This window comes from Thiorhodospira sibirica ATCC 700588 (assembly GCF_000227725.2).
In the GTDB taxonomy this organism is placed as follows: Bacteria; Pseudomonadota; Gammaproteobacteria; order Ectothiorhodospirales; family Ectothiorhodospiraceae; genus Thiorhodospira; species Thiorhodospira sibirica.
In genome coordinates, this window is the sequence record NZ_MU255056.1 from 2,339,169 (window position 1) to 2,424,515 (window position 85,347).

68 protein-coding genes, 2 tRNA genes and 1 pseudogene are annotated in these 85,347 nt (G+C 58.0%); 40 read left to right on the forward strand and 31 right to left on the reverse strand.

Annotated elements, in window-relative coordinates; all coding sequences use genetic code 11:
• The 3 genes from THISIDRAFT_RS10930 to lipA form a co-directional block, all read left to right on the forward strand.
• Window positions 1-1,097 (forward strand): ISNCY family transposase (locus THISIDRAFT_RS10930; RefSeq protein ID WP_221913999.1); only part of this gene is annotated, 1,097 nt, incomplete at its 5' end.
• Window positions 1,098-1,369: 272 nt separating this feature from the next.
• Entirely contained in the window at window positions 1,370-2,815 is a 1,446-nt protein-coding gene (locus tag THISIDRAFT_RS10935) for a DUF2867 domain-containing protein (RefSeq protein WP_006786548.1), read from the forward strand.
• Complete coding sequence (lipA, locus tag THISIDRAFT_RS10940; protein ID WP_006786546.1) at window positions 2,812-3,768, forward strand: lipoyl synthase; 957 nt, start codon at window positions 2,812-2,814, stop codon at window positions 3,766-3,768. Before THISIDRAFT_RS10935 ends, lipA begins: the two co-directional genes overlap by 4 nt.
• Window positions 3,769-3,866: 98 nt before the next feature.
• Here the strand turns inward: lipA and prpC are convergent, their stop codons facing one another.
• The 11 genes from prpC to THISIDRAFT_RS10995 all read right to left on the reverse strand — a co-directional run bounded on the left by prpC (window position 3,867) and on the right by THISIDRAFT_RS10995 (window position 15,005).
• Complete coding sequence (gene prpC / locus THISIDRAFT_RS10945) at window positions 3,867-5,021, reverse strand: bifunctional 2-methylcitrate synthase/citrate synthase (RefSeq protein ID WP_006786545.1); 1,155 nt, start codon at window positions 5,019-5,021, stop codon at window positions 3,867-3,869.
• A 397-nt stretch (window positions 5,022-5,418) separates the two neighbouring features.
• Window positions 5,419-6,330 (reverse strand): methylisocitrate lyase, encoded by a 912-nt coding sequence (gene prpB / locus THISIDRAFT_RS10950; protein ID WP_006786544.1) that lies wholly within the window; start codon window positions 6,328-6,330, stop codon window positions 5,419-5,421.
• Window positions 6,331-6,395: 65 nt separating this feature from the next.
• Window positions 6,396-7,070, reverse strand: a complete 675-nt coding sequence (locus tag THISIDRAFT_RS10955) for a GntR family transcriptional regulator (RefSeq protein ID WP_006786543.1) — start codon at window positions 7,068-7,070, stop codon at window positions 6,396-6,398.
• 66 nt (window positions 7,071-7,136) lie between these two features.
• Window positions 7,137-7,994 carry a squalene synthase HpnC gene (gene hpnC / locus THISIDRAFT_RS10960; protein WP_006786542.1) on the reverse strand — a complete coding sequence of 286 codons (858 nt, stop codon included), beginning with the start codon at window positions 7,992-7,994 and terminating at the stop codon, window positions 7,137-7,139.
• A 61-nt stretch (window positions 7,995-8,055) separates the two neighbouring features.
• On the reverse strand, window positions 8,056-9,036 hold the full coding sequence (locus tag THISIDRAFT_RS10965; protein ID WP_006786541.1) for a Nudix family hydrolase: 981 nt from the start codon (window positions 9,034-9,036) through the stop codon (window positions 8,056-8,058).
• A complete protein-coding gene (locus THISIDRAFT_RS10970) occupies window positions 9,029-9,433 on the reverse strand; it encodes a Na+/H+ antiporter subunit G (RefSeq protein ID WP_006786540.1) in 405 nt (134 codons plus the stop codon). The genes THISIDRAFT_RS10965 and THISIDRAFT_RS10970 overlap by 8 nt, the downstream gene beginning before the upstream one ends.
• Window positions 9,434-9,460: 27 nt before the next feature.
• Window positions 9,461-9,730, reverse strand: coding sequence for a K+/H+ antiporter subunit F (locus tag THISIDRAFT_RS10975; protein ID WP_006786539.1), 270 nt, complete (start codon window positions 9,728-9,730; stop codon window positions 9,461-9,463).
• On the reverse strand, window positions 9,727-10,242 hold the full coding sequence (locus THISIDRAFT_RS10980; protein WP_006786538.1) for a Na+/H+ antiporter subunit E: 516 nt from the start codon (window positions 10,240-10,242) through the stop codon (window positions 9,727-9,729). Before THISIDRAFT_RS10980 ends, THISIDRAFT_RS10975 begins: the two co-directional genes overlap by 4 nt.
• A gap of 3 nt (window positions 10,243-10,245) precedes the next feature.
• Window positions 10,246-11,763 (reverse strand): monovalent cation/H+ antiporter subunit D, encoded by a 1,518-nt coding sequence (locus tag THISIDRAFT_RS10985; RefSeq protein WP_006786537.1) that lies wholly within the window; start codon window positions 11,761-11,763, stop codon window positions 10,246-10,248.
• Window positions 11,763-12,113: a Na+/H+ antiporter subunit C gene (locus THISIDRAFT_RS10990; RefSeq protein ID WP_006786536.1), complete on the reverse strand. Its 351-nt coding sequence runs from the start codon at window positions 12,111-12,113 to the stop codon at window positions 11,763-11,765. The genes THISIDRAFT_RS10985 and THISIDRAFT_RS10990 overlap by 1 nt, the downstream gene beginning before the upstream one ends.
• 51 nt (window positions 12,114-12,164) lie before the next feature.
• Entirely contained in the window at window positions 12,165-15,005 is a 2,841-nt protein-coding gene (locus tag THISIDRAFT_RS10995) for a monovalent cation/H+ antiporter subunit A (RefSeq protein WP_006786535.1), read from the reverse strand.
• A gap of 305 nt (window positions 15,006-15,310) precedes the next feature.
• Here THISIDRAFT_RS10995 and THISIDRAFT_RS11000 point away from each other — a divergent pair, with 305 nt between their 5' ends.
• Complete coding sequence (locus tag THISIDRAFT_RS11000; protein ID WP_006786534.1) at window positions 15,311-15,967, forward strand: riboflavin synthase; 657 nt, start codon at window positions 15,311-15,313, stop codon at window positions 15,965-15,967.
• Window positions 15,968-15,975: 8 nt separating this feature from the next.
• Window positions 15,976-17,097 carry a bifunctional 3,4-dihydroxy-2-butanone-4-phosphate synthase/GTP cyclohydrolase II gene (gene ribBA / locus THISIDRAFT_RS11005; RefSeq protein ID WP_006786533.1) on the forward strand — a complete coding sequence of 374 codons (1,122 nt, stop codon included), beginning with the start codon at window positions 15,976-15,978 and terminating at the stop codon, window positions 17,095-17,097.
• A gap of 311 nt (window positions 17,098-17,408) precedes the next feature.
• On the opposite strand, the gene THISIDRAFT_RS11010 is transcribed toward ribBA, so the two are convergent.
• A complete protein-coding gene (locus tag THISIDRAFT_RS11010) occupies window positions 17,409-17,615 on the reverse strand; it encodes a hypothetical protein (RefSeq protein WP_006786532.1) in 207 nt (68 codons plus the stop codon).
• A gap of 49 nt (window positions 17,616-17,664) precedes the next feature.
• On the opposite strand from THISIDRAFT_RS11010, the gene THISIDRAFT_RS11015 reads away from it, so the two are divergent.
• From THISIDRAFT_RS11015 to THISIDRAFT_RS11045, 7 genes are all read left to right on the forward strand, one after another.
• Window positions 17,665-18,885 (forward strand): RNA-guided endonuclease InsQ/TnpB family protein, encoded by a 1,221-nt coding sequence (locus THISIDRAFT_RS11015; RefSeq protein ID WP_006786531.1) that lies wholly within the window; start codon window positions 17,665-17,667, stop codon window positions 18,883-18,885.
• A gap of 75 nt (window positions 18,886-18,960) precedes the next feature.
• A complete protein-coding gene (locus tag THISIDRAFT_RS11020) occupies window positions 18,961-19,239 on the forward strand; it encodes an MtrB/PioB family outer membrane beta-barrel protein (protein ID WP_006786530.1) in 279 nt (92 codons plus the stop codon).
• A 297-nt stretch (window positions 19,240-19,536) separates the two neighbouring features.
• A complete protein-coding gene (pcnB, locus tag THISIDRAFT_RS11025) occupies window positions 19,537-20,934 on the forward strand; it encodes a polynucleotide adenylyltransferase PcnB (protein ID WP_006786529.1) in 1,398 nt (465 codons plus the stop codon).
• A complete protein-coding gene (nth, locus tag THISIDRAFT_RS11030; RefSeq protein WP_006786528.1) occupies window positions 20,924-21,574 on the forward strand; it encodes an endonuclease III in 651 nt (216 codons plus the stop codon). Before pcnB ends, nth begins: the two co-directional genes overlap by 11 nt.
• Before the next feature lie 254 nt (window positions 21,575-21,828).
• Complete coding sequence (locus tag THISIDRAFT_RS11035) at window positions 21,829-22,437, forward strand: hypothetical protein (RefSeq protein ID WP_006786527.1); 609 nt, start codon at window positions 21,829-21,831, stop codon at window positions 22,435-22,437.
• Window positions 22,427-24,577: a vWA domain-containing protein gene (locus THISIDRAFT_RS11040; protein WP_246585381.1), complete on the forward strand. Its 2,151-nt coding sequence runs from the start codon at window positions 22,427-22,429 to the stop codon at window positions 24,575-24,577. Before THISIDRAFT_RS11035 ends, THISIDRAFT_RS11040 begins: the two co-directional genes overlap by 11 nt.
• Before the next feature lie 33 nt (window positions 24,578-24,610).
• On the forward strand, window positions 24,611-25,393 hold the full coding sequence (locus THISIDRAFT_RS11045) for an ABC transporter ATP-binding protein (protein WP_006786525.1): 783 nt from the start codon (window positions 24,611-24,613) through the stop codon (window positions 25,391-25,393).
• On the opposite strand, the gene THISIDRAFT_RS11050 is transcribed toward THISIDRAFT_RS11045, so the two are convergent.
• Window positions 25,365-25,631: a hypothetical protein gene (locus THISIDRAFT_RS11050; protein ID WP_006786524.1), complete on the reverse strand. Its 267-nt coding sequence runs from the start codon at window positions 25,629-25,631 to the stop codon at window positions 25,365-25,367. The two genes, THISIDRAFT_RS11045 and THISIDRAFT_RS11050, sit on opposite strands and share 29 nt — an antisense overlap.
• A 17-nt stretch (window positions 25,632-25,648) precedes the next feature.
• Here THISIDRAFT_RS11050 and mutS point away from each other — a divergent pair, with 17 nt between their 5' ends.
• Together mutS and THISIDRAFT_RS11060 are read left to right on the forward strand one after the other, a co-directional pair.
• Entirely contained in the window at window positions 25,649-28,219 is a 2,571-nt protein-coding gene (gene mutS / locus THISIDRAFT_RS11055) for a DNA mismatch repair protein MutS (protein ID WP_006786523.1), read from the forward strand.
• Window positions 28,220-28,427: 208 nt separating this feature from the next.
• Window positions 28,428-30,329, forward strand: a complete 1,902-nt coding sequence (locus THISIDRAFT_RS11060) for a propionyl-CoA synthetase (RefSeq protein ID WP_006786522.1) — start codon at window positions 28,428-28,430, stop codon at window positions 30,327-30,329.
• Between the two features lie 229 nt (window positions 30,330-30,558).
• Here THISIDRAFT_RS11060 and THISIDRAFT_RS11065 read toward each other — a convergent pair.
• Window positions 30,559-30,634: transfer RNA gene (locus THISIDRAFT_RS11065), tRNA-Lys, on the reverse strand.
• Between the two features lie 327 nt (window positions 30,635-30,961).
• Between THISIDRAFT_RS11065 and THISIDRAFT_RS11070 the strand changes: the two genes are divergently transcribed.
• The 8 genes from THISIDRAFT_RS11070 (at window position 30,962) to THISIDRAFT_RS11105 (ending at window position 41,813) form a co-directional block, all read left to right on the forward strand.
• Window positions 30,962-32,239: a TolC family outer membrane protein gene (locus THISIDRAFT_RS11070; protein ID WP_159098500.1), complete on the forward strand. Its 1,278-nt coding sequence runs from the start codon at window positions 30,962-30,964 to the stop codon at window positions 32,237-32,239.
• A 3-nt stretch (window positions 32,240-32,242) separates the two neighbouring features.
• Window positions 32,243-33,961, forward strand: coding sequence for a type I secretion system permease/ATPase (locus THISIDRAFT_RS11075; RefSeq protein WP_006786520.1), 1,719 nt, complete (start codon window positions 32,243-32,245; stop codon window positions 33,959-33,961).
• Window positions 33,962-34,071: 110 nt separating this feature from the next.
• Complete coding sequence (locus THISIDRAFT_RS11080) at window positions 34,072-35,448, forward strand: HlyD family type I secretion periplasmic adaptor subunit (protein ID WP_006786519.1); 1,377 nt, start codon at window positions 34,072-34,074, stop codon at window positions 35,446-35,448.
• Window positions 35,449-35,712: 264 nt separating this feature from the next.
• Complete coding sequence (locus tag THISIDRAFT_RS11085; protein ID WP_006786518.1) at window positions 35,713-37,104, forward strand: isochorismate synthase; 1,392 nt, start codon at window positions 35,713-35,715, stop codon at window positions 37,102-37,104.
• The gene (gene menD, locus THISIDRAFT_RS11090; protein ID WP_006786517.1) at window positions 37,097-38,851 is read left to right on the forward strand and encodes a 2-succinyl-5-enolpyruvyl-6-hydroxy-3-cyclohexene-1-carboxylic-acid synthase; all 1,755 of its coding nucleotides are present in this window, start codon (window positions 37,097-37,099) and stop codon (window positions 38,849-38,851) included. Before THISIDRAFT_RS11085 ends, menD begins: the two co-directional genes overlap by 8 nt.
• A gap of 63 nt (window positions 38,852-38,914) precedes the next feature.
• Window positions 38,915-39,748 carry a 1,4-dihydroxy-2-naphthoyl-CoA synthase gene (gene menB, locus THISIDRAFT_RS11095; protein ID WP_006786516.1) on the forward strand — a complete coding sequence of 278 codons (834 nt, stop codon included), beginning with the start codon at window positions 38,915-38,917 and terminating at the stop codon, window positions 39,746-39,748.
• Between the two features lie 586 nt (window positions 39,749-40,334).
• A complete protein-coding gene (erpA, locus tag THISIDRAFT_RS11100; RefSeq protein WP_006786515.1) occupies window positions 40,335-40,682 on the forward strand; it encodes an iron-sulfur cluster insertion protein ErpA in 348 nt (115 codons plus the stop codon).
• 60 nt (window positions 40,683-40,742) lie between these two features.
• A complete protein-coding gene (locus tag THISIDRAFT_RS11105; RefSeq protein WP_006786514.1) occupies window positions 40,743-41,813 on the forward strand; it encodes a lipoate--protein ligase family protein in 1,071 nt (356 codons plus the stop codon).
• A 75-nt stretch (window positions 41,814-41,888) separates the two neighbouring features.
• On the opposite strand, the gene glyA is transcribed toward THISIDRAFT_RS11105, so the two are convergent.
• The 5 genes from glyA to thiD form a co-directional block, all read right to left on the reverse strand.
• Window positions 41,889-43,145, reverse strand: coding sequence for a serine hydroxymethyltransferase (gene glyA / locus THISIDRAFT_RS11110; protein WP_006786513.1), 1,257 nt, complete (start codon window positions 43,143-43,145; stop codon window positions 41,889-41,891).
• Between the two features lie 92 nt (window positions 43,146-43,237).
• A complete protein-coding gene (locus tag THISIDRAFT_RS11115; protein WP_006786512.1) occupies window positions 43,238-47,833 on the reverse strand; it encodes a PAS domain-containing protein in 4,596 nt (1,531 codons plus the stop codon).
• Between the two features lie 19 nt (window positions 47,834-47,852).
• Entirely contained in the window at window positions 47,853-49,028 is a 1,176-nt protein-coding gene (locus THISIDRAFT_RS11120) for an ABC transporter substrate-binding protein (protein WP_006786511.1), read from the reverse strand.
• A 24-nt stretch (window positions 49,029-49,052) separates the two neighbouring features.
• The gene (gene thiE, locus THISIDRAFT_RS11125; RefSeq protein WP_006786510.1) at window positions 49,053-49,691 is read right to left on the reverse strand and encodes a thiamine phosphate synthase; all 639 of its coding nucleotides are present in this window, start codon (window positions 49,689-49,691) and stop codon (window positions 49,053-49,055) included.
• Entirely contained in the window at window positions 49,681-50,490 is an 810-nt protein-coding gene (gene thiD / locus THISIDRAFT_RS11130; protein ID WP_006786509.1) for a bifunctional hydroxymethylpyrimidine kinase/phosphomethylpyrimidine kinase, read from the reverse strand. Before thiD ends, thiE begins: the two co-directional genes overlap by 11 nt.
• Before the next feature lie 338 nt (window positions 50,491-50,828).
• Between thiD and THISIDRAFT_RS11135 the strand changes: the two genes are divergently transcribed.
• The 4 genes from THISIDRAFT_RS11135 (at window position 50,829) to THISIDRAFT_RS11150 (ending at window position 54,454) form a co-directional block, all read left to right on the forward strand.
• Window positions 50,829-52,412, forward strand: a complete 1,584-nt coding sequence (locus THISIDRAFT_RS11135) for a response regulator (RefSeq protein ID WP_139063956.1) — start codon at window positions 50,829-50,831, stop codon at window positions 52,410-52,412.
• Between the two features lie 64 nt (window positions 52,413-52,476).
• The gene (locus THISIDRAFT_RS11140; RefSeq protein WP_006786507.1) at window positions 52,477-53,343 is read left to right on the forward strand and encodes an HDOD domain-containing protein; all 867 of its coding nucleotides are present in this window, start codon (window positions 52,477-52,479) and stop codon (window positions 53,341-53,343) included.
• Window positions 53,344-53,363: 20 nt separating this feature from the next.
• Complete coding sequence (locus THISIDRAFT_RS11145; RefSeq protein ID WP_040851558.1) at window positions 53,364-53,921, forward strand: Slp family lipoprotein; 558 nt, start codon at window positions 53,364-53,366, stop codon at window positions 53,919-53,921.
• Between the two features lie 23 nt (window positions 53,922-53,944).
• Window positions 53,945-54,454 (forward strand): Slp family lipoprotein, encoded by a 510-nt coding sequence (locus THISIDRAFT_RS11150; protein ID WP_139063955.1) that lies wholly within the window; start codon window positions 53,945-53,947, stop codon window positions 54,452-54,454.
• Between the two features lie 264 nt (window positions 54,455-54,718).
• On the opposite strand, the gene THISIDRAFT_RS11155 is transcribed toward THISIDRAFT_RS11150, so the two are convergent.
• Window positions 54,719-56,020 (reverse strand): ISNCY family transposase, encoded by a 1,302-nt coding sequence (locus tag THISIDRAFT_RS11155; protein WP_006786022.1) that lies wholly within the window; start codon window positions 56,018-56,020, stop codon window positions 54,719-54,721.
• 150 nt (window positions 56,021-56,170) lie between these two features.
• On the opposite strand from THISIDRAFT_RS11155, the gene dksA reads away from it, so the two are divergent.
• On the forward strand, window positions 56,171-56,650 hold the full coding sequence (gene dksA / locus THISIDRAFT_RS11160; RefSeq protein WP_006786504.1) for an RNA polymerase-binding protein DksA: 480 nt from the start codon (window positions 56,171-56,173) through the stop codon (window positions 56,648-56,650).
• A 597-nt stretch (window positions 56,651-57,247) separates the two neighbouring features.
• Here dksA and THISIDRAFT_RS11165 read toward each other — a convergent pair.
• Entirely contained in the window at window positions 57,248-58,822 is a 1,575-nt protein-coding gene (locus THISIDRAFT_RS11165; RefSeq protein ID WP_006786503.1) for an AAA family ATPase, read from the reverse strand.
• Window positions 58,823-59,069: 247 nt separating this feature from the next.
• Between THISIDRAFT_RS11165 and THISIDRAFT_RS11170 the strand changes: the two genes are divergently transcribed.
• Both THISIDRAFT_RS11170 and THISIDRAFT_RS11175 read left to right on the forward strand, forming a co-directional pair.
• Window positions 59,070-62,069: a chemotaxis protein CheB gene (locus tag THISIDRAFT_RS11170; protein WP_006786502.1), complete on the forward strand. Its 3,000-nt coding sequence runs from the start codon at window positions 59,070-59,072 to the stop codon at window positions 62,067-62,069.
• Window positions 62,069-65,101 (forward strand): sensor domain-containing protein, encoded by a 3,033-nt coding sequence (locus THISIDRAFT_RS11175; protein WP_006786501.1) that lies wholly within the window; start codon window positions 62,069-62,071, stop codon window positions 65,099-65,101. Before THISIDRAFT_RS11170 ends, THISIDRAFT_RS11175 begins: the two co-directional genes overlap by 1 nt.
• A 14-nt stretch (window positions 65,102-65,115) precedes the next feature.
• On the opposite strand, the gene ccoS is transcribed toward THISIDRAFT_RS11175, so the two are convergent.
• Window positions 65,116-65,325: a cbb3-type cytochrome oxidase assembly protein CcoS gene (ccoS, locus tag THISIDRAFT_RS11180; protein WP_006786500.1), complete on the reverse strand. Its 210-nt coding sequence runs from the start codon at window positions 65,323-65,325 to the stop codon at window positions 65,116-65,118.
• 55 nt (window positions 65,326-65,380) lie between these two features.
• Window positions 65,381-66,106, reverse strand: coding sequence for a prepilin-type N-terminal cleavage/methylation domain-containing protein (locus THISIDRAFT_RS11185; protein WP_083824563.1), 726 nt, complete (start codon window positions 66,104-66,106; stop codon window positions 65,381-65,383).
• Between the two features lie 9 nt (window positions 66,107-66,115).
• On the opposite strand from THISIDRAFT_RS11185, the gene THISIDRAFT_RS11190 reads away from it, so the two are divergent.
• Window positions 66,116-66,205 (forward strand) — tRNA-Ser (locus THISIDRAFT_RS11190).
• Between the two features lie 22 nt (window positions 66,206-66,227).
• Here the strand turns inward: THISIDRAFT_RS11190 and THISIDRAFT_RS11195 are convergent.
• Window positions 66,228-66,635, reverse strand: coding sequence for a hypothetical protein (locus THISIDRAFT_RS11195; RefSeq protein WP_006786498.1), 408 nt, complete (start codon window positions 66,633-66,635; stop codon window positions 66,228-66,230).
• Between the two features lie 388 nt (window positions 66,636-67,023).
• Between THISIDRAFT_RS11195 and rsxA the strand changes: the two genes are divergently transcribed.
• From rsxA to THISIDRAFT_RS11240, 9 genes and pseudogenes are all read left to right on the forward strand, one after another.
• Window positions 67,024-67,605 carry an electron transport complex subunit RsxA gene (rsxA, locus tag THISIDRAFT_RS11200; RefSeq protein WP_006786497.1) on the forward strand — a complete coding sequence of 194 codons (582 nt, stop codon included), beginning with the start codon at window positions 67,024-67,026 and terminating at the stop codon, window positions 67,603-67,605.
• A gap of 154 nt (window positions 67,606-67,759) precedes the next feature.
• On the forward strand, window positions 67,760-68,302 hold the full coding sequence (locus tag THISIDRAFT_RS11205) for an RnfABCDGE type electron transport complex subunit B (protein WP_006786496.1): 543 nt from the start codon (window positions 67,760-67,762) through the stop codon (window positions 68,300-68,302).
• 20 nt (window positions 68,303-68,322) lie between these two features.
• A complete protein-coding gene (gene rsxC, locus THISIDRAFT_RS11210; RefSeq protein WP_050984841.1) occupies window positions 68,323-69,831 on the forward strand; it encodes an electron transport complex subunit RsxC in 1,509 nt (502 codons plus the stop codon).
• Entirely contained in the window at window positions 69,832-70,971 is a 1,140-nt protein-coding gene (locus THISIDRAFT_RS11215; protein WP_006786494.1) for an RnfABCDGE type electron transport complex subunit D, read from the forward strand.
• A complete protein-coding gene (gene rsxG, locus THISIDRAFT_RS11220) occupies window positions 70,968-71,603 on the forward strand; it encodes an electron transport complex subunit RsxG (RefSeq protein ID WP_006786493.1) in 636 nt (211 codons plus the stop codon). Before THISIDRAFT_RS11215 ends, rsxG begins: the two co-directional genes overlap by 4 nt.
• 3 nt (window positions 71,604-71,606) lie before the next feature.
• Window positions 71,607-72,281: an electron transport complex subunit E gene (locus THISIDRAFT_RS11225; protein WP_006786492.1), complete on the forward strand. Its 675-nt coding sequence runs from the start codon at window positions 71,607-71,609 to the stop codon at window positions 72,279-72,281.
• 72 nt (window positions 72,282-72,353) lie between these two features.
• Window positions 72,354-72,659 carry an RnfH family protein gene (locus tag THISIDRAFT_RS11230; protein WP_006786491.1) on the forward strand — a complete coding sequence of 102 codons (306 nt, stop codon included), beginning with the start codon at window positions 72,354-72,356 and terminating at the stop codon, window positions 72,657-72,659.
• Window positions 72,660-72,796: 137 nt separating this feature from the next.
• Window positions 72,797-73,192 carry a hypothetical protein gene (locus THISIDRAFT_RS11235; protein ID WP_006786490.1) on the forward strand — a complete coding sequence of 132 codons (396 nt, stop codon included), beginning with the start codon at window positions 72,797-72,799 and terminating at the stop codon, window positions 73,190-73,192.
• Window positions 73,193-73,484: 292 nt separating this feature from the next.
• A pseudogene (locus THISIDRAFT_RS11240) lies at window positions 73,485-74,239 on the forward strand (IS1 family transposase).
• Between the two features lie 53 nt (window positions 74,240-74,292).
• On the opposite strand, the gene THISIDRAFT_RS11245 reads toward THISIDRAFT_RS11240, so the two are convergent.
• The 7 genes from THISIDRAFT_RS11245 to THISIDRAFT_RS11275 form a co-directional block, all read right to left on the reverse strand.
• Window positions 74,293-75,312, reverse strand: a complete 1,020-nt coding sequence (locus THISIDRAFT_RS11245) for a GNAT family protein (protein ID WP_006786488.1) — start codon at window positions 75,310-75,312, stop codon at window positions 74,293-74,295.
• A 116-nt stretch (window positions 75,313-75,428) separates the two neighbouring features.
• Complete coding sequence (locus THISIDRAFT_RS11250; RefSeq protein WP_006786487.1) at window positions 75,429-75,623, reverse strand: ferredoxin; 195 nt, start codon at window positions 75,621-75,623, stop codon at window positions 75,429-75,431.
• A gap of 97 nt (window positions 75,624-75,720) precedes the next feature.
• Window positions 75,721-76,806, reverse strand: coding sequence for a prephenate dehydratase (gene pheA, locus THISIDRAFT_RS11255; protein ID WP_006786486.1), 1,086 nt, complete (start codon window positions 76,804-76,806; stop codon window positions 75,721-75,723).
• Between the two features lie 24 nt (window positions 76,807-76,830).
• A complete protein-coding gene (locus THISIDRAFT_RS11260; RefSeq protein WP_006786485.1) occupies window positions 76,831-77,994 on the reverse strand; it encodes a phosphoglycerate dehydrogenase in 1,164 nt (387 codons plus the stop codon).
• A gap of 94 nt (window positions 77,995-78,088) precedes the next feature.
• Entirely contained in the window at window positions 78,089-79,177 is a 1,089-nt protein-coding gene (gene serC / locus THISIDRAFT_RS11265; protein WP_006786484.1) for a 3-phosphoserine/phosphohydroxythreonine transaminase, read from the reverse strand.
• A gap of 147 nt (window positions 79,178-79,324) precedes the next feature.
• Window positions 79,325-81,925 carry a DNA gyrase subunit A gene (gyrA, locus tag THISIDRAFT_RS11270; RefSeq protein ID WP_006786483.1) on the reverse strand — a complete coding sequence of 867 codons (2,601 nt, stop codon included), beginning with the start codon at window positions 81,923-81,925 and terminating at the stop codon, window positions 79,325-79,327.
• A 98-nt stretch (window positions 81,926-82,023) separates the two neighbouring features.
• Window positions 82,024-84,609 carry a diguanylate cyclase domain-containing protein gene (locus THISIDRAFT_RS11275; protein ID WP_006786482.1) on the reverse strand — a complete coding sequence of 862 codons (2,586 nt, stop codon included), beginning with the start codon at window positions 84,607-84,609 and terminating at the stop codon, window positions 82,024-82,026.
• A 167-nt stretch (window positions 84,610-84,776) separates the two neighbouring features.
• Between THISIDRAFT_RS11275 and THISIDRAFT_RS11280 the strand changes: the two genes are divergently transcribed.
• Window positions 84,777-85,211, forward strand: a complete 435-nt coding sequence (locus tag THISIDRAFT_RS11280) for an IS5/IS1182 family transposase (RefSeq protein ID WP_006788154.1) — start codon at window positions 84,777-84,779, stop codon at window positions 85,209-85,211.
• Window positions 85,212-85,347 lie beyond the last annotated feature (136 nt).

Genomic DNA, 85,347 nt, shown 5'->3' on the forward strand with positions numbered 1-85,347 from the left:
ACGCCATTGCCGAGACAGTACGCCAGGAGGTGCTCGCCTTGGTCAAGACGCACTACACCGACTTTGGCCCCACCCTGGCCTGCGACCCCCTGGCCGAGCGCCATGGTCATCATCTCTCGGTCGAGACCCTGCGCCAGTGGATGGTGGCCGATGGGCTATGGCAGCCCAAGCAACGCAAGCAAGCCCGCATTCATCAGCGCCGTCCACGCCGCCCCTGCCTGGGGGAGCTCATTCAAATCGACGGCTCGCCCCATGACTGGTTTGAGGTGCGCGGCCCGCGCTGTACCCTCATGGTGTTCATCGACGACGCCACAGGGCGCCTGATGGCCCTGCGCTTCGTGCCCGCCGAAACCACCCAGGCCTACATGGAGACCCTACAGCAATACCTGGATCAGCACGGACGTCCGGTGGCCCTCTACTCAGACAAACACAGCATCTTCCGTGTCAATCATCCTGAGCACGACGGGGAGCCTGACCCAGTTTCCCGCGCCCTCAAGACCCTCGACATCGCCGCCATTCATGCCAACACGCCTCAGGCCAAGGGGCGGGTGGAGCGGGCCAACCAGACCCTGCAAGACCGTTTGGTCAAGGAGCTGCGCCTGCGTGAGATCTCGGACATCGACGCCGCCAACGCCTTCCTCCCCACCTTCATGGCCGACTTCAACGCCCGCTTCGCCGTCGAGCCACAAAGCCCCCAGGATGCCCACCGACCGGTGCTGCACAGCCCCGAGGAGCAGGCCCTCATCCTTTGCCTGCACCATACCCGTAAGCTCTCCAAGAACCTTTGCTTCCAGTTCAAGAACCGGGAATATCAGCTTCAGGGACAGGGCAAGGGCTACCGCCTGCGGGGTGCCACCCTCACCGTCTGCGAGGCCTTCGACGGCACCATCACCCTCCTGCACCAGGGGCACATCATGCCTTACCGTCTGTTGGCTGAGGGCGAACCGCCCACACCGCTGGATGATGAAAAAAGTGTCCACCACAGCGTCGACCAGGCCAAGGCAAAACAGACCGCCAAGCCAACCTACAAACCGGCGCCGGACCACCCTTGGAGAGGTCGGGGCAACATCACTCCGGCACCAGCCCAAACACCATAACCACGCATTCTACGGGGGACACTTCTGCTTTGCACAAAAGGGGACTTTTCTGAATTGGGTTGACAGAGAGGAATCAAGGCGGGCGCATGATACATCGCTGAAAACACGAGTTTCACCGTCAGCATGACGCGCTACGTCTGGGAGTGACTCGTGAAATCTCTGGCCTCGTTGCGTAGCTGTGGAGTGTCCCGGAAATCCCGGAATGTGCTATTTTGCGGGTCTATACGGTCCGGGGCGGGGTGCGTCTCGGCGGGTTTGGGAGGTGGGCTGTTATGAAGGTATTGGTTTTCGGGGCATCGGGGTATATCGGCACGAATCTGGTGCCTAAGCTAGTCAGTGCCGGTTTGACGGTGCGAGCGGCGGCGCGTTCGATGAGTGTGTTGAAGGCGCGTGATTGGCAAGGGGTGGAGCTGGTCAAGGCGGATGTGTTGCAGCCCGACACCCTGGCGCCTGCGCTGGAAGGGGTGGAGATTGCCTATTATCTGGTGCATTCGATGGCCTCGGGCAAGTCCTTCGGTCGTCTGGATATTGAGGCGGCTGCTAATTTTGCCAAGGCGGCTGAGGCTGCCGGGGTGAAGCGCATTATTTATCTAGGCGGCTTGTTGCCGCCCAATGCCAAGAGTGAACATATCATTTCCAGGGCCCAGACCGGCGAGGAGCTGCGGCGGGGAGTTGTGCCGGTGACCGAGATTCGCGCCGGGATCATCGTCGGCCCAGGCTCGGCGGCCTTTGAGGTGATGCGCGATCTGGTGTTGCATCTGCCGATCATGGTGACGCCGCGCTGGGTGCGGGCCAAATCGCCCCCGATTGCCCTGGAGAATCTGCTGGAATATCTACACCGGGTGGCCTTTATCCCGGAGGCTGCGGGCAAAACCTTTGATGCCGCCGGGCCTGAGCATATTCCCTATGATCAGGCGATGCGCATTCTTGCCAAGGAGGCCGGGCATAAGCCGCCGATTATCCTGCCCGTGCCCTTGCTAAGCCCTAAATTATCCTCGTATTGGCTGAAATGGGTCACGGCGGTGCCAACGTCAGTGGCCCGCGCCCTGATTGAAGGCTTGCGTGAGGATTTTATTGCCGATGATCGGGCCTTGCGGGCTTTGGTGCCGCAGCCGCTGCTGGATTTTCGGGCGGCAGTGCGGGCGGTTTTTGAGGCTGAGCGGCAACATGCGGTGGCGGCGCGCTGGACCGAAGGGGCCTTCATGTTCCGCAACTACCGCCTGGATTATTCCTATTATGCCAAGCGGGCGGGCGGTACCTACCTGTCCTCAGCCAGCCCTGCACAGATCTGGCCGATCATTACCGCCATCGGTGGCGATAATCGCTATTATTTTATGAACGGTCTGTGGAAGGTCCGCGAGATCCTTGACTGGCTGGTCGGCGGGCAGGGCTTGAATTATGGTCGGCGCCATCCGGTGGAGGTGCGCTTGGGCGATACCATCGACTCCTGGCGGGTGATTGGGGTAGAACGTGAGCGGCGCTTGAGCCTGTTTTTCGGCATGAAGGCCCCCGGCTCCGGAGTATTGGAATTTGAGCTGAGTCCGGAGGCCAACGGCACACGCATCCAGGTCAACGCGCATTTTCACCCCGCCGGGGTGTGGGGGCTTTTGTATTGGTACACTCTGATCCCGACGCATCAATTTATGTTCAAGGGCCTGTGCAAAGCGATTGCGCAACGCGCCGAGGCTCGCGCAAATACCTCAGAGAATGCGCCATGAGTCACAAAGTCCGGCGTGCGGGCGATAAGCAGCGGGCGGCAGAGAAAGTCGCGCCCGTAGCCATCACCGTCGAGGCCAGCCCCGCCCCGGCGCGCAAACCCGCCTGGATTCGCACGCGCATCCATCATGCCGCACAGGTTCAGCAGATCAAGCGACTGCTGCGCGCCGGACATTTGCATACGGTGTGCGAGGAAGCCAGTTGCCCCAATCTTGGTGAGTGTTTCAGCAGTGGGACCGCTACGTTCATGATCATGGGCGCAATCTGTACCCGGCGCTGCCCCTTTTGTGATGTGGCACATGGCAGACCGCTGCCTCTGGATGCCCAGGAACCGCACACCCTGGCAGAGGCGGTTGCCGCCATGCAACTGCGCTATGTGGTGCTGACTTCGGTGAATCGTGATGATTTGCGGGATGGCGGCGGTGCCCATTTTGCCGCCTGTATCGCCGCGATTCGGGCGCGCACCCAGGGCGTTCGCATTGAGGCGCTGGTGCCGGATTTTCGCGGACGGGTTGATCCTGCCCTGAATGCCTTGTGCCAACATCCGCCGGATGTGTTTAATCACAATCTGGAAACCGTCCCGCGTTTGTATCACACCGTGCGCCCGGGGGCGGATTATCAAGGCTCCCTGGCCTTATTGGCGCAGATTCGGCAAAGACTGCCCGGCGTGGCGACCAAATCCGGGCTGATGTTGGGGCTGGGGGAAAGCGATGACGAAGTGCTGGCCGTATTGCAGGATTTACGCGCTCATGGCTGCGAGCGCCTGACCTTAGGGCAATATCTGCAACCCAGCCGCCATCATTTGCCCGTGAGCCGCTATGTCACCCCAGAAGCATTTAGCGCCTGGGGAGAACAGGCCAAAGCGCTTGGCTTTCTCCAGGTTGCCAGCGCGCCGCTGGTACGCTCTTCTTACCATGCGGCCATACACGACCAGCACACCCCCCACGATACCTGAGTTGCGGGTTTATCTCTGCCTGAAATATGTTTGTATTTGACGCCATAAAAAAACGGCCACCTGATGCGGTGGCCGTTGTGGTTTTGCACGATGAGTAATCAGCGCTGGTTGAGGGGTTTCCAGGCGCGATTTTCCGGGCCGATGTAGTTGGCGCTGGGGCGGATGATTTTGCCATCCTGGCGCTGTTCGATGACATGCGCCACCCAGCCGGTGGTGCGGGCAATCACGAAGATGGGGGTAAACATGGCAGTGGGAACACCCATCATGTGATAAGACACGGCGGAGAACCAGTCCAGATTAGGGAACATTTTCTTTTGTTCCCACATCACCGCTTCCAGTCGGTCGGCGACGTCAAACATGCGCAGGTTGCCGCGCTCTGTGGAGAGGCGGTGGGCCACGTCTTTGATGACTTTGTTGCGCGGGTCGCTGATGGTGTAGACCGGATGACCAAAACCGATGATGATTTCCTTGGCCTCAACACGGCGGCGGATATCCGCCTCGGCTTCATCGGCGCTGCTGTAACGCAGCTGGATCTCGCAGGCCACTTCATTAGCGCCGCCGTGCTTAGGCCCTCGCAGGGCACCAATCGCGCCGGTGATGGCAGAGTGGATGTCGGAATTTGTGCCAGCCACCACGCGAGCGGCGAAGGTCGAGGCGTTGAATTCGTGTTCGGCGTAGAGGTTTAATGAGGTGTGCATGGCGCGCACCCAGGATTCCTGCGGGACGCGCCCATGCAGCAGATGCAGAAAGTGACCGCCTACGCTTTCATCATCGGTTTCTACCTCGATGCGCCGACCGTGGCGCGAGTAGTGATGCCAGTATAAAAGCGCCGAACCCAGACAGGCCACCAGCCGATCACCGATAGCGCGCGCGCCGTGGACGCTCATATCGTCTTTTTCGGTTTCCAGGGTGCCCAGCATGGAGACTGCCGTGCGCATCACATCCATCGGATGGGCGCTGGGGGGGATTTGCTCTAACACGCTACGCAGGGCGGCAGGCAGGCCACGCTGTCCTTTGAGGTGTTCCTGATAGCTGCGCAGTTGGGCGCTATTGGGCAATTCACCGTGAATCAGCAGGTAGGCAATCTCCTCAAAGGAGGTATTGTCTGCAAAATCCAGGATGTCATAACCGCGATAATGCAGGTCATTTCCTGTGCGCCCTACGGTGCAAATGCCCGTGTTGCCTGCCGAAGTACCCGAGAGGGCAACGGATTTTTTAGGCTTGCGGGCATCAGTTTGTGGCTGTTCGGTCATCAGTTCCTCCGCGAAAAACCCCGACCTTCAGGCCGGGGAGGGATAGCGGCTACGACCTCGCAGCCGCCGGAAATAGTTAGGTGCAGGCCTTCCACCTGCTGGGCCGTGAGGCTCTGCCCGTAAGGGCCTGGTGACGGAGCCTTGCGGCTCGCTCCCCTCGCCAATGTGTACAACCGGCTCCCGCTTGACAGCGGCGATCAAAACCTTCGACGTTTTACCTTGCGTCAGCATGATCCTGACCTTCCAGAGCGGCAGACTGAGGAAGCATCCGCCGGTGAGTCTTAACGACCTGTTGTACACGTAGCCCCTTTCGACCTTTCTGGTCAGGCGGGCTTAGGCTGGTCAACCTAGCTTGCTTTCACCTGTCTGCGTCGCGGCAGGCAGGCAAGCTCCGGCTTTAGGCCGGGGTAGTTGACGCCTTTTTATCCCCTTCGTGTTGGAATAGTTGATCAAGTTTTTGCTCATAGGCGTGATAGCCTAGGTGCTCATAGAGTTGTGCGCGGGTTTGCATCAGATCCACAACCCCGGCCTGGGTGCCATCACGGCGGATGGCCTGATAGACGGTCAGCGCCGCCTGATTCATTGCACGGAAGGCCGACAAGGGATACAACACCAGCGATACCCCGACCTTGCCAAGCTCTGTGGTGGTAAACAGCGGTGTCTGGCCAAATTCGGTGATATTGGCCAACACCGGCACATTCACCGCCTGCACAAACTGTTGATATTGTTCCAGCGTGTTAATCGCTTCGGGAAAAAGCATATCGGCACCGGCCTCAACACAGGCCACCGCCCGTGCAATCGCAGAATCCATCCCCTCAACCGCCAGCGCATCGGTGCGCGCCATAATCACAAAGTCATGGCTGCGGGCATCGGCAGCAGCTTTGATACGATCCACCATCTCGCCCAGCGAGACAATCGCCTTGCCAGGACGATGTCCGCAGCGCTTGGCCTGTACCTGATCCTCAATATGACACCCAGCCGCACCGGCCCGGATCAGCTCGCGCACCGTGCGGGTGATGTTAAAGGCACTGGAGCCAAAACCGGTATCAGCATCCACCAATAACGGGGCCTCGGTGACGTAGGTGATACGGCGCACATCTTCGAGCACATCATGTAAAGTGCTGATACCCAGATCCGGCAGCCCCAGGGAACCGGCCGCCACGCCGCCGCCAGACAAATACAGCGCCCGGTAGCCGGTTTGTTGGGCCATCATGGCATGATAGGCGTTGATCACGCCGACCACTTGCAGTGGGTGTTCTTCGGTGACAGCCTGACGCAGACGGGCACCGGGGGAGTCGTGTGTGGACATGTGGACTTCCTGCGGGTTAGGTTGAGGTGAATGGTTTGCGCTGTGGTTGTGCGGCTTGCCGGTCGCTACACCAGGTGGCGTGCGGCGTTTTCGCGTGAGGCGCGGATATGGCGGCGCATCAGCAGCTCAGCCATTTCGCCGTCGCCATCGGCAATCGCCTCAATCACGTATTCATGCTCCTTAAATGCATGATCAGCGCGATTGCCACTCATGCCGAACTGATAGCGGTACATGCGCAATAAATGATACAGATCATCACACAGCAGATTGATCAGGCGCGGGCTTTGACTGGCCTGCACGATGCGATAATGAAAATCCAGATCGCCCTCTTTCTGAAAATAGGCGATGCCCTCCTGCGCTGCACCGCGCTGGCGATACTCCTGCAACAACTCCCGCAGACCCTGCACCAGCGCCGGGGTTTTACGCGTCGCTGCCAGCCGGGCTGCCGTGCCTTCCAGGGCCTCACGCAATAAATACAATTCGAGCAAATCCTCCCGGCTCAACGAGATCACCCGGGCACCCACATTGGCGCGCCGCTGCACCAAGTGACAGGCCTCCAGCCGCCCGATGGCATCACGCAACGGCCCGCGACTGATGCCGTAAGCACTGGCCAGCTCCGGCTCACGGATGCGACTGCCCGGCGGAATCTCCCCGGCAATAATGGCATTGCGCAAGCGCACAAACACACGATCTGCCAGCGTGGTCGATGGATTCGCTATATTGTTGACAATATCTGACATGGACTCACAGTCATGTGCTATCTGTGGCCGCGATTTTGGGTTTTCAGAAAGAGATTGTCAACAATTTTATTTCCACGCCGGCGAGTAAAGCGCCTGCCCCACAATCCACAGATAGTCTTTGCGCGACAGCCGGGGGCGGGAAAACAGATCATCCTCCTGGCGTTTAAGGTGCCACAGCACCCGCTGCCCGGCCGCCATGATCAGGCGCAATTCCAGACCAAAACGCCCACCGACCTGCCCACCCAGTGGGCGACCGTCATGCAGCCATTCTTCAACCCGGGCAAACTGAAACTGCATCAAGGCGCGCATGGGCGCATCGCTGATCGCCTGCGCCAAATGAGACTCACTCACCCCAAAACGCTGCATTTCATCCTGGGGCAAATAAATCCGCCCCATTTCCGCATAATCCTGGCGCAAATCCTGATAAAAATTGATCAACTGCAAGGCGGTACAAATGGCATCGGATTTAAGCAGCAAAGCCTCTTCGCGGTAGCCGCACAAATGCAACAGCATACGCCCGATGGGATTAGCCGAGCGGCGGCAATAATCCCGCAGCGTGGCAAAATCGGCATAGCGTTGCTGCGTAACATCCTGGGCAAAGGCACTGAGCAAATCGTGCACCAGCGCCACCGGGACGCGATGACGGCTGAACGTATCGGCCAGCGCAAGCATCACCGGATCATCCGCCGGCTGGCCCTGCGCGGCACACTCCACCGCCTGGCCCAACGCCTGCAAACCCGCCAAACGCTCCGCCGCACTCAGCGAGCCCTCATCCGCCAGATCATCGCCACGCCGGGCCACCGCATAAATCGCCGCTACCGGCCCCCGCACCCGCGTCGGCAACAGGCGCGATGCCACCGGGAAGTTTTCATAATGGCCTTGTGCAATACGCAAACAATGCGCATAAGCCTGTGCTGTAGTCATAAGTTTGTCTGTTTGTTTATTTCAATCAACGCGCCCGCGTGGAGCGCGAACAGTGGCGGCATCATCTTGATGCCGCATGAAGTGGCATTTGCCACAGTGCCCGGATAGCGGCGATGCCGCAGGCGCGGTGGTTTAACGCGGTGGGCAGGTCGGCCATATCCAAGCCGCCGAGGGCGTAGATCGGGATTGGGCTGTGCTGGGCGAGTTTGCAAAAGGCATCCCAGCCCAGTGTTGGGGTGTCGGGGTGGCTGGCCGTGGGGGCCAGGGGTGAGAGGGTAAGAAAATCCAGCGGCAGGGATGCGGCCACGCTCAGGCTGTGGGCGTCATGCACCGAGGCCCCATAGCACAGTGACTGCTGTGCCATTTGACGCACGGGCAGTCCTTGCAGCAGGTGTTGCTGGGAAAAATGCACGCCATCGGCGCCGCTACGCTGGGCCAGCGGTACATCATCACTGAGCAACGCCTGTACCTGCTGGTGCTGACAGCAGCGCACGAATTCAGCCACCTGGGTGAGTGACAGCGGTGTCTGGGCGGTGCTGCGCAGGCGCACCATGCCGATATCGCCGTGACTTAAGCGTTGTTGCAGATGCTGTAAAAAACCGGCCCAGTCAGCGCCCGGCTCGGGGGTGATCAGGTAGTACAGCGGCAGTGGACGGGGCCGGGCCAGAAGGGTTTGCAGGATGATCTGATTGGCCGGCCAAAAGCGGTAGCGCGGCAGTTGCTGGCGGTCTACCCAGCGTAACTGCTGGCCTTCGCAGGGCTGGGGGGGGCGGTCGATGGCGCGCACACAATGCACCTCAAGGCACACCGCGTCTTGCACGACACTTAGCAAGGGGTCTTGCACCAGCGGATATACCCCCAGTTCTTCGCAAAGTTCGCGCTGTAATGCCTGTGCAGTGGTTTCACCCGGCTCAATCTTGCCGCCGGGAAATTCCCAGAGGGCCTCGGTATGTCCTGGCGGGATGCGCGAGGCGATGAGATACTGATCCAGGGCGTTGCTGATCAGTGCCACCGCCACGCGCTGAGGTAAGTCCTTAGCCATCCGCCTTGGGGCTGGGCGGTTTGGTCGGGCTGGCGGGCGGGGCGTCGAAGGTGCTCCAACCGTGCGGACGCTGGGTCTGCGGTAGGTCTTTTTGCGGGTCAGTGTGACGCAGCAGATACGCCTTGGCGACAAAATGCGCGGTGATCGGTGCGGTCAGGAATAAAAACAGCAAAATCAGGATTTCGTGCATGGAAATCTTGGACTCAAAGACCAGGAAATACACCATCGAGGCCAGCAGGGTACTGCCCACGCCCAAGGTGGTGGCCTTGGTGGGGGCATGCAGGCGGGTCATCAGGTCTTTGAGTTTGATCAGCCCAAAGGAGCCGACCAGCGAAAAGATCCCCCCGGCGACGATCAGCACAGAAACCAGCAGTTCAGCAAAAAAGATTTTGTCCATCAGTTAGCTCCGTGGTGTCACAAACAGTTATTCAATGACATCGCCGCGCAGCAAAAACTTGCAATAGGCGACGGTCGAGATAAAGCCGAACATGGCAAACAGCAGGGCTGCCTCAAAATAGACGGCGGTGGTTTCCATGATGCCATAGAGCATGATCAGGGCGATGACGTTGATTACCATGGTATCGCCCGCCAGGACACGGTCTGTCAGCGTGGGGCCAAGCACCAGCCGCCACAGATTCAGCAAAAACGCCAAGGACAGGCAGACAAAGCCAAACAGCAGGGCATAACCGATCATTCAAAGATCTCCTTCAAACGTGCCTCATAGCGGGTCTTGATGTGGGCCACGGCAGCGGCGGGGTCGGGGGCATCCAGACAATGCACCAGCAAGGCCCGGCCATCGGCGGATAAATCGCTGCTCACCGTGCCCGGTGTCATGGTGACGGTGCCTGCCAGCAGGGTAATCGCCTCGGGCGATTTAAGATCCAGCGGTACGCTGATCCAGCAGCTACGCAGCTTGTCCGCCCGGCGAAACAAAATCAGGTACGCTACCTGGATATTGGCAACGACGATATCCCACATCACCACCAAGGCGTAGCTGATAAATTTGTGCAGGGATTTCAGGCGGGGGCGATCCGGCCAGAAATGGCTGCTAAGGATCGGGATCAAAATCCCCAGCACCAGCCCGACCACCAGCCCCCCCCAACTGAGGCTGTTGAGCAATAACATCCACACCACCGTCAGCGTTAGGGTTAGCAGTGGATGAGGCAGATAGCGCTTGAAAAAACCGGGTTTTGCAGGAGATGCCATGATTTACCCTCCCAAGACAGCGTGGATATAGCGTGTTGGCTCAAACAGCTGCGCGGCGGTTTGATCCAGATACAGCGCCACCGGCCCGGCAAAGGCCGTGAGTATCACCATGCAGGCCAATAATCCGCCCGTGGCCACAAAGGGCAGGGCATTGCCGACCGGAAGGCGTCTGGCACGACGGCGCAAGGGTTGACCCGCCTCGTGAGTTTTCCAGAACACCAGACTGCCCGCCCGGGCAAAGCCAATGATGGCCAACAATGAGGTGAACAGGATCAAGCCCCAGATCCACGCCATCAAGGTACTGTCGCGGGCGCTGTCTAAGATCAGCAACTTACCGATAAAGCCCGACAGCGGCGGCATCCCGGTCATGGCAATTGCGCCCAGGAAAAACAGCCCGGCAATCAGGCCCATTTGTGCAAACGGGGCAGTCAGGGAGAGATGGTCTGCAACCTCCTTGCGCCGTTGTGCCACCATATCCACAATCAAAAACAGGGCCGCAGCGGCGAGAGTGGAATGCACCATATAATACAGCGCCGCCGACATCGCCGGGGCGGTGAACAGGGCCACCGGAATCAGCAGGGTGCCCATCGAGCCAATGACCGCAAAGCTCACCATCTGCCCCAGACTACGGGCGGCCAAGACCCCGATCATGCCGACCACCAACGTGATCAAGGCTGCTGGCATCAGCCACGCTGCCGCCAGCCAGGCAGAATCCCCGGCGCCTTCGCCAAAGGCCAGGGTATACAGGCGAATAATGGCATAAGCCCCGACCTTGGTCATGATGGCAAACAGCGCCGCCACCGGCGCGGGCGCGAGGCTATAGGTTCCCGGTAACCAGAAATGCACCGGCACCAGCGCGGCCTTAACCGCAAACACCAGCAATAACAGCAAGGCGCCGATATGCAAAATGGCCTGATCCGCTGGCGGAATATGCGGGACCTGCTGCGCCAGATCGGCCATATTAAGCGTGCCGGTGACGCTATAAATCAGCCCCACAGCGAACAAAAACAGGGTCGATCCAGCCAGGTTAATCACCACATATTGCACCCCGGCCTTAAGCCGCATCGCACCGCCGGCATGCACCATCAGGCCATAGGAGGCAATCAGCAACACCTCAAAAAACACAAAGAGATTGAAGAAGTCGCCGGTCAGAAAGGCCCCGTTCAGGCCCATCAGCAAAAACAAAAACAGCGCGTGAAAATGGCGGCCGCGCCGGTCCCAGCCGGCAATGGCATGGAGCAGCACAAACAGCGCCAGCACCGAGGTCAGCAAGAGCATCAAAGCCGACAGACGATCCAGCACCAGGGTAATCCCAAAGGGCGCCGGCCAGTTGCCCAGGGCATAGGTATGGGTGTGGCCGTCACTGGCCTTAAATACCAGCAACACCGACAACAGCACCAAGGCCACCGTGGTGGCTACGGAAAACACCCGCGCCAGCACAATGTCCTGACGCATCCCCATGGCAATCAGCGGCGCGGCAATCGCGGGAATGATCACCGGCATCACAATCCAGTGTTGCATCAGTGGGGGCCTCCCTTGAGGTCGCCATCGGTGGCGATATCCACATGATCAGAATCGCTTTCCAGATAGGCCCGCAACGCCAGCACCACCAGCAAGGCGGTCATCCCGAAAGAGATCACAATGGCCGTGAGCACCAGGGCCTGGGGCAAGGGATCACTGTAACCGGGGCTGGTGGCGGTGATCACCGGCGGCATGTTTATCGCCAGACGGCCCATCGCAAATAAAAACACATTCACCGCATAGGTCAGCAGCGCCAGCCCCAAGACCACCGGAAAGGTGCGCGCCCGTAACAGAAGATATACACCCGCCGCAGTGAGCAGACCCACCGTGCTGGCTACCAGAAATTCCATAGCTGTCCTCGTCGTAAACTTAAGCCAAAATGGGTAAAACCGGGACCCCGGTTAATTTTTTGTATTCTCCAGGGGATTGACATCCATAGGCTGCTCATTGATCTGCTGATGCTGGGCGCGGCGCCCGATGCGCGACAGATTCGCCAGGGTCAGCATCACAGCCCCCACCACGGTCAAAAACACCCCGGTATCAAAGGCAATGGCGCTGGCCAGTTCAAATTTGCCAACCAGTGGCCAGGTGAAATATTCAAAGGCGCTGGTGAGGAACGGATGCCCGGCAATCCAGGAGCCAATGCCGGTGGCAGCGGCGATTAAAATCCCCGCGCCCACCATGCCGTGATAATCCACACGCATCCGCTTGGCGGTCCAGCCAAAGCCGCTGGCCATGTATTGCATGATCAGGGCAATGGCCACCACCAGCCCGGCAATAAAGCCACCGCCGGGGACGTTATGCCCGCGCAGGAAGATATAGGCCCCGACCAGCAGCGCCAGCGGCAACATCACCCGCGTGGCCACCACCAGCATCATCGGATGGCGATTCATGGAGCGTTGCTCAGTACTCACCCAGGCATCCAGCTTGCGCCCGACCTCGCCGCGCAATGCCCCGTCCAGCAAGGCAAAAATGGCCAGCGCGGCAATCCCCAGCACGATGATCTCACCGAAGGTATCAAAGCCGCGAAAATCTACCAGGATCACATTGACCACATTGGTGCCGCCGCCACCGGGCAGGGATTGTTCCAGATAAAAATCCGAGAGGGTGACAAAATCGCGCGTCATGGCCGCAAAGGCTATCGCCCCCACGCCAAGACCGGCCACCACCGCCAGCACCCCATCACGCACCTTGCGCACGCTCATGCTCTCCGCCGGGGTATGCTTGGGCAAGAAATTCAGCGCCAGCAGCAGCAAAACAACCGTGACCACCTCTACCGAGATCTGGGTCAGCGCGAGATCCGGCGCTGACAGATAGACAAAGCCGATAGAGACAATCAGGCCGATCACCCCGACGGTAATCAGCGCCAAAAGGCGATCCCGATGCAAAGCCATCAGCGCCGCACAGCCACCGATCAACAACAGCCAGCCGACGATGGCCACCGGCGCGGCAGGCAGCATGGCGCGGTTCCCGGCCTCATGCGAACTCAGCCAGAAGGTGACATAACCGATGACCACACAGGCCCCGATAAACCAGGCCAGATAACGCTGCAACGAGCCGTTATGCAGGCGATAGGTCAATGCGCTGCTCACCGCCACCGCCCCGGTCAGGGTGCGGTCAAACAGGGCTTTGGCCTGTGGATGCGGGCCTTTTTGCCAGGCAGCGCGCACCTGCGTATAACGCCACAGAATCACGATCCCAAGCCCCAGCGCCACCGCCGACATGAATAACGCCGGGGTCAAACCGTGCCAGATGGACAGATAATAATCCGGCAATGGCCCACCGATCACCGCCCCGGCACTGGCCGCCACCAGCGGCCCGGCGAAGGTCTGCGGAAACAGGCCGATAAGCATCACCAGGCCCACCAGAAAGGCTGGCGGCAGCCACATGCCCATAGGGGGATCATGCGGGGTGCTGGGATAATGTTCGCGCACCGGGCCAAAAAAGACCTGCGTGATATAACGCAGCGAATAGGCCACTGACAGCATCGCCCCGGCAGTCGCCAGCAGCGGAATCAGCCACGCCTGCCCGGCCCAGACGGTATGCGCTGCCTCTTCAAGCATCATCTCCTTGGACAAAAAGCCATTGAGCAGCGGAATCCCCGCCATTGAGGCCGCCGCGATGGTCGCCAGGGTAGCGGTAATCGGCATCAGCATCACCAGCCCGCCCAGATGCTTGATATCCCGCGAGCCGACCTCGTGATCAACAATCCCCGCGCTCATAAACAAGGCCGCCTTAAAGGTGGCGTGATTGATAATATGAAACACCGCCGCCACCGCCGCCAACGGCGTTCCAAAGCCCAGCAGCATGGTAACCAAGCCCAGATGGCTGACGGTGGAATAGGCCAGTAGCGCCTTGAGATCATCCTTAAACAGCGCGATATACGCCGCCACCACCATCGTGATCAGACCGGTGGTGGTCACCAGATAAAACCAGATCTCGGTGCCTGCCAGCACCGGCCACAGCCGCGCCAGCAAAAAAATCCCGGCCTTGACCATGGTCGCCGAGTGCAGATAGGCCGACACCGGCGTGGGGGCAGCCATGGCATGAGGTAACCAGAAATGCAGGGGAAATTGCGCCGATTTGGCAAAAGCGCCGATTAAAATCAGCAACAGCGCCGGGACATACAGCGGTGAAGCCTGAATCAGCTCCTTGTGTTGCAGGATCACGCTTAAATCATAAGAACCGACAATCTGCCCGAGTAACAGCGCCCCGGCAATCATCGCCAGGCCCCCGCCACCGGTCACTGCCAGCGCCATACGCGCCCCCTGGCGGCCCTCGGGGAGGTGTTTCCAGTAGCCGATCAGCAAAAACGACGACAGACTGGTCAGCTCCCAGAAAATCAGCAACATTAAAATATTATCAGAGAGTACAATGCCCACCATCGCGCCCTGAAACAGCAGCAGATAGGTGAAAAACGTCCCCATCGGGTCTTCCTTGGCCAGATAAAAGCGGGCATAAATGATGATCAACAGCCCGATGCCCAGAATCAGACTGGCAAACAACAGCCCCAGACCATCAAGAAAGAAGTTGGCATTCAAACCCAGTCCGGGCAACCAATCCCAGCCGACCTGCACGACTTCACCGCGCAACACCGCCGGGACATGCGTCATCAGCAGCGCAAAAGCTAAAATAGTGACCGAGGCCGTAGCGATGGTACAGGCATTACGGCCCGTGCGAATCATCAGCGCAGGCAACACTGCACCGATGAACGGCAGCATGACAATTAAAACGAGGCTCATGGTGTCTTAAAATTCCTGATCAAGCGTCGCGGCGGCTTCCCGCTGTCGCACGTACATTTCAAAGATGTATGAATCTTGCAGCGCGTAATCCTACACCAAAGCCGCACAAGCGTCTAAACCTTTGGGATATGCAAAAACGTGGCGACACCTTCCAGGTGTCGCTCTGGAAGCGCGGAGCACCCGCTCCGCGCCATGGAACGTCGCTCTCCAGAGCGGCTTTATCAAATGACTCATGAGCAAAGACCTTAGCGCTAAAACACCGCCAAACATGGCGGGAAACATGCGTGATACGGAGCATATATTGAATGTTTACCGGCATCATTGAAGCGGTCGGCGAGCTGGCCGCCATTACCTGGCAGGGGAGCGATGCCCGGCTGCACATCCGCAGCCGCCAGCTTGACCTAAACGATGTGCGCCTGGGCGATAGTATTGCCGTCAACGGCGTTTGTCTGACGGTGGTGACGTTGCACGCGGATGGCTTTATCGCCGATGCCTCACGCGAAACCCTCACCCTGACCACCCTGGGGCGGCTTCCCTTGCAAAGCCCGCTGAATCTGGAAAAGGCCCTGACGCCGACCACCCGCCTGGGCGGTCATCTGGTCAGCGGTCATGTCGATGGCATTGCCAAAATCCGCAGCCGCAAAGACGATGGGCGCTCGCTGCACCTGGAACTGGAAGCCCCCCCCGCACTGGCGCATTACATCGCTCCCAAAGGCTCGGTGTGTCTGGATGGCACCAGCCTGACGGTAAACCGCGTCAACGCGCATTACTTCACCGTCAACATCGTTCCGCACACCCAGACGGGCACCATCATCCCCGGCTATCGCATCGGCACCGAGGTCAATCTGGAGGTGGATCTGATTGCCCGTTATCTGGAGCGCCTGCTGCAAGGCCAGCAGCCCGCCCCACACAAAGACATCAGCACTGCCTTTCTTGCCGCACACGGCTTTTTCAAAACATAAGGAATGACATGACATTTAATACAACCGAAGAGATTCTTGCAGAACTGCGCGCCGGGCGTATGGTCATCATCGTCGATGATGAAGACCGCGAAAACGAAGGCGACTTGCTCATGGTCGCCTCGCAGGTACGCCCTGAAGACATCAACTTCATGGCCAAATATGGCCGGGGATTGATCTGTCTCACCCTCACCCAGGAGCGCTGCCGCCAGTTACGCCTGCCGCTGATGGTGGGCGACACCAATGCCAAGCATGCCACCAACTTCACCGTCTCCATCGAGGCCGCCGAAGGCGTCACCACCGGCATCTCCGCCTACGACCGCGCCCATACGGTGCGCACCGCCGTAGCCCCGGCGGCCCAACCCGCCGATCTCATCCAGCCGGGGCACATCTTTCCACTGATGGCCCAGCCCGGCGGCGTCTTGGTGCGTGCTGGCCATACGGAAGCGGGCTGCGATTACGCCCGCCTCGCCGGCTTTGAACCCGCCGCTGTCATCGTGGAAATCCTCAACGAAGACGGCAGCATGGCGCGCCGCGATGACCTCGAACAGTTTGCAGCGCAACATGGTCTGAAAATGGGCACCATCGAAGACCTCATCCGTTACCGCATCGAAAATGAAAAAACCGTCGAGCGCGTGGCCCACACCCCCTTTCCCACAGAGTTCGGCCGGTTTGAACTCTACGCCTACAGCGACAGCATCGACAAAGGGCTGCATTTTGCCCTGGTCAAAGGCGAAGTTGACTCCAGCGCGCCCACGCTGGTGCGGGTACATCTGGAACATACCCTGTGCGACACCCTCAACTACCACGGCATCGAATGCGGCTGGCCCCTGCGCGATGCCATGCGCCTGATTGCCGAACAAGGCCAAGGCGTTGCCGTGGTCATCTGCAAAACAGAACCCCCGCGCGAGATCATTTTAAAATTACGCGAAATGGCCCTACGCCAAGGCGAAGCCACCCCAGAATCAAATGACTCCGCCCGCCACGCCGACCTTCGCACCCACGGCATCGGCGCACAAATCCTTGCCGACCTCGGCGTCCATCAAATGCGCCTGCTATCCGCCCCCAAACGCTTCCACAGCCTCGGCGGCTTCGGTCTCGAAGTCGTCGAATACATCACCGGCCGCAGCTAATCATGGGAGCGCGTAGCCCCCTGGGAACGCGCAGCACCCGCTGCGCATAGTCATTAAACCCCACGAGGCCTACGGCCTCGTTGCGGAGCGGGTGCTCCACACTCCCACCCAACACTTGTCCAAGTCCTGATCATAATCAAGAAAAAACATATTTTTAATTGTCACGCGAAAATTTACAGGCATTATATGTTATAGCTTTTAGCTATAAGCGTTTAACTTTAAAATATAAGAAAACTTTGAAGGAGTTCATGGATGAACGACGACCCCCCAGCCCGGATGCGTAGCTTGCGGAGCAGAGGGCGCGAGGGCTATCAAGGGTTGTCCGCCCCACCCTCCTTCGAGCGCAGCGAGCCTCTTCGGCGCAGTTCTTCGACACGCTGTCGGGCTAAATGCTTGAGCCAGGTGCCGAGTGATTTTTTCCCATCGGCTAACACGGCTTCGCGAAACAGCGCTTTCTCTTCTGGTGATAGCCGGAGGCACGTTGCTGGATGGCTCTTGATGGTAGAAAGGTCTTTCATGAAGTATGCACCCCTTGACATTGACGGTGCATACTCTATCATATCCCCCATGATTCAGCGATCCTACCAATTCAGGTTTTACCCGACCGCCGTGCAAATGGTGCTGCTCGCACAATGCTTTGGCGCGGCTCGATGGGTCTGGAATACCGCGCTGGCTTGGCGTTCGCACTGTTACAAGATCGCGGGCGAGAAGGTCACTGGCGTGGATTTCTCGCGTGAATTGACCTGGCTGAAAAAGATCGAAGCCTTCGCCTGGCTGGCGACGATCCCCTCCACGGTGCTGACGCAAGCCCTGCGTGACCAGGATCGGGCCTTTGCCAACTTCTTTGCCAAGCGCGCCAGATACCCGCGATTCAAGAAACACCGTGAAGCCGCGTCGATCCGTTTCCAGATTGATCAGCGGGGGGTGATGAACGCCTATCGCGCGGGCGAATTTCTGAAGCTGCCCGGTCTTGGCCTGCTCGATGTCCGGTGGTCGCGGATCCCTGGCGGTGTCCCCAAGATGGTCACCATCCGTCGCGATGCCGCCGGGCGGTATTTCGTGGCCTTCATGGTTGAAGAAGCGATCCAGCAAGCCCCCGTCAGCACTCAAAGCGTGGGCATTGATGTCGGGCTGAAGGATGTCATCATCACCAGCGCTGGCCAAAAGTCCGGCAACCCGCGCTATCTGCGCAGGTATCAGCGCCGCTTGAAGATGGCCCAACGGCGATTGAGCCGGAAGCAAAAAGGCTCGAACCGCTGGCATCGGCAAAAGCGCCGAGTCGCACGGATTCATGCCCGTATCTCCGATTCCCGCAAAGACTTCCTGCACAAGCAAACCACGGCGCTGGTTCATGACCATGGCGTCATCGCCATTGAAGACCTGTGCGTGAAAGGGCTGGTCAGAACTCGCCTGGCGAAATCCATGAGTGATGCGGCGCTGGGTGAATTGCGCCGTCAGCTCGAATACAAGTGCCAATGGCACGGGCGCGTGTTGCTGGTCGCTGACCGCTTCGCCCCCACAAGTAAAACCTGCTCCAGTTGCGGCACGGTGCAAGCCGAAATGCCGTTGCGGATCCGGGACTGGACCTGTCCCGACTGCGGAGCCGTTCACGAGAGAGACGTAAACGCTGCCGTGAATGTACTCATGTTCGCTACGGGCGGTAGGCCCGAAGGTCATGCGCGTGGAGGGCGAGAGACCCCAAGCGCCGGAGTCCCTGTGGACCTCGGAAAGCTGGCGCCCGATGAAGCGCGAACCAAACCGGAATGCGCGGGAGCGTGTCATGGATGACATGCGACTAAGCATTAGGGGCGGACTCCAATTTTTTTACTACCGGGAACTGCCCAACGCGCTGCATGGGTCTACATGGAAACCGCTGGACGTAACGACGTGTATGCCCCCCTGGACAGTGTTGCCTATCCGATCTTGAAATCCCATCTGCAACAATGGACCTTATATGGCAACTACCGCCTGCGCCACAATCTCGACCTGCGCCTGCGCTACATGCTTGAGCAATACCGCGAATCGGATTGGGGCCTGCACATCGACGGTATGCGCGGCGTAGGCGATTTGATTTTGCTGGATCAAAACAGCCCCAGCTACACCGCCCACCTCATGGCCGCCACACTGCTATATCGCTTTTAATGGTGGGGTTTGTAACGTGTTTAGTGACGTTGACCCAAGGCACAACAAGCCCGTCCTTCAGGGTTTGAGCAATCGCAGCACAACAGACGCTTGGCACTATTTGACATCCCCCCGGTTAAAGCACAAAGCCGGGGGATTCCACCGACGAAACAGCCAGCCCAACTTGAGAGAACGAACAAATCGCGCTTAGCCGAAGGATTTCAGAACGTGGATCGGTAGTTGAGAGACGATGGCAGCAAGATGCCTACTGAAGGTTTAAGGATGTTATTATAATAAGATTTTGCAAAACCTTACCGCGTGTCGAAAAAACTATCCGTGCAAGCCAAGTCATCGTCGCAAAACACCCTGCCACTCGGCCCTCGCGTTATTCCGCGTGCGGAGCATCCGATCTCCCGGGCACAGATTAACGAACATGCACTCAAAGTGCTTTACAAGCTCAAAGACGCTGGCTTTCGCGCCTGTCTGGTGGGCGGTGGGGTGCGTGATCTGCTGCTGGGGCGTGAACCCAAAGACTTTGATATCGCCACCGATGCCCACCCGGAACAGGTGCGCCAGATCTTTCGCAATTGTCGCCTCATTGGGCGGCGGTTTCGCCTGGCGCATGTGTTTTTTGGCCGTGAGATTATCGAAGTGGCCACCTTCCGGGCAGCCCTTGGCGATGAGCACACAGACGGCAAGCCACGCAGTGGGGCCTTGCTCGAAGATGGGCGGATCATCCGCGATAACGTCTATGGCACCATTGAGCAGGACGCTTGGCGGCGGGATTTTTCCGTCAATGCCCTGTATTACGACATCAGCACCTTTTCGGTACTGGACTATACCGGCGGCATGGACGATCTCAAGCGCGGCGTGTTGCGCCTGATCGGTGATCCCGCCGTGCGTTTTCGTGAAGATCCGGTGCGCCTGTTACGCGCCGTGCGTTTTGCGGCCAAACTGGGGTTCAAGCTTGATCCTGCCACCGAATATCACCTGCCCCGGCTGGGCTATTTGCTGGATGATGTTTCCCCGGCGCGCTTATTTGACGAGGCAATCAAGCTGTTTCAGGGCGGGTATGGGGTGCAGACCTTTGAGATGCTGCGCCATTATGATCTGTTTTGCTGCCTGTTTCCGCAGACTGAAGAGGCCCTAACGCACGAGGAGCACGGCTTTCCCCTGACCTTTGTCGTGCATGCCCTGCGCAGCACCGATGAGCGCATCGCCACCAATAAGCCCGTCAATCCGGCTTTTTTATATGCGGCGCTGCTATGGGAACCGGTGCGCCTGATGGCCGAGGCGCGTGTGACCAAAGGAGACTGCGCTATCGTCCCGGCGTTGCAGCTGGCGGCTGATGCCGTGTTGGCCCGGCAGATGCACTGCACCAGCATCCCGCGCCATCTCAGCAATATCATGCGTGAGATCTGGTCTTTGCAGCCTGGACTGTTAATTTGCAAAGGGCCGAAGGTTTTCAAAATCATGGCCCATCCGCGTTTTCGGGCGGCTTATGACTTTTTCTGCCTGCGCGCCCAGGCTGGCGAAGTCTCTGAGGAATTGTGCCAATGGTGGACGCAGATCCAGACGCTCAACGAGGCGGAACAAAAGCGCATGGCTGGACTGGGTGATAACACCGGCAAGAAACGCAAGAAACGCAAAAAGCGCACGGCCAAGCCTAAGACCCAACAAGACCAAGCCCCGCAGGGCACCTCTCATGCCCCCTAAAGCTATATCGGCATCGCGGCGCAGCGCACAGATCTTTGAGCGCCTGGCCCACGCCAACCCACACCCTACCACTGAGCTGCTTTACGAAAACCCCTTTCAGCTGCTCATTGCAGTGATGCTCTCCGCACAGGCCACTGACAAAAGCGTTAACCGGGTCACGCCGGGGCTATTTGCCCAGGCTCCCACGCCTCAAGCCATGTTCGCCTTGGGCGTAGAAGGCATCAAAGCACACATTAAAACCATCGGACTTTACAACCACAAAGCGGCCCATATTCACCAAAGCTGCGCGATCTTGTTGCACCAACATCAAGGCCAGGTTCCACGCGAGCGCGCCCAGCTTGAAGCACTGCCCGGCGTAGGGCGCAAAACCGCCAATGTCATCCTCAACACCGCCTTTGGTGAGCCAACCATTGCCGTAGACACCCATATCTTTCGCGTCGCCAACCGTACCGGTATCGCTGAGGCTAAAACCGTCAATAGCGTTGAAAAAATCCTCCTGGAAGTTGTCCCTGATTCCTTCAAACAACACGCCCACCACTGGCTCATTCTGCACGGACGCTATACCTGCACCGCCCGCAAACCCGCCTGCAACACCTGCCTGATTGCTGATTTATGCAAGACAGTCAACACCGCGCCTTAGCGTGGTCCTGGGAGCGCCGGGCACCACCCCGGCAGATTTTTCTATGTAGGCAGCTCCGGCGGGCGGCGTTGCACATTTTTATGCGGAGTGGATGCGCCGCGCTCCCAGGGGCGTGGGCTGCCGCCTGGGTTGCAGTCGCACTTTCATATCAACGACAATGGTCACAATGAAGCGATCATGATACTGGCTTGGCAGGGTTTTCATGTTGATCTGGTGGGCGATGCTTCATCAACAGCATTCAGTATGGAGGTTTTATGGATATCGTGCGTGTGTGGTGCCTATGTTCTGCCCTATGGCTTGCTTTATCAGGCTGTGCAAATACCAGCACCGACCCTCGCGAAGGCGGCTTGCTGGGCGGTATAGCCGGTCTGCAATCGGGGGCCTATGAACAGCGTATTGCGGAGCGCGAGCAGCGTCTGGCCGAGTTGCGCGCAACCCAGGAAGCGCTGCATGATGAAAGCGTTTGGCTGGATGCGTGGCAGGAATCGGTGACCGCTGAGGTGTTGCACGAGCGCGAACGTCTGGACGCGCTGCGATATGATCTTTCGCAGTTGGAGCAGCGCGTAAACAGCCTGAGTCGTGAACAGGCACACAGCGATCAACGCATTCAGGCTCTGCAAGAACGCCTCGCAACCCTCAGACAACAGCTCGACACACATCATAGCCACTTGCAAGGCTATCAGGGACACACCCCCTCACATACGGGCGCTGCGCTGATTTCGACGGTCTATAATCCCGAGACCAATGATGATGTGCCGGACGCGGAAGCCGATGAACGCTTGCAGGCCCTGCAAGCGCAGCGACGCGCCTTGCAACAGGAATATGAATCACTGATTGAGCTGTCTTTACAGCTTGCCTTGTAAAAAGCGCAACACACGGCCACTCGGGCGGTTGCGCCTGCATCATGCGATGGAGGATTTTTCGATGTTGCACTGCTTTCACCCTGCCTTTAACGCCGGGCGGTTCAGCCTGATCTTGGTGGCTTTGCTGCTTTGGCCCGTCAGCGCATGGGCCCAGTTGCATGAACTGGAAGGTACGCACGGCCATACCCCTGAAGTCGATGCGGCTAATACCGCGCTGTCTGGTTATCTGCGTTGCGAGGGGGATGCGGCCTGTATCGACACCCGCACCCAGCTGCCCTTGCGCGTGTTGCCGCGCCCTTTTTCCAATCTGTATACCAGCACCCGCGCTGACGCCGGGGCTATCCTGCAGGCCAACATCCCGGCCTTTCATCCGCTGTATGTCTTTGCCCGCGAAGGGGTTGATCTGAGTGATCCGGCCAATCCACGCGGCTGGTATCAGGTCGGCAATACCCGCACTCAGGCCAGTGGCTGGATGCAGGCTCTCGATGTGCTGGAATGGCATCAGGCGCTGCTGGTGTCATACACCCACCCCGGCGGCGTCCTGGAAGGTCGTCACCCCGTCTTGATGTTTCGTGACAAGGCGACGCTGGAGGGGCTGGTGGACTCCTTTGATATGCGCAGCGATGCCGAGGTGTTTTACCAGCACATCCAGGCGGGTGAAATACCCGAAAGCCTGATCAGCATGGAACCACAGCGCTTTGTCGATATTACCCGCCAGTTTTACATCCTGCCGATTCTGGACTGGGAAGAGCTGCGCATCGACGGTGATGATGTCCGCCTGTTACAAATCGCGGCGGCGGTGCCGCGTGAGCGGGGTGCTGATACCCTGCAAGATGGCGATTATCTGCAACAGGTCACGGTAGCCCGCGATGCCCAGCAAGGCATTGATCTTGATGCGCTCACGGTCGATATTGTCTTTGTCATCGACACCACCCGCAGTATGCAGCCCTTCATCGACATAACCCGTGATGCGGTATTGCGCGTGGCCCAACGCTTTAGCGAGGAGATTGGCGAACGAGTGCGCTTTGGCCTGGTGACCTTCCGCGACTCGCTGGAAGTCATTCCACAGCTGGGCTATGACACCCGCAACTGGACACCGAACTTTGTAGACAGCAAGGCCTTGGCCGCCTTGCTCACTGATGAAGTCAAGGCCACCCAGGTCGGCAGTCTGGATTATGCCGAGGAGGTCTTTGCCGGGGTCAATCTGGCGCTGCGTTCCAACTGGCGTGAGGGCGCGCTGCGCTTTATGATCCTCATCGGCGATGCCAGCTCGCACCCCAAGGGACATCCGCAAAACATCACCGGCAAAGACGAAACGGATCTGCGTCTGGAAGCCGATGATGCCCAGGTGCATCTGACCGCCATTCACCTGCTGGAACCCCGCGCTGCGGAAGATCACCCCATTGCCGAGGCGCAATTTCGGCATTTGGCGCGGATTCGTGGCTCCCGCAATGAAGCGGCCTATGAATCGGTGGATTTCAATGATCCCAAAGCCTTTGATCGCCTGATTGATGGGGTCGCCAATGGCTTGATTGCCCGCCTGGCGAGCACGCTGGGGGCATCCGTAGACACCGGGCAAGTGGCCACACCGCCTTCCGTCGAACGCATCTGGGAAGCCGCCCTGATCGAATATCTGGGTAAAGGCGCCAGCCCCCCGAAAGATGTGGTGGCCTGGGTACTGGATCGTGACCTGATCAATCCGGTGGATCGCTCCCTGGATGTGCGTGTGCTGGTGACTCGGGAGCAGCTCAGCAGCCTGTCACAGGCCCTAAACCAAGTAGTGCAGGCCCTGATGCGCGCCGAAGTCACGCAATCGCAGTTTTTCGAGGCCTTGCAAAGCGTCGCCGGGCAGACCATGAAACGCCCGGAGGACATCGGCCAGGCCCGTCAGCTTGCCGATACAGGACTATTGCCCGCCTTTATCCAGACCCTACCCTATCGCAGCGACATTCTCTCGCTCAGTGATGAAATGTTTGCCAGCATGACCGCCGAGCAACGCTCACAGCTTGAATGGAGCATCCTGGCCAAGCTGGAGCAGTACCGCGCCATCAACGAACAGGTCGATGCCTGGTTTCGTCTCAATGACGCCGACGCTGACCGGGATCGGGTCTATCCGCTGCATCTGGACTATCTCCCCTGAGCCACCCGCCCGGAAGATATAAGGTTAAACCGCATGGCTACGACGCAAACGCAGGCAAGGCAAAGCGATACTGCACTGGTATCCATTGAGGGTCTGCACAAGCGTCGTAGCCAGGGCGATAGCAGTTTCGTGCTGGATGTTCCGACGCTGCATATCCGCCCCGGCGAGGTGGTGGCGATCGTCGGTGATAGCGGCTGCGGCAAAAGCACCCTGCTCGATTTACTCGCCCTGGTGATGCAACCCACTCGCGTCAGCACATTTACCATGCACCCCGATATCACCACCGAGGTTGATGTCGCCGCACTTTGGGCCATGCACCAGGAAACACGCCTGGCCCGGCTACGCTGCCAATCGCTAGGCTACATCCTGCAAACCGGCGGCCTCTTGCCGTTTCTGAATGTCTATGCCAATGCCGCCCTCAGCGCCCGCATCAAGGGCCTGCAGGAATCCGCCTATGCAAACCGCCTCCACGAACTGGCCACGCGGCTGGGCGTTGCAAACTGCCTGCCACGTATGCCAGATTCCCTGTCACTGGGCCAGCGCCAACGCATCGCCATCCTGCGGGCCTTGGTACACAATCCCGACATCATCCTGGCTGATGAACCCACCGCCTCGGTGGATAAAACCCGCGCCCGCAGCATCATGCAAGATCTCAACGCACTCGCCCGCGAACAAGGCGTCGCCGTAGTCATCGTCACCCACGATGTCGATCTGGTCGCCCCCTTTGCCGACATCACCTACGGCTTTGAAGTCCGCGAAATCTCCGCACAGGAAACGCATTCCTTGTTCATACCGCTACCCTCAAGCCATCAATAGAACGCCCCTCCACCTGATAAGGTATCGCTGCGTCGGCATTCCAACCGGGTCTTGCCTTGGTGTCGGGCGTGGGGCTGCGGGCGGCATTTGCCAGAGGCGGCACAGGCAAAATGCCCGATGCGCCCGCCGCTTTGATAAGGATGTCAAGGCTTTGCATTTGGAATGGCGGTTGATCTTTATAACCGCCGTGATTTTCACCAAAGAATTCAGGCACTATACAAAATTTCAAATGATCCATTCCGCCGCTCAATGCTTATGACGCCATCCAATCCTTCGCAACACACCCCCATGATGCAGCAGTATCTGCGCATCAAAGCCGAGCATCCTGATGTCTTGGTGCTGTATCGCATGGGCGATTTTTATGAACTGTTTTTTGATGATGCGGTGCGCGCTGGCCGCTTGCTGGATATTACCCTGACCAAGCGCGGGCAGTCGGCAGGCGAGCCGATTCCGATGGCCGGGGTGCCGGTACATGCCCTGGAGACCTATCTGGCGCGTTTGTTACGTCTGGGCGAGTCGGCGGCCATCTGTGAGCAGATTGGCGATCCGGCCACCAGCAAAGGCCCGGTAGAGCGCAAGGTGGTACGCATCCTGACGCCGGGCACGGTGACTGATGAGGCCTTGCTGGATGACCGGCAGGAGCATTTGCTGGTGGCGGTGTGTGAGCACAGTGAGCGCTTTGGTCTGGCCAGTCTGGATTTGGCCGCCGGGCGTTTTCAGGTGCAGGAGTTTAACGGTCTGGAGGCGCTGGAAAGCGAGCTGGAGCGGCTGCATCCGGCAGAATTACTGGTGCCGGAGGGCTTTAACCGCATTGCCCCCCGTGCCCACACGCGCCAGCGTCCGCCGTGGCATTTTGAGGCCGAGACCGCTCAGCGCCTGCTGACGCAACAGTTTAATACTCAGGATCTCAGTGGCTTTGGCTGTGAGGGGCACCCGTTGGCCATCACCGCTGCCGGGGCTTTGCTGCAGTACGTGCAGGAGACGCAGAAAAGCGCCCTGCCGCATATCACCAGTCTGCGCCTGGAACAGCGCGAGGACTGGATCATTCTGGACGCGGCCACGCGGCGCAATCTGGAACTCAGCCGCAATCTCTCCGGGGGGCGTGAACATACGCTGCTGGCGGTGCTGGATCATAGCGCCACGGCGATGGGTTCACGCCTGCTGGCGCGCTGGATTCATCAGCCAATCCGCGCCCATGCCATCCTCAAAGCCCGCCATAGCGCCGTGCAAACCTTGCTGGATCTGGATATCAGCGCTGACCTTTATGACAGCCTGCATCAGGTCGGGGATCTGGAGCGCATCCTTACGCGCATCGCCTTGGGAACCGCTCGCCCCCGCGATCTCACCACTTTGCGCGATGCGCTGGGGCTGTTACCAGAGCTGCAAACCCTGCTGGCCCAGGTATCCACCCGTCACTTGAGCGATCTGGCGCAGCGCATCGCCACCCACCCGGAGATATTCGCGCTGCTGCGCCGCGCCCTGCTGGAGCAACCGCCGGTGTTATTGCGTGATGGCGGGGTAATTGCGCCGGGCTATGATGCCGAGCTGGATGAATTGCGCGGCTTATCGCAGAACGCCGATCAATTCCTGCTGGACCTGGAACAGCGCGAGCGCACCCGTACCGGCATTGCTACCCTCAAGGTCGCCTATAACCGCGTGCATGGCTATTATATTGAGATCGGGCGCGTACACGCCGACAAGGTGCCCATCGACTACACCCGCCGCCAGACCCTCAAAGGTGCGGAGCGTTATATCACCCCGGAACTTAAAGGTTTTGAAGACAAGGTGTTATCGGCCAAAGAGCGGGCCTTGGCCAGAGAAAAGCTTTTGTATGAGCAACTGCTTTCGCTGCTGCTAGCGCCGCTGGAAGACTTGCAACGCTGTGCCACAGCCCTGGCCGAGCTGGATGTGCTGAATACTTTTGCCCAGCGGGCGCGGGCCTTGAATTATCAGGCCCCGAGCTTTCAGACACGCGCCGGTATCACCATTGAGCAAGGGCGTCATCCGGTGGTTGAGCAGGTGCAATCCAGTCCGTTCGTGGCCAATGATTTGGAACTGCACACCAAGCGGCGCATGTTGATTGTTACCGGGCCAAATATGGGCGGAAAATCCACCTATATGCGACAAACAGCGTTGATTGTGCTGATGGCGCATATCGGTGCCTTTGTTCCGGCCAAGCGGGCGGTGATCGGGCCGATTGACCGCATTTTTACCCGTATCGGCGCCTCGGATGACCTGGCTGGGGGGCGCTCGACCTTTATGGTGGAAATGACTGAGGCGGCCAATATCCTGCACCATGCCAGCGAGCACAGCCTGGTATTGATGGATGAAATCGGGCGCGGCACCAGTACTTTTGATGGGCTTTCGCTGGCCTGGGCCTGTGCGGAATATCTGCTGATCCAAAACCGCGCCTTTTGCCTGTTTGCCACCCATTATTTTGAACTGACCACCCTCAGCGAAGACCACGAAGGCATCAGCAACGTGCATATTGATGCGGTCAAGCACGGCGAGCGCATCATCTTCCTGCATGCCGTCAAGGACGGGGCGGCCAGCCAAAGCTATGGTCTGCACGTCGCCGCGCTTGCCGGGGTGCCAAAAAAGGTTATTATGCAGGCGCAAAAACGCCTGGCCGAGCTGGAATCACAGGCCTTTGCCCAGCGCACCCATTGCGCCCAGATGGATCTGTTTGCCAGTATGCCCCCGCCCGATCCGCTGTGCCAGACGCTGCGGGGGATGCTTGAAACGCTCAACCCTGATACATTGACACCGCGCCAGGCGCTGGAGCTGGTCTATCAGTTGTGCGAATTACGCAATGCGCACGCGTGACATGGAGCACAGCAAAGACACCTCTCCTTTGCAAGGAGGGGTGTCCCGTCAGGGGCGGGGTGGTTCTGACTCCCCCTTGACAGGGGGAGGGTTTTAACCACGCAAAGGCCGGGTGGTTAGAAAGCCCCGCCTGCACCAAGCAACCGATAACAATGCCGCAATCACTGATATGCGGCTGACAACCATCAATCACAGGAGTTTAGAAAAAATGTATGCCGATATTTACGCCCGCTCAGTGCGCGATCCGCAAGGCTTTTGGGGAGAGGCGGCACAGGCCATCACCTGGTACAAATCCTATGAAAAAGTCCTTGATGACAGCAACAAACCCTTCTATCGCTGGTTTAGCGGCGGTCAGCTCAATACCTGCTATAACGCCCTGGATCGCCACATCGAAGCCGGACGCGGCGCCCAGCTCGCCCTGATCTATGACAGCCCGGTCACCCAAACTCAGCGCAGCTATACCTACGCCCAGTTGCGCGAGGCGGTGGCGCTGTTTGCCGGGGCTTTGGCGCAGCAGGGGGTACGCAAGGGTGATCGGGTGATTATCTACATGCCGATGGTTGCCGAGGCGGTGATTGCGATGCTCGCCTGTGCGCGGATCGGCGCAGTACATTCGGTGGTCTTTGGCGGTTTTTCGGCACAAGAACTGACCACCCGCATTGATGACGCCAAGCCGCGTGTCATGGTCGCCGCCTCCTGCGGCATTGAGCCTAACCGCGTGGTGCATTATAAACCCCTGCTGGATCGGGCGATTGAGCAAGCCAGCCACAAACCGGAACGCTGCATCATCCTGCAACGCCCGCAAGAACCCGGCACCCTGGTTGAGGGGCGTGATATCGAATGGAATGACGCCATCGCCCAGGCCAGCCCGCATGAATGCGTCCCGGTCGAGGCCACTGATCCTTTATATATCCTCTACACCTCCGGCACCACCGGCAAACCCAAAGGCGTAGTGCGTGACAATGGTGGCCATGCCGTCGCCCTGCACTGGAGCATGAAACACATCTACGGCATGCAGCCCGGTGAAGTCTTCTGGGCCGCCTCGGATGTTGGCTGGGTGGTCGGACACTCCTACATTGTCTACGCCCCGCTGCTTTACGGCTGCACCACCGTGGTCTATGAAGGCAAGCCGGTAGGCACCCCCGATCCCGGCGCATTCTGGCGGGTGATCAGCGAACACAAAGTCTCGGTGATGTTCACCGCGCCCACCGCTTTTCGTGCCATCAAGCGCGAAGACCCGCGTGCCCAACACCTGAAAAACTACGATATGAGTCATTTCCGGGCGCTGTTTTTGGCCGGCGAACGCTGTGACCCTGACACCCTCACCTGGGCTCAGGTTATGCTGGAGCGCCCGGTCATTGACCACTGGTGGCAGACGGAAACCGGCTGGGGCATCGCCGCCAATTTCCTCGGCATTGAAACCCTGCCCGTCAAAGTCGGTGCCGCCGGCAAACCGGTACCGGGCTATAATGTGCATATTCTGGATGATGACGGGCACGAAGTCCCGGCCACCCAGATGGGGCGCATCATGGTACGTCTGCCGCTGCCGCCGGGGTGTCTGCCAACACTGTGGAACAATGACGAGCGCTATGTCTCCTCCTATCTGAGCGCCCAGCCGGGCTATTATCTTAGCGGTGATTCCGGCTACTTTGACGAAGACGGCTATCTCTACGTCATGGGCCGCATTGACGACACCATCAACGTCGCCGGCCATCGCCTCTCCACCGGCGCCATGGAAGAAGTGCTCGCCTCTCATCACGATGTCGCTGAATGCGCCGTGATTGGCGTGGCCGATGAACTCAAAGGCTCACTGCCGCTGGGCATGGTCGTGCTTAAAAACGGCGTCAAACGCGATACCGACGAACTGCGCAAAGAACTGGTGAACTTGGTCCGTGACCGCATCGGCCCGGTCGCCGCGTTTAAACTGGTCACCGTGGTTGACCGCCTGCCCAAAACCCGCTCCGGCAAAATCCTGCGCGCCACCATGCGCAAAATTGCCGATGGTGAGGCATTCCAGATGCCCGCCACCATTGACGACCCCATGATCCTTGAAGAAATCCAGCAGGCCATGCAAACCATCGGCTACGCCGCCAAAGAGAAAGACATCTAAATAGACGCGCCGATGGGAGCGCCGAGCCCCAGCTCGGCATCATGGAACGCCGCTTACCAGAGCGGCATAAAAAAACACCCCTTCTTTTCAAGGAGGGGGTGTCGCGCAGCGATTATCCTGGATCCTCGCCCACCAAAACGGTATGCAAGAAAAACGGGACAAAAAGGGTACAGGAGTGCAAGGAATACAAAAGAAGAAAAATGAAAAACGGGTAAGCAATTGATTTAATTGGTGGGTCGTGTAGGATTCGAACCTACGACCAATGGATTAAAAGTCCACTGCTCTACCAGCTGAGCTAACGACCCATTGCATAATGCATTTGCGTAAAGAGTGCAACGAGGAGGCAATATTTTACTGAAGCATTAAAAAATAGCAAGCATTTTTTTGATATTGTTTAATTCATTGAAAAAAGGCACTAAGCCTCAGGGACTGGAAAACTATAAGCTTGTATGTGCTTGTTTTTCAGTATCTTGATGGCAAGCAAAGCTTCCTGGCTTTTGTGTTTGAAGGGCAAATTTGCTAATATCTTGCCCCTTCATTTACAAGGAAATCCAGTGGTCAGTATGTCTATTAGACGATCCGGTTTTTTCCCTCCGCTTGCCGTGCTCCTGCTTTTTTTTACCGCCGTGCCCATGATGACGACACAGGCGGCTGAGGATGCAGCAGGCTTGCGTGAGGTTTTTGAGCTTGCCTTGGTGTATGACGATGCTTGGTCGGCGGCGCAGGCGCGTGCCCGAGCGGCTGCGGAGTCTTATCCCATTGCCCGTGCGGGTCTGCTGCCGAGTCTTTCGGCGACGGGGACGCTGGGGCGCACCCATCGTGAAACTGATCAGGCCGGGCAGGAGTTATCGCGTGAATATGCCCAGGATACCTTGCGGTTGCAGGCTCGCCAGCCGTTGTTAAATCGTGAGCGCTGGATGCGGGTGCGCATGGCGCAGCGTGACGCCGACATCGGCGGGTTGGAGCTGGATCTGGCGTATCAGGATCTGATTCAGCGCACGGTGAATGCGTATTTAAATTTGTTGCAGGCCCAGGAACAACGCGCTTTGGTGCAGGCCGAGATCGACGCCATTGATGCGCAGATGCAGCAGATTAAGCGGATGCGTGAGGGTGGCGTGGCCACGGTGACGGATGTGTATGAGGCGCAGGCACGCCTGGATCTGGCGCGTGCGCGGGAGATTGAGGCGCGTAATCTGCAGGAAATCCGCCGCCGCGAGTTGCTCAAGATCATCCGCCAGCCGGTTGGCATGATCAAGGTGCTTGGTGAGCAGGCCGGTTATGAGCGTCCCATTCCCTATGATATGGATGCCTGGACACAGATGGCCAGTGATAATGCCCTGGAAGTGCAGGCGCAGAAACTGGCTCTGGAACGCGCTGGGTTTAATGTGGATCGGGCCCGCAGCCAGCATTTGCCAACCCTGGATGGGGTGGCGGCCTGGGAACGTTTCGGCAATTCGGATCTGGGGTATGCGCGGGATCGCTATGGACGGGTTTCTCTGGAGTTGCATGTACCCTTGTATATGGGCGGGCGCATCAGTGCGGAGACCCGCGAGGCCCGTGCCCGTTTTGATCAGGCCCTGGATGAATCGGAATTGACCCGCCGTGAAAGCGAGCTCAAGGCCAGCAGCGCCTTTTTGGAGCTTTCCAGCAGTCTGGCACGCATTGAAGCCCTGGAGCAGGCCGTGCGCTCCAGTGAGGTGGCCTTGCAAGCCTCAGAAATTTCCTTGTCAGTGGCTTATCGAACCTTTGTCGATGTGCTGGATGCACAACAGCAGCTGTACCGTACCCGTTTTGATCTGCTGGGCGCCCGTATTGAATATGTGCGCGCCATGGTTGCACTCAACGCGGCGGTGGGGATGCTCAACGAAGATACCATTGACCATATTGATACCTGGATGGAGACTTTTTAACCCGTGCGTCGCAACCCTAACGAGGAATCCCGCTCTGCCATTTTAGGCGTACTGCGTGAGTTCCGCCATATCATTCTCTCCGCTGGTGCTTTCAGCATGGTCATTAACGTGCTCATGCTGTTGCCGGCGATTTATATGTTGCAGTTATATGACCGGGTGCTGGCGAGTATGAACGTCACCACGCTGGTCATGCTGACCATCATCGTTGTCGTGCTGTATATCCTCATGGGCACGATGGAGGCGATTCGCGGCAAAACCCTGATTCGTATGGGCAATCGCCTGGATGCCCGGCTCAATGGACGGGTATTTCGCGCCACCTACGAAAGCTATCTGCGTCAGGGTAATGGCAACGCCCAGCAGGCTCTGGGTGACTTTACCAATGTGCGCCAGTTTGTCACCGGTCAGGGCATCATTGCCTTTTTTGATGCGCCGTGGACGCCGATTTTTATCATCATCATGTTTTTGTTTCACTGGATGATCGGCCTGCTGGCGGTGTTTGGGGTGTTGCTGCTGGTGACTTTGACCATCATCAACGAGCTGGTCACCCAAAAGGCCCTGCAGGAGGCCAACCGGGTGGCGATTCGCGCCAATGCCCAGGCAGCCAGCAATCTGCGCAATGCCGAGGTGATTGAGGCGATGGGGATGTTTGAGCGCATCCGGGGCCGCTGGCTGTCGATGCACCACACCATGCTCGGCCATCAAACGGTTGCCAGTGAGCGCGCTGCGGTGATCACTGCCACCACCAAGACCTTCAGCATTGCGATGCAATCCTTTGCCCTGGGTCTGGGTGCCTGGCTGGTGCTGCAAAACGAGATCACCGCCGGGATGATGATTGCCGGCTCGATTCTGATGGGCCGTGCCCTGGCACCGGTGCAGCTGCTGATCGGTTCGTGGAAGGGTTTTATTGCCGCCCGTGGTGCCCATGAACGTCTCAACGGCCTGCTCAAAACTTTCCCCGAACAGGACGATCCTCTCAGCCTGCCGCCACCCAAGGGTAATCTGCAGCTGGAAGGGGTGTATGCCGCCCCGCCAGGGATGCAGCGTCCGATGCTGATCAATAACGTCTCCTTTACCCTGCCGGCAGGTGAAATCCTCGCGATCGTGGGACCCAGCGCCTCGGGCAAGTCCACCTTGGCGCGCCTGATTGTCGGCGTGTGGTCAACGGTGGCGGGCAAGGTGCGTCTGGATGGTGCGGATGTGTACACCTGGAACAAGATGGAACTGGGGCCACATGTCGGCTATCTGCCGCAGGATATCGAATTATTTGACGGCACGGTGGCCGAAAACATCGCCCGCTTTGGGCAGATCAATGCACAGCAGGTGGTGCAGGCGGCGAAACTGGCCGGGGTGCATGAGATGATTTTGCACTTCCCCAACGGCTATGACACGGTGATTGGTGCCGGTGGCGTCAATCTTTCGGGCGGACAACGCCAGCGGATCGCCCTGGCGCGTGCGGTGTATGGCAATCCCTGCCTGCTGGTGCTCGATGAGCCCAATTCCAACCTGGATGATGCTGGCGAGCAGGCCCTGATTCAAACCGTCAAAACGCTCAAGGAACAAGGGGCGACCGTGCTCATTATCACCCACCGCACCAGCATCATCGCGGCGGTGGATCGCATGCTGGTGATGCGCGACGGACAATTGGCCATGATTGGCCAGCGTGATGAGGTGCTGGCCGCACTTAAGGCCCCCGGCGGCGGTAATATGCCTGCCAAAACTTAATACTACGCAGACAGGCGTGTTAAGCCCTAACGATCCTACCTACGCGGTGTTGCGTGCCCGCCCCAAGGGCCAGCGGGCAACATCGCGCCTTTTCTATTGCAGGACAGAGCATGTCGGTAAATAAACCCATTGAAGGCAAGGTACTTGCTGCCACTCCCAGTGAGCGGACCCTGGATGTCGCGCCCGATCCTCATCAGGGAGCGATTGAGCGCAGCCCTGCCAGCATTGTCGTGATCGGCTGGCTGGTGATGCTGCTTGGCTTTTTCGGCTTTCTGATCTGGGCCGCCCTGGCGCCGCTGGATTCTGGCGTGACTGCACCCGGTGAGATTGTCGTGGATTCCAGTCGGCAAAAGGTGCAGCACCTCACCGGCGGTATTGTGGATGAGATTTTAGTGCGTGATGGCGATCATGTGGAGCGCCATGATGTGCTGATACGCCTCAACCGCACCCGTCCACAGTCCGAGCTGGCCATCGTGCGCGCACAGCTATTATCCTCACAGGCCGTGGAGGCCCGTCTGCTGGCCGAGCGCGACGGCCGCAAGACGATTGACTTTCCGCCCAGCGTACTGGATGAGCTCAACGATCCGCGCATTGCCGATGTGGTGCGCACTCAGCGCCAGTTGTTCGCCTCCCGGCGCGATGGCCTGCTCAGTGAGTTATCCATTCTTGATGAAAATCTGCGCGGCATTGATGAACAGGTTAAAGGCTTGCGCGCTCAGGAAGAAGGCAAGGCGCGTCAGGTAGCCTTGTTACAAGAAGAACTGGAGGCGCTCAGGCGCTTGTTTGACGAAGGCTATGTGCCGCGTAACCGCATCTTTGAGCTGGAGCGCATGATTGCCGATGTGCAGGCGCGGCGCAGCGAGGATCTTTCCGCCATTGCCCGTGCTCAGTCAAGCTTGAGCGAAGTCCGTCTGCGCAAGATTCAGCGTCAACAGGAATACTCCAAAGAGGTCGAAAGCGAGCTGACCGGTATCCAGCGCGAGGTGGACAGCCTTGAACAGCGCCGCATCGCCCTGCAAGATGAGCTGGAACGCATTGAAATCCGCGCCCCGGTCGCCGGAGTGGTGGTAGGAATGCGGGTACACAGCTTGGGCAGCATCATTCGTCCGGGGGATGATATCCTTGATCTTGTGCCCGATGGTGAACCACTGGTGATCAAGGCGCAAGTCGCGCCACAATCCATTGAGCTGGTGCATGTCGGGCTGGAGGCGATGATCCGCTTTAGTGCCTTGAGCACGCTCAACCCCGTGGTCAATGGCTTGGTGGTCAATGTCTCGGCAGACCGCCTCACCGATGAGCGCACGGGCATGCCCTACTTTGAGGCGCGCATCGAGGTGCCGGTGGAAGAACTCGCCCGTCTGACCTACGAGCGCATTATCCCCGGAATGCCCGCCGAGGTGGTGATTCGCACCGGTGAAAACACCGTCTTGCATTACCTGCTCAAGCCGGTACTTGATCACATCTTCAGCGCCTTCCGCGAACGCTGAACCGCTGAATGCGGCGCTTAAGCTCCGCGTTCCCAGGCGGTGAAATTCCCGCGATGGCGTGCTATGATCCGGGCATTTCGCAATGCTTTGGCGGTCGCGGTGATGGGCACCTCCCACGTGGCCCCGCTTGAGACTGAAACAAACGGCATTATTGCCCGGCCTGGTGTCGGGCTTTGTGTTTTGTTGCAAACCTAAACCACGTTTCCCGGCATATTGTGGCACTCAAGCGTCAAGGCCGGATTTACGCAAACCGGAAGAGACTCGATGTACAACCCCTCGCTGCCTGATAAGCATCCGCTGATGCAGCGACTAGACCGTAATCACTTAGCCGATCTGCCAACCGATGCCCGGCTTTTAACCCTCACCCTGTCTTTGCCTTCCTGCCGGATTCATGGCCTGCCTGCGCTGGACGGTGACTGGTTTTACTGGGCGTGCCCGCAGGCGAGGCAGTATCTGCTAGGTCTGGGGCAGGCGTATATGGCACAGGTAACGGGTTGTGGGCGCCTGGAGGCTTTGTCGCAGGCGTTTACTGCCTTGCAACAGAGCTGGCATCATCGCGATCTGGATCACACGGGGCTAAGCCCGGTGGCCTTTACCGGCTTTGCCTTTGATGGGCGTGACCCGATGGCCCAAGGGTGGGAGGGCTTGCCCAATGCGATGCTGGTGGTGCCGGAATTGCTCTTGCATCAACAGGGCGATCAGACCTGCATCAGCCTGAGCTGTGCCTTGCCCCAGGCCCATCCTGAACAGGTGTTGCAGCGCTGGTCGCAGCGATTGCAGACGCTGTTGACGGCCTTGGCGATGCCCCCGCGCAATACGCTGGCCACGCTGGCGGTACGCGTTGAGCAACATCCGCCGTTGGATGCCTGGCCTGATCTGGTGGCCAAGGCGCTGGCGGCCATTGCGGCCCAGCAGCTGGAAAAGGTGGTCCTGGCGCGCAGCCTGCGAGTACACACCACGCCGCAGATTGATCCGACCGAACTGATGGCCGTTTTGGATCGGCTGTATCCGGATTGTCGGCATTTTGCCATCCGCGCCGCCGATCTTGTGTTTGCCGCTGCCACCCCGGAACGCTTGCTCACCCGCACCGGCGAGCGGATTTGTGCCGATGCCCTGGCGGGTTCCACGCCAGTCAGCCTCGATGCCGACACGGATCAGTGCTTGCGGGATGAGCTGCACCATTCCCCCAAAAACCGCCACGAGCATCAACTGGTCGTGCGCGGGATGCAGGCTGCCCTGGCCCCGCTGTGTCATGAGGTACGCTATGCCGAACCGCCGGATATCTTGCGGCTGCGCCATGTACAGCACCTCTGGACGGAAATCCACGCCACCCCCAAAGACGGGGTGAATCTGTTTGATCTGGCGGCCCGCCTGCATCCCACTGCCGCCGTTTCGGGGACACCCTCAAAGACGGCGCAAAACTGGATTGAGACACATGAAGGCCTGGCGCGGGGCTGGTATACCGGGGGCGGTGGCTTTATTCATGCCAATGGTGATGGCGAAATTGCGGTGTTGTTGCGCTGTGCACGTCTGCGCGGTCAGGAGGCGGCCTTGTATGCCGGTGCCGGGATTGTCGCGGGTTCCGATACCCAGGCGGAATGCCATGAGATTGATGTCAAACTAAAAGCCATTTTGGAGGCATTGGGTCTTGTCTGAGCGCTCCTGCACGCTTGCTACACTGAATCTGCACTGGTGCGAAGCCCTGTTCGCGGGTCTGGCGCAGGGCGGGCTTAGCGATTGTGTGATCTCGCCGGGCTCACGCTCAACCCCGCTGGTGCTGGCGGCTGATCGACATCCCTGGATACGTACCCATGTCTGCCTGGATGAGCGGGTGGCCGGCTTCATGGCCTTGGGGCTGGCGCTGCGCTCGCAGCGTCCAGTGGCCTTGGTGGCCACCTCCGGCAGTGCCCCGGCGCATTGGTATCCAGCCGTCATGGAAGCCCATCATGTCGGCGCCTCGCTAATATTGCTCTCGGCAGACCGCCCGCCGGAATTGCACGGCTTTGGGGCCAACCAGACCACGGATCAGCAACGGCTCTTTGGCACGCATCTGCGCGCCTTTTATGATCCCGGCGCGCCACGCGATGATGATCATGCCCTGCGCTATTTGCACGCCCTCGCCCAACAAGCCTGTCTGCAAAGCCGCTGGCCGCATCCCGGCCCGGTACAGATCAATCTCCCGGTGCGCGAGCCTTTGGTGCCTGAGCAATGGCCCGCCGCTTTATGCACAGCTTTAGCTCCGCGCTCCCAGCTGCCGCCTTTGGCCAAAATCACACCCGATCCGCATGCGGTGGCAGCACTGGCCACCCAGATGCGCCAAGGCCCGGGGTTGATCCTGTGTGGGCCGGGGCAGTATCCCGCTGGCTTTGCCGAGGCATTGATGGCCTTGCAACAGACGGTAAATGCGCCGGTCTTGGCGGATCCCTTGAGCGGTCTGCGCTTTGGTACGCATCTTGATGACCCGGCCCGGGTCTGTGTGCATTATGATGCCTGGCTGCGCTGTGCCACGGCCCTGCCCGAACCGCCTGCCTGGGTATTACAGTTTGGGCGTATGCCGGTCTCGCAAGCCTTGGCCAACTACTTGAAGCATGAGGCCCTGCCGCTGCGTTATCTGGTCAATCCCTACGCACATTGGCCCGATCCGCTGCACCGCAGTCATCTGCCGCTGTTGGCCTGTCCATTGGCCTTATGTCAGGCCCTGCTGGCACAATCCTGGCCAGCACCCTCGCCAAATGCGCTATACCCGCGCTGTCTTGCGCTGGAATCGCAGACGCAGACCTACGCCACGCACCTGTTGCAGCATAGCGAGGCGCTGTTTGAAGGCCACCTGATTCGCGCCTTGCTGGAGGTCTTGCCCGCCGAAACCCTGTTGTTCAGCAGCAACTCCCTGCCGATTCGCCAACTGGACACCTGGTCAGGCAGTCGCCGTGCGCCCTTGCATGTCTTTGCCAATCGCGGCCTGAGCGGGATTGACGGCAATCTGGCCACGTTGCTGGGACTGGCCCAGGCTCACGATACAGGGCCGGTGGTGGGACTGTTGGGCGATCTCGCCCTGGTGCATGATCTGGGTGCGCTGGTCAAGGCCCAAGGTCAATCCCTGCTACTGATTGTGATCAACAATGGCGGCGGCGGCATCTTTGGTTACCTGCCCCAGGCGCACCTGGAAAGCTTTAGTCAGTATTGGCACACCCCGCATCCGCTTGATCTACGCGCCTTGGCCGGTCTGTTCGGCGCACAGTATTTCCAGCTCACTGAGCGGGCGCAGCTAAGCATCACGCTGGATGCGGCGCTGACGGCGCCCGGACTGCGCATCCTGGAAGTGGTGGTGGATGCCACCTACAGTCAGACCACTCACCGCACCTATTGGCAAACGCTGGCCACCCTGCAAACAGGCTTAGCCTGATGGATGCGACGGCCCGCCTTGCCCGTGTTTCTTCCCACTCATTCGCTTGAGGAATATGTACTGATGTCCGAACCGATTCAATGGCACACCCGCACTGATCTGAACTACACCGACCTGCTCTATCAACAGGCCGAAGGCATCGCCAAAATTGCCATCAACCGGCCCGAGGTGCGCAACGCCTTTCGTCCCGAAACGGTCAAGGAGCTGATTCACGCCTTCCATCACGCCCACACCGACCCCGATGTCGGCGTGATCATCTTCACCGGCGTGGGCAACGATGCCTTTTGCTCCGGCGGAGATCAGCGGGTGCGTGGCGAGGCCGGCTACCGCGATCAAAGCGGCCAGCAACACCTCAATGTGCTGGATTTACAAATGCAGATTCGTCGCCTGCCCAAGCCCGTGGTGGCGATGGTCGCCGGTTACGCCATCGGCGGCGGGCACGTATTGCATCTGATCTGTGATTTAAGCATCGCTGCCGATAATGCCCGCTTTGGGCAAACCGGCCCTCGCGTAGGCAGCTTTGATGGCGGCTTTGGCGCTGGCTTGCTGGCGCGCACCGTGGGCATGAAAAAAGCCAAGGAAATCTGGTTTTTATGCCGCCAATACAACGCCCAGGAAGCCCTGGACATGGGGCTGGTTAATACCGTCGTGCCTTTGGACACACTGGAGCAGGAAACCGTGGAATGGTGTCGGCAAATGCTGCGCCTGTCCCCCACCGCCCTGCGTATGCTCAAATCCGCCTTCAATGCCGACACCGATGGCCTGGCGGGGATTCAGGAACTGGCGGGCAATGCCACCGGACTTTATTATATGACCGAGGAAGGTCAGGAAGGCCGCAATGCCTATCTGGAAAAACGCCCGCCTGATTTTAGCCCCTATCGCAAGCTGCGCCTTTAGAATCTAGCCGTGGCGGACGCATCCTGCGTTCGCTAAAGTTTAGCGGCATCTGGAAGATGCCGCCACGAGGAGCGCCGAGTTGCACTCGGCTGATTTTTGATCCGTGTCCCGACTGGCCGAGTACAACTCGGCGATCCCAGCCGCCACGAGACTGCTCCTAAAAACCTAAACAAAGTTGCTTATGCGATTTTTAGGCACTTCGCTCTCCGTTGATAGCGCCCCGAAGGGCGAGCAACTGGAGTCCTGGTTGAGCAGTCCCAACCGAATGGCCGGTCAACACCGGCAACATGGGCGGTTTCAGCCGTCGAAACCCAGCTTGCGCCATAAAAGTGGCCTCGGCGTTCATCCTGAACAGAGAACAACTTTGCGATTCGACTTCGACCCCGACCATGGAACGCGAAACCTTCGCGCTTGTAGATAACCTATCTACAGTAGGGAATTTTGATGAAGAATGAAGAAAAAATCAAGAACTTTTTTTTGCTCTTTTGCAAGATAATTCTTGACTGTAAAACTCGGAAAATGATAGCTTGAGGCCATCAAATCCTTTGCGTATCGCCCACATTACCACTCTTGGGAGTTTTTCATTATGAGCCATGCTGAAATCCCCTCACCGTTGATTTTCACCGATTCTGCGGCCAACAAGGTCAAGGATCTGATTGCCGAGGAAAACAACCCCAACCTCAAGCTGCGCGTCTTTGTCAGCGGCGGCGGCTGCTCGGGGTTTCAATACGGTTTCACCTTCGATGAAAACACCACCGAAGGCGATACCATCGTGGAAAAAGGCGGCGTCACCCTGTTAATCGACCCGATGAGCTATCAATACCTGATCGGCGCCGAGATCGACTACACCGAAGGTCTGGAGGGCGCGCAGTTTGTGATCCGCAACCCCAACGCCACCACCACCTGCGGCTGTGGCTCCTCATTTTCCGCCTAAGCCCGTATCCCCTTGAGTTAAATAACCCGCCGCCTGGCGGGTTTTTTTTGGAGCACGCCCATGACCCGACATTCCCAAACGCTGCGCGTACTGGATACCGGTTTACGCCGTGGCGCAGAAAACATCGCCTTGAACCGGGCACTGCTGGAGGCCCATCAGGCCGGTGAAACACCGCACACCCTGCGCTTTTTACGCTTCACCCCGGCAGCGCTGGTCGGTTTTCATCAAGATGTCGCCCAGGAATTGCGCGTTGATTACTGCCAGGCGCATCAGATCGAAATCCAGCGCCGCATCACCGGTGGGGGGGCAATTTATTTTGATGAAACCCAGCTAGGCTGGGAGCTGTATCTGGACAAGGCTTTTTTAGGCAGCGCCGATATGACCGAGATTGCCGAGCGCATCTGCGTGGCCGCCGCTCAGGGCATCAGCCGACTCGGCATCGAGGCCCAGTTTCGCCCGCGCAATGATATTGAGGTGAATGGGCGCAAGATTTCCGGCACCGGAGGGGCATTTGATGGCAACTCCATCATGTATCAGGGCACCCTGCTGCTGGATTTTGATATTGAGCGCATGCTCAAGGTCCTGCACATCCCCGCCGAAAAACTCGCCGACAAAGCCATCGCCTCGGCGCGTGAACGCGTGGTCAATCTCAAGGAACTGCTCGGCTATCTGCCGAGCTTCGCCGAAGTACAAGGCCACCTGGCGCACGCCTTTGCCGAGGACTTTGCGGTATCACTGGACTGGGATAATGCACTCAATCCCCAGGAACAGGCGCGCTTTGAGGCGGCACTGGCCGAGATTGACAGCCCGGAATGGGTTTATCAACACACCCGCCCCGCCACCGCGCACATGGTTGAGCGGGTATACAAAGCCAAAGGCGGGCTGCTGCGCGCTGCCTTACAGATCGACACACAGACCGCGTGTCTTAAGCAGGTCTGGATCACCGGCGATTTTTTCGTCAAACCGCAACGCCTCATCCTTGATCTGGAAGCCTTCTTGAAAGACACCCCACTCGATCAACTCCCGGCCCGCATCCAGACATTTTTCGCCGACTACCCGGCGGAATTATTGGCCCTGAATCCAGAGGATTTCATCGCCTTGTTGTGTCCAGAAGTGGCGGCATCATCTTAATGCCACTGCAAAAAAGCGACGGCTAGAAGCCGCCGCCACTTCGTGCCGAGCCAGAGCGCGGCATTCCCGATGGGCTTAGTCCTGACGATAGACCGGGAAGCGGGCGCAGACATCGAGTACCTGTTGCTTGACCCGTTCCAGCACTGCCGGGTTTTCATGGTCATCCAGAATATCTGCAATCCAGTGGGCTAGTTGCTGGGCCTCGTTTAGACCAAAGCCCCGGGTAGTGATGGCCGGGGTGCCGATGCGAATGCCGCTGGTGACAAAGGGCGATTGCGGGTCATTGGGAACGGTGTTTTTATTGACCGTGATATAGGCCTGTCCCAAAGCAGCATCAGCGGCTTTGCCGGTCAGCCCCTTGGCAATCAGATCGACCAAAAACAGGTGATTATCGGTGCCGCCCGAGACGATGCGATGCCCACGTTCGATCAATACCGCCGCCATGGCGCGGGCGTTGTCGATGACCTGTTGTTGATACTGTTTGAACTCGGGCTCCAGCGCTTCCTTGAAGGCCACCGCTTTGGCGGCAATCGCATGCATCAGCGGGCCACCCTGGGTTCCCGGAAACACCAGGGAATTGAGCTTTTTCTCGATCTCGGGGTTGGCTTTGGCCAGAATCATGCCACCGCGTGGGCCGCGCAGGGTTTTGTGGGTGGTGGTGGTGGTGACATCGGCAATGCTGACCGGGTTGGGATACAAGCCAGCGGCCACCAGACCGGCGACATGGGCCATATCCACCAGCAGATAGGCGCCGACTTCATCGGCAATGGCGCGAAAACGTGCCCAGTCAATCACCCGCGAATAGGCCGAAAAACCCGCCACAATCAGCTTGGGGCGATGTTCCAGCGCCAATTGCTCGACCTGGGCATAATCCAGATAGCCCTGATCATCTACGCCATATTGCACGGCATGATACAGCTTGCCGGAAAAGTTGACCTTGGCGCCGTGGGTCAGATGTCCGCCGTGGGCCAGACTCATGCCCAGCACGGTTTCACCCGGCTCCACCAGGGCCATATACACCGCCGCATTGGCCTGTGAACCGGAATGCGGCTGGACATTGGCATAATCGGCGCCAAACAGGGCCTTGGCCCGTTCCAGCGCCAGTTCCTCGGCGATATCTACAAACTCACAGCCGCCGTAATAGCGTTTGCCGGGATAGCCTTCGGCATATTTGTTGGTCAGCACACTGCCCTGAGCCTGTAACACTCTGGGGCTGGTGTAGTTTTCCGAGGCAATCAGCTCGATATGTTGCTCCTGGCGGACGGCCTCGGATTGCATGGCATCCCACAGCACATCATCATATCCGGCCAGGGTCATACGGCTTGAAAACATATTAAGTAAACTCCATAAGGCAAATAATAAGGTAGTAAGTCAGGTTTAGCGTTTAAGGCCACCGCGACATCTGGAAGATGCCGCTACTTTGCTCAGTCCAGCGCAAACGCTGTTTTCATCTGCGCAGACATCTCCGGGAGCTGGGCCTGTAATGCCTCAAAATCAGCCAGCGCTGCCGGCAGGTCATGGCGCCGACAGGCCTGTTCGATGGCCAGGGCCAGCGTATACAGACGATGGGCGCTCATATTACCAGCCATTCCTTTGATGGTGTGACTCAGTTGCATGGCCTGCGGCAAATTATCCTGCGCCAGATGTTCTGCTAGTGTGGTAATGCGTTGCGGGAGATCCTGCAAAAAATCATTGACCAGCTGTGCCGCCAGTTCGCGATCATCCATCAGCCGCTCCAGCAGTTCGGCCTGGGCAAAGACGAGCGCACTGGCAATAGGATCTGCCTGCGCGGCGGCGCTGGCCCCGGCCTGGGCGGTCTGCGGGTGGCGTGGCAACCACTTTTGCAGTATCTGCAACAGCGCATCGGGTGAGACCGGTTTTTGCAGATAATCATCCATCCCCGCCTGCAGACAGCGCTCCCGATCGCCTTGCATGGCGTGGGCGGTCATGGCAATGATGGGAATATGCGCCACCGCTCCTGCCATCTGTGCCTCGTTTTCACGAATCCATTGGGTGGCCTGCAGGCCGTCCATCTCAGGCATTTGTACATCCATCAGGACCAGATCATAGGGCAGACTGCTCAGAGCGCTGAGAGCCTCCATGCCATTGGCCACCGCATCGGCGCGCAGGCCGAATTTGCGCAGGATACCCAAGGCGACTTGCTGGTTGATGATATTGTCCTCTGCCAGCAGGATGCGCGCCTTGCTGTCCTTGAAATACTCGGCGGCCTGACTTTTGTGCAGCTCGTGCGTCAGGTGCTGGGTGATCAGCGGGGCGTGCTGTTCACGCGCCAATGCCAGCGATAGACAATCAAACAGCTCCAGATGTTGCAGCGGCTTGCTCAGATAGCCGGAAAAACCGATCTCTTCCAGGCGTTTGCCCTGACCGCGCTGCCCGACCGAGGTCATCATTACCAAACGGGTCTCCTGCAATCGCGTATCGGCACGAATCACCCGGCCCAGGGTTTCACCATCCATGCCCGGCATACACATATCCAGAATCGCCAGCTGATACGGGTCTTGTTCGCTCAGCCCCTGATACAACAGGGCCAGCGCCTGTGGCCCATCACAGGCGCTGCTGGTACGCATCTGCCAGTGCTTGAGGCGCTGTTCCAGGATCTCCCGATTGGTGGCGTTGTCATCGACAATCAGGGCGCGCACACCGTGCAATGATGCGATCAGTAGCGTTGACTCTGCCTGTGCATCACCCTCCTGACACCCGAGTTTTACGGTAAACCAGAAGGTAGACCCCTCGCCTTGTACGCTGTCAACGCCAATCTCCCCGCCCATGAGAATGGCCAGTTGCCGGGAAATCGCCAGCCCCAGCCCGGTGCCGCCAAATTCGCGGGTAATCGAGGCATCAACCTGGGAAAAGCTTTGAAACAGCCGGTCCATTTTATCTTTGGGGATGCCGATGCCGGTATCACGCACGCTAAAGCGCAGATGAGCGGTTTGGGCATCGGTATGCACACAGCTTACGCGCACTGCTACCTCGCCCTGATGGGTGAATTTGATGGCGTTGCTGACCAGATTGGTGAGAATCTGGCGCAGGCGCCCGGGATCACCGCACAGCAGTACCGGCACATCCACATCCGCCGCACAGATAAACTCAAGTCCCTTCTCCTCGGCCTTGAAGGCCATCATCATGGCAAAATCATCCAGGGTGGTGCGCAAATCAAAATCCAGGGTTTCCAGATCCAGTTTCCCCGCTTCTATTTTGGAAAAGTCCAAGATGTCGTTAATCAGCGCCAGCAAGGCCTCGGCACTGGCCTTGACGGTGTTGGCATAATGACGCTGTTCGCCGTTGAGTTCGGTATCCAGGAGCAGCCCGGTCATACCGATCACTCCGTTCATCGGTGTGCGGATTTCATGGCTCATATTGGCCAGAAACTCGCTTTTGGCCTGACTGGCCTGTTGCGCTTTCAACAAGGCCAAATCGAGTTCGATATTTGTGCAGGCCAGTTCGTGGGCATAGGCATTGAGCTTTTCCTCGGCGAATTTGCGGGCGGTAATATCGCGGGCCACCGCATAAATCATCTCCCCTTGCGGAATAGAACGCCACTCGATCCAGCAATAGCTGCCGTCTTTGTGACGATAGCGGTTTTCAAAGCCGATCACCTCCTCTTGCTGTTTGAGCATACTCACGGCCTGATGGGTGCTGGCAATATCATCAGGATGGATAAACTCAAAAAAGGAGCGCCCTTCCACCTCGCTCATGGTATAGCCGAGCACCTGCTGCCATTGCGGATTGAGGCGGATAAACTGGCCTTGGGTATTGGCGATGCATAGCAAATCCAGACTGGTGTTGAAATAGCGGTCAAGCTCGGCACTCTTGGCTTTCAGGGCGATTTCTGCCTGCTTGCGGTCGGTGATGTCCTGATGGGTGCCGGCCATGCGCAAAGGCCGCCCATCGTTTGCCCATTCAATGACCTTGCCGCGATCCAGCACCCATACCCAGGAGCCGTCTTTATGATGCATGCGGCACTCGCATTCGTAATACGCCAGATCACCGGCGAAGTGTTCGGTCAGCCGCTGGTTGCTGATGATGGCGTCTTCGGGATGCAATTTATCCAGCCAGGTCTGGATGCTGATCGGTGCCAGCTCATCCAGGGTATGGCCGATAATCTGCGCCCAGCGCTCATTGAAGATGGTACGACCACTGAGGATATCCCATTCCCAGGTACCCACATGGGTGCCTTCGATAATATGCGCGAGGCGCTGGCGCTGTTGTTCTAATTGCAGCTCGATGTTTTTCAGGTGCGTCTGATCGAACATATAGCCACGGATTTTAACGACCTCGCCGTGCTCATTGAGTTCGAGCATGGTGAAATCATAAAACCACTTATAAATCCCTTCCTGGGTGCGCAGCCGGTAGGATTGTTCATAGGTGCTGATACCTTGTTCGATATTGTATGACACCTCGGCTTTGATCAGCGCCGCATCTTCGGGATGCAGCAAATCCTGGAAATGAAACCCAGGATGTTTCATTTGCTCGGGGGTATAACCCAGAATGGCCGTGACATTTTCCGAGACATACAACACCGGCCAGTGCGCCTGCGGTGACCACACAATGGTCAGCACCGGGCCATTGGAGAATAGCTTGCGTTCGGCCTGAAGCTCCTCTTCGGCCTGTTTGCGTTCGCTGATATCAATAAAGGCGCCGATCAGCTCCACCAGCTCACCGGCCTCATCGAAACACACCCGCCAGCGATCTTCCAGCCAGACCCAATGCCCGGCCGTGTGGCGAATACGATAGGTGCAAGTCCAAACGCCTTCATGGTTGTGCTGTTGCCAGCGCTTTTTGGTTTCTATGACAGCTTGCCGGTCATCCGGGTGCAGGGCCTCATGCCACCAGCGCGTATCATCGAGCGCCTGGTCAGGCGGGATGCCAAGTACGGCGTGAATATTGTGGGTCAGAAAGGTGAAAGCATCACAGTCTGGCTTGGTGGTATAAATCACCACCGGGCTGTTGGCCAGGAGCTGATCCAGGCGCTGGCGCGAGGTGAAAGCATTTTCCAGGGTGGCAAAGCTTTGGTTGAAGGTCTGGGCCAGCAGGGCTAATTCACGCGGCCCCCGCTCCGGCAGGCGCGCACTCAGCGAGGGCTTGTTGGCCAAGGCACGCAAATGCTGCGCAAATACCGCCACCGGACGGGCGGTCAGATAGGCCGCCAGGACGGTGGCCAGAATCACCATCAGCAGACTGAGCAATAAAATGACGCTTAAATGGGTGCGCAGGGTTTCCACGCCCTGAAAAGCCTGCTGATAGGTGAGCGCCACCGCGATCTCAAGATGCTCAAGGCCCGGCGAATCCAGCGGTGTTTGCTGCACCAACCAGTGGCTTTGCGGCGGTGGCCAGGTCTGCAGTGCGGCATGTTCATGCCAAAACTGATTGGCGACGATCAATTCACCATCATGATCAAGCAAGGCAACCGCATAACGCTGACGATCCCAAAACGAGAGAAATTGCTGCCAGGCTTGATATCCCAAGGTCACGATCAAAGCGCCTTCCGGGGAATCATGGATAAATACCGGGGTGGCAAACACCAGTCCTTTGGCATCTAGATACCAGAGCGTGCGCCCTGAGGCCGGTAGATGGTTCAGCCGCAAGGACTGTAGATCGTGCACCGTAGGTTCGCCGTTGCTGATGATCTCGCGGCCCTGAAAATCGAGCAGGGCAAAGTGGGCTTTGGCCTGCATACCGGCAATATCCCCCAGCGAACGAAACAGCACCGGCAGATAACGGTAGCGGTCTTCGGTATCAATCAGGCCATTGATGACCAGATCATTGTCCGCCAGGGTTTGCGCTCTCGCCTGGATGGCATACAGATGACTGCGCAGCAGGTCATGGTTGTATTCCAGCAGGTGATCCATGCGGGCATGTACCTCCTGCTCCATGCCTTTTTGGTAAAAATGCGCCAACAGGCCGCCGACAATGGCCAGGCTGCACAAGGTCAGCGGTAACACCCACAGCAAAACCTGGGTCGGCAGGCGATATTCTTGTAAACGCGGGAATTTCTTCACGATGCCCTGCTTATGGCGGTTATTCTTTGACGGATAGGGGGATGATCCCACCCTCGCGGGAGAAACGCCCCATCTGCAAGTCGCTGATATCTAGTGCATCATGGCGCTCCGGGGCAAAGGGCGGATGATAATCACGCACCAGCCCTTCGTGTGGCGCGAGTTTTTCTAAGGCCTGTTGTACGGCACTGCGCTCCACCACCCCAGCCTGGGTAATGGCGCTGGCCAGCAGATGCACCAGATCATAGCTGTGCGCGACGGCTGAGGGGGCGTAAATGTCGGCGATGCTGCGGGTCTGCGGAAACAGCGCCCTATAACCCTCCAGAAATTGCTCGGCACGCGCTGGAAACGGTGGATTAAAAAAGGAAAAAGTCTGCACAAAGCACAAATCCAATTCACCCAGTTGCGCAGCCAGGCGCTGCTCAAATTCCCCGCCAATCAGGCCCCAGTGAGAAATCACCGGCAGGCGCTGGGGCGGTGGCTGGTCTTGCAGGGCCAGCATAAAGTTCGCCGCATCGGGGGCATTGCCGACAAAGATCACAGCATCCACATCGGCCTGCTGGATGCGTTGCAGGGTATGCTTAAAACGCTGCTCCCCCCAGTTAAACCATTCCACCCAGGCCGGAGCCAGGCCATGATCACGCAATGCCAGGGTGAGAGATAGTTCATTAGAGCGCCCCCAGCTGGTTTGTTCGAGTACCAGCGCGAGGCGTTTGTACCCTTGCGCAAGGGCATGATCAATCAAGAATTGCCCGGCAAATTCATCCCGAATGGATACGCGAAAAACAAAATTAGGGCGCCGGTGGTGTTCTACCAGATGCGTTCCGGCGGCCCACGGTATCAGATACGGGATGCCATAGCTGTGAATCAGCTCAAGTTGTGCGTGAATCACCGGGGTGTGTTTGCCGCCAAGAATGGCGATAACCTGCGCATTTTTAGCAATCTGGCGAACATTTTCCACGCCGCGTGCGGGATTGCGCCGATGATCATGGATCTCCAGCATCAGCGGTCGGCCCAGAACCCCACCGGCACGATTGAGTTCACGAATCGCCACCAGCGCGCCGCGCCGAATGGCCTCACCGGCCTCGGCATCTTTGCTGGATAAATCGACATTGAGGGCGATGACAATCGGTGCGCCAGCCTGCAAGGGACTGATCGACAGGACACTGAGCATAATCAACAAAAGAATGCGTAACATAGATCTCGCAAAATCAGGCAGAGGTTAAGCGGAGATGGCGTACAGCCGGGCAAGCTGCGCGGCGGCCTGTTGCGTATCGGCGCTGGCAAATACCCCGGCGGTCACGGCGAGTAAATCTGCCCCGGCGGCGACCAAGGGGGCGGCATTGTCTGCCGTGATACCGCCAATGGCACACAGCGGCAGTGAGAGTTGTTGCTTGGCTTGGTGTAAAAGCGCTAGGGGTGCAGACGCTGCCTGGGGTTTGGTCACAGAAGGATAAAAGGCACCGAAGGCCAGGTAATCGGCCCCTTGGGCAACCGCCTGATAGGCCAGCGCCAGGGAAGCGTGACAGGTGATGCCGATGAGCTTATCAGGCCCCAGCAAGGCGCGGGCCTGTGGCAATGGCATATCGGACTGCCCCAGATGTACCCCGTCGGCATCCACGGCTTGTGCCAGCGCCACATCATCATTGACCAGAAACAAAGCGCCGAAGCGCTGACACAGTGCGCGTAATTGCTGCGCTTGCGTCAAACGCACCGAAGCGGCACTGTGTTTATCGCGGTATTGCACCAGTCGCGCTCCGCCCTGCAAGGCAGCCTCAACCTCAGACAGCAAATGCGGTGCGGGCATAAGTGTCTGATCTGTCAGCACATATAAGCCGCACAGGCGGGTTTTATTTATCATCACCCTCATCATCCAGGGACCAGAACAAACGGTTGGGCAGATGTTGGCCTTTGCCGGGGCAGTAGCCGGATTGCAGGGCTTGCCAGGTGAAATCCTGCGCCTCATGCAGCGCGGCAATGGGGTCGGTGTCTTGGGCCAGCAGCGCGGCGATACTGGCAGAAAGAGTACATCCCGAGCCATGATAGCTGGGCTTAAGGCGGTCCCAGGTAAAGGTACGCAGGCGCGCCTGACCGCTGTAGAGCACATTGTGTACCTTCAGGGTTTCCTCGTGGGTGCCGGTAATCAGGACAAACTGACAGCCACGCTGCAATAAGGCCAGCGCGCAGGCATCCAGACTATCGCCCTCGGGTGCCAGGGCGCGGGCCTCCAGGCTGTTGGGGGTGAGCACCGTGGCCAAGGGGACGAGCTGTTCCAGCAGCGCCTGGGTAATCGCCTCGCTCGACAGCGCACCCCCGCCGCCGGCTTTGAGTATGGGGTCAAGCACCACCGGAATGCGCGGATATTCCTGCAATAACGTATGCACGGCCGCCACGGCCTCAAGGCTGCCAAGCATCCCGATCTTGATACCCTTGACCGGCATATCATCGAGCACGGCGCGGGCCTGCTTGAGAATCAGCTCCGCACTGACCGGCATGAATTCCAGCACATCTGAGGTGTTTTGTACGGTGATGGCGGTAATCACTGACACCGGATGACAGCCCATGCTCAAGATGGATTCTGCATCCGCCAGGACCCCAGCACCGCCTGTCGGGTCGCTGCCCGCGATGGTCATCACGACTGGAATAGGCTGTTCACTCATGGATTAACATTACCGGGAAACATATCTGTGTTGGCGGCATGCCCGTGGCATCGGTGTCCGCCAGATCAGCGAAAACCGCCCTCGGCATGTCTGGGCAAGCCTGGTTGACCGATTGCAGCGTGCTTTGCGACATGAAAGATAAGCGGTACCGTATGCCATTCTGAGATTAAAGCGCTGCGTGCGGATTTTGTTAAAATTTACCGCCACGGTCTCAACGTCCGTATGTATGATAGAGTGTAGCATCCAAAGAATAGACAAGACAGTTTTGCACACCAGAAGTACGGGCTATTGGCGCCTGTGTGCTGTCAGCCGAGCAATCAATCAAGGGGGATAAGGCATTGTCTGCTGATCTAAGGACTGAGGTCACCGCAACCCATCAGACCAGCATTTTGATCGTAGATGATTCACGGGTCATGCGCCAGGCGCTCAAAAAAGCCCTTAAATCACACTACAACGTGTTGGAGGCCGCTGATGGCGAACAGGCCTGGGAGATGTTGTGCCAACATCCACAGATTCAAGGCCTGTTTACGGATTTGTCCATGCCCAAATTGGACGGCTATGGCCTGATTGCGCGCATTCGCGCCAGTCAGGAGGCCCATCTGGCCGGTCTGCCAGTGATTGTGATCACCGGCAAGGAAAATGAGGGCGATGCCTTGACCGAGGTGCGTGCGCAAGGGGCTGATGATGTGCTGCTCAAGCCCTTTGAGGATGCCCGCATCCTGGCCCTAGCGGCCCAGTATCTGCAAGGCCGTGATGCACAGACTACGCCGCCTGTCGAGGCGACGGATGCTGAACCTGCTGTTCCCTCGCCACCGCCCGCGCCGAATACCGCCGCACCCGCCATTGATGCGCCTCCTGTAGATCCCGACGCCGCCCCGTCATTGCAAAACCAGCTCGCTGAGGCGCGGGCGCAACTCAACAGCCTGCGGGAAGAGCGTGATACCCTCCAGCAAGAGCTTGAACAGCTGCGCACTGAACTGTTTTTGCGCCAGCAAACCTCGGATGAACGTCGGGCCCAGACGCGCATCAAAGAACTTGAACAGGCCAATGCTCAGGCAGCGGACGCCCTGGCGGCAGAAAATGCCCGCGCCAATGAGCAAGAGGCCAGGGTGCTGGGCCTGCAAAGCGACATCGGTGAGGCCGCCTCGAAACTGCAGGCCCAGCGTGAACAGATCAAGCAGCTGGAACAGGAACGCGCAGACCTGCATCAGGCGCTGGAAGCTGCACAACAGCGGACGCAAATGGCCGAGCAGTTGCTTGCCCAGGCGCGTGGCGAAGCGGTCAGCGACAGCTTTGCCCCAAGTGCGGCACTCGACACCCTGTCAGGGACTGCCCCGGACAGTGAAGCCCTCCGGCTGCGCTTGCAAGCTGCTGAGCTGGCTCAACTGCGGGCCGAGGATGAAATGGTCGAAGTGGCCTCGCGCCTGGAACTCGCTGAGGCCAATTTTCAGCAGGCCCAAGAGGAAAACCAGCGCCTGAGTCGGGAACTGAACCGCCTGCGCAATCACCTGCGAGAGATGGAAAAGGAGATCGTCTCGCAGCGTCTGGAGTTTGAGGAAAGCCTGCGGCGTAGCCAGGAAGCCCCGTCAGCGGACACCGGCGGCGAAACGCGTACACCTTCTGCGGCAACAGGCCGCTCGGCCACAGACTCGTCACCGCGCAGTGCCGACAGCGAGGCCGGATTCACAGAGACCACCCCCTCAGAGCAAGGTTTTACGATGCTCAATACCCAGGGTGAGCCGGTTCCGGTTGCCACGCGGGCGGGCGGTCAGCGGCATTATCCACGCGGCTTTGAGGAAGTGATCCAGCGCTGGGAGACAGAACGGCGCCGCCAGCGCTTGGTGCAAGGTATTTTGCTGAGCATTATCGTGGCGATGGGTGCCCTGATCCTCTTCTTGCTAAGCGGCTGGTTGCGAACCTAGGCTTTTACGGTAACGGCGTGCAGACTGAATATCATATTTTTATCGTGATCAAGGGGATAGCTTAATGGCGCTCACATTGGAACAATTACTGGATCATTCCACCGGTCTGGTGTCTTTACCCGCCGTTGCGATGCGTTTAAATCAGATGGTGGATGATCCCAATGCCACGGTGATCGACATCGGCCACTTGATCAGCCAGGATCCGGCGCTGACAATTCGCTTGCTCAAACTGGCCAACAGCCCCTTTTATGGGCTGACCCATGAGATTGACACCATCTCGCGGGCGGTCACCGTCATTGGCATCAAGCAGATTCGTGATTTGGTCTTGGCCACTGAGGTTACGCGGGTTTTTCATGAAATGCTCAATGATGTGGTATCAATGGAGGCCTTCTGGCGTCACAGCATTTACTGCGGCCTGGCGGCGCGGATGCTGGCAAAACATGGTCTGCCACGCAAGGGGGAATTTTTGTTTATCTGCGGTCTGCTACACGATATTGGCCGCCTGCTGATCTACAAACACGAACCCAAAGCCGCACACGAGGCGTTTTTGCTCGGACTGCGGCGACGCGGCGAAATGTCGCCCACCCAGGCGGAAAAGGAAATTTTAGGCTATGACCATGCCGAAGTCGGCGGCGCCCTGGCGCAACGCTGGCAACTGCCGCAAAGCCTGCAATCCTGCATCTTCTATCACCACAACCCCGCCGGGGCGGGTGAGTTTCAAATCGAGGCGAGCATCGTGCATATTGCCAACAGCATTGCCCACATGGCCGAACTCGATACCCGCGATGAACGTGATGTACCGCCGATTCAGCCGCAGGCCTGGGAGCGTATCCAGCTGACGGCAGCGGTCTTGCCCGAGATCATCGAAAAAGCCCAGCAGCAGGTAGTGGAAGTAGAATCCCTGCTGCTGCGGGATGGTGAAGTGTTCTAAGCGTTATGGGTATGTATGCCATGCCTGAACGAATACCCTCTCCCGCCTTGGTGTGGTGCATGTGCATCATCTGGGTGGCCACGCTCAGTGCCTGCGCCACCGGGCCGATTCCCGCCGCCTTGCAGATGCCTCCCGGCCCCTTGCCAACACTGCATGAGGTGCGTAACGACCCGGCGGCGCACCTTGGGCAGCCCGTGCGCTGGGGTGGCACCATTGCCCAGATCGAAAATCTGCCCAGCGAAACCCAACTGGAACTGGTGTCGCGTCCCTTGGGTAATACTACGCGGCCGCAGGAAACGGATCTCACGGAAGGCCGCTTTGTGGCCATCCTGCCCGGCTTTCTCGACCCGGCAATTTATGCCCCCGGACGCGAGCTGACGCTGGTGGGGCAGATCGAAGGCACCCTCAGCCGAACCATCGGCACCCATCCTTACGCCTTTGTCCTGATACGCGCCCAGGCGCATCACCTCTGGCCCGAGCGCGAAGTACTCCCCCCATATCCCCTGCACTGGAATCCCTGGTTTTATGACCCTTGGTATGCCCCGCATCCCTTTCATCGCCCCTGGCCATATCACTGAGCCGGTATAGCCCCGTGGAGCGCGTGAGCAAAACCAGCACCATGTCTCGCATCGGGCTGATCGCGTTACTCCTCGTGCTGTGGCTGAGCGGCTGCGCCACCGGCCCGCGTTATGACACCGAGGGGATTGATCTTAGCCTCTCACCGCGCAGCGTGATCGAAGTCGGCACATTTCCTGCCGGTCAACGCATCCTCTGGGGCGGTGCGATCATCGAAGTGCGCAATCTGCACCAGAGCAGCGAAATTGAGCTAATGGCCTTTCCCCTGGATCAGCAGCAACGTCCCCAGACCCACAAAGCTGCCCAAGGCCGCTTCCTGGCCCACTGGCCTGCCTATCTGGAGGCCATGGACTACGCCCCAGGGCGCCTGTTGACCGTGACAGGCACCCTCATCGACATCACCACCGGCCCCATCGGCGCCGCGACCTATCACTATCCCAACGTGCAGATTGAACAGCTACACCTCTGGCCTGCACAGGCATCGCCCACCCGCCCACGCCTGCACATCGGCATCGGCGTCACCTTGGGCAATTAACCCATGCCAAGGCGGGTGTAGCAAGGCAATGATGTCCTCAGCGCTTCTTCAATAATCTGCGCACACTCCGTTTTTACCGGCGTTTCTCCTGTCAGGAAGCGATGCTTGCCTTCATGTTCAATGCCTTTGATCAATCCTTCTCGAACCCCACTTATGGGCAATCATCGCCATAGTTGAGAATCCATCGTCTGCCTAAAGCTGTCAACCCAATTCAGAAAAGTCCCCTTTTGTGCAAAGCAGAAGTGTCCCCCGTAGAATGCGTGGTTATGGTGTTTGGGCTGGTGCCGGAGTGATGTTGCCCCGACCTCTCCAAGGGTGGTCCGGCGCCGGTTTGTAGGTTGGCTTGGCGGTCTGTTTTGCCTTGGCCTGGTCGACGCTGTGGTGGACACTTTTTTCATCATCCAGCGGTGTGGGCGGTTCGCCCTCAGCCAACAGACGGTAAGGCATGATGTGCCCCTGGTGCAGGAGGGTGATGGTGCCGTCGAAGGCCTCGCAGACGGTGAGGGTGGCACCCCGCAGGCGGTAGCCCTTGCCCTGTCCCTGAAGCTGATATTCCCGGTTCTTGAACTGGAAGCAAAGGTTCTTGGAGAGCTTACGGGTATGGTGCAGGCAAAGGATGAGGGCCTGCTCCTCGGGGCTGTGCAGCACCGGTCGGTGGGCATCCTGGGGGCTTTGTGGCTCGACGGCGAAGCGGGCGTTGAAGTCGGCCATGAAGGTGGGGAGGAAGGCGTTGGCGGCGTCGATGTCCGAGATCTCACGCAGGCGCAGCTCCTTGACCAAACGGTCTTGCAGGGTCTGGTTGGCCCGCTCCACCCGCCCCTTGGCCTGAGGCGTGTTGGCATGAATGGCGGCGATGTCGAGGGTCTTGAGGGCGCGGGAAAACTGGGTCAGCTCCCCGTCGTGCTCAGGATGATTGACACGGAAGATGCTGTGTTTGTCTGAGTAGAGGGCCACCGGACGTCCGTGCTGATCCAGGTATTGCTGTAGGGTCTCCATGTAGGCCTGGGTGGTCTCGGCGGGCACGAAGCGCAGGGCCATCAGGCGCCCTGTGGCGTCGTCGATGAACACAATCAGGGTACAGCGCGGGCCGCGCACCTCAAACCAGTCATGGGGCGAGCCGTCGATTTGAATGAGCTCCCCCAGGCAGGGGCGGCGTGGACGGCGCTGATGAATGCGGGCTTGCTTGCGTTGCTTGGGCTGCCATAGCCCATCGGCCACCATCCACTGGCGCAGGGTCTCGACCGAGAGATGATGACCATGGCGCTCGGCCAGCTTTTCGCAGGCCAGGGTGGGGCCAAAGTCGGTGTAGTGCGTCTTGACCAAGGCGAGCACCTCCTGGCGTACTGTCTCGGCAATGGCGTTATTGGGACGTCGGCCACGGTGGCCACTGCGTAGCCCTGTCGCCCCATGCTCACGATAGCGGCGAACCAGGCGCTTGACCTGGCGCACGCTCAACCCCAGGCGCTGGGCCGCCTCGGCCTGCCGCAGATGCTTGTTCGCCACCGCCTGAATCATCTCTAGTCGGTCAATTTCTTTGTGACTCATCGTAATGTGCTCCTTCGTCATGCGTGCCCCTCCCGCTTAAATATAAAGGGGACATTTTAGAATTGGACGAAGGGGACATTACTGCTTTGGGCTAACATCGTCTGCCTAAAGCTTGCCAGCCAGTCGATTCTCTGCTAAAAACACTCGCCTTTTCCACGAGGAGAGATCACCATGGCCGCAAAAGGTAGTAAAGCACGTTCCCCCAAGGCGAAAGCAAAGGAAACCCCTTCTCAGGATGCGGCGGCTGCCAAAGAAATTGCACCGTATGAAGCCAGTGAAGGTGAGGAGTACATGAGTCCAGAGCAACAGGCGCATTTCCGCCAAATTCTGCTGGCGTGGAAGCAAAACCTGATGGAAGAGGTTGACCGCACCGTGGATCATATGAAGGAGGATGCCTCAAATTTCGCCGATCCCGCTGACCGCGCCACGCAAGAAGAAGAATTCAGCCTGGAATTGCGCACCCGCGACCGCGAGCGCAAATTGATCAAAAAAATTGATGAGGCCATGGCCAGCATTGAAAACGGTGATTATGGCTATTGTGAGGCCTGCGGCATCGAAATCGGTGTCCGCCGCCTGGAGGCCCGCCCCACCGCCACGTTGTGCATTGACTGCAAAACTTTGCAGGAAATCAAGGAAAAACAAATGGCATAACCGCCACCACGACGTGGTAAACGCCGCATGCCTTTGCACACAGCAATTGAGCAGGAGGGGGTTACTTCCCCCATCCTCTCATACCACCGGGCATACGGCCTCGTCCCAAGAGCAAAAAACAGTTCTTGATTTTTTCTTCATTCTTCATCAAAATTTCCTACTGTAGATAGGTTATCTACAAGCGCGAAGGTTTCGCGTTCCATGGTCGGGGTCGAAGTCGAATCGCAAAGTTGTTCTCTGTTCAGGATGAACGCCGAGGCCACTTTTATGGCGCAAGCTGGGTTTCGACGGCTGAAACCGCCCATGTTGCCGGTGTTGACCGGCCATTCGGTTGGGACTGCTCAACCAGGACTCCAGTTGCTCGCCCGCAAGGGTGTTATCAACGGAGAGCGAAGTGCCTAAAAATCGCATAAGCAACTTTGTTTAGGTTTTTAGGAGCAGTACATGAGCTGATGGCAATCCCCATCAGCGATATGCGTCCCAGCCTACCAACAAATGGCCGATGGCGCTGTGGAGGTGATGGACACGCAGCAAAGTCCTACCAAGCCGTTGCTTGGCGTTTTATGGGCGACATCAGGACAATGCCGCCACGATCCATTAAGCCCGCACCACCTGCACAGCCCGCCCCTGCGGGCTGGTATGGGTTTCACAGGAGGTGCGGGTTTCAATGGCGGGCTGATCTGAGCGGCGATCAAAAATCACCAGCCAGCCGCTGTCCAGGCCCAAGCCCGAGAGATACCCATCCAGTTGTTCCAAGCCTTCCATCAAAGGATCAGGGCGGGTATCGCGCCAGACTTTAAGCTCAATGCCTAAGGTCACATCCCCATAGCGCAGACACAAATCCATCCGCCCTGAGCCAATGGCATATTCGCGCTCCAAACTCCCACCGCCATTGACCACCCGATGCAAAAAGGCCATCAATACCAGGTGGGGGGCGATTTCATGATAGGGCGTGCTTTTTAACAAAGGCGCGCCGTGCTGCCGCCAGAAACTGAGAAAAGCCGCCAGCAGTTTTTCTGGATTGAGGGATTCATCTGGATTCAGCCAACTCGGCGCAATACGCGGCAAGGTGTCCTGAGGGGCACCGGCCAGTGACCGCGGTAGCACTTCCCGATAGATGGGGTTGGCCACCACCAGACCGCCGGCACCGTCACGACGCAATAAGCCCAGATCCACCAGATATTGGCGATCATCTTCCGAGGCATCCTCCATCCATTCACCCGCCAGCATCGGCTCAATCACCCGGCGTACCCGGGGTTCCTGGAGTTTATGCGCCAGTTGATCCAAATGGGTCACCCGTTCCACAATCATGGCCTCCTTGGCCTGCTCAATCCGTTCCACGGTGATGGGCTGTGCGCGATCCCGCCCGGCACGAATCTTAAAGGTGGCCCGATAGGCCAGGGCATTGACCAGCCACGGCTGGCCTTGGGTTAATTCCCAGATCCGATCCAGGGCCTCGGGGGTAAAAATCTGCCCGGTTTCTTGGGTGTGTTCGAGCAACAGCGTCAGGGTTTCATCGCGGGTGAAATCCCCCAGACGCAGGGATTCCGCTTTGATATTGAACGCACTGCCGCCGGTGATGGGGTCTTTCTCGGAGCTGGCATGGATGCGGTAGTCGCGCAGATCGCGTACCCCACACAAGATGATGGTCTGGGGGAAGGCCGTGGGGCGTTGCGGATACCCGGCGCGTAACTGGCGCAGCAAGGACAGCAGGGTATCACCAATCAGGGCGTCCACCTCATCCAGCAAGAGCACTAAGGGTTTGGGTGAAATGGTGCTCCACTGACTGAGAAATGTACTGAGCGCTGAGCCTGGGGCAGTGGTCGCTAAAATCTCACGGGCATGCTGTGGACGTTCATGATCCTGGGTCCAGATCTGTGCCGAGGAGGCGATATCCGTGACCATGGTCGCCATCGCCTCGTCAATGCGCTCACGCCAGGCCTGCGCACCTTCCAGATTGGCATACACCGCCCGATAATGCCCCTCACGGTTTAAATATTCCATCAAGGCCAAAAGACAGGAGGTTTTACCGGTTTGACGCGGGGCATGAAGCAGGAAGTATTTTTTCTGGTCGATCAGGCTGAGCACTTCATCGAGATCCCAGCGGGATAACGGCGGCACGATGTAATGATCCTCAGAGCGCACCGGCCCTTCGGTGTTGAAAAAGCGCATGGGATACCTCGCAACATGGGCTACATAGCTTAAACACTGAGCATAACATGGCCACGGGAGCGCCAAATCCTGGATCAATAGAGCATCAATCCTGCGGATATCGGGTGCTTCATGGATATTGATGTATAGACAGGACCTGGGTCAAACACCCGCAAGCCTCCCCTATCTCCAGTATCAAAGGATATACTGTGACCATCCTGGCGGATACGCAGACCGACCGATTAATCTTAAGTATGGAGCCTTTGGCATGGGTAAACACGCGCCTGAAACCTTGGGTGTTAGAAAAAAAATGCAGCTCAAAGATACTGACCTTTCTACCACTGTTGCGGAGAAAGCCGCGCCGCCGGTCGTTGCATTTGACGGCTATGTGATCGGTATTGGGGCTTCGGCGGGGGGGCTGGAGGCGTTGGAGTTATCCTTTCAGAATATGCCAGTCAATATGAACGCCGCTTTTGTGGTGGTGCAGCATCTGTCGCCGGATCATAAAAGCCTGATGGCCAATCTGCTCGCACGGCATACACATATGCCGGTGACCACGGTGGAAGATGGCATGGCCTTGCAGGCCAATCATGTCTATCTGATCCCGCCGGCCAGTCTGATGACGCTTTCCAAAGCGCGGTTACGCCTGATTCCCAAAAATCCCCGGGGGCTGTCGCTGCCGATTGATTTTTTCTTTTCCTCGCTGGCGGAAAATTTTGGCAATCGGGCCATTGGGGTGATTTTATCGGGCACGGGTTCAGATGGCACCCGGGGTTCGGTGGCCATCAATGATGCCGGCGGATTGTTACTGGCGCAAAACCCGGAAAGCGCGAAATTTGACGGGATGCCGCGCAGCGTGATCGCCACCGGAATTGTGGATGATATTGTCGCACCCGAGGATCTGGGTCAGCGCATCCGCGAACACATTGATCACATTCCCAAGACGCTGAGCGAACGCCCCGACAAGCCCACCAGTCAGGTCGAGCGCGGCTCGGCGCTGGAAGAAATTCTGCATATCTTGCAAACCCAGGGAGGGATTGATTTTCGTGAATACAAACCCGCCACGGTCTTGCGGCGCATTGAGCGGCGTATGCAAGTGCGCCATATCAGCGACTTTGAAAACTATATGCGTCTGCTGCAGGATGACCGTGCCGAGGTTTCCTTGCTGCGGCGTGATATTTTGATCCCGGTGACCAATTTTTTCCGCGATGTGGAGGCCTTTGAGGAGCTAAGCAACAGTGCGGTGGATCAGATTGTCAGCGAGCACAAAGACAATCAGCCGATCCGCGTGTGGGTGGCGGGAATGTCCACCGGCGAGGAGGCGTATTCGATTGCCATCCTGTTTGCCGAGGCCTTTGAGCGGGTGCGCCGCTGGCCCAATCTGAAAATCTTTGCCACGGATGTGGAACAGCAAAATGTCGATGCCGCCAGTGCCGGGGTGTTTTCTGAGTCCATTATCGCCGAGGTCTCACCGGAGCGACTTGAGCGTTTTTTCACAAAACGCGGCAATCATTTTGTGATTCGTCCGGAGATTCGTCAGAATTTGGTTTTTGCGCGGCATAATCTGCTCGAAGACCCGCCATTTACGCGCATGGATCTGGTGTCTTGCCGCAATCTGCTGATCTATTTTCTGCCCAACGCGCAGGATCGCGCCTTATTGCGTATGCAATATGCCCTAGCCCCCGGCGGGTATTTGTTTTTAGGCAGCAGTGAATCCCTGGCGGGTTTAAGTCGCGACTTTTCTCCGGTGAATAATAAGCACAAACTGTATCGCGTCTTGCGTCAACCGGCCTTGCCCTTAGACCTTGGGTTGGCCGGCAATCTGTCGCGTGAGCGCCGTCCGGATAACAAACAGCGGATGTTGCCGACCGGGCGCTCGCGGGATGCCAATGCCATTGACGCTGCGCATCAAACGCTGCTCCAGGATCATGCGCCCCCCAGCCTGTTATTGACCCAGGCGCGGGAGGTGATTCATATCTTTGGCAATGCGCGCCGTTATCTGCATTTGCCGGAAGGCAGTCTGTCCTTTGAGGTCAGCCGTCTGCTGCCACCACAACTTTCACCGATTGCCCATGCCCTGCTGCATCGTGTGCAAAAGGACAATGCCCGCGTGGTGGCCGAACCCACGACCTTTCAGCTCAGTGATGATGTGGTGGTGCGGCTGCGCCTGATTGCGCGTCCCATTAGCCTGCCCACCGGCGGTGAACCCTATTTGTTGCTCTCCTTTGAGGATACCAGCAGCGAAAGCCACGCCGAGGATGCCGGCACCAATACCCTGGATGTCAATGTCGAGTCGATGGATCGGATTCAGTCCCTGGAGCGGGAGCTGGCCACGACCCGCGAAAGCTTGCAGGCGACCATTGAAGAGCTGGAAACCTCTAACGAGGAGTTGCAGGCCACCAATGAGGAAATGATGGCCTCCAACGAGGAATTGCAAAGCTCCAACGAGGAGCTGCAATCCATGAACGAGGAGCTGTATACCGTCAATGCAGAAAATCAGGAAAAGATTCAGATCCTCAATCGGCTCAATGCCGATCTGGACAGCATGGCCAAGGCCAGCTCGATTGCCACCATCTTTTTAAATGAAGAATTGCGCATCACCCGCTTCACCCCGGAATCGCGCATGATCTTCAACATAGAAGACAGCGACATCGGCAGACCCATTCAGAACTTCACCCATAATCTGCGCTATGCGGAGCTGACCAAGGATCTGGAAAAAACCCTCTCGCAAAACGAGATGTTTGAGCGTGAGGTGCGTTCGGAAAATGATCAGAAGCTCTATCTGGTAAGGATTTTGCCGTACAAGGTGCATGGCTCGATCAAAAATGGCGCGGTGATGAGCTTTGTCGATGTGACTTCCCTGCGCGATGTGCAACGCCTGCAAGCGGTGCTCGATTCGCTGCCGGTGCATGTCGCGGTGCTGGATACCACCGGCAAGGTTACCTTGCTCAATCAGGTCTGGCAAAAATTCATCAAACGCGATGATGATCATGCGCTATTGCATTCCGGCATTGGCTCGAATTACCTCAAGGCCTGCGAGCGCGAAATTCAACGCGAAAATGGCCAATACGCTCAGGCCGCCGTGCAGGGACTGAGCAAGGTTTTGGAGGGCAAGCTTGAGCGCTTTACCCACGAATACCCCTATTATGATGCGGCCAAACCGCGTCGCTTCCTGATGCATGCGGCCCCGCTGCATCACCCGACCGGCGGCATCGTCGTCAGTCACATTGAGATCACGCACGATCGCAGCCGAGATGTCGATTCTTGATGATTCCTAAGAAGCAACAGGCCCTGAGCACGGAGGACACAGAAGAGCTTAAAGCATTGGGTGAGCGCGCCCTGATTATGTTGCGCAACGGGGATGTCAGTCTCGCGGAAGAAATGCTCAACCACGGCGATGTCAGTCTGGCAGAGCTGGTGGAAAACCTGCGGGTGCATCAGGCGGAACTGGAAATCCAAAATGAAGAGCTGCGGGCGGCACGATTGCAGCAGCAATACGCCTTTGAGCGCTTCAGTACCTTGTTTAATCTGGCGCCCATGCCTATGCTGGTGATGGATCGTACCGGCTTGATTCTGGAAGGCAACCGGGCGGCGGCCAATGTTTTTGGTCTGGAAAATCGCCATCTGCGTCAGCACTTTTTTCGCGCCTTAATCCGCCCGGAAGATCAGGCCAGGGCCTTGGGTGGCTTTTCCGTGGCCTCCGCGCATGGCGAGGCGCATATCACGGAACTGCATTTCGTGCTTGGTGCAGGGCAGGGCTTTTTGGGCGATTTGCACATTGCCTCACTGCCCGCCGCGCAGCGTCTGGATGTGTGGTCATTCATCTGCGTGGTCATGGATCAAAGCGACCAGATCCGCCAGCGTGAAATCATCAGTGATGCCGAGCGCGCCAATCGCATCATTGCCGAAAAGCTGACCGAGCGGCTCAAGGAAATCCGCTTTTTGCAATATGTGACTGAACAGCTCCAGCACACCGAACAGATTGATATCGCGTTATTGCAGCGTGTGGTGGATGAACTGCCGAGTGCGATGCGCTTTAGTCACGACATCTCCGCCCGTATCCGGCTCAACCACGATGAAGTCAGCACCGCCAACTTCAAACACGGCGCCGCGAATATCCGCACACGCATCCGGCTCAATCATCCGCATAAGGGGCTGATTGAGGTTTGCTATCTTGCCGATCCGGCGCATGAACCGCCGTTTGATTTTTTGCCCGAAGAGCAGGATCTGATCCAGACCCTGGCCGGCATTCTCGGCAACGCCCTGGAACGCGAACACGCCCAGCGCGAGCGGGATCAGATCTTTGCCACCTCGGTGGATATGATGTGTGTGGCCGGCTTTGATGGCTATCTCAAACAGCTCAACCCTGCCTGGCAGCGAACTTTGGGCTGGACGGAAACACAGATGACCGAGAAGCCCTGGCTGGATTTTGTGCATCCGGAAGATGTCGCCAATACCCTCATGGCCCTGGATGCGCTCAAGACCGGGCAGACGGTGCTTGAGTTTGAAAACCGCTACCGCTGTCGGGATGGCACCTATCGCTGGCTGGCCTGGAACAGCTACCCTGACATCCCCAATCAGCGCCTGTTTGCGGTGGTGCGCGACATCACCGAGCGCAAATTACACGAAGATGCCCTGCGCCAGGCAGCGACCGTCTTTGAAAATACCCGCGATGGGGTGATCATCACCGATTTGCAACCGCGCATTCTCGGCGTCAATCGCGCCTATACCGACATCACCGGCTATACCCATGATGAGGTCTTTGGCCTGAATCCGCGCATCCTGCAATCGGAACGCCACCACAAAGCCTTTTATCAGGCGATGTGGCGCAGCATCAAAGACAACGGCTACTGGCAGGGCGAGATCTGGAACCGACGCAAGAGCGGTGAAATTTATCCGGAATGGCTCACCATCAGCACCGTGCGCAATGCCGATGGCCAGCCCACCCACTATGTCGGCGTGTTTACCGACATCAGCCGCCTGAAAAAAACCGAGGCCCGGCTGGAGCATCTCGCCCACCACGACCCGCTAACCGACCTGCCTAACCGTTTACTGTTTTTGTCCCGCGTGCAACACGCCCTGGCCAGTGCGCGACGCCGTAAAGAAAAGATTGCCGTACTTTTTCTGGATCTGGATCGCTTCAAAACCGTCAATGACAGCCTTGGCCATCCCTCCGGCGATGAGCTCCTGGTCGCCATTGCCAAACAGATTGGCGCACGTCTGCACAGCGAAGACACGCTGGCACGTCTGGGCGGGGATGAGTTTTTGATTTTGCTGGAATCGGTCGAGCGCGCCCATCAGGCAGCGGACATCGCGCAAGATTTGCTGGAAACCTTGGAGGCGCCGTTTACCCTGGGCTCCGGGCATGAGGTCTATATCGGTGCCAGTATCGGCATCAGCGTTTATCCCGACGATGCGCACGGCGAGACCGAACTGATTCAGCACGCCGATGCGGCCATGTATAAAGCTAAAGATCAGGGCCGTAACAGCTTTCATTTTTATACCCAGGAAATGACCCAGGCCGCGATTGAACGCCTGGAGCTGGAAACCGCCATCCGCCGGGGACTGGAGCAAAACGAATTCGTCTTGCACTATCAGCCCTTAATTGATTTACGCACTGAAAAAACCGTCGGCTTTGAGGCCCTGATCCGCTGGCAACATCCGCAAAAAGGGCTGATCTATCCGGCGGCCTTCATTCCCGCCGCCGAGGAAACCGGGCTGATTCTGGCCCTGGGCAAATGGGTGTTGCACACCGCCTGCACCCAGTGCCGCCGTTGGCTGGATGAAGGCATCGCGCCCGCCTTTGTGGCGGTGAATCTCTCCGCCCGCCAGTTCCAGGGACAGGAAATCGACCAGCAGGTGCGCGAGGCTTTAGATCGCACCGGCCTGCCGGGACACTATCTGGAGCTGGAGCTAACCGAAACCATGGTGCTTGAACCCGGCGAAACCGCCGCGCAAAAACTCGCTACCCTCAAAACCTTGGGCATTCAACTGGCTATTGATGATTTTGGCACAGGCTACTCATCGCTGGCCTATCTCAAGCGCCTGCCGATCAACAAGCTTAAAATCGACCGCAGCTTCATCAGCAATATGATCGAGGATGAAGACGATCAGCAGCTGGTCAGCACCATCATCAACATGGCGCACAACCTGCGCCTAAGCGTTCTCTCGGAGGGCGTCGAAACCCAGGCCCAGGCGGAACTCCTCAAACAGATGGGCTGTGACTTTGCCCAGGGCTACTTCTACAGCAAACCACAACCGGCTGAATACGCCACCGCCCGCTTGCGCGCGATGTCCTGAAAAGCCCTGCCTGCTCAGGGCTTGGGCAGATCGTGCGGCGGCGTTTCATCCGGCGGGGTATCCCGCTGCACGGGAATCAGGTGTTGATCATCATCGTGCAAAATACGATACGCCGGCCCCTCCAGATCCTCATACTGCCCGGAGCGAATCGCCCACCAAAACAGCCCCGCCACCAACACCAGCAACACCAGCGCCAGCGGAATCATAAAATAAATCATCTCCATGTATCCTCCGGCTGCGTCTCATTGTGCGCAGGATGATAAACCGACATGCGGCAGGCTAACGCAGCCGCGTCACTGATTGACCACCGGGAACCGTTTGGCGCGGGGCCAGTAAAAGCTCCGGCCACGCCCCTTGGGCATCGTGCAACCGCAGGCGGATCAACTCGGGCAGTTGGGTGCGCTGGCGCCATTCAGGTTGCCACTGGGAGGCGGTGTCGGGGGATTGCGCCGGGGGGCCAAAATACTCAATCTGTAGCGCCTCAACGGCTTCCCAGAGGATTTCCTCCTGATCCAGATCGGCGCTGCCCACGGTGTCAGGATGTAGCAGGCGATATGCCAAGACCAGGGCCGTTTCATCTTGCTGTGTGTGCAGGCCCAGCTCCAGGCGAAACAGCCCACCGCCGCCTTGATGGGCGGGCAGCGGTGCAACCCAGATCAGGCGCTCAGGCTGACCTTCAAAGGCCAAATCAATCTGATAGGACTCAATTTGCCAAAACACCGGCGCAGCCTGCATCAGGCTGCGGCGCAACAGATTGGCAACCTGCATCTGCTGGGCGCTGTATTCCAGGCTTTCCTGCGCCCGATCCCAGCTGCGGGCAGCGACGCGCAAGCTGGAAAATAACACCGCCATCATCAGGGTCAGCAGGGTGACAGCAATCATCATTTCCAGCAAGGTAAAGCCACGCTGGCGCGGGCTGTGCCGTTTGCGGGGCAGATTCTGGCGGCTACACTGGCAAATGCAGGATCTCTTGGTGTAAAATGCCCGGCTTATCATCCGTATCATCAGACATCAGGAGAGGTGGCAGAGCGGTTGATTGCACCGGTCTTGAAAACCGGCAAGGGTGCAAGCCCTTCGAGGGTTCGAATCCCTCCCTCTCCGCCATGTATCACCGCTGTGTGCGGTTTTAGTCGCCGCCATTACCACCGCTATCCCCACCATCATCATGCCCCGCTGCCTGTCTGGCGGCTTTACGCCGTGCCTGGCTATAGCCGTCCAGCTGCGCCAGTACGGCCTGTGGGCGTTCGTGGGCCAAAGCCTGATCCAGAAGCATTAGCGGCGTTGCGCAGGCGGGGTCTTTTTGCAATTTGCGCCGCGCCATCCACAGGGAAAAGGGGCGAAACCCGCGAAAAAACAGATAGGACGCGGTCGCTACGATCAGTGCCGTCCAGGTGTGATCCTGAAACCATAAAAATACCGCAAAGCCATAGCCCATAAAGGTCAAGATGAAAATCAGGGTTGCATACCCGTGTACCGTGCTGACCAGAGTATCAAAGGCGGTTGCGTGGGTGTCATAGTCGTGTTGGGAGATCATCGGTGGTCACAGCCAATAGGTTGGTTAAACGTGGGCCATTGCGTACCCAGCGCGCGTGCGGTTTGAGTCTAGCAGCTTTGCCGGGCGCTGTCAGTTTTCCCACAAGGGGCCAAATCCTGAGCCGGGGCTTTGTAAGAATCCGCACATCCCTTCTATGCTGTGTTATAAAATAGCGCCGTTTTGCGCATGGCTTGGATGGCTGCCTTTGTCGTGGTCAGCAAGGCATCTGAGCGCCTAGTCTGGCACGGTTTGCGCCGTGTCTGAGCGTGGCGTCATCCGCCCCCGGTGTTGTGCTCATGCGGCATTTTACAATATTCGGGCGGTCTAAGTTGTTCACTGGCATGGATTGTGTATGCAATCCACCGCAGATTGTTGAGGATCCATCATCTTGACCGAATACCTTTTTCTCATTATTGGCACGGCGCTGGTAAACAACGTGGTGCTGGTGAAATTTCTGGGGCTGTGCCCGTTTATGGGGGTTTCCAATAAGCTGGATACCGCCCTGAGCATGGGGTTGGCCACCACCTTTGTGCTGACGCTGGCGGCCGTGGCCGGCTGGATCATGGAAAATTGGGTGCTGGGGCCACTGGACATCGGCTTTTTGCGCATCCTCTCGTTTATTCTGATCATCGCCGCCTTGGTGCAATTTACCGAGATGGTGATTCGCAAAACCAGTGCGACCTTGTATCAGGTGCTGGGGATTTTTCTGCCGCTGATCACCACCAATTGTGCCGTGCTTGGCGTGGCCCTGCTCAATATTCAGCAAGAGCACAGTTTTTTGCAAAGTGTGATTTTTGGAGTGGGATCGGCACTTGGTTTTACCCTGGTTATGGTAATCTTTGCTGCAATGCGGGAAAGATTGGCCATCAGCAAGGTTCCCAAAGCCTTTGCCGGCGCCCCCATCGGCTTTATCGTGGCGGGGCTGTTATCGCTGGCCTTTATGGGCTTTGCCGGTCTTGATTTTGCCTGATTGATTTCGCTATGTATGGCCCAGATGGCCACAGGCCATGCCAGAACGCCTCGCCATCGGATCGTTTCCTTAAATCAATCTGTTTCTGGCCCGACTTACCTGGAGGATACGGTGTACCTTGGTAGCAGACCACGGTATTAACGTATAAAAAACAATGATTGAAGCCATTATTACCCTGACGACCTTGGGCATGTTGCTTGGTTTATTGCTGGGCATTGCGGCCAAGCGCTTTAAAGTGGAAAAAGATCCGCTGGTGGAAGAAATCGAGGCGCTGTTGCCCGGTTCCAATTGCGGTCAATGCGGTCTGGCCGGGTGTGCCATTGGCGCGCAGGCCATCGTTGACGGTAAGGCGCCGATCACCCTCTGCCCGCCGGGGGGTAAGGCCCTGGTGCGCCAGCTGGCCGACAAGCTTAAGGTCGATGTCGATATGTCTTCCTTAGCCGATAAGCCGCCAGCCTTTGCCAGAGTGCGTGAAGAGCACTGCATCGGCTGTACCCGTTGCTTCAAGGTCTGCCCTACCGATGCCATCATCGGCGCACCCAAGCAGATTCACAGCGTATTGCTCAATGCCTGCAATGGCTGCGGCAGCTGTGCCGAGGTTTGTCCGACTTCTTGCGTGGAGATTGATCCGGTGAAACCCACCTTGGGAACCTGGTGCTGGCCCAAGCCGGTATCGGCTGAGCATTCTTCGAGGTAAGCAAGACTGTGTACGCCTTTTTGCGCACGCTCGTCGGCCTTGGCGGTCACTCTCATGGCTTTCGTGGCGGGGTGCATCCGCAGGCGCGCAAGCACCAGACCGCACCCCGTGCCATTGAACCCTTGCCCTTGCCGCAGCGCCTGTATCTGCCGGTGCAGCAGCATATCGGTGCACCGGCTGAACCGGTGGTCGAAGTCGGCCAGAAGGTGGCCAAGGGTGCGTTGATCGCCAAGGGGCAAGCGGGCGTTTCGGCCTCGGTACACGCCTCGACTTCGGGCACGATTATTGACATTGCGCCCTTTACCGCCCCGCATCCCAGCGGCCTTTCCATCCAGACGGTGGTGCTGGAGGCCGATGGCGAAGACCGCTGGCTGGAGCAACCCGAGCCGATCAACCCCTTTATCCTGGAACCTGCCGAGATTGCCCGGCGTGTCGCCCAGGCCGGGATTGTCGGCATGGGCGGGGCCACCTTCCCATCAGCCATTAAATTGCATTTAGGGCTTAAACAGCCCATCGACACCCTGATTATCAATGGTTCGGAATGCGAGCCCTATCTGAGCTGTGATGATCGCCTGATGCGCGAACGCAGTCACGAGGTGGTCAGCGGGGTGCGCATTTTACTGCATACGGTGCGTGCCACGCGGGCCGTGATTGCCGTAGAAGACAACAAGCCTGAGGCCTTTGCCGCGTTGAGTGCCGCCTGTGAGGCTCTGGATGTGCCGGTGATTCAGCCGGTGAAATTACCCACCCGCTATCCCATGGGTTCGGAAAAGCACATGGTGCGCACCCTCACCGGGCGTGAAATTCCGGCGGGTAAGCTGGGCGCAGACATTGGCGTGATGGTTCACAATGTTGGCACTGCCTATGCCGTACATCAGGCGGTGATTCATGGTCGCCCGCTGGTGTCACGCATCGTCACCGTTGGTGGTGGCGCCGTGCAGCGACCGGCCAATCTGGAGGTTCCCATCGGCACCCTGGTTGAGGATCTGCTGAACTTTTGCGGGGGGCTGCGTGTGCTCCCGGCACGGCTGCTGATGGGCGGGCCGATGATGGGGCAGGTGATGCCGCATGCACGCGTCCCGATCATCAAAGGCAGCAACGGCGTCATTGCCCTCAGTCAAGAAGAGATCATCCCCGCGCAAAATTCCCCCTGCATCCACTGCGCCCGCTGTGTGGATGCCTGCCCCTGCGGTCTGATGCCGCTGGAAATGTCAGCGCGCATCCAGCATGACGATCTGGAAGGCGCCGTGGGCTATGGCCTGTTTGACTGCATTGCCTGCGGAGCCTGTTCGTATGTCTGCCCGGCGCATATCCCGCTGGTGCATTATTTCAATCATGCCAAGGGCGAGCTGAATGCACAAAAGCTTCAGGCCAAGCGCAATGAGGAAATCAAAAAGCTGGCCCAGCAACGCCAGCAGCGCCTGGAGGCTGAGGCCCGTGCCAAAGCGGAGCTGGCCAAGGCACGCAAGGCGGCGCGTGCCAAGATGGCACCTCCCAAACCCCAAGAAACTAAAGAAGAGACTCGCTAAGTGGACGTTACACCCGTCGTCAGCGGCCCGCATACCCACATCGGCAATAACGTCTCCAAAGACATGTATTGGGTGCTGGCCGCACTGACCCCTGTCACCCTCTACGGCATTTATCTGTTTGGCTGGCCGGCGCTTAATCTGCTGCTGATAATCCTGCTGGCAGTGGTAGCCTTCGAGGCGCTGTCTTTGCGCATCGCCGGCAAACCCTTGCGACCTACCCTGCTGGATGGCTCCGCGCTACTGACCGGTCTGATTCTGGCGCTCAGTCTGCCGCCGTGGGCGCCGTGGTGGGTGGGCGTGATCGGTGCCGCCTTTGCGATTGTCGTCGGCAAGCATGTCTTTGGCGGGCTGGGACAAAACCTGTTCAATCCGGCGATGCTGGCGCGGGTGGTGTTGCTGATCTCCTTCCCCCTGGAGATGACCACCTGGGTGATGCCCCAGCCGCTGTTTTCAGCGGATGCCCCCGGTTTTTGGGAAGGTCTGGCCATCACCTTTGGCATGGCCACGATCCCCGATGCGATCACCAGCGCCACCGTGCTGGATCAGGCCCAGGCAGCGGTATTACATGGCGCCGCGGTGAGCGAGGGCATTGCAGGACACTACAGCCCGCTTTCCGGATTGTTGGGCTACCAGGCCGGCAGCATGGGCGAAACCTCCGCCTTGCTGCTATTGCTTGGCGGGGCCTTGCTGCTGTTTAAGCGGGTGATCCGCTGGGAGATTCCGCTGGCCATGCTCGGCGCCCTGGCCATGATGTCACTGGTATTTATGTGGCTGGACCCCCAGCGCCATGCGGGGCCGGGCTTTCACCTGCTCAGCGGTGGCGTCATGCTGGTGGCCTTTTTCATCGCCACCGACCCGGTCACTTCCCCCAGCTCGCGCCTTGGACGCATCCTCTTTGGCGCCGGTTGCGGCGTACTGGATTACATCATCCGCATCTGGGGCAACTACCCGGAGGGCATCGCCTTTGCCGTGTTGCTGATGAATGCCCTCACCCCGCTGATTGATCATTATGTGCGTCCGCGCATCTATGGCCGCACCCAGCGCGGTATGCCGCTGCCTGACAAGGTAGCGCCGCCAGATCGCAAACCGAAGGCACCACCACAGCGACCGCTATATAAAAAACGGAGCAAAAAGCCGTGAGCACCACCTTCTTCTCGCGTTATCACCACCGTATCAGCTATCAGGTGATATTGCTGGGGACCATTGGCCTGCTGGCCAGCACCGCTTTGGTGATTGCCGATCTGCTCACCCGTGAAGAAATCGCCCTGCGCCAGGCCGAGGATTTTCGCGCCACCCTGGAGCAGGTCTTGCCCCCCGAAATACACGACAACCAGCCCCAGGATGAGCGCCATCTGCTATTGCTCAAAGATGGCTCAACCCTGCCGATCTACCGTGCCCGGCTTGATGGGCGGGTCAGCGGGGTGGCCTTTCAGGTGCGCGGGCGCGGTTATGCCGGGCCAATTGAGATCCTCATGGGCGTAGATGCCAGTGGTCAACTGTTGGGGGTGCGCGTTTTGCGACATACCGAAACCCCCGGTCTGGGCGATAAAATCGAAGTCGCCCGCGATCCCTGGGTTCTCACCTTCAACGGCCTGTCACTGGGCAAACCACCGCTGAGTGCCTGGGCAGTGAAAAAAGACGGCGGCCAGTTTGACCAGTTTACCGGCGCCACCATCACCCCGCGTGCCGTAGTTCAGGCCGTGCGGGATGGCTTGATCCTGTTTCAGAACCATCAAGCGGATATGCTACAACGCGCTGCCGAAGAGGACTAACCCATGTTCAGCACCCTGCTTGCCGATTACCGTCAACTGATGCGCGATGGCCTCTGGGATAACAACGTGGTCATGGCGCAGATGCTCGCGCTGTGTCCTTTGCTGGCAGTAACCACCAGCGCCACCAACGGCCTGGGGATGGGGCTGGCCAGTACCGCCGTGCTAATCGCCTCTAACCTGCTGATCTCCAGCCTGCGTCACCTGATCAGCCCGGATGTGCGCATCCCGGTATTTGTGCTGCTCATCGCCATGCTGGTGACCCTGGTGGATCTGTTCATGAACGCCTGGCTCTATGAACTGCACAAAGCCCTGGGCCTGTTCATTCCCCTGATTGTCACCAACTGCGCCATTCTCGCCCGCGCTGAATCCTTTGCCTCACGCCAGCCTGTGCATCGGGCCTTCATGGATGGAGTGGCCATGGGGATCGGCTTTACCCTGATTTTGGTACTCCTTGGCGCAGTGCGCGAGATCCCCGGCAGTGGAACCTTATTTGCCGATGCGCGTCTGTTACTCGGTGAAGGCTTTGCCTGGATGGAACTCACCCTGATTGAAGACTATCGTGGCTTTCTGCTGATGATCCTGCCCCCCGGCGCTTTCCTGGCGATGGGCTTTATCCTTGCCGGCAAGCGCGTACTGGATCAGCGGCGCCAGGCGGCGCATAGCGCGTCTGCCGCCTAAAAACACACCCGCCCAGCGCATAGCTTGCGCGGGGCTTGGTAATACACCAATATTTCAGCATATCACCATACAATGAACCCCGAAAACTCCATCCGCGTCGGCGTTGCTTACGCCGACATCAAAAGCCATGTCTGGCTACACGTCGATGTACAGGAAGGCGCCACCGTGCGCGAAGCCATTGAACGCTCCGGCCTGCTGGAACGCTTCCCCACAATCGACCTCAACACCCAAAAAGTCGGCATCTTCGGCAAACTCTCCAAACTCGACGCCATCGTCAACGCCGGCGACCGCATCGAAGTCTACCGCCCCATCACCGCCGACCCCAAAACCGTCCCCCGCCGCGACAAAGACGACACCGATACAGAAGACAGCGAATAAACACAGCGGTACAGGCTGATGTGAGCTGCGCAGAAATAAACATCCAGTAACCACACGATCATCCGATGATAATTCGTAACACCGTAGCCGTGTGGGGATGGCTAATTTGCAGCGGGTTTCTTTTTGGCTGCGCGGTCATGTCATGGCTGATACTCAATGAGCCTATTCCTGGTGAAACCTCTGCGGTATTGATGAGGATATTTAACCTGATTTTATGGGCAGCCGGCCTGTTTGCCGCCCATAAAATGTTTACCAAACCGATGACAGTCCTTCGCTGCCATACAGACGGCATCAGCATTGACTCATACTGGCTATGGAAAAGGGTTCGTAACCATTATGCAAAGGACTGCATTCATGCCATGACTATTGATGAATCAGAGGACACAGAAGGAAATCCGTATTTCACTGCATCCATCATCCTTGATAACGGGATAAAAATCTCATTTGCTGAAGCACACTTGCGAGCGTTTTGCGAACAAGCCACATGCAAACTTAAACAGGCATTGAATTTGGAACCCGTTCCGCGTATTTAATCCCAAATCAGCTATGTGTTGTGCATCTGAGCCGCTTTATTCGTAGCTTCAGCCTGGCCGAGGACTACTGCCGCCTGCTCGGCACTCCTGGGCCAGCACCTTAATCCCGTTAGGCCAAGGTGGTCTGCCAGAACAACCCGACCGCACTTTGCTGCTATACCTCAGCCCCGAACAACTCAACGAACCGTTGCAGTGCGAGTAACCCCCGTGGCGGCTGCTTCGGTAGACCTGCAAATGGTAGTGTTTAATGTGGTAAAATGTAGAGATGATGGGTTCTAAAGAGTAAAAAACCATGCAGTGTCCTTCGTGTCATTCAGAGAATGTGATTAAAAATGGCCGTATCCATAACCACAAGCCGAAATTCGCGTGCAAGGCGTGCGGTCGGCAATTTGTCGAGAATCCTCAGAATCGAATCAGTGAGGATAAAAAAGCGCTCATTGATAAGCTCTTATTGGAAAGCATTTCACGGGCCGGTATCGCTCGGGTCGTTGGGGTTTCAGAGCGTTGGCTACACAGTTATGTGAATCAAAAATACAAAGAAACACCGCCAAAGGTGCAGGTAAAAAAACCAAAGGCAAGCGCGTGATCCCATGCGATGCGCGGTGGTCTTTTGTAGGAAATAAGCATCATAAACCCTGGGTTTGGTGAGCGATCGATCAAGAGACAGGCGAAATTGTTGGCGTGTGTGTCGGGGATCGGAGTCGGCAAGGGGCCCAGGGGCTCGAACGGCTTGATAGCCAGAGCGCGAAGCGCGGCGGCTAATCAAGTCGTTTGAGCGACGCTCAACGCCTGTGCCGATAGCGCAGAGCCGCGCAAGCGGTTCTGCGCTATCAAGGGGGTATTACCCCCACACAACGCCACCGTGCCGTTGGAAAAGAAACCGGAAAAACCTATAAAATTGAGCGCTTCAATGCCACATTAAGACAACGTGTATCTCGCTTCGCCAGAATAACCCTGTCATTTTCAAAGACGCTTGAAAACTACATCGGGGCTATCGGGTATTTCGTTCACCATGATAACCAAACATTGCCTGTCGCTGCTGACTGACCATTCACTACTATTTTTAGTACTACCCGAAGCTGAAGTCCTGCAGTCCCGGTTTAACGAAAGTCGGTGTCTCCGGCCATTAGCCACCAGCGGCCGCTGATCTGTGCCGGGGAGTGGATGTCTGGGCGGGTAAAGGCGACATTGTAGATGTCTAGCGGGGTGGTCTGCGGCGGGGTTTGGGTGTGCATGAAATGGGTGGCGAAGGGTTCGCTGATCCAGCTGTATAGTTGCGTGTGTCCCTGGCGTTCCGCCCATTCACAGGCCGCGTTGAGCAGCGCGGGGATGTGTGTCAGCGGGGCGAGGATGTCTAGCAATTCCAGGCGCTGATCGGGATGCTGGCGCACGACCAGAAGGCCCAGCGGGCGGTGTCTGAGGCGTGGATATACCGCCAGTAGTTCATAGCGGCGTTGCGGGTGTTGCAGATAGCGATAGCGCAGCCAGTCGGCATCGCGCACCCCGACAATGGCATGGCACAGATCTGCGGCCATGGCTTCCCAAAGGCGGGTGGCGTGGCGCGTCAGATCCGTGGCAGACAGGCTGCGAACATCCTGCACACGCAGGCGTCGGGGTAGACTTTGTGCCAGTACCGGCCAGCGTACTTCAAGCAGCCGCCGCTCGGGGATAAATAGCCCCAGGCGCTCGCCCAGGGTGAGATGGCGGGCGGTTGGAAAGCCAAAGCCCAGCAGGTGTTGCTTGCCTGCTCCCAGCGCTGTGTGCAGCAGGTGATCGGCTGCCAGAAACATCGGCCCGCGTCGCGTCAATACACCGCGCATCTTGGGTCTGACCAGTACATCCACCGGCTGACAGGCCAAGGTCGGCTGCCCCAGAAACAAGACCGCACGACTTAAAGCGCCATAATGTGCCACCGGCCCCTCTGCCGAGCAGGTGAATAGCCCGTGTCCGCGCCCTTGGGCATATTTCCAGCGCCAGGTCGCTTCTTCCATGTGAGCCCCGAAGGTTTCTGTGAATAAGGTGGCAAAGGTGGCATAGTCTGAGGGTTTGACGGCTTCCACCCACCAGCGAGGCGCGCTCATGACGCCTGCCGGGGTTAGCGCCTGGGAATGTAAATCCATGCTGCCATGATCGCAAGGGGCGAAAACCGCTGAGGTTTTGCCAAAACGGCCGCGGAAAATGCCCGGTTTTTCTTGCCAGCGACACCGAGACGGTGTCGCCACGGACCTAAGACCGATTACTCAACAATGCTGATGGCCTCGGCGGGGCAGTCCTTGACCGCTGTGGTGCAGCTGGCCTCGGCTTTTTCCGGTACCACGTCAACAATGACTTTGGCGACATGGTTATCATGATCCATCACAAAAACCTCGGGGGAGAGGTCTGCACAAATCCCACAGCCGGCACAGTCGATCGCACTAATCGCAACTTTCATTCATAACCTCATAATAATTTGATATTGATTTGATGTGTGGCGGACGCCTCTTGCGTTCGCTTTTTTTAAGCGACACCGGGAGGGTGTCGCCACAGGCTTACAGCACTGCACGCGGATAAGAACCGAGCACCCGCACCAGTTCGGCTTCGTGGCGCAGGCTGTTGAGCGCTTTTTGTACGCGGGCCTCGTCTTGATGGCCTTCGCAATCAATAAAGAAGACATATTCCCAATTGGCGCGGCGGGAGGGCCGCGATTCCAGTCGGGTCATGCTGATGCCGTTGTGAGCCAGTGGGGCGAGCAGGTCATATAACAAACCTGGGCGGTTGGGACTGGAGATCAGTAAGGAGGTTTTATCCTGCCCGGAGGATGGAAACTGGGTGGCGCCGATGATCAAAAAGCGTGTGGTGTTTTCCGGATGATCTTCAATATTGCGACGCTGCATCTGCAGGCCATAAAGCTCTGCCGCCGTTTCGCCGGCAATCGCCCCGGTGCCCGGCTCGGTGGCTGCACGCCGGGCGGCCTCGGCATTGCTGCTGCAGGTCATGCGCTCGGCCTGGGACAGGTTGGCATCCAGCCATTCGCGGCATTGCGCCAGGGATTGCTGGTGGGAGTAGATGCGCTTGATCTGGCGCAGATCGGTTTCGTTGCTCAACAGGTGGTGATGAATACGCAGCTGCACCTCGCCGCAGATTTTCAGCGGTGAAAGCATGAACATATCCAGGGTATGCGTCACCATGCCCTCGGTGGAGTTTTCAATCGGCACCACGCCATAATGCGCGCTGCCGGATTCCACCTCGCGGAATACCTCATCAATGGCACTGAGTGCCTGGGTTTTGACCGAGTGTCCGAAGTGTTTGAGCGCGGCGGCCTGGGTAAAGGTGCCCTCCGGCCCGAGAAAGGCAATCAGCAAGGGCTTTTCCAGCGCCAGACAGGCGGACATGATTTCCCGAAACAGGCGGGTCATCTCTTCGCTGGGCAAGGGGCCAGGATTTTGGCTTTGTATGCGGCGCAATACCTGGGCCTCACGCTCCGGGCGGTAAAAATCTGCCTGCGGGTCCTGGGCCCGCTTGATGGTAGCAACCGCCTGCGCACACTGTGCCCGCTCACTGATTAACTGCATGATGGAATCATCAATGGCGTCAATTCGTGTGCGAATGGCACTCAGCTCATCACCCTGGCTCATCAGACTCAACCTTTGCTCTGCACGTTAAAGCACACGCACCTTCAACACCCCGTCAATGCGGGCGATGTTGTCGGCGGTTTCGCTGTCAATTTCGGATTCCACATCCATCAGGCTGTAGGCCAGCTCGCCACGGGATTCATTCACCAGATGCACGATATTGACCCCGGCCTTACCCAGTACATGCGAGATTTGCCCCACCATATCCGGGACGTTACGATTGATCACCGCAATGCGTGCGCGTCCGGCCCGCGTAAGTTCCACGTTAGGCAGATTTACGGAGTTGCGCAGATTGCCATTTTCCAGATAATCACGCACCTGATCTGCCACCATGATGGCGCAGTTGTCTTCAGCCTCGGTGGTGGAGGCGCCCAGATGCGGCAGGGCGATGACTTTGGGGTGTTGTTTGACGGCCTCGGTCGGGAAGTCGCTGACATAGCTGTGCAGGCGCCCGGTTTCCAGCGCTGCCAGTACCGCCTGCTCATCGACCACCCGATCGCGGGCAAAATTTAAAACCACCGAGCCCGGACGCATCAGACCGATGCGTTCGGCATTGAGCAGGTGACGGGTGTGCTCATTGAGCGGTACATGGAAGCTGACCATATCGCTGTGTCTTAATAATTCATCCACCGACAGCGCCTGTTGCACCTGGGCCGATAAACGCCAGGCACTTTGTACGGTGATTTTCGGATCAAAGCCGATCACCTTCATGCCCAGGCCCACCGCAGCATTGGCCACCTGCACACCGATCGCTCCCAGCCCGACCACGCCCAGGGTACGTCCCGGCAGCTCAAAACCGGCAAAGCGTTTTTTGCCTGCCTCAACCTGTTTTTCCAGGGCCTCGCCAGTGGCATCCAGAGAGCGGGTGTAGTCCCAGGCGGCGCACAGATTGCGTGCCGCCAGCAGCATTCCGGCAATCACCAGCTCCTTGACTGCATTGGCGTTGGCGCCGGGGGCATTGAACACCGCCACACCAAACTCACCCAGACGATCCACCGGGATATTGTTGACTCCGGCTCCGGCCCGCCCTACCGCCTTAAGGGTCGGGGAAACCGGCATGTCATGCATATTGTAGGAGCGTAGCAGAATGGCATCCGGCTGCTTGATCTCTGAGGCGATCTCGTAGTGGTCGCGGGGCAGACGATCCAGCCCCTTGGGCGAGATGTTATTCAGCGTCAGTATTTTGTACATGATGGTGGATATCCTGGGTTAGAGATGGGACCGCGCCGCGTTCGCTGCACAGCGTACTTAAACGGCATAGCGGCGGCTACGCAGTCCCAAGGCATTAGCCGTGGGTACGTTCAAATTCCGCCATGAAGGCAATCAAGGCATCCACACCGGCCTCGGGCAGGGCGTTATAGATGCTGGCGCGCATCCCGCCGACCGAGCGATGCCCTTTGAGCGCCACCAAACCGGCCTGCTTGGCCTGGCTTAAAAATTCGCCATCCAGCTCAGGATTGGCTAGGGTAAAGGGGATGTTCATCCACGAGCGGCCATCCAGGCGCACCGGATTGTGATAAAACCCAGAGCCATCAATCGCGGCATAGAGTTTTGCGGCTTTGCGCTGGTTGATCTGCCCCATCGCTTCCAGCCCACCCTGGGCTTTGAGCCATTTAAACACCAGCCCGGCCAGATACCAGGAATAGGTCGGCGGGGTGTTATACATGGAGTCGTTTTCGGCCTGCACCTGATAATTCAGGAAGGTGGGCGTGGCCGGGAGTGCCTGACCCAGCAAATCCTCGCGCACAATCACCACCGCAAGCCCAGCCGGCCCGATGTTTTTCTGTGCCCCGGCATAGATCAGGCCAAAGCGGGACACATCCAGCGGACGCGATAAAATGGTCGAGGACATATCCGCCACCAAGGGCACCGCCCCGGTTTCGGGAATCCAGTGAAATTCCAACCCGCCGATGGTTTCATTGGGGGTGTAGTGCAGATAGGCGGCATTCGGGTCACACTGCCAACTGGCCTGTTCGGGAATGTGGTGGAATTGATCGGCCTCGCTGCTGGCCACCACATTGACCTTGGCAAATTTTTTCGCCTCGCTGATGGCCTTTTTCGACCACGCGCCGGTGTTTACATAATCCGCTCCTTCGCGCCCACGCAGCAGATTCAGCGGAATGGCGGCAAACTGGCCCGTCGCTCCGCCCTGTAAAAACAATACTTTATAATTACTCGGTATGTTAAGCAGATCGCGCAAATCCTGCTCAGCGGCCTCAGCCACGGCCATAAATTCCTTGCCGCGATGGCTCATTTCCATAATCGAACAGCCGGTACCGGCAAAATCCAGCATCTCCTCACGCGCCGTTTCCAAGACCGCTTCAGGCAAAATGGCCGGGCCTGCGCTGAAATTAAACACTCGTTTGCTTGTCACTGTAAAAGCACTCCGTCATGCCTAGGTTGTTATTTTAAAAAATCACCGGCCTGCGCCGCGGCAGACAGGCAGGCGGTTTAGCGCAAGCACCAAACCGCCGAAAGCCTTGCGTTTTTAGGCCGCGCTGGTGAGCGGCGCTTCCCATGCTCAAGGTGCATCGGCCACCGCATCATCGGGCGCTGCGTCAGTGGGCGCTTCTGGCTCGGCCCCTTCGTCATCGCCGTTGAGATTATCAATCCGCGCCAATTCCACCAAACGCTCGCCAGCGCTGAGGCGAATCAGACGCACCCCTTGGGTATTGCGGCTGATCACTGAAATATCCGCCACCGGGGTGCGTACCAGCGTCCCGGCGTCGGTAATCAGCATCATCTCATCATCCTGATTGACCAGCGTAGCCCCGACCACCGGCCCATTACGCTCACTGGGCTTGATGGCAATCACGCCCTGGGTACCGCGCCCTTTGCAGGGGAATTCCTCAACGGGTGTGCGCTTGCCATAGCCGTTGGCGGTGGCGATTAACACCGTCCCCTCGGCCACCGTCAGCAAGGAAATCACCTTATCCTGGGGCTGCATCCGCACCCCGCGCACCCCGGTCGCCGTGCGTCCCATCGCCCGCACCTCGCCTTCGCTAAAGCGCACCGCCTTGCCCGCTGAGGTCAGCAGCATGATATCGCGCTGGCCATCGGTGAGCTGCACATCCACCAGTTGATCCTCATCGCGCAGATCAACGGCAATGATGCCGTTGCTGCGCGGGCGCGAAAATTCAACCAGGGGGGTTTTTTTCACGGTGCCTTTTTGGGTGGCCATGAATACGAACAAGTCTTCGCTGTAGGTGCGCACCGGCAAAATGGCATTAACGCGCTCGCCGTCTTCCAGCGGCAACAGATTAACAATCGGTTTGCCGCGTGCCGTGCGCGAACCTTGCGGCAATTCATACACCTTCAGCCAGTAAGCCTTGCCGCGACTGGAAAAGCATAAAATCGTGTCGTGGGTATTGGTAACCACCAGCCGGTCAATGAAATCCTCGTCGCGCACGGTGGTTGCCGACTTGCCGCGTCCACCCCGGCGCTGCGCCCGGTAATCGGTCAAGGGCTGATACTTGGCATACCCGGCATGGGAGAGCGTGACCACCACATCTTCCTCGGTGATCAGATCTTCCAGTTGCAGGGCATGTTGACTGGCAACGATCTCGGTGCGGCGGACATCGCCAAACTGCGCACGGATGGCCTCCAGCTCTTCACGGATCACCGCCAGCAAGCGCGGCGGATGCTCCAAAATCTCCAGCAGATCACGAATGCGCTCCAGCAGTTCCTGATATTCGCCGATGACCTTATCCTGCTCAAGCCCGGTCAGACGATGCAGGCGCAAATCCAAAATCGCCTGCGCTTGGGCCTCGGACAGATAATAGCTGCTGTCATGCAGCCCAAGCCCTGCGTCTAAACCTTCAGGACGCGAGGCATAAGCCCCGGCCCGCGCCAGCAAGTCGGTGACCACCCCAGGTCGCCAGCCCTGCGCCAGCAAAGCCTCACGCGCCTGCGCCGGACCTGTGGCCTGCTTGATCAAGGCAATGACCGCATCAATATTGGCCAACGCCACCGCCAGCCCTTCCAGCAGATGCGCCCGTTCGCGGGATTTGCGCAAGGTATACACCGTGCGCCGCGTCACCACCTCACGGCGATGGCGCAAAAAAGCCTCCAGGCATTGCTTGAGATTCAAGGTGCGCGGCTGCCCATCAAGCAGCGCCACCATATTGATCCCAAAAACATTCTGCATCTGCGTATGCTGATACAGATTATTCAGCACCACATCGGCCAGCTCACCGCGCTTAAGCTCAATATAAATGCGCATGCCGTCTTTATCGGATTCATCGCGCAGCTCCGAGATCCCTTCCAGCTTTTTATCCTTGACCAGTTCAGCAATTTTTTCCTGCAGACGGGCCTTATTGACCTGATAGGGCAGCTCCGTGACGATAATCGCCTGTCTGCCGGTTTTATCCTGGGTTTCTATATGGGTGCGGGCACGCACATAAATACGCCCGCGTCCGCTGTGATAGGCATCATGAATCCCCTGGGCGCCGTTAATGATGCCCGCCGTGGGAAAATCCGGCCCCGGCAGGTGTGCCATCAATTCGGCAATACTGAGCTCCGGCTGATCAATCAGGGCAATGCAGGCGCTAATGACCTCGTTGAGATTATGCGGGGGGATATTGGTCGCCATACCCACCGCAATGCCGGTGGAACCATTGACCAAGAGATTGGGCACCCGCGTGGGCAAGACGCTGGGCTCAGATTCGCTGCCGTCATAGTTATCGACAAAATCAACGGTCTCCTTGTCAATATCGGCCAAAAGCTCATGGGCAATGCGCGCCATACGGGCCTCGGTATAACGCATCGCTGCCGGGGAATCGCCATCCACCGAGCCAAAGTTACCCTGCCCATCGACCAGCATATAACGCATGGAAAAGGGCTGGGCCATGCGCACCAGGGTGTCATACACCGCCGTATCGCCGTGGGGATGGTATTTACCGATACAGTCACCGACAATGCGCGCCGATTTTTTATAGGCCTTGTTCCAGTCATTGCCCAGATCATGCATCGCAAACAACACCCGCCGATGCACCGGCTTTAAACCATCACGCGCATCGGGCAGGGCCCGCCCGATGATCACACTCATCGCATAGTCCAGATAGGACTGGCGCATTTCGTCTTCTAGATTGACGGGAAAGATTTCTTCGGCAAATTGAGCCATTCAGGTGAAGTATCTTGTTTTAGGGTTTGGTAAGGCGCAAAGCCAAGCTGCACAGCGCGGTATGACATCATTCTACCACATTGCACGCCAGCCCGCGCCTAAGCATGACATACCTGATTGCGGCCCTGGTGTTTAGCCGCGTACATGGCTTGATCGGCCTGGCGAAAGAGGGTGGTGCTGTCCTGGGCATGGTCGGGATACAGCGCAAGGCCGATGCTGCATGACAGGTGCAGCTGCAAATCTTCATAGGCGATGGGCAGCTCCAATTGCTGGCGGATTTTTTCGGCAGTGAGACAGGCATCCGTAAGGCGGTTGACCTGATGCAGCAGGATGACAAACTCATCGCCGCCGATGCGCCCGACGGTATCCGCCTGGCGCAGGGTGTTTTGCATCCGCCGGGCAACCACTTGCAGCACCACATCGCCCACCGCATGACCGTGGGTGTCGTTGATGGGCTTGAAGCGATCCAGATCGACAAACATCAAGGCGACACGCTTTTGCTGACGTTTAGCGAGATTGAGCGCATATTCAAGCCGCTCGGTAAAGAAGCTGCGGTTAGGGAGTCCGGTCAGGGCATCGTGGCTGGCGATGTGGTTAAGCTGTGCTTCCATCTGTTTGCGGGCGCTGATGTCACGGGCAATACCTTGCAGGCCAATGGTTTGTCCCTGAGGGTCAAAACGCGGCGAGGCATTGGCTAAAAGCCAGCACCACTGGCCGTCTTGGTGTCTAACGCGGTACTCAATACCGCCTTGCTTTTGTCCGGTACGCAATACCCGCTGTAAAAACGCTATACAACGTGGCAGATCCTCGGGATGTATAAAGCGGTCGATATGCTGACCCATGACCTCGCCGGTATCATGCCCCAGCATTTCAGTCCAGTTTGGCGAGACATAGGTGAGTACGCCATCGGGTGTGACGGAAAATATAATGTCATTGGCATTTTCGACAAAGGCACGAAAGGTTGCCTCACTGTCTTTGAGCGCCGCTTCCAGGGCCTTGCGTTGGGTGACATCCTGGGCGTAGCCGGTCCAGATCGTGCTGCCATCGGCTTGTGGCTGCGGGCTGTCGTTGGCCTCGATCCACAGACTATGCCCATCACGATGCTGCATGCGAAACATCCCATGCCAGGTGTGCAAGGTGTCTGCGGTGGCCAGTCCTTCTTTAAGCACCTGCTCGCGCTGCGTCGCATCAATGGCGACAATCAGCTGTTTAATATCCGCCATCACCTGCGCCGGGCTGATGCCCAGCAGGCGCTGCACCCCTTCGCTGATATATTGGCAATGCAACTGTCCACGGGTATCCAGTTGCATCTGATAGACAAAGCCTGGGATATTGTGGGTGATATTTTCCAGCCGACGTTGATAGGTGAAGCGTTCGGTCATATCACGCGCCACCCCCAGAATCATGCCCACGGCCCCTTGCGGATCAGCTACCGGATTGAGCACGATCATGCTGATACGCTCGGCATCGCCCACAGGCTGTGTCTCTTCATAGCTCACCGGGCGTTGTTGCTTCACACAGCGCTGACAATAGGTACGCAGGCTGGCCGCCTGACGGGGTGTTAAAACGGCCTGCAGGGGCTGTCTGTTGATTTCATGTGCGGCCTTGCCCAGACTCTGGGCATAGGTGACATTGCAGGCCAGGTAGCGAAATGCCTGCCCCTGGTCATCCACCTGCAACAAAAAAATGGCATCGGAAACGCTGCTAAACAGGCTTTGATAGAGGGTTTGGGTGCGGCGCTCATCCATAAAGGCGCGGTGCAGGCGGTAAGCCACCAGGCCCGCCAAGAGATTAAAGATCAGCCAGAATAGCGTCAGTCCTGCCGTATACTGACGCCAGACGGCAAGTTCTTCGTCCAGCTGGACCCCGGCAGCAATCAATAGATCAAAGTCCTCAATGGGTTTAAACGCCACCATGCGCTGGCCACCGTCCAGCGCCTGCGGGATTTTTTGCGTCACGAGGGTGTGCAAGGGCAGCAGGTTGTGTAGCAGCGCAGAGAGATCGGTGCCAATCTCAACCGGTCGTGTGGGCGCCCTGGCAATCAGCTTGCCGTTTTGGTGAATCAGCGCCACCGACAGATGCTCACCGCGTAACAAAGCCTGGAGATGATCTTGCCACGCCTGGATATGAATAATCGCCACGCCCACCCCCAGCAAAGTGCCGCACTCATCGCGTACCGGACGCGACAGACCGAAAAACCAGGCATTATCGTAGACCAATGAGATCTGCGGCGGCGTGACGAAGGCCCGATAGGTGCGGTTTTCGAGATGATGCCGGTAATAGTCGCGCATCCGTACATCCGGCATCGGTCGGTTCCCTGACCAGTTCACAATCTGCCCCTGAGCATCCAAAATCAGCAGCTCCATGATCATGGGATTAGTATCCTTGCGCTGCTTGAGGATCTCGCGGATCAGATCCCGTTCGTCCACGGCGTGCGTGTTGGCAAAAAAACGCTGCCCGGCCTCCTGAATCAGGCGATCCAGATCTACCAGCAAAGCCTGCGTCAACAGCACATGCGTATGCGCCGTTTCCAGCGCGGTCATCTCGGCCTGGCTATGAATCTGGCGGTAATGGCTGCGGCTGCTGTACACCGCAAACAGGGCCGTAAACAGCAACAGCATCAGCCAGATCACATAAGGCCGCCGCAGGGCATGAAAAAGACGTGGTATCCAGGAAAACAGCATCGGTGGTGAGATCCTTCACGCAAAAAATAAACTTTTGATATTATTCTTGTCTCTTTATCTTTGAATGCTAAACAGGCACAACACATCGTCAATGCTTAGGGAAGCTCTGAATAACTCCGCATTTTTGCGATAATTCACTCATCAGTCAATCAATCGGTATTTGCCCCATGGATCAGATGAGCTTTGCTGACATTGAATCCCAGAATAAGAAGCGCAAGACGCGACGTGAGCTGTTCCTTGAGCGAATGGACAGACACATTCCCTGGTCTGTGCTGGTCAAGAAGCTCAAGGCGCATGACTCCAAGGGGCGCGTTGGCCGTCCTCCATATCCCTTGGAGATGATGCTCCGGATTCATTGCATGCAGCGGTTCTACAACCTCAGTGATCCGGGGATGGAAGACGCGCTCTACGAAATCGAGAGCCTGCGCCGATTTGCAGGTCTGCGCCTTGGTGAGCGGATCCCCGATGAAACACCCATCCTCAACGTTCGCCATTTTCTGGAGGAGGACCCGCGTGGTGAGAAGTTGTTTAAGGAAATCAACGCCTCCCTTGGCGATCATGATCTGAGAGGCTGTTTGGAAATTAATCGCGTAATGGCTTAACCTACGATTTTTTCTAGGAAGTGGCCCACATGCCCCAGAAATGCAGCAAGAAGATTCGACAAAAAACGCTACCCGAGTCACCTCAGCGACGGCGCCTGGAAGGCGATCAAGCCGCTGTTGCCGGGCGCCCCGGTCG

Coding starts and splice junctions, on each gene's coding strand:
- THISIDRAFT_RS10935 (WP_006786548.1), top strand. CDS start 1,370: ATGAAGGTATTGGTTTTCGGGGCATCGGGGTATATCGGCACGAATCTG.
- lipA (WP_006786546.1), top strand. CDS start 2,812: ATGAGTCACAAAGTCCGGCGTGCGGGCGATAAGCAGCGGGCGGCAGAG.
- prpC (WP_006786545.1), bottom strand. CDS start 5,021: ATGACCGAACAGCCACAAACTGATGCCCGCAAGCCTAAAAAATCCGTT.
- prpB (WP_006786544.1), bottom strand. CDS start 6,330: ATGTCCACACACGACTCCCCCGGTGCCCGTCTGCGTCAGGCTGTCACC.
- THISIDRAFT_RS10955 (WP_006786543.1), bottom strand. CDS start 7,070: ATGTCAGATATTGTCAACAATATAGCGAATCCATCGACCACGCTGGCA.
- hpnC (WP_006786542.1), bottom strand. CDS start 7,994: ATGACTACAGCACAGGCTTATGCGCATTGTTTGCGTATTGCACAAGGC.
- THISIDRAFT_RS10965 (WP_006786541.1), bottom strand. CDS start 9,036: ATGGCTAAGGACTTACCTCAGCGCGTGGCGGTGGCACTGATCAGCAAC.
- THISIDRAFT_RS10970 (WP_006786540.1), bottom strand. CDS start 9,433: ATGGACAAAATCTTTTTTGCTGAACTGCTGGTTTCTGTGCTGATCGTC.
- THISIDRAFT_RS10975 (WP_006786539.1), bottom strand. CDS start 9,730: ATGATCGGTTATGCCCTGCTGTTTGGCTTTGTCTGCCTGTCCTTGGCG.
- THISIDRAFT_RS10980 (WP_006786538.1), bottom strand. CDS start 10,242: ATGGCATCTCCTGCAAAACCCGGTTTTTTCAAGCGCTATCTGCCTCAT.
- THISIDRAFT_RS10985 (WP_006786537.1), bottom strand. CDS start 11,763: ATGCAACACTGGATTGTGATGCCGGTGATCATTCCCGCGATTGCCGCG.
- THISIDRAFT_RS10990 (WP_006786536.1), bottom strand. CDS start 12,113: ATGGAATTTCTGGTAGCCAGCACGGTGGGTCTGCTCACTGCGGCGGGT.
- THISIDRAFT_RS10995 (WP_006786535.1), bottom strand. CDS start 15,005: ATGAGCCTCGTTTTAATTGTCATGCTGCCGTTCATCGGTGCAGTGTTG.
- THISIDRAFT_RS11000 (WP_006786534.1), top strand. CDS start 15,311: ATGTTTACCGGCATCATTGAAGCGGTCGGCGAGCTGGCCGCCATTACC.
- ribBA (WP_006786533.1), top strand. CDS start 15,976: ATGACATTTAATACAACCGAAGAGATTCTTGCAGAACTGCGCGCCGGG.
- THISIDRAFT_RS11010 (WP_006786532.1), bottom strand. CDS start 17,615: ATGAAAGACCTTTCTACCATCAAGAGCCATCCAGCAACGTGCCTCCGG.
- THISIDRAFT_RS11015 (WP_006786531.1), top strand. CDS start 17,665: ATGATTCAGCGATCCTACCAATTCAGGTTTTACCCGACCGCCGTGCAA.
- THISIDRAFT_RS11020 (WP_006786530.1), top strand. CDS start 18,961: ATGGAAACCGCTGGACGTAACGACGTGTATGCCCCCCTGGACAGTGTT.
- nth (WP_006786528.1), top strand. CDS start 20,924: ATGCCCCCTAAAGCTATATCGGCATCGCGGCGCAGCGCACAGATCTTT.
- THISIDRAFT_RS11035 (WP_006786527.1), top strand. CDS start 21,829: ATGGATATCGTGCGTGTGTGGTGCCTATGTTCTGCCCTATGGCTTGCT.
- THISIDRAFT_RS11045 (WP_006786525.1), top strand. CDS start 24,611: ATGGCTACGACGCAAACGCAGGCAAGGCAAAGCGATACTGCACTGGTA.
- THISIDRAFT_RS11050 (WP_006786524.1), bottom strand. CDS start 25,631: ATGGATCATTTGAAATTTTGTATAGTGCCTGAATTCTTTGGTGAAAAT.
- mutS (WP_006786523.1), top strand. CDS start 25,649: ATGACGCCATCCAATCCTTCGCAACACACCCCCATGATGCAGCAGTAT.
- THISIDRAFT_RS11060 (WP_006786522.1), top strand. CDS start 28,428: ATGTATGCCGATATTTACGCCCGCTCAGTGCGCGATCCGCAAGGCTTT.
- THISIDRAFT_RS11070 (WP_159098500.1), top strand. CDS start 30,962: ATGATGACGACACAGGCGGCTGAGGATGCAGCAGGCTTGCGTGAGGTT.
- THISIDRAFT_RS11080 (WP_006786519.1), top strand. CDS start 34,072: ATGTCGGTAAATAAACCCATTGAAGGCAAGGTACTTGCTGCCACTCCC.
- THISIDRAFT_RS11085 (WP_006786518.1), top strand. CDS start 35,713: ATGTACAACCCCTCGCTGCCTGATAAGCATCCGCTGATGCAGCGACTA.
- menB (WP_006786516.1), top strand. CDS start 38,915: ATGTCCGAACCGATTCAATGGCACACCCGCACTGATCTGAACTACACC.
- erpA (WP_006786515.1), top strand. CDS start 40,335: ATGAGCCATGCTGAAATCCCCTCACCGTTGATTTTCACCGATTCTGCG.
- THISIDRAFT_RS11105 (WP_006786514.1), top strand. CDS start 40,743: ATGACCCGACATTCCCAAACGCTGCGCGTACTGGATACCGGTTTACGC.
- glyA (WP_006786513.1), bottom strand. CDS start 43,145: ATGTTTTCAAGCCGTATGACCCTGGCCGGATATGATGATGTGCTGTGG.
- THISIDRAFT_RS11120 (WP_006786511.1), bottom strand. CDS start 49,028: ATGTTACGCATTCTTTTGTTGATTATGCTCAGTGTCCTGTCGATCAGT.
- thiE (WP_006786510.1), bottom strand. CDS start 49,691: ATGATAAATAAAACCCGCCTGTGCGGCTTATATGTGCTGACAGATCAG.
- thiD (WP_006786509.1), bottom strand. CDS start 50,490: ATGAGTGAACAGCCTATTCCAGTCGTGATGACCATCGCGGGCAGCGAC.
- THISIDRAFT_RS11140 (WP_006786507.1), top strand. CDS start 52,477: ATGGCGCTCACATTGGAACAATTACTGGATCATTCCACCGGTCTGGTG.
- THISIDRAFT_RS11145 (WP_040851558.1), top strand. CDS start 53,364: ATGCCTGAACGAATACCCTCTCCCGCCTTGGTGTGGTGCATGTGCATC.
- THISIDRAFT_RS11155 (WP_006786022.1), bottom strand. CDS start 56,020: ATGACGAAGGAGCACATTACGATGAGTCACAAAGAAATTGACCGACTA.
- dksA (WP_006786504.1), top strand. CDS start 56,171: ATGGCCGCAAAAGGTAGTAAAGCACGTTCCCCCAAGGCGAAAGCAAAG.
- THISIDRAFT_RS11165 (WP_006786503.1), bottom strand. CDS start 58,822: ATGCGCTTTTTCAACACCGAAGGGCCGGTGCGCTCTGAGGATCATTAC.
- THISIDRAFT_RS11170 (WP_006786502.1), top strand. CDS start 59,070: ATGGGTAAACACGCGCCTGAAACCTTGGGTGTTAGAAAAAAAATGCAG.
- THISIDRAFT_RS11175 (WP_006786501.1), top strand. CDS start 62,069: ATGATTCCTAAGAAGCAACAGGCCCTGAGCACGGAGGACACAGAAGAG.
- ccoS (WP_006786500.1), bottom strand. CDS start 65,325: ATGGAGATGATTTATTTTATGATTCCGCTGGCGCTGGTGTTGCTGGTG.
- THISIDRAFT_RS11185 (WP_083824563.1), bottom strand. CDS start 66,106: ATGATACGGATGATAAGCCGGGCATTTTACACCAAGAGATCCTGCATT.
- THISIDRAFT_RS11195 (WP_006786498.1), bottom strand. CDS start 66,635: ATGATCTCCCAACACGACTATGACACCCACGCAACCGCCTTTGATACT.
- THISIDRAFT_RS11205 (WP_006786496.1), top strand. CDS start 67,760: ATGATTGAAGCCATTATTACCCTGACGACCTTGGGCATGTTGCTTGGT.
- THISIDRAFT_RS11225 (WP_006786492.1), top strand. CDS start 71,607: ATGTTCAGCACCCTGCTTGCCGATTACCGTCAACTGATGCGCGATGGC.
- THISIDRAFT_RS11230 (WP_006786491.1), top strand. CDS start 72,354: ATGAACCCCGAAAACTCCATCCGCGTCGGCGTTGCTTACGCCGACATC.
- THISIDRAFT_RS11235 (WP_006786490.1), top strand. CDS start 72,797: ATGTCATGGCTGATACTCAATGAGCCTATTCCTGGTGAAACCTCTGCG.
- THISIDRAFT_RS11245 (WP_006786488.1), bottom strand. CDS start 75,312: ATGGATTTACATTCCCAGGCGCTAACCCCGGCAGGCGTCATGAGCGCG.
- THISIDRAFT_RS11250 (WP_006786487.1), bottom strand. CDS start 75,623: ATGAAAGTTGCGATTAGTGCGATCGACTGTGCCGGCTGTGGGATTTGT.
- pheA (WP_006786486.1), bottom strand. CDS start 76,806: ATGAGCCAGGGTGATGAGCTGAGTGCCATTCGCACACGAATTGACGCC.
- THISIDRAFT_RS11260 (WP_006786485.1), bottom strand. CDS start 77,994: ATGTACAAAATACTGACGCTGAATAACATCTCGCCCAAGGGGCTGGAT.
- gyrA (WP_006786483.1), bottom strand. CDS start 81,925: ATGGCTCAATTTGCCGAAGAAATCTTTCCCGTCAATCTAGAAGACGAA.
- THISIDRAFT_RS11275 (WP_006786482.1), bottom strand. CDS start 84,609: ATGCTGTTTTCCTGGATACCACGTCTTTTTCATGCCCTGCGGCGGCCT.
- THISIDRAFT_RS11280 (WP_006788154.1), top strand. CDS start 84,777: ATGGATCAGATGAGCTTTGCTGACATTGAATCCCAGAATAAGAAGCGC.